At 63.1% G+C, this 112140-nt stretch carries 108 protein-coding genes (2 of these 108 cut by a window edge); 55 read left to right on the top strand and 53 right to left on the bottom strand.

Annotated features, from left to right (window positions below):
- The 3 genes from RTH74_RS13700 to RTH74_RS13690 all read left to right on the top strand — a co-directional run.
- A protein-coding gene (locus RTH74_RS13700) for a lysophospholipid acyltransferase family protein (protein WP_316915012.1) crosses the window boundary here: on the top strand, nucleotides 1-109 show its final stretch. Its footprint begins 470 nt before the window's first position; 109 of the gene's 579 nt are visible here — the last part of the coding sequence; its start codon lies beyond the left edge, outside the window; the stop codon is at nucleotides 107-109.
- A gap of 76 nt (nucleotides 110-185) precedes the next feature.
- Entirely contained in the window at nucleotides 186-524 is a 339-nt protein-coding gene (locus tag RTH74_RS13695; protein ID WP_037005370.1) for a hypothetical protein, read from the top strand.
- 92 nt (nucleotides 525-616) lie between these two features.
- Nucleotides 617-2452, top strand: coding sequence for a Na/Pi symporter (locus RTH74_RS13690; protein ID WP_316915011.1), 1836 nt, complete (start codon nucleotides 617-619; stop codon nucleotides 2450-2452).
- 9 nt (nucleotides 2453-2461) lie between these two features.
- Here the strand turns inward: RTH74_RS13690 and ggt are convergent, their stop codons facing one another.
- The 7 genes from ggt to RTH74_RS13655 all read right to left on the bottom strand — a co-directional run bounded on the left by ggt (nucleotide 2462) and on the right by RTH74_RS13655 (nucleotide 9528).
- Nucleotides 2462-4144, bottom strand: a complete 1683-nt coding sequence (gene ggt / locus RTH74_RS13685; RefSeq protein ID WP_179543752.1) for a gamma-glutamyltransferase — start codon at nucleotides 4142-4144, stop codon at nucleotides 2462-2464.
- A gap of 107 nt (nucleotides 4145-4251) precedes the next feature.
- Nucleotides 4252-4503, bottom strand: a complete 252-nt coding sequence (locus RTH74_RS13680; protein WP_004373873.1) for a YfhL family 4Fe-4S dicluster ferredoxin — start codon at nucleotides 4501-4503, stop codon at nucleotides 4252-4254.
- Between the two features lie 246 nt (nucleotides 4504-4749).
- Complete coding sequence (gene coaD, locus RTH74_RS13675) at nucleotides 4750-5232, bottom strand: pantetheine-phosphate adenylyltransferase (RefSeq protein ID WP_099525961.1); 483 nt, start codon at nucleotides 5230-5232, stop codon at nucleotides 4750-4752.
- Nucleotides 5233-5309: 77 nt separating this feature from the next.
- Nucleotides 5310-5681 carry a phosphopantetheine adenylyltransferase gene (locus RTH74_RS13670; protein WP_179543754.1) on the bottom strand — a complete coding sequence of 124 codons (372 nt, stop codon included), beginning with the start codon at nucleotides 5679-5681 and terminating at the stop codon, nucleotides 5310-5312.
- Between the two features lies 1 nt (nucleotide 5682).
- Nucleotides 5683-7275, bottom strand: a complete 1593-nt coding sequence (locus RTH74_RS13665; protein WP_316915010.1) for a GMC family oxidoreductase — start codon at nucleotides 7273-7275, stop codon at nucleotides 5683-5685.
- 234 nt (nucleotides 7276-7509) lie between these two features.
- Entirely contained in the window at nucleotides 7510-8055 is a 546-nt protein-coding gene (locus tag RTH74_RS13660) for a twin-arginine translocation pathway signal protein (protein ID WP_316915009.1), read from the bottom strand.
- 42 nt (nucleotides 8056-8097) lie between these two features.
- Nucleotides 8098-9528: a coniferyl aldehyde dehydrogenase gene (locus tag RTH74_RS13655; RefSeq protein ID WP_316915008.1), complete on the bottom strand. Its 1431-nt coding sequence runs from the start codon at nucleotides 9526-9528 to the stop codon at nucleotides 8098-8100.
- A 446-nt stretch (nucleotides 9529-9974) separates the two neighbouring features.
- Here RTH74_RS13655 and RTH74_RS13650 point away from each other — a divergent pair, with 446 nt between their 5' ends.
- A complete protein-coding gene (locus tag RTH74_RS13650) occupies nucleotides 9975-10634 on the top strand; it encodes a TetR/AcrR family transcriptional regulator (RefSeq protein ID WP_099525956.1) in 660 nt (219 codons plus the stop codon).
- Between the two features lie 207 nt (nucleotides 10635-10841).
- Here RTH74_RS13650 and RTH74_RS13645 read toward each other — a convergent pair whose 3' ends face one another.
- From RTH74_RS13645 to RTH74_RS13625, 5 genes are all read right to left on the bottom strand, one after another.
- Nucleotides 10842-11825: a hydrolase gene (locus RTH74_RS13645; protein WP_316915007.1), complete on the bottom strand. Its 984-nt coding sequence runs from the start codon at nucleotides 11823-11825 to the stop codon at nucleotides 10842-10844.
- Between the two features lie 87 nt (nucleotides 11826-11912).
- Complete coding sequence (locus tag RTH74_RS13640) at nucleotides 11913-12131, bottom strand: hypothetical protein (protein WP_099525954.1); 219 nt, start codon at nucleotides 12129-12131, stop codon at nucleotides 11913-11915.
- Nucleotides 12128-12730, bottom strand: a complete 603-nt coding sequence (gene rsmD, locus RTH74_RS13635; RefSeq protein WP_279922316.1) for a 16S rRNA (guanine(966)-N(2))-methyltransferase RsmD — start codon at nucleotides 12728-12730, stop codon at nucleotides 12128-12130. The genes RTH74_RS13640 and rsmD overlap by 4 nt, the downstream gene beginning before the upstream one ends.
- A complete protein-coding gene (locus RTH74_RS13630) occupies nucleotides 12730-14190 on the bottom strand; it encodes a pitrilysin family protein (RefSeq protein ID WP_316915006.1) in 1461 nt (486 codons plus the stop codon). Before RTH74_RS13630 ends, rsmD begins: the two co-directional genes overlap by 1 nt.
- Nucleotides 14180-15553, bottom strand: a complete 1374-nt coding sequence (locus RTH74_RS13625; RefSeq protein WP_143505166.1) for a M16 family metallopeptidase — start codon at nucleotides 15551-15553, stop codon at nucleotides 14180-14182. Before RTH74_RS13625 ends, RTH74_RS13630 begins: the two co-directional genes overlap by 11 nt.
- A 142-nt stretch (nucleotides 15554-15695) precedes the next feature.
- Between RTH74_RS13625 and ftsY the strand changes: the two genes are divergently transcribed.
- From ftsY to RTH74_RS13600, 5 genes are all read left to right on the top strand, one after another.
- Nucleotides 15696-17027: a signal recognition particle-docking protein FtsY gene (gene ftsY, locus RTH74_RS13620; RefSeq protein WP_316915005.1), complete on the top strand. Its 1332-nt coding sequence runs from the start codon at nucleotides 15696-15698 to the stop codon at nucleotides 17025-17027.
- Nucleotides 17024-17692, top strand: coding sequence for a cell division ATP-binding protein FtsE (ftsE, locus tag RTH74_RS13615; RefSeq protein ID WP_099525949.1), 669 nt, complete (start codon nucleotides 17024-17026; stop codon nucleotides 17690-17692). Before ftsY ends, ftsE begins: the two co-directional genes overlap by 4 nt.
- Nucleotides 17692-18708 (top strand): permease-like cell division protein FtsX, encoded by a 1017-nt coding sequence (gene ftsX, locus RTH74_RS13610; protein ID WP_099525948.1) that lies wholly within the window; start codon nucleotides 17692-17694, stop codon nucleotides 18706-18708. The genes ftsE and ftsX overlap by 1 nt, the downstream gene beginning before the upstream one ends.
- A gap of 143 nt (nucleotides 18709-18851) precedes the next feature.
- Nucleotides 18852-19706: an RNA polymerase sigma factor RpoH gene (rpoH, locus tag RTH74_RS13605; RefSeq protein WP_017675856.1), complete on the top strand. Its 855-nt coding sequence runs from the start codon at nucleotides 18852-18854 to the stop codon at nucleotides 19704-19706.
- Nucleotides 19707-19768: 62 nt separating this feature from the next.
- Nucleotides 19769-20380, top strand: coding sequence for a hypothetical protein (locus tag RTH74_RS13600; RefSeq protein ID WP_316915004.1), 612 nt, complete (start codon nucleotides 19769-19771; stop codon nucleotides 20378-20380).
- Nucleotides 20381-20390: 10 nt separating this feature from the next.
- Here RTH74_RS13600 and mtgA read toward each other — a convergent pair whose 3' ends face one another.
- Nucleotides 20391-21119 (bottom strand): monofunctional biosynthetic peptidoglycan transglycosylase, encoded by a 729-nt coding sequence (mtgA, locus tag RTH74_RS13595; protein ID WP_316915003.1) that lies wholly within the window; start codon nucleotides 21117-21119, stop codon nucleotides 20391-20393.
- 231 nt (nucleotides 21120-21350) lie between these two features.
- Between mtgA and RTH74_RS13590 the strand changes: the two genes are divergently transcribed.
- From RTH74_RS13590 to RTH74_RS13565, 6 genes are all read left to right on the top strand, one after another.
- Nucleotides 21351-21722 (top strand): DUF423 domain-containing protein, encoded by a 372-nt coding sequence (locus RTH74_RS13590; protein WP_316915002.1) that lies wholly within the window; start codon nucleotides 21351-21353, stop codon nucleotides 21720-21722.
- A gap of 102 nt (nucleotides 21723-21824) precedes the next feature.
- Complete coding sequence (gene thiS, locus RTH74_RS13585) at nucleotides 21825-22025, top strand: sulfur carrier protein ThiS (RefSeq protein ID WP_037005337.1); 201 nt, start codon at nucleotides 21825-21827, stop codon at nucleotides 22023-22025.
- Nucleotides 22026-22043: 18 nt separating this feature from the next.
- Nucleotides 22044-22838 carry a thiazole synthase gene (locus RTH74_RS13580; RefSeq protein WP_316915001.1) on the top strand — a complete coding sequence of 265 codons (795 nt, stop codon included), beginning with the start codon at nucleotides 22044-22046 and terminating at the stop codon, nucleotides 22836-22838.
- 68 nt (nucleotides 22839-22906) lie between these two features.
- A complete protein-coding gene (trmB, locus tag RTH74_RS13575; RefSeq protein WP_316915000.1) occupies nucleotides 22907-23623 on the top strand; it encodes a tRNA (guanosine(46)-N7)-methyltransferase TrmB in 717 nt (238 codons plus the stop codon).
- A 310-nt stretch (nucleotides 23624-23933) separates the two neighbouring features.
- Nucleotides 23934-25277 (top strand): DUF1329 domain-containing protein, encoded by a 1344-nt coding sequence (locus RTH74_RS13570; protein ID WP_099525943.1) that lies wholly within the window; start codon nucleotides 23934-23936, stop codon nucleotides 25275-25277.
- A gap of 73 nt (nucleotides 25278-25350) precedes the next feature.
- A complete protein-coding gene (locus RTH74_RS13565; RefSeq protein WP_316914999.1) occupies nucleotides 25351-25899 on the top strand; it encodes a hypothetical protein in 549 nt (182 codons plus the stop codon).
- Nucleotides 25900-25924: 25 nt separating this feature from the next.
- Here the strand turns inward: RTH74_RS13565 and RTH74_RS13560 are convergent, their stop codons facing one another.
- The 12 genes from RTH74_RS13560 to RTH74_RS13505 form a co-directional block, all read right to left on the bottom strand.
- Nucleotides 25925-26248 carry a DUF3392 domain-containing protein gene (locus tag RTH74_RS13560; RefSeq protein ID WP_316914998.1) on the bottom strand — a complete coding sequence of 108 codons (324 nt, stop codon included), beginning with the start codon at nucleotides 26246-26248 and terminating at the stop codon, nucleotides 25925-25927.
- Between the two features lie 15 nt (nucleotides 26249-26263).
- Entirely contained in the window at nucleotides 26264-27415 is a 1152-nt protein-coding gene (locus RTH74_RS13555) for a GGDEF domain-containing protein (RefSeq protein WP_316914997.1), read from the bottom strand.
- A 68-nt stretch (nucleotides 27416-27483) separates the two neighbouring features.
- A complete protein-coding gene (gene hemW / locus RTH74_RS13550; RefSeq protein ID WP_316914996.1) occupies nucleotides 27484-28644 on the bottom strand; it encodes a radical SAM family heme chaperone HemW in 1161 nt (386 codons plus the stop codon).
- Nucleotides 28641-29249 carry an RdgB/HAM1 family non-canonical purine NTP pyrophosphatase gene (gene rdgB / locus RTH74_RS13545; protein WP_420713166.1) on the bottom strand — a complete coding sequence of 203 codons (609 nt, stop codon included), beginning with the start codon at nucleotides 29247-29249 and terminating at the stop codon, nucleotides 28641-28643. Before rdgB ends, hemW begins: the two co-directional genes overlap by 4 nt.
- The gene (locus tag RTH74_RS13540; protein ID WP_099525939.1) at nucleotides 29242-29658 is read right to left on the bottom strand and encodes a DUF4426 domain-containing protein; all 417 of its coding nucleotides are present in this window, start codon (nucleotides 29656-29658) and stop codon (nucleotides 29242-29244) included. The genes rdgB and RTH74_RS13540 overlap by 8 nt, the downstream gene beginning before the upstream one ends.
- 14 nt (nucleotides 29659-29672) lie before the next feature.
- On the bottom strand, nucleotides 29673-30293 hold the full coding sequence (metW, locus tag RTH74_RS13535; protein ID WP_316914995.1) for a methionine biosynthesis protein MetW: 621 nt from the start codon (nucleotides 30291-30293) through the stop codon (nucleotides 29673-29675).
- A 2-nt stretch (nucleotides 30294-30295) separates the two neighbouring features.
- Nucleotides 30296-31435, bottom strand: a complete 1140-nt coding sequence (gene metX / locus RTH74_RS13530) for a homoserine O-succinyltransferase MetX (protein ID WP_316914994.1) — start codon at nucleotides 31433-31435, stop codon at nucleotides 30296-30298.
- An 85-nt stretch (nucleotides 31436-31520) separates the two neighbouring features.
- Nucleotides 31521-33497, bottom strand: coding sequence for a dynamin-like GTPase family protein (locus RTH74_RS13525; RefSeq protein ID WP_316914993.1), 1977 nt, complete (start codon nucleotides 33495-33497; stop codon nucleotides 31521-31523).
- Nucleotides 33498-33678: 181 nt separating this feature from the next.
- Nucleotides 33679-33972 carry a DUF167 domain-containing protein gene (locus RTH74_RS13520; protein ID WP_316914992.1) on the bottom strand — a complete coding sequence of 98 codons (294 nt, stop codon included), beginning with the start codon at nucleotides 33970-33972 and terminating at the stop codon, nucleotides 33679-33681.
- Entirely contained in the window at nucleotides 33973-34566 is a 594-nt protein-coding gene (locus tag RTH74_RS13515; protein WP_003463941.1) for a YggT family protein, read from the bottom strand.
- An 11-nt stretch (nucleotides 34567-34577) separates the two neighbouring features.
- A complete protein-coding gene (proC, locus tag RTH74_RS13510; RefSeq protein WP_279922322.1) occupies nucleotides 34578-35396 on the bottom strand; it encodes a pyrroline-5-carboxylate reductase in 819 nt (272 codons plus the stop codon).
- A 17-nt stretch (nucleotides 35397-35413) separates the two neighbouring features.
- Nucleotides 35414-36106 (bottom strand): YggS family pyridoxal phosphate-dependent enzyme, encoded by a 693-nt coding sequence (locus RTH74_RS13505; protein WP_316914991.1) that lies wholly within the window; start codon nucleotides 36104-36106, stop codon nucleotides 35414-35416.
- A 71-nt stretch (nucleotides 36107-36177) separates the two neighbouring features.
- Between RTH74_RS13505 and pilT the strand changes: the two genes are divergently transcribed.
- On the top strand, nucleotides 36178-37212 hold the full coding sequence (pilT, locus tag RTH74_RS13500) for a type IV pilus twitching motility protein PilT (RefSeq protein ID WP_003463935.1): 1035 nt from the start codon (nucleotides 36178-36180) through the stop codon (nucleotides 37210-37212).
- A 126-nt stretch (nucleotides 37213-37338) separates the two neighbouring features.
- Nucleotides 37339-38484: a PilT/PilU family type 4a pilus ATPase gene (locus RTH74_RS13495; protein WP_099525931.1), complete on the top strand. Its 1146-nt coding sequence runs from the start codon at nucleotides 37339-37341 to the stop codon at nucleotides 38482-38484.
- Here the strand turns inward: RTH74_RS13495 and RTH74_RS13490 are convergent.
- Nucleotides 38450-39337 (bottom strand): TIGR03915 family putative DNA repair protein, encoded by an 888-nt coding sequence (locus RTH74_RS13490; RefSeq protein WP_316914990.1) that lies wholly within the window; start codon nucleotides 39335-39337, stop codon nucleotides 38450-38452. The genes RTH74_RS13495 and RTH74_RS13490 overlap by 35 nt on opposite strands.
- On the bottom strand, nucleotides 39337-40548 hold the full coding sequence (locus tag RTH74_RS13485; RefSeq protein ID WP_316914989.1) for a putative DNA modification/repair radical SAM protein: 1212 nt from the start codon (nucleotides 40546-40548) through the stop codon (nucleotides 39337-39339). Before RTH74_RS13485 ends, RTH74_RS13490 begins: the two co-directional genes overlap by 1 nt.
- A gap of 148 nt (nucleotides 40549-40696) precedes the next feature.
- On the opposite strand from RTH74_RS13485, the gene RTH74_RS13480 reads away from it, so the two are divergent.
- Nucleotides 40697-41095, top strand: a complete 399-nt coding sequence (locus RTH74_RS13480; RefSeq protein WP_125836367.1) for an NINE protein — start codon at nucleotides 40697-40699, stop codon at nucleotides 41093-41095.
- Nucleotides 41096-41242: 147 nt separating this feature from the next.
- Here the strand turns inward: RTH74_RS13480 and ntrC are convergent, their stop codons facing one another.
- The 5 genes from ntrC to glnA form a co-directional block, all read right to left on the bottom strand.
- The gene (ntrC, locus tag RTH74_RS13475; RefSeq protein WP_316914988.1) at nucleotides 41243-42676 is read right to left on the bottom strand and encodes a nitrogen regulation protein NR(I); all 1434 of its coding nucleotides are present in this window, start codon (nucleotides 42674-42676) and stop codon (nucleotides 41243-41245) included.
- Nucleotides 42673-43761, bottom strand: coding sequence for a nitrogen regulation protein NR(II) (glnL, locus tag RTH74_RS13470; RefSeq protein WP_099525926.1), 1089 nt, complete (start codon nucleotides 43759-43761; stop codon nucleotides 42673-42675). Before glnL ends, ntrC begins: the two co-directional genes overlap by 4 nt.
- Before the next feature lie 190 nt (nucleotides 43762-43951).
- Nucleotides 43952-44569: a DUF4124 domain-containing protein gene (locus tag RTH74_RS13465; RefSeq protein ID WP_316914987.1), complete on the bottom strand. Its 618-nt coding sequence runs from the start codon at nucleotides 44567-44569 to the stop codon at nucleotides 43952-43954.
- Between the two features lie 5 nt (nucleotides 44570-44574).
- The gene (locus RTH74_RS13460; RefSeq protein ID WP_316914986.1) at nucleotides 44575-45150 is read right to left on the bottom strand and encodes a DUF4124 domain-containing protein; all 576 of its coding nucleotides are present in this window, start codon (nucleotides 45148-45150) and stop codon (nucleotides 44575-44577) included.
- Between the two features lie 270 nt (nucleotides 45151-45420).
- On the bottom strand, nucleotides 45421-46827 hold the full coding sequence (glnA, locus tag RTH74_RS13455; RefSeq protein WP_106733303.1) for a glutamate--ammonia ligase: 1407 nt from the start codon (nucleotides 46825-46827) through the stop codon (nucleotides 45421-45423).
- Nucleotides 46828-47155: 328 nt separating this feature from the next.
- On the opposite strand from glnA, the gene thiI reads away from it, so the two are divergent.
- Both thiI and typA read left to right on the top strand, forming a co-directional pair.
- On the top strand, nucleotides 47156-48610 hold the full coding sequence (thiI, locus tag RTH74_RS13450; protein ID WP_316914985.1) for a tRNA uracil 4-sulfurtransferase ThiI: 1455 nt from the start codon (nucleotides 47156-47158) through the stop codon (nucleotides 48608-48610).
- A 150-nt stretch (nucleotides 48611-48760) separates the two neighbouring features.
- The gene (typA, locus tag RTH74_RS13445) at nucleotides 48761-50584 is read left to right on the top strand and encodes a translational GTPase TypA (protein ID WP_092378185.1); all 1824 of its coding nucleotides are present in this window, start codon (nucleotides 48761-48763) and stop codon (nucleotides 50582-50584) included.
- A 173-nt stretch (nucleotides 50585-50757) separates the two neighbouring features.
- Here the strand turns inward: typA and gbcA are convergent, their stop codons facing one another.
- The gene (gene gbcA, locus RTH74_RS13440; RefSeq protein WP_099525922.1) at nucleotides 50758-52050 is read right to left on the bottom strand and encodes a glycine-betaine demethylase subunit GbcA; all 1293 of its coding nucleotides are present in this window, start codon (nucleotides 52048-52050) and stop codon (nucleotides 50758-50760) included.
- A 313-nt stretch (nucleotides 52051-52363) separates the two neighbouring features.
- Here gbcA and gbcB point away from each other — a divergent pair, with 313 nt between their 5' ends.
- Entirely contained in the window at nucleotides 52364-53467 is a 1104-nt protein-coding gene (gbcB, locus tag RTH74_RS13435) for a glycine-betaine demethylase subunit GbcB (RefSeq protein ID WP_316914984.1), read from the top strand.
- Between the two features lie 120 nt (nucleotides 53468-53587).
- Here the strand turns inward: gbcB and RTH74_RS13430 are convergent, their stop codons facing one another.
- A complete protein-coding gene (locus RTH74_RS13430) occupies nucleotides 53588-54628 on the bottom strand; it encodes a low specificity L-threonine aldolase (protein ID WP_316914983.1) in 1041 nt (346 codons plus the stop codon).
- A 239-nt stretch (nucleotides 54629-54867) separates the two neighbouring features.
- Between RTH74_RS13430 and RTH74_RS13425 the strand changes: the two genes are divergently transcribed.
- From RTH74_RS13425 to fdhA, 9 genes are all read left to right on the top strand, one after another.
- A complete protein-coding gene (locus RTH74_RS13425) occupies nucleotides 54868-55167 on the top strand; it encodes a hypothetical protein (protein ID WP_099525919.1) in 300 nt (99 codons plus the stop codon).
- Between the two features lie 429 nt (nucleotides 55168-55596).
- Nucleotides 55597-55770, top strand: coding sequence for a hypothetical protein (locus tag RTH74_RS13420; protein ID WP_316914982.1), 174 nt, complete (start codon nucleotides 55597-55599; stop codon nucleotides 55768-55770).
- 91 nt (nucleotides 55771-55861) lie between these two features.
- Nucleotides 55862-57115, top strand: a complete 1254-nt coding sequence (gene glyA / locus RTH74_RS13415) for a serine hydroxymethyltransferase (RefSeq protein WP_017675820.1) — start codon at nucleotides 55862-55864, stop codon at nucleotides 57113-57115.
- Between the two features lie 66 nt (nucleotides 57116-57181).
- Complete coding sequence (locus tag RTH74_RS13410) at nucleotides 57182-58432, top strand: sarcosine oxidase subunit beta (protein WP_099525918.1); 1251 nt, start codon at nucleotides 57182-57184, stop codon at nucleotides 58430-58432.
- A gap of 11 nt (nucleotides 58433-58443) precedes the next feature.
- Nucleotides 58444-58770, top strand: a complete 327-nt coding sequence (locus RTH74_RS13405; protein ID WP_099525917.1) for a sarcosine oxidase subunit delta — start codon at nucleotides 58444-58446, stop codon at nucleotides 58768-58770.
- Complete coding sequence (locus RTH74_RS13400; RefSeq protein WP_316914981.1) at nucleotides 58767-61790, top strand: sarcosine oxidase subunit alpha; 3024 nt, start codon at nucleotides 58767-58769, stop codon at nucleotides 61788-61790. Before RTH74_RS13405 ends, RTH74_RS13400 begins: the two co-directional genes overlap by 4 nt.
- Nucleotides 61783-62412 (top strand): sarcosine oxidase subunit gamma family protein, encoded by a 630-nt coding sequence (locus tag RTH74_RS13395; RefSeq protein ID WP_316914980.1) that lies wholly within the window; start codon nucleotides 61783-61785, stop codon nucleotides 62410-62412. Before RTH74_RS13400 ends, RTH74_RS13395 begins: the two co-directional genes overlap by 8 nt.
- A 122-nt stretch (nucleotides 62413-62534) precedes the next feature.
- On the top strand, nucleotides 62535-63398 hold the full coding sequence (gene purU, locus RTH74_RS13390; RefSeq protein WP_106733296.1) for a formyltetrahydrofolate deformylase: 864 nt from the start codon (nucleotides 62535-62537) through the stop codon (nucleotides 63396-63398).
- A 258-nt stretch (nucleotides 63399-63656) separates the two neighbouring features.
- On the top strand, nucleotides 63657-64856 hold the full coding sequence (gene fdhA, locus RTH74_RS13385; RefSeq protein WP_316914979.1) for a formaldehyde dehydrogenase, glutathione-independent: 1200 nt from the start codon (nucleotides 63657-63659) through the stop codon (nucleotides 64854-64856).
- A 160-nt stretch (nucleotides 64857-65016) separates the two neighbouring features.
- Here the strand turns inward: fdhA and RTH74_RS13380 are convergent, their stop codons facing one another.
- The 7 genes from RTH74_RS13380 to RTH74_RS13350 form a co-directional block, all read right to left on the bottom strand.
- Nucleotides 65017-66339: a sigma-54 dependent transcriptional regulator gene (locus RTH74_RS13380; protein ID WP_316914978.1), complete on the bottom strand. Its 1323-nt coding sequence runs from the start codon at nucleotides 66337-66339 to the stop codon at nucleotides 65017-65019.
- Nucleotides 66336-68219 carry an ATP-binding protein gene (locus tag RTH74_RS13375; protein WP_316914977.1) on the bottom strand — a complete coding sequence of 628 codons (1884 nt, stop codon included), beginning with the start codon at nucleotides 68217-68219 and terminating at the stop codon, nucleotides 66336-66338. Before RTH74_RS13375 ends, RTH74_RS13380 begins: the two co-directional genes overlap by 4 nt.
- Nucleotides 68220-68327: 108 nt before the next feature.
- Nucleotides 68328-69062, bottom strand: coding sequence for an amino acid ABC transporter ATP-binding protein (locus tag RTH74_RS13370; RefSeq protein WP_013717488.1), 735 nt, complete (start codon nucleotides 69060-69062; stop codon nucleotides 68328-68330).
- On the bottom strand, nucleotides 69059-69727 hold the full coding sequence (locus tag RTH74_RS13365) for an amino acid ABC transporter permease (protein WP_179591451.1): 669 nt from the start codon (nucleotides 69725-69727) through the stop codon (nucleotides 69059-69061). The genes RTH74_RS13370 and RTH74_RS13365 overlap by 4 nt, the downstream gene beginning before the upstream one ends.
- Nucleotides 69724-70470, bottom strand: a complete 747-nt coding sequence (locus RTH74_RS13360) for an amino acid ABC transporter permease (protein ID WP_013717486.1) — start codon at nucleotides 70468-70470, stop codon at nucleotides 69724-69726. Before RTH74_RS13360 ends, RTH74_RS13365 begins: the two co-directional genes overlap by 4 nt.
- Nucleotides 70471-70711: 241 nt before the next feature.
- Nucleotides 70712-71620, bottom strand: a complete 909-nt coding sequence (locus tag RTH74_RS13355) for a glutamate/aspartate ABC transporter substrate-binding protein (protein ID WP_125836351.1) — start codon at nucleotides 71618-71620, stop codon at nucleotides 70712-70714.
- Nucleotides 71621-71876: 256 nt separating this feature from the next.
- Nucleotides 71877-72770: an acyltransferase gene (locus RTH74_RS13350; RefSeq protein ID WP_099525908.1), complete on the bottom strand. Its 894-nt coding sequence runs from the start codon at nucleotides 72768-72770 to the stop codon at nucleotides 71877-71879.
- 162 nt (nucleotides 72771-72932) lie between these two features.
- On the opposite strand from RTH74_RS13350, the gene RTH74_RS13345 reads away from it, so the two are divergent.
- The 6 genes from RTH74_RS13345 (at nucleotide 72933) to creC (ending at nucleotide 79761) form a co-directional block, all read left to right on the top strand.
- The gene (locus tag RTH74_RS13345; RefSeq protein WP_316914976.1) at nucleotides 72933-74171 is read left to right on the top strand and encodes an HD-GYP domain-containing protein; all 1239 of its coding nucleotides are present in this window, start codon (nucleotides 72933-72935) and stop codon (nucleotides 74169-74171) included.
- A gap of 87 nt (nucleotides 74172-74258) precedes the next feature.
- On the top strand, nucleotides 74259-74768 hold the full coding sequence (locus RTH74_RS13340; protein WP_099525906.1) for an ATP-dependent zinc protease: 510 nt from the start codon (nucleotides 74259-74261) through the stop codon (nucleotides 74766-74768).
- Nucleotides 74769-74930: 162 nt separating this feature from the next.
- Nucleotides 74931-76961 (top strand): methyl-accepting chemotaxis protein, encoded by a 2031-nt coding sequence (locus RTH74_RS13335; protein ID WP_316914975.1) that lies wholly within the window; start codon nucleotides 74931-74933, stop codon nucleotides 76959-76961.
- A 58-nt stretch (nucleotides 76962-77019) separates the two neighbouring features.
- On the top strand, nucleotides 77020-77460 hold the full coding sequence (locus RTH74_RS13330; protein ID WP_316914974.1) for a CBS domain-containing protein: 441 nt from the start codon (nucleotides 77020-77022) through the stop codon (nucleotides 77458-77460).
- Between the two features lie 195 nt (nucleotides 77461-77655).
- Nucleotides 77656-78336, top strand: a complete 681-nt coding sequence (creB, locus tag RTH74_RS13325; RefSeq protein WP_296235578.1) for a two-component system response regulator CreB — start codon at nucleotides 77656-77658, stop codon at nucleotides 78334-78336.
- Between the two features lie 3 nt (nucleotides 78337-78339).
- Nucleotides 78340-79761, top strand: coding sequence for a two-component system sensor histidine kinase CreC (gene creC / locus RTH74_RS13320; protein WP_316914973.1), 1422 nt, complete (start codon nucleotides 78340-78342; stop codon nucleotides 79759-79761).
- Nucleotides 79762-80075: 314 nt separating this feature from the next.
- Here the strand turns inward: creC and RTH74_RS13315 are convergent, their stop codons facing one another.
- The 4 genes from RTH74_RS13315 to RTH74_RS13300 form a co-directional block, all read right to left on the bottom strand.
- Nucleotides 80076-80414: a hypothetical protein gene (locus RTH74_RS13315; RefSeq protein ID WP_316914972.1), complete on the bottom strand. Its 339-nt coding sequence runs from the start codon at nucleotides 80412-80414 to the stop codon at nucleotides 80076-80078.
- A 71-nt stretch (nucleotides 80415-80485) separates the two neighbouring features.
- A complete protein-coding gene (locus RTH74_RS13310) occupies nucleotides 80486-80911 on the bottom strand; it encodes a hypothetical protein (RefSeq protein WP_316914971.1) in 426 nt (141 codons plus the stop codon).
- Between the two features lie 283 nt (nucleotides 80912-81194).
- Nucleotides 81195-83495: an ATP-dependent DNA helicase gene (locus RTH74_RS13305; protein WP_316914970.1), complete on the bottom strand. Its 2301-nt coding sequence runs from the start codon at nucleotides 83493-83495 to the stop codon at nucleotides 81195-81197.
- Complete coding sequence (locus RTH74_RS13300; protein ID WP_316914969.1) at nucleotides 83492-85123, bottom strand: VRR-NUC domain-containing protein; 1632 nt, start codon at nucleotides 85121-85123, stop codon at nucleotides 83492-83494. The genes RTH74_RS13305 and RTH74_RS13300 overlap by 4 nt, the downstream gene beginning before the upstream one ends.
- A 245-nt stretch (nucleotides 85124-85368) precedes the next feature.
- Between RTH74_RS13300 and RTH74_RS13295 the strand changes: the two genes are divergently transcribed.
- The 8 genes from RTH74_RS13295 to yegQ all read left to right on the top strand — a co-directional run bounded on the left by RTH74_RS13295 (nucleotide 85369) and on the right by yegQ (nucleotide 92850).
- Nucleotides 85369-85710, top strand: a complete 342-nt coding sequence (locus tag RTH74_RS13295; protein WP_316914968.1) for a phage infection protein — start codon at nucleotides 85369-85371, stop codon at nucleotides 85708-85710.
- 179 nt (nucleotides 85711-85889) lie between these two features.
- Nucleotides 85890-87233, top strand: a complete 1344-nt coding sequence (creD, locus tag RTH74_RS13290) for a cell envelope integrity protein CreD (RefSeq protein WP_316914967.1) — start codon at nucleotides 85890-85892, stop codon at nucleotides 87231-87233.
- Between the two features lie 48 nt (nucleotides 87234-87281).
- Nucleotides 87282-87584: a hypothetical protein gene (locus RTH74_RS13285; RefSeq protein ID WP_316914966.1), complete on the top strand. Its 303-nt coding sequence runs from the start codon at nucleotides 87282-87284 to the stop codon at nucleotides 87582-87584.
- Between the two features lie 144 nt (nucleotides 87585-87728).
- Nucleotides 87729-88517 carry a hypothetical protein gene (locus RTH74_RS13280; protein WP_316914965.1) on the top strand — a complete coding sequence of 263 codons (789 nt, stop codon included), beginning with the start codon at nucleotides 87729-87731 and terminating at the stop codon, nucleotides 88515-88517.
- Between the two features lie 141 nt (nucleotides 88518-88658).
- On the top strand, nucleotides 88659-88919 hold the full coding sequence (locus tag RTH74_RS13275; RefSeq protein WP_003463859.1) for a DUF4212 domain-containing protein: 261 nt from the start codon (nucleotides 88659-88661) through the stop codon (nucleotides 88917-88919).
- Nucleotides 88920-88925: 6 nt separating this feature from the next.
- The gene (locus tag RTH74_RS13270) at nucleotides 88926-90695 is read left to right on the top strand and encodes a sodium:solute symporter family protein (protein ID WP_316914964.1); all 1770 of its coding nucleotides are present in this window, start codon (nucleotides 88926-88928) and stop codon (nucleotides 90693-90695) included.
- Nucleotides 90696-90786: 91 nt separating this feature from the next.
- Nucleotides 90787-91293 (top strand): hypothetical protein, encoded by a 507-nt coding sequence (locus tag RTH74_RS13265; RefSeq protein ID WP_112211569.1) that lies wholly within the window; start codon nucleotides 90787-90789, stop codon nucleotides 91291-91293.
- 249 nt (nucleotides 91294-91542) lie between these two features.
- Nucleotides 91543-92850, top strand: a complete 1308-nt coding sequence (gene yegQ / locus RTH74_RS13260; RefSeq protein WP_316914963.1) for a tRNA 5-hydroxyuridine modification protein YegQ — start codon at nucleotides 91543-91545, stop codon at nucleotides 92848-92850.
- Between the two features lie 135 nt (nucleotides 92851-92985).
- Here yegQ and RTH74_RS13255 read toward each other — a convergent pair whose 3' ends face one another.
- Together RTH74_RS13255 and RTH74_RS13250 are read right to left on the bottom strand one after the other, a co-directional pair.
- Nucleotides 92986-93687 (bottom strand): 3'-5' exonuclease, encoded by a 702-nt coding sequence (locus tag RTH74_RS13255; RefSeq protein ID WP_316914962.1) that lies wholly within the window; start codon nucleotides 93685-93687, stop codon nucleotides 92986-92988.
- The gene (locus RTH74_RS13250) at nucleotides 93684-95615 is read right to left on the bottom strand and encodes a putative nucleotidyltransferase substrate binding domain-containing protein (protein ID WP_316914961.1); all 1932 of its coding nucleotides are present in this window, start codon (nucleotides 95613-95615) and stop codon (nucleotides 93684-93686) included. The genes RTH74_RS13255 and RTH74_RS13250 overlap by 4 nt, the downstream gene beginning before the upstream one ends.
- A 165-nt stretch (nucleotides 95616-95780) precedes the next feature.
- Between RTH74_RS13250 and RTH74_RS13245 the strand changes: the two genes are divergently transcribed.
- Nucleotides 95781-97847, top strand: a complete 2067-nt coding sequence (locus RTH74_RS13245) for an LTA synthase family protein (RefSeq protein ID WP_316914960.1) — start codon at nucleotides 95781-95783, stop codon at nucleotides 97845-97847.
- 123 nt (nucleotides 97848-97970) lie between these two features.
- On the opposite strand, the gene RTH74_RS13240 is transcribed toward RTH74_RS13245, so the two are convergent.
- Entirely contained in the window at nucleotides 97971-100148 is a 2178-nt protein-coding gene (locus RTH74_RS13240) for a malate synthase G (protein ID WP_316914959.1), read from the bottom strand.
- Between the two features lie 303 nt (nucleotides 100149-100451).
- On the opposite strand from RTH74_RS13240, the gene RTH74_RS13235 reads away from it, so the two are divergent.
- Both RTH74_RS13235 and RTH74_RS13230 read left to right on the top strand, forming a co-directional pair.
- Nucleotides 100452-100901, top strand: coding sequence for a GNAT family N-acetyltransferase (locus RTH74_RS13235; RefSeq protein ID WP_099525886.1), 450 nt, complete (start codon nucleotides 100452-100454; stop codon nucleotides 100899-100901).
- 36 nt (nucleotides 100902-100937) lie between these two features.
- Entirely contained in the window at nucleotides 100938-101456 is a 519-nt protein-coding gene (locus tag RTH74_RS13230) for a glycine cleavage system protein R (RefSeq protein ID WP_112210872.1), read from the top strand.
- Nucleotides 101457-101765: 309 nt separating this feature from the next.
- On the opposite strand, the gene rarD is transcribed toward RTH74_RS13230, so the two are convergent.
- From rarD to RTH74_RS13205, 5 genes are all read right to left on the bottom strand, one after another.
- Nucleotides 101766-102659: an EamA family transporter RarD gene (rarD, locus tag RTH74_RS13225; RefSeq protein WP_099525884.1), complete on the bottom strand. Its 894-nt coding sequence runs from the start codon at nucleotides 102657-102659 to the stop codon at nucleotides 101766-101768.
- A gap of 218 nt (nucleotides 102660-102877) precedes the next feature.
- Nucleotides 102878-103852, bottom strand: coding sequence for a serine/threonine protein kinase (locus RTH74_RS13220; protein ID WP_316914958.1), 975 nt, complete (start codon nucleotides 103850-103852; stop codon nucleotides 102878-102880).
- Between the two features lie 98 nt (nucleotides 103853-103950).
- Nucleotides 103951-104715: a TOBE domain-containing protein gene (locus RTH74_RS13215; protein ID WP_099526054.1), complete on the bottom strand. Its 765-nt coding sequence runs from the start codon at nucleotides 104713-104715 to the stop codon at nucleotides 103951-103953.
- 61 nt (nucleotides 104716-104776) lie between these two features.
- Nucleotides 104777-105517: a ComF family protein gene (locus RTH74_RS13210; protein ID WP_316914957.1), complete on the bottom strand. Its 741-nt coding sequence runs from the start codon at nucleotides 105515-105517 to the stop codon at nucleotides 104777-104779.
- A gap of 43 nt (nucleotides 105518-105560) precedes the next feature.
- Nucleotides 105561-105854, bottom strand: a complete 294-nt coding sequence (locus RTH74_RS13205) for a hypothetical protein (protein ID WP_017675774.1) — start codon at nucleotides 105852-105854, stop codon at nucleotides 105561-105563.
- 196 nt (nucleotides 105855-106050) lie between these two features.
- On the opposite strand from RTH74_RS13205, the gene bioB reads away from it, so the two are divergent.
- The 8 genes from bioB to RTH74_RS13165 form a co-directional block, all read left to right on the top strand.
- On the top strand, nucleotides 106051-107109 hold the full coding sequence (bioB, locus tag RTH74_RS13200; RefSeq protein WP_112210867.1) for a biotin synthase BioB: 1059 nt from the start codon (nucleotides 106051-106053) through the stop codon (nucleotides 107107-107109).
- An 88-nt stretch (nucleotides 107110-107197) separates the two neighbouring features.
- Nucleotides 107198-108367 (top strand): 8-amino-7-oxononanoate synthase, encoded by a 1170-nt coding sequence (gene bioF, locus RTH74_RS13195; protein ID WP_316914956.1) that lies wholly within the window; start codon nucleotides 107198-107200, stop codon nucleotides 108365-108367.
- The gene (locus RTH74_RS13190; protein WP_316914955.1) at nucleotides 108360-109082 is read left to right on the top strand and encodes an alpha/beta fold hydrolase; all 723 of its coding nucleotides are present in this window, start codon (nucleotides 108360-108362) and stop codon (nucleotides 109080-109082) included. Before bioF ends, RTH74_RS13190 begins: the two co-directional genes overlap by 8 nt.
- A gap of 7 nt (nucleotides 109083-109089) precedes the next feature.
- Complete coding sequence (gene bioC, locus RTH74_RS13185; RefSeq protein ID WP_316915091.1) at nucleotides 109090-109920, top strand: malonyl-ACP O-methyltransferase BioC; 831 nt, start codon at nucleotides 109090-109092, stop codon at nucleotides 109918-109920.
- Between the two features lie 58 nt (nucleotides 109921-109978).
- Nucleotides 109979-110665, top strand: a complete 687-nt coding sequence (gene bioD / locus RTH74_RS13180) for a dethiobiotin synthase (RefSeq protein ID WP_316914954.1) — start codon at nucleotides 109979-109981, stop codon at nucleotides 110663-110665.
- Nucleotides 110666-110764: 99 nt separating this feature from the next.
- Complete coding sequence (locus tag RTH74_RS13175) at nucleotides 110765-111064, top strand: hypothetical protein (RefSeq protein ID WP_316914953.1); 300 nt, start codon at nucleotides 110765-110767, stop codon at nucleotides 111062-111064.
- 54 nt (nucleotides 111065-111118) lie between these two features.
- The gene (locus RTH74_RS13170) at nucleotides 111119-111856 is read left to right on the top strand and encodes a putative metalloprotease CJM1_0395 family protein (protein ID WP_316914952.1); all 738 of its coding nucleotides are present in this window, start codon (nucleotides 111119-111121) and stop codon (nucleotides 111854-111856) included.
- 169 nt (nucleotides 111857-112025) lie between these two features.
- Nucleotides 112026-112140, top strand: the beginning of a protein-coding gene (locus tag RTH74_RS13165; RefSeq protein WP_316914951.1) for a phenylacyl-CoA dehydrogenase. It continues 1691 nt past the right edge of the window; 115 of the gene's 1806 nt are visible here — the first part of the coding sequence; it begins with the start codon at nucleotides 112026-112028; the stop codon falls past the right edge of the window.

The following is a 112140-nucleotide window of genomic DNA, read 5'->3' as shown; positions in this document are numbered from 1 at the left end:
CCCGACTTTTCAGCCAACGGGTGACGAGAAGGCCGATCTGGCCACGATGCTGGCGTTCTTTCGTCCTTATGTACCGAAAAAGCCGGAATACGCCTTTCACGGCGATTGACGTCCGTCACGCTGACAATTATCAATGCGCTGTTATAGTTACTGGCACTTTCCCGAATAATTTGAAGGATCGATCCATGAAAGCGTTCCGCACTTCCGCTGCTGTCCTGGCGCTGACCTCTGGCCTGCTGGCGCTATCGGCGCAAGCGGAAGTGGTTCAGCAGAACGCCAGCGGCGATCCGCTCTACACCGTCGAGGCGCCCAAGGGCTATGCCATGATCGGTGATCTGGTCATCGCTCGCCCGCTGTTGATCGGCGCCACTGCCATCGGTGCTGCAGCTTTCATCGTCAGCCTGCCGTTCACCGCATTGGGTGGCAACGTTGGTGAAGCTGCTCAGTCTCTGGTAGTCGAGCCGGGTAAAGAGGCCTTCGTCCGTTGCCTGGGCTGCACCAGCAGCGGCTACAAGCGCGACTGATCCGCTACACCGCTTGATGCGGCCTCTCGTCTCCTCACGGAGGCGAGAGGCCGTTTGCGTTTGAACGCCGAGAAAAGGAAGAAACGGTGGTAATGAAGTCCCTGCGCTGGGTGATGCTGTTGCTGGTGGTGTCGGGGCTGATCGCCTCGTTCTGGTTCAGCCAGGGCTGGTTGCAACTGTGCGCTGGGCTGGCGATCTTCCTGTTCGGCATGCAGTGCCTGGAAGAAGGCCTGCGTCAGCTGGCAGGCAGCAAGCTGGAGCAGATACTCGGGCGCAGCACGTCCACGCCTTTCAAGAGCCTGTTGTTCGGGGTCGGCGGTACCTTGTTGCTGCAATCCAGCACCCTGGTTTCCCTGCTGACCATCGCCTTCATTAGCACCGGGTTGATCCAGCTGGCCGGCGGCATCGCCATTCTGTTCGGTGCCAACCTGGGCGCCACCAGTGGCATCTGGTTGCTGGCGCTGGCCGGGCAAAATCTCAGCCTGAGTCCGCTTGCCCTGCCGCTGCTGGTGTTCGGTGTGCTGGCTGGTTTCTTCGGGCCCAAGAGCAAGGCTGCCGGGCGCATCGTGCTGGGTATCGCTTTCATCTTTCTCGGCATCGACCAGATCAAGGAAGGTTTCGCCAGTTTTGGCGATGGTCTGGACATGACCGGCCTGCAGGAAGGCGGGCTGCGTGGGGCGCTGCTGTTCACCGCCATCGGCATGGCTATTACCGTGGTGCTGCAATCGAGCCACGCCACGCTGATGCTGACTCTGGCGGCATTGGCCAGTGGTCAGCTGGAGCTCGGTCAGAGCCTGGCCATCGCCATTGGCTCGAATATCGGCAGCAGCGTGACCACCGCTTTCGTTGGCTCGCTCGGCGGTAACCGCAACGGCCAGCGCCTGGCGCTTGCCCATGTGCTGTTCAACATCACCACCGGCGTTATCGCCTTCTGTCTGCTCGGTCCGCTGACCTGGCTGGTGCATGTCTTGGCCCAGCCGTTGGGCCTTGGCGAGAACAGCCTGATTCAGCTGGCGATGTTCCACACCCTGTTCAATGCCATGGGGGTGGCGCTGTTCTGGCCACTTCAGAGGCGCCTGGCTCAGTACCTGATTCGTTGGCTGCCGGAACGAGTCGAGCCGCAGGTATTGATTACCGAACTGTCGTCCGAGCAGGTGGCCGAGCCCGAGCGTACCCGCGCCCGCTATCTGAACGAGCGCGCTCTGGATTCGGTCGATGCAGCATCCGGCGCGGTGGTGCAGGAGCTGGGACACCTGGGCCGCTTGAGCCTGGAGGTGATCTGCCATGCGCTGTATCTGCCGGTCGATCAACTGGCGCAGGCCAAAGGGGATGAGCGGGTGTTGCAGGCCAAGCCCGCACCGGGTGGCCTCGATGCCGAGCACCTGTATCAGTTTCACATCAAGGGTGTGTACGGCGATCTGTTGAGCTTCATGGGGCGCATGGACTTGCCCATGGATGAAGCGCACCAGCAGTTCTGGGTCAGCTGCCAGCTGGCGGCGCTGCAACTGGTGGATGCGGTCAAGGATGCCAAGCACCTGCAGAAGAACCTTGGCCATTACCTCGATGCGCCACCGTCGGCGGCGCGCGATGCCTATGTGGAGTTGCGTCGTCATCTGTTGACGACTCTGCACGAGGTGCGCGAGCTGGCACGCTCGGACATGCCTGACGAAATGTGGCAGTCACGCCTGCGGTGGTTGGATGAGCAGGCAGCGAGCTTCGATGCGCAGTTCCGCCAACGGCTGTTCGCTGAGGTGCGCTACGGCCATCTCGACGGCCTGCAGACCAGCTCGCTGATGAATGACCTGGGCTACGTCAGTCGCATCTTCCAAAGCCTGCGCAACGTGCTGATGCTGGGCAGCGAGCAGGCCTTGTTCCGGGAGCTGCGCAAGTTCGGTGGCGAACAGGAGAGCCTGATCAGGCTCTCCTGATTCGATCATTCATTCCGCTCCTTCGCTCGTTGTTTCTGGAGCCGAGGAGCCTATCCCGCGTGGATCGCTCGCCGCCTGTACCTCGCCGCTGACCTTGTCCCAGAACAGCACCTGCTGGTTGCCGTACTGCCGATCCAGGCGTTTGAGTTCGTAGCCGCGCCGTTGCAGCTCGGCGACTTGTTCATCGCTGAAGGTATCCGGCTCATGCTCGATCACGTCGGGCATGAACTGGTGGTGGTAGCGCGCCACCGCGGGCCAGCGCTCGATGGGCTTGTCGTCCAGGTATTCGAGCATCGACAGCAGCACCATGCTTGGAATACGACTACCGCCGGGGGTGCCGAAGGCGGTGAATTCGTCGCTGCTCTCGATGAAGCTCGGGCTCATGGATGACAGCGGGCGTTTGCCGCCCGCGATGGTATTGGCCTGGCTACCGGCCAGGCCATAGGCGTTGGCGCCCTGCACGTCTGCGGCGAAATCGTCCATTTCATCGTTGAGCAACACGCCCGTGCCGGGCACGGTGAAGGCGGCGCCGAACGGCAGGTTGATCGACAGCGTTGCAGCGACAGCATTGCCCTCGGCATCGAGTACGGCAAAGTGAGTAGTGTGATCGCCTTCGTGCCAGGTGCCGGCAGGCGGCAGACTCGAGCTGGGGGTCGCCTGCTCGGGGTCGATGCTGCCGGCGAGCACGGCCAGATGCCCTGGCGACAGCAGCTGCTCTACGGGATTCTTGATGAAGTCGGGGTCGCCCAGCAGGCCACGGTCACGATAAGCGCGGCGCAGCGCCTCGACCACGTAATGCACGCGCTGTACGGGCTCGGCGTCGCGCCAGGGCAGTTGTTCGAGTATCGCCAGGCTTTGCGCCAGGGCTATGCCGCCAGCCGAGGGTGGCGGTGCGCTGATCAGCTCGCGGCCATCTTCCAGGGGGAAGCGCAGTGGCGCTCGGCGGGCAATACGGTACTCACGCAGGTCATCCTCGGACCAGATGCCGCCGGCATGGCGCACGCCTCTGACCAGGCGCTCGGCTATCGGGCCGGTATAGAAACCCTCCCGGCCATGTTCGGCCAGTGCTTGCAGGGTGGCAGCCAGGTCCGCCTGACGCAGCAGATGGCCCTCGGCGGGAATTTCGCCCTGGTCGAGAAATAGCTTGGCACTTTCGGCATCGTCACGCAGCGCGGCCAGGCGCCAGGTTGCGCGTTCGCGGTAGACACGGTCGACCGCGAAGCCTTCATTGGCTAGACGGATTGCCGGAGCCAGACTGGTTTTCAGCGGCAGGCGGCCGTGTTTTTCGGCCAGTTCGACCAACGCCGCCGGTAGCCCCGGAATGGCAGCTGCCAGCGCACCGTTGAGCGACAGTTCACGCTGTACCTTGCCATCGCGGACATAGAGGTCCGGTTTGGCCTCCAGGGGCGCGCGTTCGCGGGCATCGAGGAAGTCGTAACCTGGCGTTTCGCCGGCAGTACGTAGCAGGAAGAAACCGCCGCCACCAAGCCCTGAGCCATAGGGTTCGACCACGGCGAGTGCGGCGCTGGCTGCCACGGCGGCATCGAAGGCGTTGCCGCCGGCATCGAGCATCTGCTGCGCTGCAGCGGTCGCCGCTGGGTGAGCGGTGGCAATGGCGGGTTGCTGCGGAGCGGCCTGAGCGAGAAGGCTGGCGCCGAGCAGCAGGGTCGATAGCAGGAGTTTGCGCAACATGCGATCTACCAGAGGCGGCTGAGGGAGGCTGGAAGCTTAACAGCCTTGCTCAGAGGAGGGCAGAACGGCGCGGAGGAAGCGGGAGGCCTGGAGCCTCCCGGAGTGGATCAGGCCTTGCCGGTGATGATGCGGTATTTCTGCATCAGTTCATCCTTACTCTCGACGTTGTTCTCGTCGAGCGGGATGCAGTCCACCGGGCACACCTGCTGGCATTGCGGCTCGTCATAGTGGCCGACGCATTCGGTGCACAGGTTGGGGTCGATCACGTAGATCTCCTCACCCTGGGAAATGGCACCGTTAGGGCACTCGGGTTCGCAGACGTCGCAGTTGATGCAATCGTCGGTGATGATCAGGGACATGGGGCAACTCCTGTCGAGGCGCTGGCTTCGACACTTTACGGGCAACGATGCTGCGAATTGTGCCGGATTGGCGAGCCTTGTGCCATGAGCCTGGTCAGTCAGTCGCTTTGCCCCCTCTCTCGTTTACGGGAGGGGGAAGGGGGTGAGGGTAGTTAATCGTGGCGCCGCTTTTACCCTCTCCCGCCCTGCGGGCACCCTCTCCCATAAATGGGAGAGGGTCATCAGGCGGCCACGAGTGGCCGGCTTTTAATGCTTGCGGAAGCGCTCGTTCAGCGCGTCGGCCACGGCGGGGTGAACGAACTTGGTGATGTCACCACCCAGGGCGGCGATCTCGCGCACCAGGGTCGAGGAGATGAAGGAATACTTCTCCGACGGGGTGAGGAACAGGCTCTCGACGTCCGGCGCCAGTTGGCGGTTCATGTTGGCCAGCTGGAATTCGTACTCGAAGTCCGACACCGCACGCAGGCCACGCAGAAACACATTGGCGTTCTGTTCCTTGACGAAGTGCGCCAGCAGCGAGGAAAAACCCACCACTTCGACATTCGGCAGATGCTTGGTCACCTCACGGGCCAGCTCGACACGTTGTTCCAAGGGGAACAGCGGGTTCTTCTTGGGGCTGGCGGCGACAGCGATGATGACGTGATCGAACAGCCGCGCGGCCCGCTCGACCAGATCGCCATGGCCTTTGGTGATGGGGTCGAAGGTACCCGGGTACAACACTCGATTCATCGCTTCGTCCTGTTCGAGGCGGCAAGAGTCGCGGATGGTAGCGCAGCGTTTCCCTCGCGGCCAAGCGTGACGAAAGCTCAGTGGCTGCGCAGGTGCAGCAGCAGTGCCGGTATCAGGCAGGCGAGGGCGATCCAGTCGACGATTACCACGCGGCGCAAAGCCTCGTTGTAGACGGGCGCGCTCCACGCCAGCAGGAGGAATGCGAGCACGCTGATCAGTCCGCCGGTCAGGGCCGCGCTGCGTAGCGCCGGAACGAACGCCGCTGCCACCAGCAGGGCGCCGAGCAGGCCGAACAGCACCGCGCGGTGGCGCATCAGGATCTGCAGGTTGGGCTCGTCGAGAGCGATGCCATACAGCGCATTGAGGCGTTCACCGCCGAGCACGCCGACCGCTGGCAGCAGATGGATGACCCCGGCTACCAGCAGCAAAAAGGCGATCAGCTTGCTCATCTCAGGCCCTCAGCCGTTCGGCCAGCAAGGTGGCCAGTTTCGAGGTCAGCCCGTAGATCGACAGCTGCGGGTTGGCGCCGATGCTGGTGGGGAACAGCGATCCGTCGTGGATCGACAGGTTATCGAGCTGATGGTGGCGGCCCAGGCTGTCGACCACTGCCTGCTGCGGGTCTTCGCCCATTGCGCAACCGCCCATTACGTGGGCGCTGCCGAGGCGAGTGCGGTACAGCGCGAGATCGAGCTGTTCGATCAGCTCTTTGGCCTCCTTCCACGTCTTCACGTAGCCGGCATCGGCGTGCATCGGCATCACTGTCTTGGCCCCGGCCGCGAACTGGATTTCGGCCATGGTCAGGAAGGCGCGGCGTACGCCGTCCCAGGTGTATTCGGTCATCTGGTAGTCGAGCACCGGGCTTCCGTCACCGCGCAGTTCCACACGGCCTTCGGCGCAGTCGGGATGGAAACCGTCGCGCAGCAGGGCGAGCATCACGTTGGTATGCGGCAGTTGCTCCATGCGCAGGGCGTTCTCGCGGCCAAACTCGCCGAGCAAAGTGGCGGTCAGAGCCGGTTGCAGCGGTGGTACTTCCAGCTTGTAGGAGAGCCGCCCGCTGGTGCCGTCGTCCCATTGGAAGTGATCGGAGTAGAGCGACTGCGGCGCGCCGTAGAAGGGATTGATCACCTGCTCGAACTGCGCCGCGGAGAAGTTCACCAGGTGCAGGTAGGTGCGCCGGCCGACGCGCTTGTGCGGGTCGGGCACCTCGGAGCGCAGCAGGATGCCGGGGGTGTTGATGCCGCCGCCGGCCAGCACGTAATGCCGCGCCTTGACCCGGATGCGCTTGCCGGTGGGCGCTACGCAGCGCTCGTCCATGCCTAGGCAGTCGATACCGACCACCTTGTCGCCCTCGATCACCAGCTTGTCGGCGCGGGCCAGGTAGAGTAGCTCGCCGCCGGCATCCAGGGTCGCGGGGATGGTGGTGACCAGCATCGACTGCTTGGCGTTGGTCGGGCAGCCCATACCGCAGTAGCCGAGGTTCCAGCAGCCACGCACGTTGCGCGGGATCACTGCCCAGTGATAGCCGAGCTTGTCGCAGCCAGTGCGGATCACCTCGTTGTTGGCATTTGGCGGCACTACCCACGGCGCGACGCCCAGACGCTGCTCCATTTTCTCGAACCAGGGCGCCATGGACGCCACGTCATGGCCTTTCACACCATGTGCCTCGGCCCAGTGCGCCAGGGTTTGTGGCGGGGTGCGGAAGCTGCTGGTCCAGTTGATCAGCGTGGTGCCGCCGACTGCGCGGCCCTGCATGATGGTGATGGCGCCATCCTTGCTCATGCGGCCGATACCTTCCTGATAAAGGTTCGGATAGGCCTCGGCCTCCTGCATCTTGAAGTCGTCGCTGGTCTTCAGCGGGCCTTCCTCGATCAGCAGCACCTTGTAGCCGGCGGCGCTGAGAATCTCTGCCGTGGTGCCACCGCCGGCACCGCTACCGACGATGGCAACGTCGGCCTCCAGCGTCAGGTCGTTTTCCAGGCGCGAGCCGTCGTATGTCTTCCAGCCTTTGGCCAGGCCTTGTTTGAACAAATCGGGTACAGGCATTGTTTTTCCTCGGAGTCACTGAAACCTACTGCGCGATCCGATTGCGGCGTCAGGTTCTCGCCCGTGGCTCGGCGTACTTCAGTACAGCCTCGCCACGTGCTGCGAGCCTTCCTTGCACTCGAACCGCTCGTTACGGTTTCAGAGGCCTCATTCTGATAATCGCGGTTGGCTAAGTTCCAGTTGGTAGGGTGGGCTTAAGCGGATCGCCGGTCGGCCCACCCTACGAATCAGCCGTTATACGGTGGGTGGCCCCGGATAGCCGCAATGCGCCCAGGCTTCCTGGCGGCTGTACCAAGCCATCATCACCAACTGCAGCAGCGAGGCGTGGCCCATGCGCAGCAGGCTCAGGCTGCTGTTTTGCCAGCGCTTGAGGAAGTTGCGCACGTCATCGCCGCTGGCGTTTTCCCAACTGCCCCATACTCCGGTCAGCGGGCCGCGGGTGATGGGCAGTGCCAGCACGTCGAACAGCTGCACGGTGAGTTTCAGCATCTCCGGCGACAGGTGCGCCAGGCTGTTATCGAGGCTCTTCAGCGTGCCGTCGATGGCCTGTGGCATCTGCTCGGTGCTAACCGTGCCATCGAGCATCACCGGGATCAGCGCACGTAGAAACGGCAGGTCGCTGCTGCGCAGGACCAGGTAGCCGCTGGCCGGCGTGCTGGCCGAGCAGCCGCTTAGGGTGGCGGTCAGCCCCACAGTGCCGAGCAGCGCGCTGCCCAGCAGGCCGACCTTGAGCAGGCTACGCCGCGAGAGTTGCGGCGCGTCGAGGGTGGTGTCGTTCATTGTTGTTATCACCAGACGTAAAACGGGCGCTGCCCGCGTTGATCAGCGTACGAACAGCTTGTAGACCAGCTTCTGGATCGCCTTGCCATACGGCGGATAGATCAGCCGCGCGGCATTGAACCGCTGCTTGATGAACACGCCCTTGGCCTTGCTGAAAGTCAGGAAGCCTTCGTGGCCGTGGTAGTGGCCCATGCCCGACGGGCCGACGCCGCCGAACGGCATGTCGTCCTGCGCCACGTGCAGCAGGGTATCGTTGAGGCACACGCCGCCTGAGTGGGTTTCATGCAGCACGCGCTGCTGTTCGCGCTTGTCGTAGCCGAAGTAGTACAGCGCCAGTGGGCGTGGCCGGGCGTTGACGTAGGCGAAGGCGTCTTCGATGCGGTCATAGGGCACCACCGGCAGCAGCGGGCCGAAGATCTCGTCCTGCATCAGTTTCATGTCGTCGGTGACGTCCAGCACCAGGCTCTGCGGCAGGCGTCGGCCCTGGGCCTCGGGATATAGTGGGACGATGCGCGCGCCCTTGGTCTGGGCGTCCTGCAGATAGCCGTTGAGGCGTGCCAGCTGACGCTCGTTGATGATCGCGGTGTAGTCCGGGTTGTCCTTGAGCTGCGGGTAGAAGCGCTGCACCACCTCACGGTAGGCACTGACGAAGCCGTCGACACGATCACGCGGCACCAGCACGTAGTCCGGCGCCACGCAGGTCTGCCCGGCGTTTAGGGTCTTGCCGAAGGCGATACGCTCGGCGGCGTCCGCCAGCGGTACGTCGGCGGAGACGATGGCCGGCGACTTGCCGCCTAGCTCCAGGGTCACCGGGGTCAGGTTCTCCGCGGCGGCGCGCATAACATGCTTGCCGATGCTGGTGGCGCCGGTAAACAGCAGGTGGTCGAACGGCAGCTTGGAGAAGGCCATGCCGACTTCCGCTTCACCCAGGGCGACGCTGACCAGATCCTCGGGGAAAATGCGCGCCAGTAGATCCTTGACCAACTGCGAAGTGGCCGGGGTGGACTCGCTCATCTTGATCATTACCCGGTTGCCGGCAGCCAGTGCACCGGTCAGCGGGCCGATGGCGAGAAACAGCGGGTAGTTCCACGGCACGATGATGCCGACCACGCCCAGCGGCTGGTAGATCACCTTGGCCGAAGCAGGCATGAATTGCATGCCGACGCTGCGCCGCGAGGGTTTCATCCATTTCTTGATGCGTTTGCTCGCGTAATGGATGCCATGCAGGCTGGGCATCAGTTCGGCGAGCAGAGTCTCGTCGGCCGAACGGTTGCTGAAGTCCTCGGAGATCGCCGCCACCAAGGCGTCCTGCTGCTGGGTCAGCAGCTCGCTCAAGGACTTCAGCCACTGAATACGTTGTTCAGCCGACGGCATCGGATTGGCGGCAAAGGCAGAGCGTTGCTGGGCGAATGTGGCGTCCAGCTGGTTGATCTGCTGTTGACTGTGCTGCAGGTAGGCGATGTCGGCGACCATGGGTTTCTCCTCGACGTTCCAGCGGGCAGGCTGTTGAAAAACTATCTGCGTTGTCATCGCTGCGTTAAAAACAGGCTCGTGCGCGAGTCCGATCAAAATGCTCATTTACAGCTTGTAAAGTCGGTCGCGACCCCGGCCTTTTTTCGCCTGTTTTTGCCTTGCGCTGACTGCCTCGGCTCGGGCTTCCTGCTTCGCTCTAACTCCTGCATCCATGCAGTCGTCGCCGACGTTTTTAAACAGCCTGTTGGAGGCGGCTATAAGCCGCGATTAGGCTGCGCTAGATTTTTAGAGCAATTACTCTAATGTGTCAAATAGGATGCCGCGCCGCCGCCCTTACTGCACCCTAACCAAAGGCCTGGTGCGGCTTATGCGGTGCATCTGGGGGTAACACTTCGGCGGATTCGCCTGTACCTTTGCCACTTTTGAAGTCGAGATCGAGCTGCGTCATGGCGCCACCCAAGACCCGCGACCGCATCGTTGCCGAGAGCCTGGCCCTGTTCAACAGCCAGGGCGAGCGCAACGTCACCACCAATCACATTGCCGCGCACCTGGGCATGTCGCCGGGCAACCTGTATTACCACTTCCGTAACAAGCAGGTGATCATTGCCGAGCTGTTCGCCCAGTACGAAGCGCAGGTGGACAGCTTCCTGCGTCTACCCGAAGGTCGTGCCCTGACGGTGGAGGACAAGACTTTTTACCTGGAGGCGTTGCTGGCCGCGATGTGGCACTACCGCTTTCTGCACCGCGATCTGGAGCATCTGCTGGAGTCCGATGCTGAGCTGGCCGAGCGCTACCGTGCCTTCGCCCGCCGCTGCCTGGTGGGCGCGCAATCGATTTATCAGGGCTTCGTCGAGGCGGGCATCCTGCTGATGAGTCCGGCGCAGATCGAGGCATTGACGCTCAACAGCTGGATCATCATGACCTCCTGGGTGCGCTTTCTCTGCACCACAGGCGCCAACCCGGACAACCTCAGCCAGGACATGCTGCGCCGCGGTATCTATCAGGTGCTGGCGTTGGAAGGGGGCTACCTGGCACCTGCGGCGCGCGAAGCGGTCGAGGCGCTGTATGGCCGGCTGCATGTGCCGCTGGAGCAGGTGCTGGGGTGATTGATCTGGAATCGCTCTCACCTTCCTACGGAGTCCGGCTTCTGTGGGAGGGGCTTTAGCCGCGATCTTTTCGCCGCTGAAGCGCCTCCCACAATCTGCAGCGACTGCCGTGCTCGGTTGCAATGCAGAAAATTCTTTGTCGCATCTTCCCGGATTTCATCCGGGATACGGCTCTTGCCGTCCGGGTAGGAGCGGCTTCAGCCGCGATTAGCCGAGGTCAGCCAACCACTGTGGAATACGCCGCTCCAGGTAATACACCGGTTTGCGCGGGCTGCCCTCTACGAAGCCAACATGGCCGCCCTTGGCATGCAGCTCGAACTCGGTGCCTGGGGCCAGCTCGCTGGCCTCGGGCAGGCTATGGCGGAAGATGAAGGGGTCATCCTCGGCCTGGATAATCAGCGTGCGCGTACGGATTTCACCCAGGTAGAAACGGCTGGAGGCGCGGCGGTAGTAGTCGTGGGCATCGGCGAACCCGTGCAGCGGCGCGGTAATGCGGCCGTCGAAGTCCCAGAAGGTGCGCATGCCATCCAGCGGGCCGAGGCGCTCCAGCACCGACAGGCGTTCGCCCTGGCCGCTCTCAACGAACAGGCGTTGCTTGTTGTTCACGTAGGCGACCATCTCGCGCATGAAGTGCGCCTGGTACACCCGCGAGAAACCCAGGCCGATGCGGTCGGCGCACTGATCCAGACGAAACGGCACCGAGACCGCCACCGCGCCCTGCAGCTGGCTCTGCTCGCCGCTCTCACCCAGGTACTTGAGCAGCACGTTGCCGCCGAGCGAATAGCCGACGGCGTACAAGGGTGCCATTGGTCGTTGCGTGCGCAGATGCGCCACGGCCGAGGCCAGATCTTCGCTGGCGCCGGAGTGGTAGCCACGCGGCAGCAGATTGGGTTCGCCGGAGCAGCCACGCCAGTTCAGCGCGGCACTGGCCCAACCACGCGCGGCCAGCGCCTGCTGCAGGCCGAGCACGTAGAGCGAATTGGAACTGCCGGTCAGGCCATGCAGCACCAGCACCAGTGGCGCATGGGCGTCATGCGGGCCGTACCAGTCGAGGTCGAGGAAGTCGCCATCGTCCAGCCACAGCCGTTCGCGCTGCCGTTCCAGTTGCGGCGGTTTGCGACAGAAGGGGTTCCACAGCGTCTGCAGATGCGGGCCGGGGAGCCACCAGGCGGGTTGGAACGTTGCGGGCATAGACCTATCTGCGCGTCAGGAAACGTTGGTCAGGCCAACTCATTGGGATTGTGCTCGTCGCCACAGGCTCGCCGCAATGCCGGCATCTTAGCGGCGCCGTTTGCGCATCATCCGCCAGGCACACCAGATCAATACCAGCAGTGCGACGATGCGCTGGCTGGTAAGCCCGATGGTGATACCGGCATTGGGATTGTGTGGTATCGCGCGTTGCAGGTTGAGCGCAATTTCCTGCTGGCTGAGCAACACCGGCAGTGCCAGCATGATGAGCAGCAGGTAGGGCAGGTGGGTGTAGATGAAGTCCTTCATCCACGCTGCCACAGCGCGTAATGCACCTGACCGGTGTGCTTCTCGCGATGCAGGCGCCAGTTGCCGGGCAGGCCCAGCGTCGAGGGCGCGGTTTCGCTTTCGGTGTAGATCCAGGCGTCGTCGGCCAGCCAGTTCTGAGCTTCCAGCAGGTTGCAGGTGTCCTGCAGTAGATCCTTGTGGAACGGCGGGTCGAGCAGGACGATATCGAAGCGCTGCGGCGCCGGACGAGCCAGCAGTTGCAGGGCGTCGCCCAGCTGAATCTCGCCAGTGCTGCATTGCAGCGTCGTCAGGTGCCCGCGCAGTGCGCTCACCGAAGCCGGGTTGAGGTCGCAAGCCAGACCACTGGCCGCCCCGCGCGACAGGGCTTCTAGCAGCAGCGCGCCACTGCCGGCGAAGGGGTCGAGCACGTGGGCGCCCTCGACATAAGGCGCGAGCCAGTTGAACAGCGTCTCGCGTACCCGGTCCGGAGTTGGACGCAGGCCGGGGCCGTCAGGGAAGGCGAAGCGCCGCGAACGCCATTCGCCGCCGATGATACGCAGTTGGCCCTGCCCGCCGTGGGCTTTGCCCGCGGCGGGTTTCTGCGGTGTGCGACCACGCATCAGTGCGGCACCGTGCTGGGCTGCTCGGTCGGCCGTTCGGTGGGCGGCGGCAGGTCCTTCTGCGCTACCGTCGGGCCGGCGGTAACCACCACCAGTGCCTCGGGGTCGAGGTGCTTGGCCATCGCAGCCTTGACCTGCTCGGTGGTCAGGTTTTGCACGTCACGCATGAAGTCGTCCAGGTAGCTCAGCGGCAGGTCGTAGAAACCCATCGAGGCCAGTTGGCCGACGATGGCGGCATTGCTCGCGGTGGACAGTGGGAAGCTGCCGGCCAGTTCGCGCTTGGCATCATCCAGCTCTTGCTGGGTCGGACCATCACGCAGATAGTCGCCTAGCAGTTGCTTGACCAGCGCCAGGGTGCCTTCGCTGAGTTCGGCGCGGGTCTGCAGGTTGATCATGAATGGGCCACGCGCCTGCATGGCACTGAAGCCGGAGTAGACGCCGTAGGTCAGGCCGCGTTTCTCGCGCACTTCACTCATCAACCGCGTGCCGAAACCGCCGCCGCCGAAGATCTGGTTGCCCAGATACAGCGCCGCGTAGTCTGGATCACGGCGGTCGATGCCGAGCTGGGCGATCAGCAGATGGGTCTGGTTGGACGGATACTCGATATGGCTGGCGCTCGCCTTGGGCGTTTGCGGCTGGGCAATCTTCGCCAGTGCCGGGCCTTTCGGCAGGGCTGCGGAAACGCGGTTGGCGATGGCCTCGGCCTCGGCGCGCGACAGGTCGCCGACCAGCGCGATCACGGCATTGCCGGCGCTGTAGGCGCGGGCATGGAAAGCCTGCAACTGCTGGCGAGTGATGGCCGGGATCGATTGCGCGGTGCCGTCGCTCGGGTGAGCGTACGGGTGCTTACCGTACAGGCGCTCGAACAGCTCGAGGCTGGCCAGCTTGCCCGGGTTCTGCTTCTGGAACTCGAAGCCGGCGAGCAGCTGGTTCTTGATCCGTGCCAGCGAGTCGGCCGGGAAGGTGGGCTTGCCCAGCACCTCGGCGAACAGCGCCAGAGCCGGCTCGCGCTGCTCCTGGGCGCTCAGGCTGCGCAGGCTGGCCACCGCCATATCGCGATAAGCGCCGTTGCCGAACTCGGCGCCGAGGCCTTCGAAACCGGCGGCGATGGCACCGACGTCCTTGCCAGGCACGCCCTCGTTGAGCATGGCGTTGGTCAAGGTGGCAAGGCCTGGCACGCCGTCGTCCTGGCTGCTGCCGGCAGCGAAGGTCAAGCGCAGGTCGAACATCGGCAGCTCATGGGCTTCGACGAACAACACTTTGGCACCCTGCGCGGTGTTCCAGGTCTGGATATCCAGGGTGCGGCGGGTCGGTGCCTTGCCGTCGAGCGCGGCCAGCGACTGCAGCTTGGCGGCATCGCCCGTCAGGGCCTTGTCAGAGAGGTTGGCGCAGGCGCCCAGTAGCAGTGCGCTGGACAGTACCAGGCCGAGCAGGCCCAGGCGGCGGTGCTCAGTCTTCATGGCGGGACTCCTCATGACGGGATGCTTCAGGCAGAACGTGGGCGACGCTCAGGCGGTCGCGGACGAAGAAGGTGCGGGCAGCCTGCTGGATATCGGCTGGGGTGACGGCCTGCAGTTCGTTCAGTTCCTGGTCGATCAGTTGCCAGGACAGACCAACGGTTTCCAGTTGGCCGATGCTGGTGGCCTGGCTGGTGATCGAGTCGCGCTCATAGACCAGGCCTGCGATGACCTGGGCGCGTACGCGGGCCAGTTCGGCAGCGGACGGCGGGGCTTTCTTAAGCTCTTCCAGTTCGCGCCACAGGCCAGCTTCGGCCTGCTCCAGGGTCTTGCCCTTCTGCACGTTGGGCGTGGCCGAGAGGATGAACAGGCTGTCGCCGCGGGTGAAAGCGTTGTACCAAGCGCTGGCGCCGGAAACGAGCTCCTCGCCACGCTCCAGGCGAGTCGACAGACGCGCGCTGTAGCCGCCATCGAGCAAGGCAGCGGCCAGGCGCAAGGCGTAGACCTGGCGTGGCGTTTCGGCGGTGGCCAGACCTGGCACGTTGAAGCCCATGATTAGGTTCGGCAGTTGGGTTTTGAGATACAGCGTGGTACGGCGTTCGCCCGGCGCGGCCAGCTCCAGCGGCAGCTTGGCGGTCGGCACTTCACCGCGCGCAATGCCGCCGAAGTAGCGCTGAACCTGGGTTTTCACCTCATCCACGCTGACGTCACCGACCACCACCAAGGTGGCGTTGTTCGGCGCGTACCACTTCTGGTGCCAGGCGCGCAGTTCGTCGATGTGCATGCGATCGAGGTCGGCCATCCAGCCGATGGTCGGGATGCTGTAGCCACTGGCTGGATAAGCCATGGCCTTGAAGCGTTCGTAGGCCAGCGAGGACGGGCGGTCGTCAGTGCGCAGGCGACGCTCCTCCTTGATTACCTCGATTTCCTTGCTGAACTCGTCGGCCGGCAGCGTCAGGCTGGCCAGGCGATCGGCTTCCAGCTCCAGGGCCACGCCCAGGCGGTCACTGGCCAGCACCTGGTAGTAGGCGGTGTAGTCATCGCTGGTAAAGGCATTCTCCTCGGCGCCCAGTTCACGCAGGATGCGCGATGCTTCGCCGGGACCGAACTTGCCGCTGCCCTTGAACATCATGTGTTCCAGTGCGTGGGACAGTCCGGTGGAACCGGGCGTTTCGTAGCTGGAGCCGACCTTGTACCAGATCTGCGAAACCACTACGGGGGCGCGATGATCCTCGCGGACGATGACTTTGAGGCCATTGTCCAGTTTGAATTCGTGGGTGGGTTGAGCGGGAGAAGCGAAGGCCGCGAGTGGCACGCAGAGTGCGCCAAACAGCAGGCCGAGGGAACGGCGGGCAATGGCATTCATCGAAAGTCAGACCTGTCGGATAGCCTGGGCGGTCGTACCGCCGACGGGCGAAGAGGTGCTAGGATACCCCATCCTTTTCCGGGGCGGCGCGGCAAGGCTTTGCAGCCTGTTAGCGTCCGCTCCCCTGAGATGCAAGCGACCCATGTTTGGTTCCAATGACGACAAGAAGTCGCCGGCCGAGGCTGGCGCGCAGACCCCGCCTGTGACCGAAGAAAAGAAATCCCTGTTCAGTTGGTGGCGTAAGAAGCCCGCAGAGAACGCAGCCGAGCCGACTCAGTCCGCGCCCGTCGAGCAATCTGAGTCTGCTCAACCACCTGCCGAGCCGTCGACGCCTGAGAGCGCGCCCGAAGCCTTGCCGGCACTCGAGCCCGAAGTGGCTGAGGTCGCGCCTGCTCCAGCGCCACAGGCTGAACCGCTGGTTGCCGAACCCTCGGTCGCCCCGCCTGTTGCCGTTGAGCCGCCGCCCGTGCCTCAGCCTGTTGCCGAAGCCTTGCCCGAGGTTGTTGCGCCAGCTCCCGTCGCTGTGCCAGCCACTCAGGAAAAGCCGAGTTTCTTCGCTCGCCTCAAACAAGGCCTGTCCAAGACCAGCGCCAGCCTGGGCGAGGGCATGGCCAGCCTGTTTCTCGGCAAGAAGGCCATCGACGATGACCTGCTCGATGATCTGGAAACCCGCCTGCTGACTGCCGACGTCGGCGTCGAGGCGACCACCGCGATCATCGGCAACCTGACCAAACGCGTGGCGCGCAAGGAGCTGGCCGACAGCGGTGCGCTGTACAAGGCGCTGCAGGAAGAGCTGGTGACCCTGCTCAAGCCGGTCGAGCAGTCGCTGGTCATCGACACTGCCAAACAGCCTTACGTGATTCTCGTCGTGGGCGTGAACGGTGTGGGCAAGACCACCACCATCGGCAAGCTGGCCAAGAAGCTGCAGCTCGAAGGCAAGAAGGTCATGCTCGCTGCGGGCGATACCTTCCGCGCCGCTGCGGTGGAGCAGTTGCAGGTCTGGGGTGAGCGCAACAACATCGCGGTGATCGCCCAGCACACCGGCGCTGACTCGGCTTCGGTGATCTTCGATGCGGTGCAGGCGGCCAAGTCGCGCGGCATCGACGTGCTGATCGCTGACACCGCCGGGCGCCTGCACACCAAAGACAACCTGATGGAAGAGCTGAAGAAGGTGCGTCGGGTGATCGGTAAGCTGGATGACACCGCACCGCACGAAGTGCTGCTGGTGCTCGACGCCGGCACCGGCCAGAACGCCATCAACCAGGCCAAGCAATTCAACCAGACCGTGAACCTCACCGGCCTGGCGCTGACCAAACTCGACGGCACCGCCAAGGGCGGCGTCATCTTCGCCCTGGCCAAGCAGTTTGGCCTGCCGATTCGTTACATCGGCGTGGGCGAAGGCATCGATGACCTGCGGCCGTTCGAGGCGCAGGCTTTCGTTCAGGCACTCTTCGAGGAGCGCGAGCGGGCATGATCCGATTCGAGCAGGTCGCCAAGCGTTATCCCAATGGCCATGTCGGGCTGCACGAGCTGAGTTTCCGCGTTCGCCCCGGCGAATTCCTCTTCGTCACCGGTCACTCCGGTGCCGGCAAGAGCACGCTGCTGCGCCTGCTGCTGGCGATGGAGCGGCCCACCAGCGGCAAGCTGCTGCTGGCCGGGCAGGATCTGTCGACCATCACCAACGCGCAGATTCCCTTCCTGCGCCGGCAGATCGGCGTGGTGTTTCAGAATCACCAACTGCTGTTCGATCGCACTGTCTACGACAACGTCGCGCTGCCGCTGCAGATTCTCGGTCTGTCCAAGCCAGAGATCGCCAAGCGCGTCGGCGCGGCGCTGGAGCGCGTCAGCCTCAGCGACAAGGCCGCGCAGGCGCCGGGGGATCTGTCCACCGGTCAGCAACAGCGTGTCGGCATCGCTCGCGCCATCGTCCACCGGCCAGCTCTGCTACTGGCGGACGAGCCCACCGGTAACCTCGACCCGCGCCTGGCTGCCGAGATCATGGGCGTGTTCGAAGACATCAACCAGTTGGGCACCACGGTACTGATCGCCAGTCACGACCTTGCACTGATCGCGCGTATGCGCCAGCGCATGCTCACCCTGCAACGCGGTCGCCTGATCGGTGACGGGGAGGCTGCCTGATGAGCGCATCGAAGATGCCCACGCCGCAGCCGGCCGAACGCGTCGGCGCGGCGCCGCGCAACAAGGTGGTCGATGGCCCGGCGGATGAGCCGGATTTTCGCACCCTGCTCAATGCCTGGCTGGAAAGCCACCGCGCCAGCCTGGTCGACAGTCTGCGCCGCCTGGCGCGCCAGCCCATCGGCAGCTTCTTCACCTGCCTGGTGATGGCTGTGGCGCTGAGCCTGCCCATGGGGCTGTCGCTGCTGCTGGACAACGTCGAGAAGCTCGGCGGCTCCTGGCAGCGTGCGGCGCAGATTTCCCTGTTCCTCGATATGTCCGCCGGTGAGCGCGACGGCCAGGCGCTGCGCGAGCAGATCGCGGCGATGGATGACGTCTCCGACGCCGAATGGATCAGCCGCGAGCAGGCGCTGGAAGAGTTCCAGCAGCTATCCGGCTTGGGCCAGGCGTTGAAAGAGTTGCCGGAGAATCCTCTGCCAGGCGTGGTCCTGGTCACGCCGAAGGAAGTCGACAAGGCCAAGCTCGAAGCCCTGCGCCAGCGCCTTGCGGAGCTGCCCAAGGTAGAGCAGGCGCAGCTCGATCTGGTCTGGGTCGAGCGCTTGACCGCGATCCTCAAGCTGGGTGATCGCTTCGTCTTCGGCCTCAGCCTGTTGTTGATCCTGGCGCTGCTGCTGGTGATCGGCAATACCATCCGGCTGCACATCGAAAACCGCCGTGCCGAGATCGAAGTAATCAAGCTGGTAGGTGGAACCGATGGCTACGTGCGACGTCCCTTCCTTTATATGGGCGCGTTGTATGGTTTTGGCGCCGGTATCTTTGCCTGGCTGCTGCTGGCCTTCGGGCTGGATTGGCTGAACGATGCTGTAGTACGTTTGGCCGGCTTGTACGGTAGCGATTTCGCGTTAGGTGGCGTACCTTCTTCCGACGGTTTTTCGCTGCTGCTCGGCGCCGTGCTGTTGGGCTATATTGGCGCCTGGCTGGCAGTGGCGCGTCATCTGAACGAACTTGCACCCCGTTAGGGCGCTGTTCGGCAAGGCTGAACGCAAGCTGACAACTTATTGTTTTGGTTGATATTGACTATCTGGGCAGGAACTTATCCACAGGCTCTGCATCAGATAGCGCAGTGCTACACTGCACGAGTTTCGTGAATCGGAGGATTCGAATGTCCACTTCCTTGCAACCTGTTCATGCTCTGGTTCCAGGCGCCAACCTGGAAGCATACGTGCATGCCGTCAACAGCATCCCGCTGCTGACACCCGAGCAGGAGCGTGAACTGGCCGAAAATCTCTTTTACCAGCAGGATCTCGAGGCCGCCCGCCAGATGGTGTTGGCCCACCTGCGCTTCGTGGTGCATATCGCGCGCAGCTACTCCGGTTATGGTCTGGCTCAGGCCGACCTGATCCAGGAAGGCAACGTCGGCCTGATGAAGGCGGTCAAGCGCTTCAACCCGGAAATGGGTGTGCGCCTGGTGTCCTTCGCCGTGCACTGGATTCGCGCGGAAATCCACGAGTTCATTCTGAAGAACTGGCGCATCGTCAAAGTGGCCACCACCAAGGCCCAGCGCAAACTGTTCTTCAACCTGCGCAGCCAGAAGAAGCGTCTGGCCTGGCTGAACAACGATGAAGTGACTGCCGTGGCCGCCAGCCTGGGCGTCGAGCCGCACGAAGTGCGTGAGATGGAAAGTCGCCTGACCGGCCAGGACATGGCCTTCGACCCGGCAGCTGATGCCGACGACGACAGCGCCTTCCAGTCGCCCGCGCATTATCTGGAAGACCATCGTTACGACCCGGCTCGTCAGCTCGAGGATGCCGATTGGAGCGACAGTTCCAGCAGCAACCTGCACGAAGCGCTGGAAAGCCTCGACGAGCGCAGCCGCGACATCCTCTACCAACGCTGGCTGGCCGAGGAAAAGGCGACGCTGCACGACCTGGCTGCCAAGTACAACGTGTCGGCCGAGCGTATTCGGCAGCTCGAGAAGAACGCGATGAACAAGCTCAAGGGCTGTATCGCCGCCTGAGTCTGCCGTTACCCCGAAAAGCCGCACCCAGGTGCGGCTTTTTTCTGTCTGGAGCAATTGCCTTGAACAAAGCCTCACTGAAAGTGCAGCACTGGCTGATATTTGCGCTCGTCGCCGTGCTTTTCTTCGCCTGGGGCGCCTGGCTGATGCGCAGTACCAAGGTTGAGCCGGTGGCCAATCTGCAGCAGTGGCGCGATGCACTGTTGCAGCCGCTGGCCGAAGACGAATTGACGCTGCGTGATGTGCAGGCGTCAGCGCCGGGCGAGCTATGGCTGGAGCCGCGCCTCGACGGCGCACGGCTTGTCTATCGTGCGCCACTCGAAGGGGAGGAGGGCGAGTGGTCGCTCGAGGCCGAGCTGAGGTTAAGCCGGGAGCAGCGCGACAGTCTGATGACGGCGCAAGGCCTCAAGGCCGGTGATAGCGAGCAGGCCCTTGGCCAATCACTGGTCGATCAGATGGCCGGCTTTTCCATCGCCAGCCTCAATCTGAATGCCCCGCAAGCACTGGCCAGCGAGCGCCTGGCTGCCAGTCTCGGACAGCCGCGTCTGACCTTGGAGTTGGGCGACGGTCAGGCTTGGGTCTATCCGCAATGGGGCTTGACCGTGCACCTGCGCGGCGATGAGGTCGCGCTGCTGCATGCGGTACCGCGCCAGGCTTTTCGCGCGACTCGCTAGCTAGCCTCGCTTACAGCCAGCGTGGCCACCAGTCTGGGCGCGCTGCCTTGAGCTGGTCGAGGTAGTGGCTGCCACCCAGCTGCGTCATCTGCTGACGAATCCAGGCGGCGCGGCGATTGACGTAGGCGTTCGGCCGGCCTGCGCTCCAGCGCAGCGGGTTGGGTAGCACCGCTGCCAGCTGGCTGGCCTGCTGGCGATTGAGATAAGGCGCGCCGACGCCGAAATGGTGTTGTGCCGCGGCTTCGGCGCCAAAGATGCCATCGCCCCACTCGACGCTATTGAGGTACACCTCGAGGATGCGCTCTTTCGACCAGAGCACTTCGATCAGTGCGGTGAACCAGGCTTCCAGCCCTTTGCGCAGCCAACTGCGCCCGGACCAGAGAAACAGGTTCTTCGCCACCTGCTGGCTGAGGGTGCTGGCGCCTCTTAGTGAGCCGCCGCTCTGGTTATGTGCCAGCGCCGCCTGAATCGCGCCGACATCGAACCCCCAGTGTTCGGCGAATTTCTGATCTTCAGCGGCGATCACCGCCATCTTCAGGTGATCCGGGAGTTCTTTCCAGGGGCGCCACTGGCGCTTCAGCTCGATGGGCTGTTCGCTGCCCCAGGATTCGATCTTGCGCTCGATCATCAGCGCCGTACCGGGCGGTGGCACCCAGCGCAGAGCAAGCACCAGCAGTACGCTGGCCAGGATCAGCCAGAGCAGCAGTTTCAGCAGGCGGCGGGTCAGGGCTCGGAGCATGAGGTCTCGCAATGAACGGGGGAGGCGCTATTAAAGCAAAAAATCGCCGGGAGCGATTTTTGACGTCGCTTTGCGGCGGCCCGAAGGGTTAATGCCGGGAATGGCAGGCAACAAGACGCACCAAGTCCCCCCGCTAAACCCAAGGGTCGAGGCAGGTGTGACAATAACGACCATTTCGTCTTCAGGCCCAATGGCTAAACTGCGCACAGGTCGATTTATTCAGGAGTTTCCATGGCCCGTCTCTGGCTACTGTTGTCCGCATTCACCGGTTTCACCGGTGTCGCTCTGGGCGCGTTCGCGGCCCATGGTCTGAAGCACAGGCTGACTCCCGAGTATCTGGCGGTGTTCCAGACCGGCACGCATTACCAGCTGATTCACGCGCTGGCCCTGTTCGGCATCGGCCTGCTGGCGATGCATGCGCCCGGACGGTTGGTGAACCTGGCTGGCGGCGCCTTCGCGCTGGGTATCCTGCTGTTCTCCGGCAGTCTCTATCTGCTGACCCTCAGCGGCATCGGCAAGCTCGGTATCATCACGCCTTTCGGTGGCCTCGCCTTCCTCGTTGGCTGGCTGTGCCTGGGCCTGAGCGCCTGGAAGCTGACCTGACCCTGGCGTCAGAAATGAGGACGAATGGCGCCTTTTAGCCTTGGTCGTGGCCAGTTAACGGGCTAGAATGCCGGCCCTCTTTCCAGTTGTGACCGAGTCGTCATGCGTATCCAGTTGAATGGTGAACCCTTCGAACTGCCGGATAACCAGAGCGTCGCCGACCTGTTGGTTCGCCTCGATCTGACCGGGCGCCGTGTGGCGGTCGAGCTCAATCAGGACATCGTTCCACGCAGCCAGCACGACAGCACTCTGCTCGCCGAAGGCGACCAGGTGGAAGTGGTGCACGCCATCGGCGGCGGTTGACCCCTCGAGGAGTATTCCATGAGCCAAGTTCGCAGCGACAAGCCCTTCACTCTGGCCGGTCGTACGTTCCAGTCGCGCCTGCTGGTCGGTACCGGCAAGTACAAGGATATGGACGAGACCCGCGACGCCATCGCCGCTTCTGGCGCCGAGATCGTCACCGTGGCGGTGCGCCGCACCAACATCGGCCAGAATCCCGGTGAGCCGAACCTGCTCGACGTGATCAGCCCGGACAAGTACACCATCCTGCCCAATACCGCCGGCTGCTACGACGCGGTCGAGGCCGTGCGCACCTGCCGCCTGGCCCGCGAGCTGCTCGATGGTCACAACCTGGTCAAGCTGGAAGTGCTGGCCGACCAGAAAACCCTGTTCCCCAACGTCATCGAAACCCTCAAGGCCGCCGAAGTGCTGGTCAAGGATGGCTTCGACGTGATGGTGTACACCAGCGACGATCCGATCATCGCGCGCCAACTGGCCGAGATCGGCTGCATCGCGGTGATGCCGCTGGCCGGTCTGATCGGCTCGGGCCTGGGTATCTGCAACCCGTACAACCTGCGCATCATCCTCGAGGAATCGAAGGTGCCGGTGCTGGTCGATGCCGGCGTGGGCACTGCCTCCGACGCTACCATCGCCATGGAGCTGGGCTGCGAGGCGGTGCTGATGAACAGCGCCATCGCCGAAGCGCAGAATCCGGTGCTGATGGCGCGTGCCATGCAGCATGCCGTCGAGGCCGGTCGCCTGGCCTACCTGGCCGGCCGTATGCCGAAGAAACTCTATGCCAGTGCGTCGTCGCCGCTGACTGGCCTGATCAACTAAGGATGACGATTTGCTGCGGGTCGGTTCGCCGGCCCGTCATGTCGCAAAGCACTCTACAAGAGCACAGCATGACCGATACCCAACAGCCCGAACTGACCGAAGACGGTCGCCAGCGCCGTACCATCAAGAGCTTCGTGATGCGTGCCGGGCGCATGACCGAAGGTCAGCAGCGTGGCCTGGACAAGGGCTGGCCGCTGTTCGGCCTTGAGCTGGAAGACGGCCTACGCGACTTCGACCAGGTGTTCGGTCGCAGCGCACCGCGCACCTTCGAGATCGGCTTCGGCATGGGCCACTCCACCCTGGAGATGGCCGCTGCTGCGCCTGAGCAGGATTTCATCGGTGTCGAGGTACACAAACCCGGCGTGGGTGCGCTGCTCAACGGTGCGATGACGCAGAACCTCAGCAACCTGCGCGTCTACAGCTGTGATGCGCTGGAGGTGCTGCGTGACTGCGTGGCCGATGCCAGCCTTGATCGCGTGCTGCTGTTCTTCCCCGACCCCTGGCACAAGTCGCGTCACCACAAGCGTCGCATCGTCCAGCCGGCGTTCGCCGAGCTGGTGCGCAGCAAGCTGAAGGTTGGTGGTGTGCTGCACATGGCTACCGACTGGGAGAACTATGCTGAGCACATGCTCGAGGTGATGAACGCGGCGCCTGGCTACCGCAACCTGGCGGCCGATGACACTTACGTGCCGCGCCCAGAAGAGCGCCCGGTGACCAAGTTCGAACGTCGTGGCGAGCGCCTTGGCCACGGTGTATGGGATCTGAAGTTTCAGCGTCAGGAGTGATTCACCCAGCGACATGCGTTTGATTAGAACCGGCAGGATGCACGATTAGATCGGGATAACTCGACGGCCAGGACGGCGCCTCACCTCAGAACCTGCTCACGATCTGCTGCGCGTCGGCGCTACTGCGTTAAAAACAAGCTCGGAATGCTCATGTACAAAAGTACACTCCGCTTCCTCGCTTGTTTTTGCCTTGTATCGCTCTAGCTCGCGAGACCTCGAGCAGGCTCTCAGAACACAACAAAGACAAGCGCGCCTGCAAGGTGCGCGGACAATAGCGGCACCGCTTCAATGGCGCCGCGAGGAGAGCATTGTGTTGAGATCGGTTTCCCTTCTTCTGCTGACTGCCCTGGCGTTTCAGGCCCAGGCCAAGGTCGATGCCAGTCAGGCTGCGCGTCTGGGTCAGGACCTGACACCACTGGGTGGCGAGCGCGCCGGTAATGCCAGTGGCACCATCCCTGCCTGGACGGGCGGTCTGGCCACTCCGCCGGCCAACTACCAGCCGGGCATGCATCACCCGGACCCCTATGCTGACGACAAACTGCTGTTCCGAGTCGACAGCCAGAACCTGGCCCAGTATGAACAACAGTTGCCGATCGGCCTCAAGACCCTGCTGCAGCAGAACCCCAGCTTCTATCTGCGCGTATTCCCGACCCGCCGCAGTGCGGCCGCGCCACAACGCATCTACGATGCCTCCCGCTTCAATGCGCTGAATGCCGAGCTGATTTCTGGTGGCAACGGTGTGCAGGGGGCGGCCGCTGGCGTGCCATTCCCGCTGCCGCAGAATGGCCAGGAGGCGATCTGGAACCACGTCATGCGTTACCGCGGCGACCAGATCAGCATGGCCACCAACCAGGCGGCGGTGCTCGCCAACGGTAGCTACAACCTGCTCAAGCTCGAGCGCGACATCTACTTCCTCTATGGCCGCGAAGGTGTTGCCCCACAGGATCTGGACAACACCCTGTTCTATTACAAGTACAAGGTCGTGGCTCCAGCCAAGTTGGCCGGCTCGGCGCTGGTGGTGCAGGAAACCCTCGATCAGGTGCTGGCGATTCGCAAGGCCTGGCGCTTCAACCGTGGCGAGCGCCGTGTGCGCCGCCTGCCGATGCTTGCCTACGACACCCTGCAACCCGACACCAATGGCATGGCCACTGCCGACCAGGTGGACTCCTACAATGGCGCACCGGATCGCTACGAATGGCAGCTGCTAGGCAAGCGCGAGATGCTGGTGCCCTACAACAGCTATGCCGTGCACCAGAAGGGCATTCCCTACGCCGATATCCTGCAGGCCAAGCACATCAATCCGGAATTGCTGCGTTACGAGTTGCACCGCGTCTGGGTGGTGGAGGCGGACCTGCGCACCGGCTTCAGTCATCCCTATGGCAAGCGTCGTTTCTATCTCGACGAGGACAGCTGGCAGATCCTCGCGGTCGATTTGTATGACCGTAATGGCAACCTGATCGGCCTGCAGGAAGCCCACCCGATCAGCTACTACGACGTGCCGATGTTCGGCTCGACCCTGGAGACCATCTACGACCTCAAGGGCGGCCGCTACTTCGCTGACGGCCTGGATAACAACGAGAAGATGTACGACTTCAACGCCAGGCTGAGCCCGCGCGACTTCACCCCGCAGGCGCTGCGCCGCGAAGGCAACTGACAGGGCTGCGGTCGTTCACGAAGCCGCCTTTGGGCGGCTTCTGTATTTTTGCGCATCTGATCAGGGAGGACACATGAGCATCAGATTGCACATATTCGGCGCATCCGGCTCCGGTACCACCACGCTAGGCAATGCCCTGTCCAATAGCTGCGGCTGGCTGCACCTCGATACCGACGACTTTTACTGGTTACCCAGCGAGCCGCCGTACCTGCACAAGCGTCCACCACCACAACGGGTAGAGTTGATCCGCGAGCGCGTCGCGCAGGCGCCGAACTGGGTGTTGAGTGGCTCGCTATGCAGTTGGGGCGAGGCATTGGTCCCGTCTTTCAGTCATGCACTGTTCCTGCATCTGGACGATGAAGAGCGCATGCACCGGCTGCGTCAGCGCGAGGCGCAGCGCTACGGCGAACGAATTGAACCGGGCGGCGATATGCACGTGCAGAGTCTGGCCTTTCTCGACTGGGCGGCCGGCTACGAGCAGGGCGACCGGCACACGCGCAGCCGACTCATGCACGAGACCTGGATCGAGCAGCACCTGACGTGTCCGTTGCTGCGCCTGGATTCGACGCATGCCACCCCTGCGCAATTGGTCGAGCAGGTGATGGTGTGGCTACAAGATTGATGGGGCAGCCTGTGCGCTGCGCCCGCTAATTGCGGTCGGCGAGTATGCCGATGACCGCGAAGATCAGAATCAGCACCGGTGCCAGCGTGTAGTTGTTGAAGTGCGCCAGGCCCTTGGCCAGCCAGGGTGTGAGGAAGACGATGGCCAGGCCGTAGCCGACCGCGCAGAACACCACGAACAGCAGGGTGCGCAGGACGAAATTGAGATTGCCGATGGTGCGTTGAACCCAGGCGTTGATGGCTGGGCTGAACAGCACCAGCAATGTGGCCATGATGGCCAGGGAAATATCGCTGAGGTGGCTGCGGCTCCAGCGCGAGAGAGTGACGATCAGGTCCAGTAGCAGATCCATTGGGGTTCCTTCTTTTTAGGCTTGTTCCACGCGGTTGCGGCCTTCGCGTTTGGCTCGGTACAGCGCCGTATCGGCACGTTGCAGCAGTTGCTCCAGGCTTTCCTGGCTGTGTGCGGTCGCGTGGCCGATGCTGGTGGTGATCGGGTAATCACCCTGCGAATGGCGGTACGGAGCTTCGGCAACGCACTGGCGCAGTCGTTCGGCGGTGATGCGCGCCGAATCGGCGTCGACATCGCGCAGCAGAATGATGAATTCCTCTCCACCATAACGGCCCAGTGGCTCGTTCGAGCGCAGGTTGGCGCTGAGCGTGCGCACGAAGTGCTTGAGCACCTCGTCACCGCCCTGGTGACCGAGACTGTCGTTGGCCTGCTTGAAGTGATCGATATCCAGCAGCAACAGCGACAGAGGCTGGCACAGATTGCCCAGCTCGCGCTGTGCCAGCTCGAAGATCATCGGTCGAGAATAGGCGTTGGTCAGTGGGTCGTGGCTGAGCTGATGCTCGAGCAAGGCATGCAGGCGCTCGTTGAGCATCAGGATGAAACCCACCGAAATGCAGATCGCCAGCAGGCCGTGAGTGGCGAAGTACAGGGCATTAAGCGGTGTCGGCGCGAGGAAGTCGGCCCCGCTGGTAGGGTGCAGCATGGCATTGACGATGCGTGCCAGCGACACCAGCGAATCGAAGATCACCGTGAGCGCGGTGAACAGATAGGGAAAGTGCGCGCGTCCATTTTCTCGTGGGCGGTGGCGCAGCAGGTCGAGGCCGAACAGGAATAGCAGCACGCCCGAGAAACTCGAGAAGATCACCACGCGGATGGCGTACAAGTCCTGCACGTAGAAGCAGTAGATCAGTCCCAGGTTGGCCAGCAGTAGAGCAACGATGAGTTTTCTGCTGTGCCGCGGCAGGCCGAAGAAGGCGCGTCCGCCGTAGTAGATCAGCACCGTGGCGCCCATGGCCGAGGCGTTGGCCACCACTATCGAGAAGGCCTCGGGCACCACGCCGCGCAGACCGTAAAGCACCGAGGCGACCGCCACGCAGAGCATGCTTGTGCTCCAGTAGCGCGCGCCCAGCTGGCGATCACGCACGGCGCTGGGCATGGCCGTTAGCACTATGGCCATCAGCAGGCTCAGAGCAGCGAGGATGAAGACGAGGCTACGGGGATCGAGCACGGCCGGGTTCCATGTCTACGCGTGCGGGAAGCGCCATAGCCTACCGGATTCCCGCTGGCGATGGTGGCTCAGTCGAGAAACAGTTGCAGCAGGTCGTTGAGGAACAACTGCCCTTTGGCGGTGGCTACCAGGCGGGCTGGATCGGCCTGCAGCAGCCCCTGGCGTTCGGCTTCGCGACGTGCCTGTTCGAGTTGCTGCAACGGCAGGCCGGTGCGTTGGCTGAATAGTTCGGCCGGTGCGCCTTCGGTCAAACGCAACACGTTCATCAGATACTCGAACGGAAGTTCGCCGGCTTCGAGTACGCGCTCCCCGGCCTGGAATACCTTGGCCGGGTCGAGGTAGTCCTTGGGTAGGCGGGTTTTCCAGGTGCGCTGGATGCGCCCAGCAGGTGTGCTTAGCTTGGCGTGGGCGCCAGCGCCGATGCCGAGGAAATCACCGAAGGTCCAGTAATTGAGGTTGTGTCGCGCCTGCTTGCCAGGCCTGGCGTAGGCGGACACTTCGTACTGCGCGTAGCCTTCGGCTGCGAGCAGGGCCTGGCCGGCTTCCTGGATATCCCACAGCAGATCATCCTCGGGAAGCGTTGGCGGCTGGCTCCAGAACACCGTGTTCGGCTCCATGGTCAACTGGTACCAGGACAGGTGCGTGGGTGCCTGGGCGATGGCGGTGCGCAGGTCGAACAGGGCATCCTCGATGCTCTGCTCGGGCAGGCCGTGCATCAGGTCGAGGTTGAAGTTGTCGAAGCCGGCGGCGCGGGCCATGTCGGCAGCGCGGATGGCTTCGCCGCCATCGTGGATGCGCCCCAGTGCCTTGAGCTTGGCTTCCTGGAAACTCTGCACGCCGATAGACAGGCGATTGATACCCAGCGCCCGGTAGCCCTTGAACTTGGCCTGCTCGAAGGTGCCAGGGTTGGCCTCCAGGGTGATCTCGATATCCGGCGCAAAGCCGACACGTTGCTCTACGCCTTCCAGCAAACGGCCCAGGGCGCGGTCGGAGAACAGGCTGGGCGTGCCGCCGCCGAAGAAGATCGAGGTCAGCAGTCGGCCATGGACGTGCTGCAGGTCGATATCGAGGTCGGCCAGCAGCGCGTCGACGTACTCTTCTTCAGGCAGCGTCGGCCCGGCGGCGTGGGAGTTGAAGTCGCAGTAGGGGCATTTGCGCACGCACCACGGGATGTGGATGTAGAGCGCCAGGGGCGGGAGCAGGAAACTCCCGCCAGCGGTCTTGCTCATGCAAGCCCCAGGCGCTGCTTGAGCAGGGCCATGGCGCGGGCGCGGTGGCTGAGGCGGTTCTTCTGCTCGGACGGCATCTCGGCGCTGGAACATTCGCTATCCGGCACCCAGAACAGCGGGTCGTAGCCGAAGCCGTGCTCGCCACGGGCTTCGTGCAGGATGCTGCCGTGCCACAGGCCTTCGCAGAGGATTGGCAAAGGGTCGTCGGCATGTCGAACCAGTGCCAGGGCGCAGACAAACTGGGCGCCGCGCTCGGCATCCGGCACGTCTTTCAGGGCGGCGAGCAACTTGGCGTTGTTCGCCGCATCGCCCTGGCCATCGGCATAGCGTGCCGAGTAGATGCCGGGGGCGCCGCCGAGGAAGTCCACCGCCAGGCCCGAGTCGTCGGCCAGTGCCGGCAAGCCGGAGATGCGCGCGGCGTTGCGTGCCTTGAGGATGGCATTCTCGACGAACGACAGGCCGGTTTCTTCCGGCTCGACCTGGCTGAATTCGCCGATCGAACGCACGCGCACGGCGTCGCCGAGCATGGCCTGCAACTCCTTGAGCTTGCCGGCGTTATGGCTGGCCAGTACCAGCTCCTTGAAACCACTCACTGGCTTAGTCATCCGGGAACATTTCCTGGTTGAAGGTGATGCGATGTGCGTCATCACCCTGGCGTACGTTCAGGGTGAAGCTGAGCATTTCGCGGGTCTTGAATGGGAACTGCGCCAGGTAATAGATGGCCTCGCCTTCGGTGACCTGGCGGAACGTTAGCGCGGTGCTCTTGCCCAGCAGGTCCTTCACCTCGCCCCCGACCACGGCGGTGCTGGGCTTGCCGGCTTTGAGCACGGCAATGTTGATCACACCCTGGGTCTTGCTGCGTACCAGGCCGGCGGCGCTGGCGATATCCGGCTGGATGAAGCTGGAGTTGAACACGCTGTAGTGCACGTCGAGATCGCCGAAGCTCTGCTTGCGCTCGGCGGCGGCCGGCAGGGCCAGGCACAGGGCGATCAGGAAGGGGATGATGCGGCGCATGTTGTTCTCCTCGTTCAGACCGCGACGCTGTGAGCGGACAGATCCGCGCCACTGATGCGGTAGATGCCGATCTCGCCCAGCAGGTTGGGCCAGATGCGGCTGGCGATGCCGTGGCGATGGTCACGGTCCACCGCCAGGCGTTCTTCCACACGGGCACCTTGGGCGTGGCAGAGACGCTCGAAGTCCTCGAAGGTGCAGAAGTGGATGTTCGGGGTGTTGTACCAGGTATAGGGCAGGAAGTCCGACACCGGCATGCGACCTTTTGTCGTCAGGTACCAGCGGCAGCGCCAGTGGCCGAAATTGGGGAAGGTGATGATGCAGGTCTTGCCGACGCGCAACATCTCGGCCAGCACCTTGTCCGGGTAGTGCAACGCCTGCAGCGACTGGGTCATGACCACTACATCGAAGCTGTTGCTGGCGAAGTTGCCCAGGCCCAGGTCGAGGTTCTGCTCGATGACGTTGACACCGCGCTCGATGCACAGGGCGATCTTGTCCGGGTCGATTTCCAGGCCGTAGCCGGCCACCTGCTTGTTGTCGCGCAGCCAGGCGAGGAGTTCGCCGTCGCCGCAGCCCAGGTCGAGCACACGGCTGCCCGGGGCGATCCATTCCTGGATGATGTCCAGATCCGCTCGCATGCTCATACCTCGATTCGCTTCATGTAGCTGCCGAATGCCTGCAGGTAACGCGGGATCGGCATGAGGAAGGCGTCGTGGCCCTGCGGTGCGTCGATCTCCAGGTAGCAGACGTTCTTCTTCGCCGCCGTCAGCGCGTCGACGATTTCCCGCGAGCGCACGGGTGAGAAGCGCCAGTCGGTGGTGAAGGACATCACGCAGAAATCCGCCTTGGCCACGGCCAGGGTCTTGGCCAGATCGCCGTCATGCACGGCGGCCGGGTCGAAGTAGTCCAGCGCCTTGGTCATCAGCAGGTAGGTGTTGGCATCGAAGCGGCCGGAGAACTCCTCGCCCTGGTAGCGCAGGTAGCTTTCCACCTGGAACTCGACGCTGTGGAAGTCGTAGTTGAGCTTTTCGCTCTTCAGGCCACGGCCGAATTTTTCGCCCATGGCGTCATCGGACAGGTAGGTAATGTGGCCGACCATGCGCGCCAGCATCAGGCCGCGTTTGGGGATCACACCCTGTTCCTGAAAGTGTCCGCCGTGGAATTCCGGGTCGGTGAGAATCGCCTGGCGCGCCACTTCGTTGAAGGCGATGTTCTGCGCCGACAGTTTGGGCGCCGAGGCGATGGCCAGGCAGTGGCGTACGCGCTCGGGATAGCTGATGGTCCACTGCATGGCCTGCATGCCGCCGAGACTGCCGCCGATCACCGCCGCCCATTGGCCGATGCCGAGCTCGTCGGCCAGGCGCGCCTGGCTGTGCACCCAGTCTTCGACCGTCATCACCGGGAAATCGGCGCCGTAGGGTTTGCCAGTGGCCGGGTTGGTGCTACTCGGGCCGGTGGAGCCGTTGCAGCCGCCGAGGTTGTTGAGGCTGACGACGAAGAACTTGTTGGTGTCGATCGGCTTGCCGGGGCCGATGCAGCTGTCCCACCAACCGGGTTTGCGATCATCCGGGCTGTGATAGCCGGCGGCGTGATGGTGGCCGGACAGGGCGTGGCAGATCAGCACGGCATTGCTGCGTGCGGCGTTCAGTTCGCCATAGGTTTCGACGACCAGTTCGTACTCGGCCAGGCTGCGCCCGCAGGCCAACGCCAGAGGTTCGCTGAAGCGAAATACCTGGGGGCTGACCAGGCCGACGGAATCTTCGGGAAAGGCAGTGGGCATGGAGGCGCTGCTAAGGAATCGGAGGAGGGCGCCAGTCTAAAGAGCACCGACCCGAGCGGCAAGCGAGCTGGGCGCCCGCTCCCCTCTACAGGCTTTGGGGGCGTGCTGCCATCGGCAGGCTGACCACCTTACCTTGACGCTGCACCGGTGCCGGTCGGCGCAGTACGCGCAGCATGTCGCTGGCCTGTGCCAGTTGCTGTTCCAGCTCTTCCTGGTAACGCGCCAGCTGCAGGCTGCGTTTGCGCGTCTGCTGGGTTTCCTGAGCCAGAGCCTTGAGGCGCAGCATGTGGCTTTCCAGCATCTGCTTGTGTTCCAGGGTGTGTTGCATCAGCGGCATCAGCGCATCGGCGGCCCATTGTTCGGCATCCAGGCGCAGGCGCTGGTGCAGGCCGATCACCTCCTGGGCCAGGGTCGCGAAGAAGCGCCGGGTCAGGCTGCGCTGCTCGGTGAGCAGGGTCTTTAGGTGCAGGCGGAACTGGTCACCCTTTTCCTGCAGCTTCTTCAGCTCACGCAGGTAACGCTGAATCTTGAATTGCGGCGCATCGACACCGCCCAGCGGGCTTTCTTCGTTATGGCGGCGATAGATGGCGGCGACCATCTTGTTGGCCATCTCGGCTTCGTGCTGCAGGTTGTGCAAATCCTGTTCGACGGCGCGGAAGAAATGCAGGATGCCCTGGTTGATGCCCAGGGTGGTCCAACTGCCGGTCAAGGTACGCCGTACTTCGCTCAGGTGTTGCTCCAGACGCTCGGCGCGTGCGGCGTGACGCAACAGCTGTCCCTGGCGTTGCAGCAGACGTTGGTTGGTCTTCAGGCCAAGCAGGCGCTTGTGGTGCAGGCTGTGGTCTTCCTTGGTCTTGGCGGTCAGCTCGAACAGCAACTGGCCGTTGTCCTGCTGATGGTTGCCGAGCAGGGCCAGCTGTTCGCCGACCTTTTCCAGGCGCAGGCTGAGCACGTGTTGACTATTGTTGAGCAGCGCCAGTACCTGGCGTACCACGCTATCTTCAATCAGGCGCTCCTTCTGCGCGACGATACGCTCGCACAGCAGGGTCTCCAGATTGGCCATCTGGCTGCGGGCCAGCAGTGCCTCGTCCTTGCGCACCTTGGCCAGCAGCGCCTGCTTGGCCGATAGCGGCAGTACGTCCTGCTTGGCGATGCCCAGCTGTTTGGCGGTGGCGCTCTGGATCTGGCCGATGGCGTTCTGCACGAAAGTCTCGCCGGCCAGGTCGTCCCATAGCACGTCGATCTTGTTCAGTACGGCAAACAGGCTGGTCTGGGTGTCTTCGTCGAGCTGACGAATGTGCTGTTGCCAGATGTGCATGTCGCTGGCGGTGACGCCGGTATCGGCGGACAGCAGGAAGATGATCGCCTGGGCATTGGGCAGCATCGACAGCGTCAGTTCGGGTTCACTGCCCAGAGCGTTGAGGCCGGGGGTGTCGAGAATGCGCAGACCCTGGCGCAGCAGTGGGTGATCGAAGTTGACCATCGCATGGCGCCAGGCAGGTACCAACACCTGGCCGCGTTTACCGGTGCCTTCGAGCATGTCCGGGTGGAAGCCGAGCTGGATCGCCTGTTCCACCGGCATGGGTTTGGTCTTGGCCACCTGGCTGAAGGCCAGCGCCATGTTGGCCGGGTCGCTGATGTCCAGCGGGATGTTCACCCAGTGCCGGGGAATACGCTTGAACTGCGCGACGCTGGCCGAGGCCGTGCGGGTCTCGATGGGCAGCAGGCGAATGTAGGGGCGTTCCGAACGCGGATCGAAGAACAGCTCGGTGGGGCACATGGTGGTGCGCCCGGCATGCGAGGGCAGCATGCGCTGGCCATATTCGGAAAAGAACAGACTGTTGATCAGCTCGGTCTTTCCGCGCGAGAACTCGCCGACGAAGGCGAGGGTGATGTGATCGGTACGCAGGATTTTCAACGCACGTTCGAGCTTGGCCTGAACCGCCTCGGAGTTGAGCCGGTTGTGCTCCAGCCAGCTGCGATAACGCGTGATCTCGCGCATCAGCTCGCGTTTCCAGGCGACGTAAGCGTCAACCTGCTGGCTGAGACGTTCCATGCTCATCCTGGCTCTCCTCTCGGCAAGTTCATCCACTTGCTGGGGCTACGTGACTGTTCAGTTGGGGTTGCCGCCAGGAAGCACGGCATTGGCGAGAATAGCTTGCATTATGCGAGCTACAAGGCGGTCGTCAATTGGCCGCTTCTACAGTCCCGCCTTATGGTCGGGTGCGGCGGCTGAGCGGTCGTCAGGTGCGCTGCAGCCCAGGAATCGGCGGCAGGCTTCGCGGGGCGCGGATACGCAGGCGTTTATGCCGATTGAGTTCACCGCTTTCCAGGCTCACCTGGCTCTTGGCGACGCCGAAGGCCTTGGCCAGGAAGGCCTGCAGGTGGGCGTTGGCTTTGCCGTCTACCGGCGGGGCGGTGAGGCGGATTTTCAGCCGCTCACCCTGTAGCCCGGCGAACTCGTCCTTGCTCGCCTTGGGCTGCAGGTGGCAGTCGAGGATCAGGTCCTCGCTATCCCAGCGAAAGTAGCTTGTCACTCAGAGGAAGGGACTGAGCATCGGCGGCAGACCAGTGGAGGCCGCCAGGCCGCCAATCACGAAACGGTCGATCAGGTTGATGGTGATGAAGGCGAAAATCGGCGAGATATCCAGGCCGCCGAGGTTTGGCAGCAGCTTACGGAATGGCGCCAGCAGCGGCTCGCAGATCTGGTTCACCAATTGTGCGCCCGGGTTGTAGCTGCCCGGAGCGACCCAGGAGAGGATCACGCTGATGATCAGGGCGAAGAAGAACACCTTGAGAAACAGCGAGGTCACGCCAATCATCGACCACACCAGCAGCTGCAGGATGAAACCGCCGACGTTGTAGCCCATCAGGGTCAGGGTGACGATCATCAGCAGCAGCTGTACCAGGATGGCCAGCACTAGCGAAGCCAGGTCTAGCCCGGCGAAGCCCGGAATGATCCGGCGCAGTGGAGTTACCAGCGGCTGCGTGGCCTTGACGATGAACTGGCTCAGCGGGTTGTAGAAGTCTGCACGTACCAGTTGCAGGATGAAACGCAGCAGGACGATCAGCAGATACAGGCTGCCGAGGGTCTGAATGATGTAGATCAGGGCTTCGATGAGTCCGGACATGTGTGCTTCCTTTATTGACCCAGTTGTTCGGCCAGTTCGGCCGAGCGATTGGCGGCGGCATTCAGTGCCTGTTGTACCAGCGCTTCGAAGCCGCCGGCCTGGAAGGTTTTGATTGCCGCTTCGGTGGTTCCGTTCGGTGAGGTAACACGGCGACGCAATTCGGCCGCGTCGACATCGCTTTCACTGGCCATGCGCGCAGCGCCCAGTGCGGTCTGGATGCTCAGACGCGCAGCGGTCTCACGCGGCAGGCCGAGTTTCTCGCCGGCTTCGGTCATCGCCTCGATCAGCAGGAAAAAATAGGCTGGGCCGCTGCCAGAGACGGCAGTCACTGCATCGAGCTGCGCTTCGTCGTCCAGCCACAGGGCCAGGCCGACGGCGCTCAGCACCTGCTCGGCCTGGGTTTTCTGCGCGGCGTTGACGCGCGGGTTGGCGAACAGGCCGGAAACACCCTGGCGCAGCAGCGCCGGCGTATTGGGCATGCAGCGCACTACCGGGCGCTGGCCAAGCCAGTTCTCCAGGCTGGCGCAGCTGATGCCGGCGGCGATGGAGATGATCACCTGATTCGGCGCTAGGTGGGCGGCCAGGTCCAGGCACACTGTCTTCATGACCTGAGGCTTGACCGCCAGCACGATCAGGTCCGCGCCTTTGATCGCTTCAGCGTTATCGGCAAAGGTGGCGATGCCGTGTTCCTGCTGCAGACGAGTACGTTGTTCGCTACCAGGTTCGCTGGCGCGGATGGCGCTGGCTGCCACGCCCTGCGCACGCAGGCCACCAATCAGGCTGGCGGCCATGTTGCCGGCGCCGACGAAGGCGATGGTCGGGTTGCTCATTGCAGAAAATCCTTCATTCAGTGAGTGGGCTGGCCGTAATCGCGGGCACCGAACAGGGCGGTACCGATGCGCACCCAGGTGGCGCCTTCGGCGATGGCGGCCTCCAGGTCATGGCTCATGCCCATGGACAAGGTATCGAGGTTCAGCGCCAAGTCATCACGCAATTGACGCAGGCGGGCGAAGGCGGCATGTTGCGCGGCGTCATCGTCTGTAGGTTCGGGAATCGCCATCAGTCCACGCAGGTGCAGGTTGGGCAGGGCGACGACGGCCTTGGCCAGTTCTGGCAGCGCTTCTGGGCTGCAGCCGGATTTGCTGTCCTCAGCGCTGACATTGACCTGCAGGCAGATATTCAGCGGCGGCAGGTGCGCGGGGCGCTGCTCGGAGAGACGTTGGGCGATTTTCAGGCGATCCACCGAATGTACCCAGTCGAAATGCTCGGCGATGGGCCGGGTCTTGTTCGATTGAATGGGGCCGATGAAGTGCCAGATCAAGGGTAGATCGTTCAATTCGACCTGTTTGCCCAATGCTTCCTGCAGGTAGTTCTCGCCAAAATCGCACAAGCCAGCCGCATGAGCTTCACGAATGGCCGCTGCCGGTTTGGTCTTGCTCACCGCGAGCAGGCCGATATCCGCAAAATTACGCTGCGAGGCTTGCGCCGCCTCACGGATGCGCGCTCCGACCTTTGCAATATTCTCTGCTATCGTGGACATTACCTGCGCTCTATAAGCCTGGCCGTTGCGTTTGCGGCATTCTACCTGCTTGCTTGTAATTGGGGAGTCCCATGGATATCACTGAGCTGCTCGCCTTCAGCGCCAAGCAAGGCGCGTCGGATTTGCACCTCTCGGCGGGTCTGCCGCCGATGATCCGCGTCGACGGCGATGTACGCCGCATCAACCTGCCGCCGCTGGATCACAAGCAGGTACACGCGCTGATCTACGACATCATGAATGACAAGCAGCGCAAGGACTTCGAAGAGTTCCTCGAGACCGACTTTTCCTTCGAAGTGCCGGGTGTGGCGCGTTTCCGGGTCAACGCCTTCAATCAGAACCGTGGCGCCGGTGCGGTGTTCCGTACCATTCCGTCCAAGGTGCTGACCATGGAAGACCTGGGCATGGGCGAGGTGTTCCGCAAGATCACCGACGTGCCGCGCGGCCTGGTGCTGGTCACCGGCCCCACCGGTTCGGGCAAGTCGACCACCCTCGCGGCGATGCTCGACTACCTCAACAGCAACAAATACCACCATATCCTCACCATTGAAGACCCCATCGAATTCGTCCACGAGTCGAAGAAGTGCCTGGTCAACCAGCGCGAGGTGCATCGCGACACCCACGGCTTCTCCGAAGCCCTGCGCTCGGCCCTTCGGGAAGACCCCGACATCATCCTGGTGGGCGAGATGCGCGACCTGGAAACCATCCGCCTGGCGCTGACTGCCGCGGAAACCGGTCACCTGGTGTTCGGCACCCTGCACACCACCTCCGCCGCCAAGACCATCGACCGGGTGGTCGATGTGTTCCCGGCCGAGGAGAAGTCGATGGTGCGTTCGATGCTCTCCGAGTCGCTGCAGGCGGTGATCTCGCAAACCCTGCTGAAGAAGATCGGCGGCGGTCGTGTTGCCGCCCACGAAATCATGATCGGCACACCGGCCATCCGTAACCTGATCCGTGAGGACAAGGTCGCGCAGATGTATTCAGCGATCCAGACCGGTGGCGCGCTGGGTATGCAGACCCTTGATGCCTGTCTGAAGACGTTGGTGTCCAAGGGGCTGGTCAGCCGCGACAGTGCGCGCGAGAAGGCCAAAAGCCCGGAAAACTTCTAGGAACTGGTGTGGGAGCAAGCGTTGCTCGCGAAGCTTTCGCGTCACCCTGTTCGCGGGCACAGCTCGCTCCCATGATTCGGCAGATGGCTGCCGAACGGCATTGCACACGAAGCGGCGAGAACGACGATGGAATTCGAAAAACTACTGCGCCTGATGGTCGAAAAAGGCGGCTCCGACCTGTTCATCACCGCTGGTGTCCCGCCGTCGATGAAGGTCAATGGCAAGATCATGCCGGTGACCAAGAACGCCATGTCGCCGGAGCAGACCCGCGAGACCGTATTGGGCGTGATGAACGAGGCACAGCGCCGCGACTTCGCCGAGAACCATGAGTGCAACTTCGCCATCAGCGCCCGTGGTATCGGTCGTTTCCGCGTCAGCGCCTTCTACCAGCGCAACCTGGTGGGCATGGTGCTGCGTCGGATCGAGACGACCATCCCGACCATCGACGAGCTCAAACTGCCGGAAATTCTCAAGAAGCTGGCGCTGACCAAGCGCGGCCTGGTGCTGTTCGTCGGTGCCACCGGTACCGGTAAGTCCACCTCGCTGGCGGCGATGATCGGCTACCGCAACAGGAACAGCAGCGGTCATATCATCTCCATCGAAGATCCGATCGAGTACATCCACCAGCACCAGAGTTGCATCGTCACTCAGCGTGAAGTGGGCATCGACACCGAGTCGTTCGAAGTGGCGCTGAAGAACACCCTGCGTCAGGCGCCGGACGTGATCCTCATCGGTGAGGTACGGACCCGCGAGACCATGGATCATGCCGTGGCCTTCGCCGAAACCGGTCACCTGTGCCTGGCTACTCTGCACGCCAACAACGCCAACCAGGCGCTGGACCGCATCATCAACTTCTTCCCGGCTGACCGGCAGAACCAGGTGTGGATGGACTTGTCGCTCAACCTCAAGGCCATCGTCGCTCAGCAGTTGATTCCAACTCCAGATGGTAAAGGTCGCCGCGCGGTAATCGAGGTGCTGATTAACACCCCGCTGGCCGCTGACCTGATCCGCAAGGGCGAAGTGCACGAACTCAAGGGTTTGATGAAACGCTCCACCGAGCAGGGCATGCAGACCTTCGACCAGGCGCTGTACAACCTCTACACTCAGGGCGAGATCACCTACGAAGATGCGCTGCTCTACGCCGACTCGGCCAACGACCTGCGCCTGATGATCAAGCTCGGTTCGGAAACCGATGGCGATCACCTGACCAGCATGGCCCAGGGCCTGGCGCTGGAGGTCAGCGAGGAAGATCCGGGGCGTCGCTTCCGCTGACGCTGCCAGACGGGGGACGCGATGCGTCCCCTTCGTTTATCTGGGCGATGCGTTTGCCCTTCCTGCCGGCCAGCACCAATGCCTGGCCATCGCGCTGCGCGCCAGCGCGTGCTTCGCTCATCAGTTGGGGAATCAGCGGGCCTTCCGGCAGGTGCTTCCAGAACCTCAATGGCAGATGCTGCTGCATCACTGTGCGGTTGAGCCGCGCCGGGTTGAAGGTGCTGCCGTAGTAGGCACGCCACAGGGCTTGGCCATCATCCTCGGGCTGTTGTGCCCAGGCTTGCCATTGCGCCGGGCAGCGGCGCTCATGCTGCAGGTGCTGGCCATCCCAGTAAACGCCGTCGCGTGGCGTGGCGATCAGCCAGCTGTGCTTGCCCAGGCGTTCGGCGAAGTGCCCGCTGGCCGAGGCGAGAATGTCATGCGCGGGCTCGAACCAGGCGACGAAGTCCGGCGCGCCTCGCACCTTGCTCGGCTGGAAACGCACGAACGCATGGAGGTGGTGTGCCTCGCGGCGCACCGCCTTGAGCCGGCGATGCAGCTCGCTGCCATCGGGGTCGCCGGCCAGCACGGCACTGCGCTGGCCCTGCACGAAACGCCAGAGCACCCGGTAGAGCAGGCTCCAGCGTTCATCGCCGCGGTACTGTGCGGCACTTTTCAGCAAGTCCAGCAGCTCGGGGGAAACGCGCAGGCGACCATTGGGCTCCGGCGTGCGCTCGGCGGGTTGGTCGAACAGGCTGGGTGGGGCCTCTTCGTCCAGCCACTGCAACTGGTGCGGTGCCAGGCCTTGCAACAAGGCGCGGCGCGCGGCCTGGCGCCAGGTGGCGAAGCTGCCGTCGAAGCGCAGGCTGTGCATCACCACAAGGCCATCTGTGCCGGGGTGTCGCGCAGTTGCTGGCGCAGCACTATGGACTCGTGCTCGGCGCGCGGTGGCCGGTAGTCCTGAGTGACGATAAAGGGCTTGGCCTTTTCCAGTACGCAGCGAAGTCGGGTCAGGTCTTCGTAGCGGATACGTCGTTCCCGCCGCAGAGCGCCCAAGCGCCGTGCGCTGAGCACGCCGATGCCGGGCACGCGGGCAATCAGTGATTCGTCGGCACGGTTGAGATCGACGGGAAATTGCTCGCGGTTGGCCAGAGCCCAGGCCAGCTTGGGGTCGATGTCCAGTGCCAGGTTGCCGGGACCGGCGAGCAGCTCCGTGGCGCTGAAACCGTAGCCGCGCATGAGGAAGTCGGCCTGGTACAGGCGATGCTCGCGCAGCAGCGGCGGCGCCTCGAAGGGCACGGTTTTCGGGCTCTGAGGAATCGGGCTGAACGCCGAGTAGTAGACGCGGCGCAGGCGGTAGTCGTGATACAGGCTCTGGGCGTTGTGCAGAATGGTGCTGTCATCGGTGGTGTCGGCGCCGACGATCATCTGCGTGCTCTGCCCGGCCGGGGCAAAGCGCGGCGCGCGGCGCTCTTCCTTGGCCTCGCGCTCGCCGAGATGAATGCTGTGCATGGCCTGGTGGATGCTGCCGACGTTCTTTTCCGGGGCCAGTTTCACCAGGCTGGTTTCGGTGGGCAGTTCGATGTTGACGCTGAGGCGATCGGCATACAGCCCGGCCTGGGCGATTAGTTCCGGCGCGGCATCGGGGATGGTCTTCAGATGAATGTAGCCGCGGAACTGGTGCTCCCGGCGCAGCAGCTTGGCGACGCGGATCAGCTGCTCCATCGTGTAGTCGGCCGAGCGGATGATGCCGGAGCTGAGGAACAGGCCACTGATGCAATTGCGCTTGTAGAAGTCCAGGGTCAGGGTAACCACTTCCTCGGGGGTGAAGCGCGCACGCGGCACGTCGCTGGAGCGACGGTTGATGCAGTACTGGCAGTCGTACAGACAGAAGTTGGTCAGCAGGATCTTCAGCAGCGCCACGCAGCGACCGTCCGGCGTGTAGCTGTGGCAGATGCCCATGCCATTGGTCGAGCCGATGCCGTCCTTGCCCTTGGAGCTGCGCTTTGGTGCGCCGCTGCTGGCGCAGGAGGCATCGTACTTGGCGGCGTCGGCGAGGATGGTGAGCTTTTCGATCAGTTGCATGGCAGGCCATATCTATACTGTTTTTTTATACAGTATATGGGCGCCGTACAGCTATCAAGTCATTCGTTGTGTCGTGTCGTCTCTGAGCGCGTGAAACCTTATGTCTGCAGGCAGCGTCTGAAGCTATATGTCTATCAAGGAGTTCGCCATGCAACGACCCGATACGCACAGCAAGCTGATCGGCTACCTGTTGTGGATCTTCGGTTTCCTCGGTTCGCACCGTTTCTACTACGGCAAACCGGTCACCGGCACCATCTGGTTCTTCACCCTCGGTCTGCTGTTCATCGGCTGGATCATCGACCTGTTTCTGATCCCGGCGATGGATCGCGAGGCCGATCTGCGCTTTACCGCAGGTGAAACCGATTACAACGTGGCGTGGATTCTGTTGACCTTCCTCGGCGTGTTCGGCGTGCACCGCATGTATCAGGGCAAGTGGATCACCGGGATCATTTACCTGTTCACCGGCGGCCTGTTCCTGGTCGGCGTGCTCTACGACTTCTGGACGCTGAACACGCAGATATCGATCAAGAACGCGCAACGCGGTTGATCCTGTCTCAGTAGACGGGGCGCGCGGCGCACCCTACGGTCGTCGCGCTCTGGGTAGGGTGCGCTGTGCGCACCACCAATGGCCGGCCACTGACTGCAAATAAAAAGGGCATCCCGTGGGATGCCCTTTTTCGTAAGGCTGGCGGGATCAGTCGTCGCTGTCGTCGTCGTCACCGCCGTCGACCTTCATGCCCAGCTCCTTGATCTTGCGGGTCAGGGTGTTACGACCCCAGCCCAGCAGCAAGGCTGCGTCGCGGCGGCGGCCGGCGGTGTGCTTGAGTGCAGTCTCGATCATGATGCGCTCGAAAGCCGGTACGGCGCTGTCGAGCAGGTTGGACTGGCCGCGTGCCAGGGCCTGGTCGGCCCACAGGCGCAGCGCCTGTTCCCAGTTGGTCACTGGTGCGGCGTCCTGCGGCTGGGTCAGCAACTCTGGCGGCAGGTCATCGATATGCACTTCGCGACCCGAGGCCATGACGGTGATCCAGCGGCAGGTGTTCTCCAACTGGCGCACGTTGCCCGGCCAGGGAAGGTGCTTGAGGTAGTCCTCGGTTTCGCTTTTGAGCAGCTTCGGCTCGACCGACAGTTCCTGCGCGGCACGGGCGAGGAAGTGATGGGCCAGGGTCGGGATATCCTCGCGACGGTCGGCCAGGCGCGGAATATGGATACGAATGACGTTGAGGCGGTGGAAAAGGTCTTCGCGGAACTTGCCGGCCTGTACCAGGGTTTCCAGGTTCTGGTGGGTGGCGGCGATGATGCGCACGTCCACCTTCACCGGGGTGTGACCACCGACGCGGTAGAACTCGCCATCGGCCAATACGCGCAGCAGACGAGTCTGAGTGTCAGCTGGCATGTCGCCGATTTCGTCGAGGAACAGGGTGCCGCCATCGGCCTGTTCGAAACGACCGCGACGCTGGTTGGCCGCGCCAGTGAAGGCGCCTTTCTCGTGGCCGAACAGCTCGGACTCCATCAGGTCTTTGGGGATCGCTGCCATGTTCAGCGCGATGAAGGGCGCGGCAGCACGCGGGCTGTGGCGGTGCAGGGCGTGGGCCACCAGCTCCTTGCCGGTACCGGATTCGCCGTTGATCAGCACGGTGATATTGGAGTGGCTCAAGCGGCCAATAGCGCGGAACACCTCCTGCATCGCCGGTGCTTCACCGATGATTTCCGGGGTACGCGCCTGCGCAGCCGGGACGGCCAGGCTCTGTTGTTCCTGGGCGTGTTGGAAGGCGCGCTTGACCAGTGAAACGGCTTCGTCGACGTCGAACGGCTTGGGCAGGTACTCGAAGGCGCCGCCCTGGTAGCTGGCGACCGCGCTGTCCAGGTCCGAATGCGCGGTCATGATGATCACCGGCAGGCGCGGGTACAGCTCGCGGATGCGGGCCAGCAGGTCGAGGCCGCTGGCGCCGGGCATGCGGATGTCGGAGATGATCACGTCCGGCTGCTGGCGGGTCAGGCGGGCGAGTACACCGTCGGCACTGTCGAAACTCTGGGTGGTCATGCCTTCCTGTTGCAGGGCCTTTTCCAGTACCCAGCGGATGGAACGATCGTCGTCGACAATCCAGACGGTTTCACTGCGGCTCATGGCGTGGGCGCTCCTTGTTCCAGCGGTAGGAAGATCGAGAATACGGTGTGGCCGGGATAGCTCTCGCACTCGATCAGCCCCTGGTGCTGGCTGATGATGTTCTGGGTTATGGCCAGGCCCAGGCCGGTGCCGTCGGCACGACCGCTGACCATGGGATAGAAGATGGTTTCCTGCAGTTCCGGCGGAATGCCGGGACCGTTGTCGATGATCTCGACCTTGACCACCAGGCGGTGGCGCGTGTGGCCGATGGTGAACTGGCGCAGGGTACGGGTACGCAGGCTGATGCGCCCGAGGCCCATGTCATGCTTCTGCCCGGCGATGGCCTGCATGGCGTTGCGCACGATATTGAGCACGGCCTGGATCATCTGCTCACGGTCGATCAGCAGATCCGGAATGCTCGGGTCGTAGTCGCGCACCAAGGTGATGCTGCCTTGGCTTTCCGCTTCGATCAGGTTGGCGACGCGCTCCAGCACCTCGTGCACGTTGGTCATCGACAGCGACGGCAACTTGTTCGAGCCGAGCATGCGGTCGACCAGGTTACGCAAGCGGTCGGCTTCTTCGATGATGACGTTGGTGTAGTCCTTGAGCTCTTCATTGGGCAGTTCGCGCGACAGCAGTTGCGCCGCACCGCGAATGCCGCCGAGCGGATTCTTGATTTCGTGGGCCAGGCCGCGCACCAGCAGTTTGGTGGTTTCCTGCTTGGACAGCTGCGCCTCTTCCTTGGTGATGCGCAGCAGGCGGTCGCGCGGGTGCACCTCCAGCAGCAGCAGGGTCTCGCCCATGCTGAACAGCGGCGTTACCGCGTAGTCCACGGTCAGCGTCTGGCCGGTGACCGAGGTCAATACGGCTTCGCGCTTGTTGAATGGATGCGCCTGTTCCACCGCCTGGCGCAAGGATGACAGCGCCTCGGGCGATTCGGTGAACAGGTCGCTGATGAACTGACCGTGGCTGCGTTGGCCGCTGACGGCCAGGAGCATTTCCGCCGCCGGGTTCATGTACTCAAGGCACAGCTGGCTGTTGAGCAGCAGGGTGGCGGTGGTCAGGTTGTCGAGTAGCAGGCGGTGCAGCGCGTCGTTGATGGTCATAGGCAGTGCGTTCCGGCGATAGGCAGGAAAATGCAAGAAGCAAACCAAGGCCCCGAAAAGACGCATTATTTGTGCGGTCTGCCAGGTTTTGGTGGTGCTGCGGCGCGACTGGGCGAAGAAAAGCGACCCAAAACAGGGAGATCTTAGGAGGTGGTGCGTTAGATTGCACCATTAAGGTGCGATCTGGTTTTCAGAAGAAAGGAAGGATGCCGACCTCTTCCTTGGGCTTGTCTTTCAGTGGGCATTCGGGGCGCACGCCGTATTCATCTTTCTTGCAGGGATTGATCTTGCGCTTCTGCGCGAGGGTCATGCGGTGCATGTGGAAGGGTTGCGCGGGTGTGCGCTCGACGATCAGCCCGGCGGAGTCGATGATCTCTGCCACCAGTTGGTGCGTGCCGCGGTCGACGTGCTGCAGGGAGAAGACCGGGCTGCGGCTGATCTCGCCCTGGGGGGCGCCGTCGAGCAGCAGTCGGTAGCTGTGGCCAGGCAGCAGGCCCGGCTCGCTGTTGAGGGTGACGATCATGTCGCCGGAGCCGTTGTGGATCGAGGCGTCCGGCTCCGGCACAAGGATGCGCAGTACCTGATAGTGCACGGTCGGCTTGGTGACGGCAGGTGGCGGGGCCATGCGCACTGTGGATTGGGGCTGGTTCATTTGCGCGCTGTTGGACGGCGCGAGCATCACCCGTTCAGCATTGCTGCTGCGCGGTTTGTCAGTGAAAACGCGGTTACCTTCAGCATCGATGTAGGTATAGACCTGAGCCGAAGCTGCTTGGGTGATGAGCAGCAGGCAAAACAGTAGTGCACGCATCGGGATCAGTTCGTCGGTCTCGGGGTTGGGCGCGGAGTCGGTCGTGGTGGTGTGACCGGTGGGCGGGCAGGGCTGTTGACGCTGATGCGCTGCACGGTGAAGGTTTCGGTGGCGCTCTGCTGGATGATGCGTTCGCCCGCTACGACCGCCACAGCGAGGCTGTGCTCACCTCGGTCGACATTGGTCAGTTGCAGGCTCGGCACATTACTGGCCTGGCCGTAAGGGTTGCCATCGAGAATCAGCCGTAGCTGATGGCCGGGTTGCAGGCGCGGCTGGATGTTCACGCCGACGATGAAGGTACCGTTGTTGGCGCGCATCGCTTCGTCGTCAGGGATGCCGGTGAGGCTCAGCTCGGAGTAGGGCGCTTCGCTCTGCGCTGGCGTGTTGTCATCGCTCGCCGGCATGCTCGGCGTCTGCATCTCCACCGTGTTGGTCGGGGGCAGATTGACGCTTTCGGCGGCCGTGCCATCCGGTGGCTGATTGGTGAAGACCGTGTTGCCGTTGGCGTCGGTGTATTTGTAGATCTGCGCACTAGCCGGCAGGGCCAGGGCGAGCAGCAGGCAGGCGAGTAACGGGCGCATGGGCCGATCCTTCCGCAGGTGATGCGCTAAGCCTTGCACTGCTGGCGGTTCCTGGCAAGCGCAGGGCGCAATGGCTGTGATGTTTGGCTACAAAAAGTGGACTCGGATCTGCCGTAGGAGCGAGCTCTGCTCGCGAACCTGGCGACCTGAAGAGCTTCGCGAGCAGAGCTCGCTCCTACAGGTGTTGCTGCGTACCCATAAAAAAGCCCCGCCAGGCAGGGCCGGGCAGGGCTCTTGAAGCGCGCCGCACGAGGGCGGCGCGAGTCTGGCTTAGACGCTGTAGTACAGGTCGTATTCCAGTGGGTGTACGAAGGTACGTACCTTGATTTCTTCTTCGGACTTCAGCTCGATGTAGGCATCGATGAAGTCGTCGGAGAACACGCCGCCCTTGGTCAGGAACGCGCGGCCCTTGTCCAGCTCTTCCAGGGCTTCTTTCAGGCTGCCGCACACTTGCGGGATCAGCTTGCCTTCTTCTGGCGGCAGGTCGTACAGGTTCTTGTCGGCAGCATCGCCCGGGTGGATCTTGTTCTGGATGCCGTCGATACCGGCCATCAGCAGAGCTGCGAAGGCCAGGTAGGGGTTGGCAGCCGGGTCCGGGAAGCGTGCTTCGATACGGCGAGCTTTCGGGCTGGCAACGTACGGGATACGGATCGAAGCGGAGCGGTTGCGAGCCGAGTAGGCCAGCATGACCGGAGCTTCGAAGCCCGGAACCAGACGCTTGTAGGAGTTGGTCGACGGGTTGGTGAAGCCGTTCAGGGCCTTACCGTGCTTGATGATGCCGCCGATGAAGTACAGAGCGGTCTCGGACAGACCGGCATAGCCTTCGCCTGCGAAGGTGTTCTTGCCGTCTTTGGAGATCGACATGTGCACGTGCATGCCCGAACCGTTGTCGCCGTACAGCGGCTTCGGCATGAAGGTAGCGGTCTTGCCGTAGGCGTCAGCTACGTTGTGCACGCAGTACTTCAGGGTCTGAACTTCGTCAGCCTTGGCTACCAGGGTGTTGAACTTCACGCCGATTTCGTTCTGACCGGCAGTGGCCACTTCGTGGTGGTGTACTTCGACGACCAGGCCCATTTCTTCCATGGCGTTGCACATGGCAGTACGGATTTCGTGGTCGTGGTCGCACGGCGGAACCGGGAAGTAACCGCCTTTGACGGCCGGACGGTGGCCCTTGTTGCCGCCGTCGACGTCGCCGTCGGTCATCCAGGAGCCTTGCTCGGAGTAGATCTTGAACATCGAGCCGGAGATGTCGGACTTGAACTTCACTTCGTCGAAGATGAAGAACTCGGGCTCCGGGCCAACGAATACGGTGTCACCGATGCCGGTGCCTTTGAGGAACTCTTCAGCGCGCTTGGCGATGGAGCGCGGGTCGCGGTCGTAGCCTTGCATGGTGCTCGGCTCGATGATGTCGCAGACCAGGATCAGGGTCGGCTCTTCGGTGAACGGGTCCAGAACGGCGGTATCGTCTACCGGCATCAGGATCATGTCGGAGGCTTCGATGCCTTTCCAGCCATGGATGGACGAGCCGTCGAACATTTTGCCGTGCTCGAAGAAATCTTCGTCCAGGGCGTCACGGGCCGGCATGGTCACGTGGTGCTGCTTGCCCTTGGTGTCGGTGAAGCGCAGGTCTACCCACTTCACGTCGTGTTCTTTGATCAGTTGAACAGCCTTAGACATGTTGTCCTCCAGGTGGAAAAGGCTCTTATCGATAAGCCTTGAATATGCGGTGAAGCCCGGCGGGATAGTCCTCCAGGGCGACCTGCCTCACAAGGGAGCAAATTGCATGCCAGTGCCCTTTATTGGGCAGAGGCCGCGAAACTCAGGTGCTGCGCTGTCTGCACGGTAATTCGCTGGAAATATTTGCACCATTTAAGGGCCTTTAATTTCACAAAAGATCCATTTTGGTGCACCGTATGGGTGGTGCAGTATTTTTGGTCAAAGCTTGAACAATTTCCGCTATAATCCGCGCCCCTGTTTTTTCGTCCCCCAAGCGGGCGCTCTATTCATGAAGCTCATCGTCAAAGTTTTCCCTGAAATCACCATCAAGAGCCGCCCGGTGCGCAAGCAGTTCATCCGCCAGTTGGGGAAGAACATTCGCTCCGTGCTGCGCGATCTTGACCCCGCGCTGCGGGTGACCGGTGTCTGGGACAACCTCGAGGTCGAGACCGACCTGAACGATCCCAAGCTGCTTACCGAGATGACCGAACGCCTGCGCAACACGCCGGGCATCGGTCTGTTCCTCGAGGTCAATGAATACCCGCTGGGCGATCTGGACGACATCACCGAGCATTGCAAGCGCCACTACGCCGACCAGTTACCGGGCAAAATCTTCGCTGTGCGCTGCAAGCGCGGTGGCAAGCACGGGTTCTCCTCCATCGACGTCGAGCGTCACGTCGGTTCGCGCCTGCGCCTGGAGTGCGGTGCTGCCGGCATCGACCTGAAGAAGCCGGACGTCGAAGTGCGCATGGAGATTCGCGACCAGCGCCTGTTCGTGGTGCATAACCGCCACGAAGGCCTCGGCGGTTACCCGCTGGGCTCGCTGGAACAGACCCTGGTGCTGATGAGCGGCGGCTTCGACTCCACCGTCGCGGCCTATCAGATGATGCGCCGCGGCCTGGTCAGCCACTTCTGCTTCTTCAATCTCGGTGGCCGTGCCCATGAACTGGGCGTGATGGAAGTGGCGCACTATATATGGCAGAAGTTCGGCCGCTCGCAGCGTGTGCTATTCGTCAGCGTGCCGTTCGAGGAAGTGGTCGGCGAGATTCTCGGTAAGGTCGACAACAGCCAGATGGGTGTGATCCTCAAGCGTATGATGCTGCGCGCCGCCACCCGTGTTGCCGAAAAACTGCAGATCGAAGCGCTGGTCACCGGCGAGGCGATCAGCCAGGTGTCGAGTCAGACTCTGACCAATCTGGCGGTGATCGATTCGGCGACCGACATGCTGGTCATGCGCCCGCTGATTGCCAGCCACAAGCAGGACATCATCGACACCGCCACGCAGATAGGTACCGCCGAGTTCGCCAAGAACATGCCCGAGTACTGCGGCGTGATCTCGGTCAACCCGACCACCAAGGCCCGTGGCTATCGAGTGGAGAGGGAAGAGGCCCAGTTCGACATGGCCATCCTCGAGCGTGCTCTGGAGCGCGCCACCCAACTGCCCATCGACCGCGTGATCGACGAGTTGGGCAAGGACGTGCAGGTCGAGGAAGTAGGTGAAGCGCTGGCTGGCCAGATCGTCATCGACATCCGTCACCCTGACGCCGCCGAAGACGAGCCGCTGGACGTGCCGGGCATCGAGGTGCAGGCGCTGCCCTTCTATGCGTTGAACAACAAATTCAAGGAACTGGATGAGAACCGCCAGTACCTGCTGTATTGCGACAAGGGCGTCATGAGCCGCCTGCACGCCCACCATCTGCTGAGCGAGGGACATGCCAATGTGCGCGTTTATCGTCCGGCATAGAACGCCGGGGCTTAATGGTGGAAGTATCCGCCATCGCCCTCCCGACCGTTCGCTGACGGGGGCACCCCGTCCGGCCCGCTGAACTCAGTTTCTTCTTATTCGTCGTCCAGGCTGGGCGACACACCGAATCCTCTGATCGAGATACACACAGTGATCGAAAATCTACGCAACATCGCCATCATCGCCCACGTCGACCATGGCAAAACCACCCTCGTCGACGCCCTGCTGCGTCAGTCCGGCACCCTGGAGCGTAACGAGCTCAACGACGAGCGCGTGATGGACAGCAACGACCAGGAAAAAGAGCGCGGCATCACCATTCTGGCGAAGAACACCGCCATCAAGTGGAACGACTATCGCATCAACATCGTCGACACCCCCGGCCACGCCGACTTCGGTGGCGAAGTTGAGCGCGTAATGTCCATGGTCGACTCCGTACTGCTGGTGGTTGACGCCCAGGACGGCCCGATGCCGCAAACCCGCTTCGTGACCAAGAAGGCCTTCGAAGCCGGCCTCAAGCCGATCGTCGTGATCAACAAGATCGACCGTCCGGGCGCGCGTCCTGACTGGGTCATGGATCAGATCTTCGACCTGTTCGACAACCTCGGTGCCACCGACGAGCAACTGGACTTCCAAGTCGTCTACGCCAGCGCCCTGAACGGCATCGCCGGTCTCGACCATGAGAACATGGCCGAAGACCTGACCCCGCTGTACCAGGCCATCGTCGACCACGTACCGGCTCCGAACGTCGACCTCGACGGCCCGTTCCAGATGCAGATCTCCGCACTGGACTACAACAGCTTCCTTGGCATCATCGGCGTTGGCCGTATTGCCCGTGGCAAGGTCAAGCCGAACACCCCGGTCATTGCCATCGACGTCGACGGCAAGAAGCGTAACGGCCGCGTCCTCAAACTGATGGGCCACCACGGCCTGCACCGCGTGGACGTCGAAGAAGCCACCGCTGGTGACATCGTCTGCGTCAGCGGTATGGATCAGCTGTTCATCTCCGATACCCTGTGCGACATCAACCACGTCGAAGCGATGAAGCCGCTGACCGTTGACGAGCCGACCGTCTCGATGACCTTCCAGGTCAACGACTCCCCGTTCTGCGGTAAAGAAGGCAAGTTCGTCACCAGCCGTAACATCAAAGAGCGTCTGGACAAGGAGCTGCTGTACAACGTGGCCCTGCGCGTTGAAGAAGGCGACAGCGCCGACAAGTTCAAGGTCTCCGGCCGTGGTGAGCTGCACCTCTCGGTACTGATCGAAACCATGCGTCGCGAAGGATTCGAAATGGGCGTTGGCCGTCCGGAAGTGATCATCCGCGAAGTCAACGGCGTCAAGCAGGAGCCGTTCGAGAACGTCACCATCGACATCCCTGAAGAATCCCAGGGCAAGGTCATGGAAGAAATGGGCCTGCGTAAGGGCGACCTGACCAACATGTCGCCGGACGGCAAAGGTCGCGTGCGCCTGGAATACAACATCCCGGCTCGCGGTCTGATCGGTTTCCGTAACCAGTTCCTGACCCTGACCAACGGTGCCGGCATCCTGACCTCGATCTTCGACCGTTACGACACCGTCAAGCCGGGCAGCATGTCTGGCCGTCAGAACGGCGTACTGGTCTCGATCGATACCGGCAAGGCCCTGACCTACTCCCTGGAAACCCTGCAGGCGCGCGGCAAGCTGTTCGTCGAGCACGGCCAGGAAATCTACAACGGTCAGATCGTCGGCCTGAACAGCCGCGACAACGACCTGGGCGTGAACCCCACCAAAGGCAAGAAGCTCGACAACATGCGTGCTTCGGGCAAGGACGAAACCATCGCCCTGGTTCCGCCGGTTCGCTTCACCCTGGAGCAGGCTCTGGAATTCATCCAGGATGACGAGCTGTGCGAAGTGACGCCGAAGTCGATCCGTCTGCGTAAGAAGATCCTCGACGAAGGCGAGCGCACCCGCGCTGCCAAGAAAGCCAACAAGGCCTGACGCTTAGCGACTCGCCTCGGCTGTAAATGAAAAGCCCCGCCAGAGCGATCTGGCGGGGCTTTTTGTTGTGGATGCTGTTAGTGCTCGGTAGGGCCGGCTTCAGTCATGCCGCGGCCGGCAGGCCAGCAACCCATAAGCTGCCAGCCCGATCACGACCAACAGGCTGAGCGTCATCACTCGCCTGCCACCTGGCGCAGCGATTGCGCTGGGGTGTCGCCGAGGTTGTTGAGCAGGCGCTCGCTGTACCAGTCGAGGAAGTTGATCACGCCGAACTCGTAGGTCTTCGAGTAGGGGCCTGGCTGGTAGGCGGTGGAGTTGATGCCGCGCTGATTTTCCTCGGCCAGGCGGCGGTCCTGGTCGTTGGTGGCGTCCCATACCTGGCGCAGGCGGGCGACGTCGTAGTCGACGCCTTCGACGGCGTCCTTGTGGACCAGCCACTTGGTAGTGACCATGGTTTGCTGCGCGCTGATCGGCCACACGGTGAAGACGATCAGGTGGTCGCCCATGCAGTGGTTCCACGAGTGCGGCAGGTGCAGGATGCGCATGGAGCCCAGGTCCGGGTCGGTGATGCGGCCCATGAGTTTCTTGCAGCCCTGCTTGCCGTCCATGGTCATGGACACGGTGCCCTTGAGCAACGGCATGCGCACGATGCGGTTGCGCAGGCCGAAGCTGGCGTGAGCGTAAGGGATCTTGTCCTTGTCCCAGCGAGTGGTGCACTCGGCGACCTGATCTTTGAACGCCTGGCTGGCGCGCGGATCGGTGACGTCATCCCATTCCAGCAGGGTGTTGAGCAGTTCCGGGTGCGAACCGTTGCAGTGGTAGCACTCGCGGTTGTTCTCGATCACCAGCTTCCAGTTGGCCTTTTCCATCAGGGTGGTCTGCACGGCCACCTTGGTGTTCTCCATGTCGTATGGTTCCATGTAGTGCGCCAGGGTGGCGAGGAACTCGTCGATGGCCGGCGGGTTTTCCGCCAGGGAGATGAAGATGTAGCCGCCGGCGGTTTTGCACTGCACCGGTTTCAGGCTGTAGTCCTTGAGGTCGAAGTCGGCGCCCATTTCAGTGCCGGCGAACAGCAGGCGGCCGTCCAGTTCGTAGGTCCACTGGTGGTAGGGGCAGACCAGCTTGGCCACCTTGCCCTTGTCGCTCACGCACAGGCGCGAGCCGCGATGGCGGCAGACGTTATGGAAGGCGTGGATCTGGCCTTCAGCGCCGCGGATGACCAGGATCGGGTTGTCGCCGATCTGCAGGGTGAGGAAGTTGCCTTTGGCTGGAATCTCGCAGGTCATGCCGGCGATCAGCCATTCCTTGTGGAAGATCTCCTGCATGTCGACCTGAAACAGGCGTTCGTCGCTGTAGAACGGCTGCGGCAGGGAGAATGTGCGGTCGCGATCGTGCAGCATCTGCGCAGTAGCCTTGCGCGCGGGCTCCAGCGGGTCGCCCAGGCTCAGATTTTGGGTGCAGTCCATGGTGGCTCCTCATTGGCGGGCGGCTCGCGCCTGCCGGAAATAGTGGCTGATACGGTATATGCCGCAAGGTCTCGATCAATCGCTGCTGCCTGCAATGGGCGTGCATGCTTGGTGAACGGAGTGTGGAGCCGGCACAAGGTAAAACCTTATCCATGGGCGACATGGCCAGATTTGTTTCCGACGCGCCAGGCCCCGTGCTATCGGGCAGGTCGCGATAAGCATGCGGATGTCGCAGGTAGATAAATGACGGCCGGCGGCCTTTCGCACAATTCGCCGCATATGGGCCGATATCCGGCCGCGTGGAGAGCCGTTCATGACCGCCAACGCCTTCCTCAATCCGGTTACGACGCAAACCTGGACCAACGGCCGCCATCTGGTACGTTGCGTCAAGGTGATCCAGGAAACCTGGGATGTGCGCACCTTCTGCTTCATGGCCGATCAGCCGGTACTGTTCTTCTTCAAGCCGGGGCAGTTCGTCACCCTGGAGTTGGAGATCGACGGCCAGCCGATCATGCGTTCCTACACCATCTCCAGCTCGCCTTCGGTGCCTTACAGCTTCTCCATCACCATCAAGCGGGTGCCGGGCGGCAAGGTGTCGAACTGGCTGCACGACAACCTCAAGGAAGGTGACGAGGTGCCAGTGCATGGGCCGGTCGGGCTGTTCAACGCCATCGATTTCCCTTCCGAGAAAGTGCTGTATCTATCCGGTGGCGTCGGTATCACCCCGGTGATGTCGATGGCGCGCTGGTTCTACGACACCAACGCCAATGTCGACATGGTCTTCGTGCACAGCGCCCGCTCGCCGAAGGACATCATCTACCAGCGCGAGCTGGAGCACATGGCGGCGCGCATCAACAACTTCAGCCTGCACGTGATCTGCGAGAAGCACGGCCTGGGCGAGTCCTGGGCCGGTTATCGCGGCTACCTGAACAAGACGATGCTGGAGCTGATCGCCCCGGATTATCTCGAGCGCGAGATCTTCTGCTGTGGCCCGACGCCCTACATGAGTGCAGTCAAGCGCCTGCTCGAGGCGTCTGGCTACGAGATGAGTCGCTATCACGAAGAAGCCTTCGGCCCGACGCCGCCGGAGATTCGTGCCGAGGTCAAGGAGCTGGCTGCCGAAGCCGCAGATGCCCCGGAAGTTCCGGTTGCCGAACTCAATCAGGTGGAATTCACCAGCACCGGCAAGAGCATCCGTGTGGCGCCCGGCGAGACCGTGCACGCGGCCGCCGCCAAGCTTGGTCTGCATATCCCCAAGGCCTGCGGCATGGGTATCTGCGGTACCTGCAAGGTGATGAAAACCGCTGGCGAGGTGGAGATGGAGCACAACGGCGGCATCACCGACGAGGATGTAGCCGAGGGCTACATTCTGTCGTGTTGCAGCGTGCCGAAAGGGGATGTGGCGATCGACTATTGATCGCTACCTTGGTTCTGGGAGCACTGGTGCGCGCAGCGCACCCTACGGGTCCGGAGCCCGGATTGCATCCGGGCTCCGGTCGCGGCTAAAGCCCCTCTCACAGGTGCGTCATGGCGTCGTTCAGGCGCTCATTACTTCACGGATATCCGCAGCCAACTGACGCACACGGGCTTCGTCGGTATCCCAGCTGCACATGAAGCGCGCGCCACCAGCGCCGATGAAGGTGTAGAAACGCCAGTCGCGGGCGGTGAGGGCAGCGATGGCCGGCTCCGACAGTTGCAGGAACACGCCGTTGGCTTCCACCGGGAACATCAGGCTGACGCCGGGTACATCCTCGACCAGGGTGGCCAGCAGCTGCGCGCAGCGGTTGGCGTGGTTGGCGTACTTCAGCCAGGCATCGTCCTGCAGGATGCCGACCCAGGGGGCGGACAGGTAGCGCATCTTCGAGGCCAGCTGGCCGGCCTGCTTGCAGCGGTAGTCGAAGTCTTCGGCCAGCGCCTTGTTGAAGAAGATGATGGCCTCGCCGACGGCCATGCCGTTCTTGGTGCCACCGAAGCACAGCACATCGACGCCGGCCTTCCAGGTCAGCTCGGCCGGGCTGCAGCCTAGGAAGGCGCAGGCGTTGGAGAAGCGCGCGCCGTCCATGTGCAGGTGCAGGCCCAGTTCTTCGCAAACCTGGCTGATGGCGCGGACTTCTTCCGGGCTGTACACGGTGCCGACTTCGGTGGCCTGGGTGAGGGTGACCACGCGGGGTTTCGGGTAGTGAATATCCTGACGCTTGAGGGCGATCTCGCGGATCGCCTGCGGCGTCAGCTTGCCGTTATCGGTCTTGGCCAGCAGCAGCTTGGAGCCATTGGAGAAGAACTCCGGCGCGCCGCATTCGTCGGTCTCGACGTGGGCGGTCTCCGAGCAGATCACGCTGTGGTAACTCTGGCACAGCGAGGCCAGGGCCAGGGAGTTGGCGGCGGTGCCGTTGAAGGCGAAGAACACCTCGCAGTCGGTCTCGAACAGGCGGCGGAAGTGATCGGCAGCACGCGCGGTCCATTCGTCATCGCCGTAGGCGCGCTGGTGGCCCTGGTTGGCCTCGGCCATGGCGGCCCAGGCTTCGGGACAGATGCCGGAGTAGTTGTCGCTGGCGAATTGCTGGGCATTGTCGGGCATTGGCGCGTTCCTTCTGAAAAACCTGCCGGCGGGTCTGCCGGGAAAGCCCGTACTTTAACCCTGCGGCTATCTTTCAGGCGTCCGTCGCGGCGACGAGTTGTTGCGCTGATGCGTACTGTCGGGTCGGTTCGTGGCCAACCGTTCGGCTCGCAGATGGAACTTGGGGCTTGCTGCGGGGCTCACACTTAACAGAGGGCGGCAGTCGATCCGCTCTCCGCAATCAAGAGAAGGAGTTTCCCATGACTTATCGTCACCTGCTCGCCCTTGCCCTGCCGCTGGCCGTGGCGCTGCCCGTTTCCGCCGCCGAGTGGTCGGATAATGCCAAGACCGAGTTCGTTCAGCAGTGCATCGCTGGCGCACCGGCAGGCTACGAGGAGCCACAATTGCGTGCTTATTGCGACTGTGCTGCGACCAACGTCAGCAAGGAATTCAGCGAAGCCGAGTTGCAGGAAATCAGCCGCCAATCCCCGCCTGACCCTGCCATGCAGCAGCGTCTGGTAAATGCTTCCAGCAGCTGTGCTGGCAAGCTCAAGCCTTAAGGCGTCGTTGAGCAAATAGCAGGCGCTGGCGTCGGAGCCCCATGGGCTCTGGCCCGGCGCCATGTTTCCACAGGCCATGCACAGCGCCGCCCACAGTATTTGTGCACAAGCCTGCTCTATCTCCTTGATCCTGTTCGATTTTTAGCCGTCTCTCGGCAAGCCCCGGCTGCTCTGGCTTCGCGCCTGCGTCGAACAGCCTATGCACAGTTTCATCCACATCTTCTGTGCATATCCCCAATCGATCCTCGCCTCTCGCCCATGTCGCTGGTGGATAAGCCAGGGGGTCGGCGTGGCTGTATGGATATCGAACACGACCCTCAGCGGCAGCGCTGGCAGGGGCGGTAGCCATCTGCTGACAGCTTTTCCACAGGCTGGTCCACCGCTTCTGTGCATGGTCTGCATTGTTAACTGCTTGATATCGATCAGGAAATGACCGCAGCCCTGCAACCCCTGCAGATGCTGGGGCGGCGCGCGGTATGCACGGTTTATCCACAGCTTGATCCCCGTTATTTGTGCGCAAAACCGCGAACTGATCTCGACGCGCCTGATTGCGACAAGACCATGTCGCAAACGAATGCTCTCACGGCGTTGGCAGGCATTTGAGCGGGCAGGGGCGGCCCTACCATCGCTGCACAGGGCCTTGCCGGCCCGCCCGTCCAAGACCGCCGCCCACAGGCGCTGCAGGAGAGTCGAGATGTTCAGCAAGCAGGATCAGATTCAGGGTTACGACGACGAGTTGCTCGCGGCGATCGATCAGGAAGAACGCCGTCAGGAAGAGCACATCGAGCTGATCGCTTCGGAGAACTACTGCAGCCAGCGGGTGATGGAGGCGCAGGGCAGCGGCCTGACCAACAAGTACGCCGAAGGTTATCCGGGCAAGCGTTATTACGGTGGCTGCGAGTACGTCGACAAGGTCGAGCAACTGGCCATCGACCGCGCCAAGGCTCTGTTCGGCGCCGATTACGCCAACGTTCAGCCGCACTCCGGCTCGTCGGCCAACAGCGCTGTCTATCTGGCGTTGCTCAATGCGGGTGACACCATTCTCGGCATGAGCCTGGCGCATGGTGGCCACCTGACCCACGGCGCTAAGGTGTCGTCCTCGGGCAAACTCTACAACGCCGTGCAGTACGGCCTGGACACCGCTACCGGGCTGATCGACTACGACGAGGTCGAGCGCCTGGCCGTCGAGCACAAGCCGAAGATCATCGTCGCCGGTTTCTCTGCCTACTCCAAGACCCTCGACTTCCCGCGCTTTCGCGCCATTGCCGACAAGGTCGGTGCGCTGCTGTTCGTCGACATGGCCCACGTCGCTGGCCTGGTCGCCGCCGGTCTGTACCCGAACCCGATTCCCTTCGCCGATGTGGTCACCACCACCACGCACAAGACTCTGCGTGGCCCGCGTGGCGGCCTGATCCTGGCCAAGGCCAACGAAGAGATCGAGAAGAAGCTCAATTCCGCCGTATTCCCCGGTGCCCAGGGCGGCCCGCTGATGCACGTCATCGCCGCCAAGGCGGTGTGCTTCAAGGAGGCCATGGAGCCGGAGTTCAAGGCCTACCAGCAGCAGGTGATCGACAACGCCCAGGCCATGGCCAAGGTCTTTATCGAGCGCGGCTACGAGGTGGTCTCCGGTGGCACCGACAACCATCTGTTCCTGCTCAGCCTGATCAAGCAGGGGCTGACCGGTAAGGAGGCTGACGCCGCCCTCGGTCGCGCTGGCATCACCGTGAACAAGAACGCCGTACCCAACGACCCGCAGTCACCGTTCGTCACTTCGGGCATCCGCATCGGCACGCCGGCCGTCACCACCCGTGGTTTCAAGGTCGCCCAGTGCCAGGCGCTGGCCGGCTGGATCTGCGACATCCTCGATCACCTCGGCGATGCCGATGTCGAGGCGCAGGTGGCCAAGCTGGTCGCCGGGCTGTGCGCGGACTACCCGGTGTATCGCTAAGCCAACCCTTTCTCTCGGCCCCTCTCGCGTAACGCTGAGAGGGGAGTAGAACCCTGGAGCATGCCCATGCAACGTTATTCCGGCTTCGGCCTGTTCAAGCACTCGTTCAGCCACCATGAGAACTGGCAGCGCATGTGGCGTAACCCGACGCCCAAGCCGGTGTACGACGTGATCATCGTCGGTGGTGGCGGCCACGGCCTGGCCACAGCCTATTACCTGGCCAAGGAGTTCGGTGTGAAGAACGTCGCCGTGGTGGAGAAGGGCTGGCTCGGCGGCGGCAACACCGCGCGCAACACCACTATCGTGCGTTCCAACTACCTGTGGGACGAGTCCGCGCAGCTCTACGAACACGCGATGAAGTTGTGGGAAGGGCTGTCGCAGGACATCAACTACAACGTCATGTTCTCCCAGCGTGGCGTCTACAACCTCTGCCACACCCTGCAGGACATGCGTGACGCCGAGCGTCGCGTCAGCGCCAACCGCCTCAACGGCGTGGACGGCGAACTGCTGGATGCCAAGCAGGTCGAGGCGGAGATTCCCTACCTCGATTGCAGCAAGAACACCCGTTACCCGGTGATGGGTTCCACCGTACAGCGTCGCGGTGGCGTTGCCCGTCACGACGCCGTGGCCTGGGGCTACGCACGTGCCGCCGATGCCCTGGGCGTCGATCTGATCCAGAACACCGAGGTGATCGGTTTCCGCAAGCAGAACGGTGCGGTGATCGGCGTGGAGACCAACAAGGGTTTCATCGGCGCCAAGCGCGTCGGCGTGGTCACTGCCGGTAACTCCGGGCACATGGCGGGGCTCGCCGGCTTCCGCCTGCCACTGGAATCGCACCCGCTGCAGGCGCTGGTGTCCGAGCCGATCAAACCGATCATCGACAGCGTGATCATGTCCAACGCCGTGCATGGCTACATCAGCCAGTCGGACAAGGGCGACCTGGTCATCGGTGCCGGCATCGACGGCTACAACGGCTACGGCCAGCGCGGCTCCTACGGCACCATCGAGCACACCCTGCAGGCCATCGTCGAGATGTTCCCGGTGCTCTCGCGGGTGCGCATGAACCGCCAGTGGGGCGGCATCGTCGATACCAGCCCGGACGCCTGCCCGATCATCTCCAAGACTCCGGTGGACAACCTGTTCTTCAACTGCGGTTGGGGCACTGGTGGCTTCAAGGCCACGCCGGGTTCGGGCCACGTCTTCGCGGCCAGCCTGGCCAAGGGTGAGATGCACCCGCTGGCCAAGCCGTTCTCCATTGACCGTTTCCACACCGGCGCACTGATCGACGAGCACGGCGCCGCTGCCGTGGCTCACTAAGGAGACCCGCCATGCTGCACATCTTCTGCCCCTACTGTGGCGAACTGCGCTCCGAAGAGGAATTCCACGCCAAGGGCCAGGCGCACATCGCGCGCCCGCTCGATCCCGATGCCTGCAGTGATGCGGAGTGGGGCGAGTACATGTTCTTCCGCGACAACCCGCGCGGCATTCACCATGAGCTGTGGGTGCACGCGGCCGGTTGCCGCAAGTATTTCAACGTCACCCGCCACACCGTGACCTACGAGATCCTCGAGACCTACAAGGTCGGTGAGAAGCCTTCGGTCACCGCGGCCGCGGCCACCGACAAGCAAGCCGTGGCAGAAGGAGTAACGGCATGAGCCAGGTCAATCGTCTTGCCAAGGGTGGTCGTATCGACCGCAGCCAGGCGCTGAGCTTCACCTTCAATGGCCAAACCTATCAGGGCTACGCCGGCGATAGCCTGGCCGCCGCGCTGCTGGCCAACGGTGTCGACATCGTCGGCCGCAGCTTCAAGTATTCGCGTCCACGCGGCATCGTCGCTGCTGGCGCGGAAGAGCCCAACGCCGTGCTGCAGATCGGCTCCACCGAGGCGGCGCAGGTTCCCAACGTGCGCGCCACCCAGCAGGCGCTGTACAGCGGCCTGGTGGCCAGCAGCACCAACGGCTGGCCGAGCGTCAATACCGACCTGATGGGCATCCTCGGCAAGGTCGGCGGCGGCATGATGCCGCCCGGTTTCTACTACAAGACCTTCATGTATCCGCAGAACCTGTGGATGACCTACGAGAAGTACATCCGTAAGGCCGCCGGCCTGGGCCGTTCGCCCACCGAGGTCGATCCGGATATCTATGACCAGATGAACCAGCACTGCGACGTGCTGATCGTCGGCGCCGGCCCTGCCGGTCTCGCCGCCGCGCTGGCTGCCGGCCGTAGCGGTGCGCGGGTAATCCTCGCCGATGAACAGGAAGAGTTCGGTGGCAGCCTGCTCGACACTCGCGAAACCCTGGATGGCAAGCCTGCCGCCGACTGGGTGGCGCAGGCCATCGCCGAGTTGAAGACGCTGCCGGAAGTGACCCTGCTGTCACGCGCCACGGTCAACGGTTACCACGACCACAACTTCCTCACCATCCATCAGCGTCTGACCGATCACCTCGGTGAAGTCGCTCCGATGGGCCAGGCTCGCCAGCGCATGCACCGCGTCCGCGCCAAGCGCGTGGTATTGGCCAGCGGTGCTCATGAGCGGCCGCTGGTGTACGCCAACAACGATGTGCCCGGCAACATGCTGGCTGGCGCCGTGTCGACCTACGTCCGCCGTTATGGCGTGGCACCGGGGCAGGAACTGGTGCTGTCGACCAACAACGATTATGCCTACCGCGTGGTGCTCGACTGGCTCGATGCCGGTCGCAAGGTGGTGGCTGTCGCCGATGCACGCAGCAACCCGCGTGGCGCCTGGGTCGAGGAAGCACGTGCCCGTGGCGTGCGCATCCTCACCGGTAGCGCGGTGGTCGAGGCGCGCGGTAGTAAGCGCGTCACCGGCGCGCGTATCTGCGCCATCGACACCAAGGCACACAAGGTCACCAGCCCCGGCGAAGTGCTGGACTGCGACCTGATCGTCAGCTCCGGCGGTTACAGCCCGGTGGTGCACCTGGCTTCGCACCTGGGCGGTCGCCCGGAGTGGCGTGAAGACATCCTCGGTTTCGTGCCGGGGCCGGGTAACGGTATCCAGCAGCGCATCGACGCCGGTGCGGTGAATGGCGTGTTCGCCCTCGGTGACGTGCTCGCCAATGGTTTCGAGGCCGGCGCCAAGGCGGCTGCCGAGGCCGGTTACAAGGCCGTCAGCGGCAGCCTGCCGCAGGCCGAGGCGCGCCAGGAAGAACCGATGCTGGCACTGTTCCAGGTGCCGCACGACAAGTCCACGGCGCGCGCGCCCAAGCAATTCGTCGACCTGCAGAACGACGTCACCGCTGCCGGTATCGAGCTGGCGACGCGTGAAGGCTTCGAGTCGGTCGAGCACGTCAAACGCTACACCGCGCTGGGCTTCGGCACTGACCAGGGCAAGCTGGGCAACATCAACGGCCTGGCCATCGCAGCGCGTTCGATGGGTATCAGCATCGTGCAGATGGGCACCACCATGTTCCGTCCGAACTACACGCCGGTGACTTTCGGCGCTGTGGCTGGCCGGCACTGTGGCGCATTGTTCGATGCCAAGCGCTACACCGCGATGCAGGCCTGGCACGTGAAGAACGGTGCCGAGTTCGAGGACGTCGGCCAGTGGAAGCGCCCCTGGTACTTCCCGAAAAATGGCGAGGACCTGCATGCTGCCGTGGCCCGCGAATGTCTGGCCGTGCGCAACAGCGTGGGCATTCTCGATGCCTCGACCCTGGGCAAGATCGATATTCAAGGGCCGGATGCGCGCGAGTTCCTCAACCGCGTCTACACCAACGCCTGGACCAAGTTGGACGTGGGCAAGGCGCGCTACGGCCTGATGTGCAAGGAAGACGGCATGGTCTTCGACGACGGCGTCACCGCCTGTCTGGCCGACAACCATTTCGTCATGACCACCACCACCGGCGGCGCTGCCCGCGTGATGGAGTGGCTGGAGATCTACCACCAGACCGAATGGCCGGAGCTGAAGGTGTACTTCACCTCGGTCACCGACCACTGGGCGACCATGACCCTGTCCGGCCCCAACAGCCGCAAGCTGCTGGCCAAGGTCACCGACATCGACCTGGACAAGGACGCCTTCCCCTTCATGAGCTGGAAGGAAGGCCTGGTCGGCGGTGTGCCGGCGCGGGTGTTCCGCATCTCCTTCACCGGTGAGCTGAGCTACGAAGTCAACGTGCAGGCCGACTACGCCATGGGCGTGTGGGAACAGATCATCGAAGCCGGCAAGGAGTTCGACCTGACCCCTTACGGCACCGAGACCATGCACGTGCTGCGGGCCGAGAAGGGCTTCATCATCGTCGGTCAGGATACCGACGCCTCGGTGACCCCGGACGACCTCAACATGGGCTGGTGCGTTGGGCGCACCAAGCCGTTCTCCTGGATCGGCAAGCGCGGTATGAACCGCGATGACTGCCTGCGCGAAGACCGCAAGCAGCTTGTGGGGCTGAAACCGGTCAACCCGAACCAGGTGCTGCCGGAAGGCGCGCAGTTGGTGTTCGACCCGAAACAGTCCATCCCGATGCAGATGGTCGGCCACGTCACCTCCAGCTACATGAGCGCGGCCATGGGTTACAGCTTCGCCATGGCGGTGGTCAAGGGCGGTCTCAAGCGCATGGGCGAGCGCGTGTTCGCGCCGCTGGCCGATGGCAGCCTGATCGAAGCCGAAATCTGCAGCTCCGTGTTCTATGACCCGAAAGGGGATCGCCAGAATGTCTAACGTCAACGTCTACCAACAACGTCCCGCCGACATCGCCGGGCAATCGCCACTGCACCACGCCGGCCTGCATGAGCTGGTCGGCAAGGGCCGCAAGAACGCCGGCGTCACCCTGCGCGAGAAAAAACTGCGCGGGCATCTGGTCATTCGCGGGGATGCCAAGGACGCCGGTTTCTCCGGCGGTGTGCACAAGGCCCTGGGCCTGGAGCTGCCGGTGGCGCTGACCCTGGTAGCCGATGGCGACACCTCGTTGCAGTGGCTGGGCCCGGACGAGTGGCTGCTGATCGTGCCTGGCGGCAGCGAGCTCGAGGTCGAGCGCAAGCTGCGTACAGCGCTGGACGGTCAGCATTTCTCGGTGGTCAACGTCAGCGGCGGGCAAACCCTGCTGGAGCTGTCCGGGCCGAAGGTGCGCGAGCTACTGATGAAGTCCAGCAGCTACGACGTGCACCCGAGCAACTTCCCGGTCGGCAAGGCGGTAGGCACCGTGTTCGCCAAGTCGCAGCTGGTGATTCGCCACACCGGCGAAGAGACCTGGGAGCTGGTGATTCGCCGCAGCTTCTCCGACTACTTCTGGCTGTGGTTGCAGGATGCCAGTGTCGAGTACGGGTTGGCGGTCGAGGCCTGATATCGAACGGCTCCCTCTACCCTCTAGGGAGAGGGGAAGGGCGGATAGCGTGGTACCGGCGGCCCTCTCCCCCGGCCCCTCTCCCGCAAGCGGGAGAGGGGTGAAAATCATCGGAGTTTGTTATGAGCCGCACCCCCGACACCTGGATTCTCACCGCCCATTGTCCGAGCGTGCTCGGCACCGTGGACGCGGTCACGCGCTTTCTCTTCGAGCAGCGCTGCTACGTCACCGAGCATCACAGCTTCGATGATCGGTTGTCCTCGCGCTTTTTCATCCGCGTCGAGTTCCGCCAACCGCAGGACTTCGACGAGGCCGCCTTCCGCGCCGGTGTGGCCGAGCGTCTGGCACCTTTCGACATGCAGGTCGAGCTGACCCCGCCGGGCTACCGCGCCAAGGTTGTGCTGATGGTGTCCAAGGCTGACCATTGTCTGAACGATCTGCTGTATCGCCAGCGTATCGGCCAACTGGCCATGGACGTGGTGGCGGTGGTGTCCAACCATCCCGACCTCGAGCCGCTGGCGCGCTGGCACGGCATTCCCTACCACCATTTTCCGCTCGACCCGGCCGACAAACCGGCGCAAGAGCGCAAGGTGCTACAGGTGATCGAGGATACCGGCGCGGAGCTGGTGGTACTCGCCCGCTACATGCAGGTGCTGTCGCCGGAGCTGTGCCGCAAGCTGGACGGCTGGGCGATCAATATTCACCACTCGCTGCTGCCCGGCTTCAAGGGCGCCAAGCCCTATCACCAGGCCTACCAGAAGGGCGTCAAGCTGGTTGGCGCCACGGCGCACTACATCAACAACGACCTCGACGAGGGGCCGATCATCGCCCAGGGCGTGGAGGCGGTGGATCACGCCCACTACCCCGAAGACCTGATCGCCAAGGGCCGCGACATCGAATGCCTGACCCTGGCCCGCGCGGTCGGTTATCACATCGAGCGCCGCGTGTTCCTCAATGCCAACCGTACGGTGGTGCTCAACGCCTGAGGGCAATCGCAAACCCGAATATTGGTGGGCTAAAGCCCACCCTACGGTAACGATGCCATTTGTAGGGTGGGCTTTAGCCCACCAGTCACAACGAAGAACTTGGTGGGCCAAAGCGGATCGCCGCTCGGCCCACCCTACGGAAATCGCCCTGCCAGGTTTCACCGGCGGTTTCCGGCAACAGACGCAACAAGCTCCAGTGCAAGGCCGCGCGGCCAGTCGGTCGCGTCTTGTGTCCACAACAAGAAAGGAGAGTTACGCATGTCTGGTAATCGTGGTGTGGTTTATCTCGGTACGGGCAAGGTCGAAGTACAGAAGATCGACTACCCGAAAATGCAGGACCCGCGCGGCAAGAAAATCGAGCACGGGGTCATCCTGAAAGTCGTTTCCACCAATATCTGCGGCTCCGACCAGCACATGGTGCGCGGCCGTACTACCGCGCAGGTCGGTCTGGTGCTGGGCCACGAGATCACCGGTGAGGTGATCGAGAAGGGCCGCGATGTCGAGCGCCTGCAGATCGGTGATCTGGTTTCCGTCCCCTTCAACGTCGCCTGCGGCCGCTGCCGTAGCTGCAAGGAACAGCACACCGGCGTGTGCCTGACGGTCAACCCGGCGCGTGCCGGCGGTGCCTACGGCTACGTCGACATGGGCGACTGGACCGGCGGCCAGGCCGAGTACGTGCTGGTGCCTTACGCTGACTTCAACCTGCTCAAGCTGCCGGATCGCGACAAGGCCATGGAGAAAATCCGCGACCTGACCTGCCTGTCCGACATCCTGCCCACAGGCTACCACGGCGCGGTCACCGCAGGCGTTGGCCCTGGCAGTACGGTGTATATCGCTGGCGCGGGTCCAGTCGGTCTGGCCGCTGCCGCCTCGGCGCGCCTGCTCGGTGCCGCGGTGGTGATCGTCGGTGACGTCAACCCAACGCGCCTGGCTCATGCCAAGGCCCAAGGGTTCGAAATCGCCGACCTGTCCAAGGACACCCCATTGCACGAGCAGATCGCTGATCTGCTGGGTGAGCCGGAAGTGGATTGCGCGGTTGACGCCGTGGGCTTCGAAGCCCGTGGTCACGGCCATGCCGGTGCCCAGCAGGAGGCGCCGGCCACGGTGCTCAACTCGCTGATGGGTGTCGTGCGCGTAGCCGGCAGAATCGGTATTCCTGGCCTCTACGTGACCGAAGATCCGGGTGCGGTGGATGCCGCGGCGAAGATTGGCTCCTTAAGTATTCGCTTCGGTCTCGGCTGGGCCAAGTCGCACAGCTTCCACACCGGTCAGACGCCGGTGATGAAATACAACCGCGCGCTGATGCAGGCGATCATGTGGGACCGTATCAACATCGCCGAGGTGGTCGGTGTGCAGGTGATCAGCCTGGATGATGCGCCGCGTGGCTACGGCGAATTCGATGCCGGCGTGCCGAAGAAATTCGTCATCGACCCGCACAAGACCTTCAGTGCAGCGTGACGGCGTGACCTGGGTTTAATCCCAGGTCGCTAACTTTCACGGCAAAGGCGCAGTTGTTGGCGTCTTCTTTCGGGAGCCTTCGGGCTCCCTCTTTGTTTGTCACGAGGCTGTAGCGGCTTTGCCTTTTTCGCGGCTGAAGCCGCTCCTACCAGGGCAGCGGTTATTGCAGCCCGTACTTCTTCACCTTGTCGAACAGCGTGGTCTTGGCCAGACCCAGTGCCTGCGCCGCCTGGCTGAGGTTGCCGGCGTGGCGCTCCAGGGCTGCGCCCAGCAGGTTGCGTTCGAAGGCCTCCACGGCTTCGTTGAAGCCCAGCGCGTTGCTGTCGGCCTGGCCGCTTTTCTTGAATACCGGCAAGCCGAGGGCGAAGCGCTCGGCGACGTTGCGCAGTTCGCGCACGTTGCCCGGCCAGTCGTGTGCGGTCAGCGCCGCCAGAGTGTGCCGGTCCAGCTCCGGTGTGCCACGGTCGAAACGTAGCGCGGCGAGTTGCAGGAAGTGCTCGAACAGCAGGGCGATGTCCTCGCGGCGTTCGCGTAGCGGCGGCAGTTCCAGGGTCACCACGTTGAGCCGGTAGTAGAGGTCGCTGCGAAACTCACCGCGTCTGCCCAGCTCATCGAGGTCGGATTTGGTGGCGGCGATCACCCGGCAGTCGACGTTGATCGACTGGTTCGAGCCGAGGCGTTCCAGGCTGTGTTCCTGCAGCACGCGCAGCAGTTTGATCTGCAGGCCCAGCGGCATGCTCTCGATCTCGTCGAGGAACAGGCTGCCGCCGTCGGCGTGTTCGATCTTGCCGATGCGCCGCTTGCCGGCGCCGGTGAAGGCGTGGGCTTCGTGGCCGAAGATCTCGCTCTCGAACAGGCTCTCCGGCAGGCCGCCGCAGTTCAGTGCGACGAACTGCTTGCTTTGCCGCCGGCTGAAGTCGTGCAGGCAGCGCGCGACCAGTTCCTTGCCGGTGCCGGTCTCGCCCTCGATCAGCACGTTGGCGTTGGTGTCGGCGACGTTGGCGATCAGTTCGCGCAGCTGCTGCATGGCCGGCGAGCGGCCGATGATGCGCTGCTCCAGTGCCTGGCGTCCGGCCAGTTGGCGGCGCAGGGCGCTGACCTCGCGGGCCAGGCTGCGCTGTTCCAGAGCGCGGCGCACGACGTCGACCAGGCGCTCGGGGGAGAAGGGTTTCTCCATGAAGTCGTAGGCACCGTCACGCATCGCATTGACCGCCATACCGATGTCGCCGTGGCCGGTAATCAGCACCACCGGCAGGCTCGGGTCGCGCTGCTTGAGGCGGGTAAGCAGTTCCAGGCCGTCGATGCCGGGCAGGCGGATGTCGCTGATGACGATGCCGGCGAAGTCCTCGTCGACGCGCTGCAGGGCTTCTTCGGCGCTGCCTACACCGATGCTGTCGATGTCTTCCAGGGCCAGTGCCTGCTGGCAACCGAGCAGCACATGGGGATCGTCCTCGACGATCAGGACGGTGAGGCTGTCGCTCATGCTTTGGGCTCCCGCGGGTAGGGCAGGCTGAGGATAAAGGCGGTACCGCCCTCGTCCGGGTGGCGTACGGTGAGGCTGCCGCCTGCTGCTGCGGCCAGGCTGGCGGACAGGGTCAGGCCGAGGCCCAGACCCTGTTCACCGGGTTTGGTGGTGAAGAACGGCTCGAACAGGTGCGCACGGGTTTCCGGGGCGATGCCGGGGCCATTATCGCGCACTTCCAACTGGTAGCCGTCGGTGTCGGCCGTGCCGCTCAGCCACAGCTGGCGGTCGACCTGGTTGCGCATGGCGTCGAGGGCGTTGCTGATCAGATTGACCAGAATCTGCTCCAGGCGAATCTGTTCGATGGCCAGGCGTACGTCGGCCTGCTCTGGGTGTAGATAGTCGCGATGAATGGTCATGCTGGTGCGTTGCAGGCGCGGGTGCAGGAGCATGACGGCGGCGTCGACCGCCTGGCTCAGCGAGGCCTCGCCGCTATCGCCGGCACGGCGGGCGAAGGCGCGCAGACTGCCGGTGATCTTGCCCATGCGGTCGACCAGTTCGCCGATGTTCTGCAGGTTGCTGCTGGCGACATCCAGGGCGCCGCGCTGGAGGAAGCGCACGGTGTTGCCGGACAGCGTACGCAGCGCCGCCAGTGGCTGATTCAGCTCGTGGGCAATGCTGGTGGACATCTGCCCGATCACCGCCAACTTGCCAGCCTGCACCAGTTCGTCCTGAGCCTGGCGCAAGGTGGTTTCGGCCTGCTGGCGCTCGCGCACTTCGGCCTGCAGGCGTTCATTGCTGGCTTGCAGGTCGGCGGTACGCTCGGTGATCTTGCGTTCCAGTTCATCGTTGGCCGCCTGCAGCGCCTCGCGGGCGGCCAGGCGGGTGGCGATGACCTTGCGCCGCTCGTTCCAGGCGATCAGCAGAAAGGCCAGCAGGGCTGCCGCTACGGCTGCCAGCATGCCGTGGCTCATGGCCGCGCTGCGCTGTTCCTGCAACGGGCTGAGCAGGGTCAGGTGCCAGGGCGTGTCTTCCAGGCGACGGGTCTGTAGCAGGTAGTTGGCGGGTACGCCGGCGGTGGCGAAGCTAACTTGCTCGATGCCGTCGTCCACCGGCGAGCGGTTGAACAGCTGCAGTTCTTCCAGCGCTGCCCAGTGATACTGCAGGCTGCGCGCCAGGCGCTCCTTGGTGGCTTCGTCGAGCGGGCGCACGGATTTCAAGCGCACCATCGGATCGCTGGCGAGGATGATGATGCCGTTCTCGTCGCTGACGTAGGCTTCCAGCAGCGCGCGCTGCCAGCGCTCTTCGAGCGCGTCGAGACGTACCTTGACCACTGCCACGCCGATGATGCGCTTGCCGTCGCGCAGGCCATGGGCGAGGTAGTAACCGGGTTCGCCGGTGGTGCTGCCGATGCCGTAGAAACGGCCCGGGCGGCCCTTGATGGCGTCCTGGTAATAGGCGCGGAACGACAGGTCTTCGCCCAGGTAGCTGTCGGCCTCGTCCCAGTTGCTGGTGGCGATCACCCGGCCGTCCGGGTCGAGCACGTAGATGGCCAGGCTGCCGCTGCGTTCGTTGAGGCCCTGCAGGTACACGTTGACGTGATGACGACGGTAGGCCGTGGGCGCCAGCAGCAGGCGCGAGACGTTGCCTTCCAGCTCCAGCAGGCTGGGCAGGTAGGTGTATTTGGTGATTTCGCTTTCGACGGCGCGGGCGTTGAGCTCCAGCTGGCGCTCACCGTTCTCGGCCAGCGCACGGATACCGGCGCGATCGCTGATGTGATAGCCGGCGTAACCGCAGCCAAGCACCAGCAGCAGGAACAGCAGAATCAGCGACAGGTGGCGGAGCAGGCGCGGTTTCACGGTCAGATCGGCGCGAGAAGGGGCGGGCAGGCATTGCATCATAGTCCTCCCCAGGCTGGCCAGATATGTGGATGTGTAGCCCGGATGCAATCCGGGAAGCCGTGAGCGGTCATCCCCGGATTGCATCCGGGCTACGTCAGGCGCGACAGGTCAGTGCTGGAGGATCTTCGCCAGGAACTGCTGGGCGCGCTCGGAGCGGGCGTTGATGTCGCCGAAGAATTCCTCCTTTGGGCAGTCCTCGACGATCTGCCCGGCGTCCATGAAGATCACCCGGTCGGCGACCTTGCGGGCGAAGCCCATCTCGTGGGTCACGCACATCATGGTCATGCCTTCGTGAGCCAGCTGCACCATGACGTCGAGCACTTCGTTGACCATCTCCGGGTCGAGCGCCGAGGTCGGTTCATCGAACAGCATCACCACCGGGTCCATGGCTAGGGCACGGGCAATGGCGACGCGCTGTTGCTGACCACCGGAGAGCTGACCCGGGTGCTTGTGCGCATGGGCGGCCAGGCCGACGCGGTCGAGCAGGGCCAGCCCCTTCTTGGTGGCTTCTTCCTTGCTGCGGCCGAGCACCTTGATCTGTGCGATGGTCAGGTTCTCGGTGATGGTCAGATGCGGGAACAGCTCGAAGTGCTGGAACACCATGCCGACGCGCGAGCGCAGCTTGGGCAGGTTGGTCTTCTTGTCGGCAATGGAAGTGCCGTCGACGTTGATGTCACCCTGCTGGAAGGGCTCGAGCGCGTTGACGCACTTGATCAGGGTCGACTTGCCCGAACCGGACGGCCCGCACACCACGACCACTTCGCCCTTCTTCACCTCGGTGCTGCAATTGGTCAGCACCTGGAAGTCCCCGTACCACTTGTTGACGTTCTGGATGGAAATCATACGGCTAACCTTTTTTGCAGGAGCTTGACCAGGCGCGAGGCGGCGAAGCTGATGGTGAAGTAGACCAGGCCGGCGAAAATCAGAAACTCATGGGGCTGGCCGATGATGTCGCCACGCGAGCGAGCGGCGTTGAGGAAGTCCATCAGGCCCACGGTGTACACCAGCGAGGTGTCCTGAAAGAGGATGATGCTCTGCTGCAGCAGCAACGGCGTCATCTTGCGGAACGCCTGCGGCAGGATGATCAGGCGCATGCTTTGCCCGTAGGTCATGCCCAGGGCCGAGGCGGCGCCCATCTGGCCCTTGGGGATGGCCTGGATGCCGGCACGGACGATCTCGCAGAAGTAGGCCGCCTCGAACATCACGAAGGCCACCAGGCACGAACTGAACGCACCCACCGGGGTGTCCTCGCCGGTGATCCAGCGCAGGATGAACGGTACCGCGAAATAAAACCAGGTGATCACCAGCAGCAACGGGATCGAGCGGAAGTAGTTGACGTAGGTCGCGGCGATGTTCGACAGCAGCTTGCTGTGCGACAGGCGCATCAGCGCCAGCAGGGTGCCCAGCACCACGCCGCCGAGCACGCCCAGCACCATAAGCTGCAAGGTGACCAGCATGCCGTCCCACAGGCCCGGCAGTGCGGGGATGATCGATGAGAAGTCCATCATTTACCCCCTACCGAAATCAGGCCGGGTACGGCGACCTTCTTCTCGATCATGCGCATGATCATCATCAGGCTCATGTTCAGGGTGAAGTAGATCAGCGTGGCCAGGGTGAAGGCTTCGAACAGGTTGGCGCTGAACTCGGCGGTCTGCTTGGTCTGCGCCAGCAGCTCCATGAGGCCGATCAGCGACGCTACCGAGGAGTTCTTGAAGATGTTGAGGAACTCGCTGGTAAGCGGTGGGATGATGATGCGGTAGGCCTGTGGCAACAGCACGTTGGTGTAGATCTGCGGCAAGCGAAAACCCATGGCGTAGGCCGCGGCGGTCTGGCCCTTGGGCAGCGCCTCGATACCGGTGCGTACCTGTTCGCAGACTCGCGCTGCGGTGAACAGGCCAAGGCACACCACCACCGACAGGTAGGCTGAGGTCGCCGGGTTGAGATCCTGCTTGAACCACAGCTCCAGCGGCTCGGGCAGCAGGTCCGGCACTAGGAAGTACCAGAGGAACAGCTGCACCAGCAGCGGCACGTTGCGGAAGATTTCCACGTAGGCGGTGGCCAGGCCGGACAGCCAGCGGTTCGGCAGGGTCCGCATCACGCCGAGCAGCGAGCCCAGCGCCAGGGCGATGATCCAGCCAGCCAGGGCGATGGCGATGGTCCAGCCCAGGCCGGTGATGAACCAGTCCAGGTAGGTTTCGCTACCGATGCCGGTGGACTTGAAGTAGATACCCCAGTCCCAGTTGTAATTCATTGCAGATTCCCTCTTGTGAGGACTGGATCTGCTGCGCGTTGGCCCTGCTGCGTTCGAAGCGGGCGCTGGCTCGCGAGATCCTGGGTACGGCTACGATGACGAAGCATGAAAGCGGGCAGCAGTTGCCCGTATCCGCCTGGGCGGACGGTCTCGGCTTCGTCAGGAATTAGGTTGGGGAAGCCGTTGGCTTCCCCGGGGTCCCCGCGCCGTTACGCCTTGTGAGCGTGGCGGCGCATCACCGTCAGATCTGTTCTGCAGATTTGTCGGTCGGATTGGCGATCAGCTTCTTCAGCTCGTCGCTCATGGGGAAATTCAGGTTCAGGCCCTTCGGTGGGACGGGCTGCTGGAACCACTTGTTGTAGATATCGTTGATCTCGCCGGAGGCGAAGGTGGCGCTGATGGCCTTGTCGACCACTTGCTTGAAGCCGGTGTCACCCTTGCGCACCATGCAGCCGTAGATCTCGAAGGATTGCGGGGTGCCGACCACGGCCCAGTCATCCGGCTTCTTGGCCTTGGCCATTTCGCCGGCGAGCAGGGCGTCGTCCATCATGAAGGCGACGGCGCGGTTGGATTCGAGCATCAGGAAGGACTCGCCGTGATCCTTGGCGGAAATCACGTTCATGCCCATCTTCTTCTCGGCGTTCATCGACTTGATCAGGCGCTCGGAGGTGGTACCAGCGGTGGTCACCACGTTCTTGCCTTTGAGGTCGTCGAAATCGTTGATGCCGCTGGTCTTCTTGGCCAGCAGGCGGGTGCCCACTTCGAAGATGCCAACCGAGAAATCGACCTGCTGCTGACGTTCGATGTTGTTGGTGGTGGAGCCGCACTCCAGATCGACGGTGCCGTTCTGTACCAGCGGGATACGGGTCTGCGAGGTCACCAGGTTGTAACGCACCTTGAGGTCCGGCAAGCCCAGCTCCTGCTTGATCGCCTCGACCACCTTCAACTGCAGGTCATGGGAATAGCCGATCGGCTGGCGCGAGTTGTCGCCGAAGTAGGAGAAGGGAATGGACGAGTCACGGTGGCCCAGGGTGATGGTGCCGCTGTCCTTGATCTTCTTCAGGGTGCCGGTCAGTTCCTCGGCGATCACCGGAGTGGAAAGGAAGGCGGCGGCAATGGCCACGCTCAGTACACGGTGGAAGGTACGCATGAATCGAGTCCTCGATGTTGTTGTTGTGATGGCGGGTACGCCACTTTGCTCATGGAAGGTCTACTGCATTCCTGTAGTGACTTGAGCAGGTTGTGTGCCAGCACTTTCGAGGGTTTCGATATTTATGTATCTAATTGATTTTTAATGGTTTTATTTTCATCTCTGAATGCTTTTAGACGCTTGCCCGTTCGCCCTTCCGACTAAACCTGTGCGGCTGTATTCGGAAATCCGAACGGTCTCCGGCCCTGTGTTCCTGCTAGCCGTGGTTCTCGCTGCGCAACCGTTCGATGCGTTTGTCCTTGGCTAGCCACAGGTCCGATACCCAGTCCTGCACCTGCTGGCGGAAACCCGGGTCGTTCTCGTAGTCGCCCTGATACAGCGCCGGGTCCAGTTCGAGGGTCTGGATATCCATGATCACCTTCGGCACCTGGCCGCTGAGCAAGGCCCAGAAGCCCGGCACCTGCTTGCCGGGATAGACCAGCGTGACGTCCAGCACGGCGTCGATCTGTTCACCCAGCGTGGCGAGCACGAACGCCACGCCGCCGGCTTTAGGCTTGAGCAGGTAGCGGTAGGGAGACTGCTGCTGCGCCTGCTTGGCCGGGGTGAAGCGGGTGCCTTCCAGGTAGTTGACCACGGTGACCGGCAGGCGCTTGAACTTCTCGCAGGCGGCCCTGGTGATCTCCAGGTCCTTGCCCTTCATGTGCGGGTTCTTCTGCAGAAAGGCCTTGGAGTAGCGCTTCATGAAGGGGTAATCGAGTGCCCAGAAGGCCAGGCCGAGGAAGGGCACCCAGATCAGCTGCTGCTTGAGGAAAAACTTGAAGTAGGGCGTCTTGCGGTTGAACGCCTGCACCAGGGCAGGAATGTCGACCCAGGATTGGTGGTTGCTGATCACCAGGTAGGAGCGGTCGCTGCGCAGCTCGGCGTTGCCGCGAATGTCCCAGTGAGTCGGGGTGAGCAGGGCGAAGATGCGCTTGCAGTTCTCGGCCCAGAATTCGGCCACCCACATCACCCCGCGTGAACAGGTATCGCGGGCGCTCTGGCCGGGTAACACGAGCTTGGCGAGGGCGATCAGCAGCAGCGGACCGATCAGGATCAGGGTGTTGGCGAGCAGCAAAACGATGTTGGCTAGGCCGGTCAGCAGAGGGCGCATGTCGACTCCATGGCGGGCGGTGAGCGGACATCTTATGCAAGCGCAACAATTTGCTCAAAGCTCCACCCACTGGCCTATTGCCAGATCAGTGTCTATAAGCCAATGATCGTCACCACGGGACATCCCGCCCACGGAAGGCGCTTCAACCTGCCGGTACGTACCATGCTCAAACGGATCGCCGTCGCTGATCTACGCGTCGGAATGTTCATTCAGGAATTCTGCGGCTCCTGGATGGATCATCCCTTCTGGAAGTCCAAATTTCTTCTCAACTCCGAAAAAGATCTCGCTCGTATTCGCGATAGTGCGATCAGCGAGCTGTGGATCGATGTCAGCAAGGGCACCGATGTCGCCGCTGGTGTCCATGCCGCTACCGAGGCTGAGGTCCAATGCGAGGCTGAGGCCCGCCTGTTGGCGGCCATCGAGCCGCCCAAGGTCAAGGCACTGTCGATGGAGCAGGAGCTGGAGAATGCGGTGAAGCTCTGCGCGCGCTCCAAGCAGGCGGTAATGGACATGTTCAGCGATGCGCGCATGGGCCAGGCGCTGCAGTTCGAGCAGGCCGAGTCGCTGGTCGAGGAAATTTCCGAGTCGGTGATGCGCCACCCTAATGCGCTGATCAGCCTGGCGCGACTCAAGCACAGCAACGAATACACCTATATGCATTCGGTGGCGGTATGCGCGCTGATGATCGCCCTGGCGCGCCAGCTTGGCCTGCCCGAGGCCGCTGTGCGTGAGGCCGGGCTGGCCGGTTTGCTGCACGATATCGGCAAGATGGCCGTACCGCAGGAGCTGCTGGACAAGCCCGGCAAGCTCACCGACAACGAGTTCGCCAAGGTGCGCCGGCACCCGGAGGCTGGCGGCAATATCCTGATTGCCAGCAAGCAGGTCAGCGCTCTGGTTCTCGACGTGTGCCTGCATCACCACGAGAAGGTCGACGGCAGCGGCTATCCGCATCATCTGCAAGGTGACCAGATCAGTCTGCTGGCAAAGATGGGCGCGGTCTGCGACGTGTACGACGCGATCACGTCCAATCGCCCCTACAAGCAGGGCTGGGACCCGGCCGAGTCGATCCGCAAGATGGCCGAATGGAAAGGGCATTTCGACGAAGTGGTGTTCCAGGCCTTCGTCAAGACCGTCGGCATCTATCCGGTCGGCGCACTGGTGCGTCTGCAAAGTGGGCGCCTGGCGGTGGTCATGGAGCAGAATCCCAAGGCGTTGCTGGCGCCCAGGGTCAAGGTGTTCTTCTCGGCCAAGTCGCGTTTGCCGCTGCCGCAGAGCGTCGTCGACCTGAGCAAGATCACCGACCAGGATCGCATCGTCGGACGTGAATCGGCTGAGGAATGGGGTTTCGAGCGGCTCGACGAGCTGTGGAGTGGCTTGGATCTGGAGGGGCGCGGCCGCTAGTCTGCAGCACGTTGTAACGCTTCTGGCGGAACATGCCAGGCGCATGGCAGTCGTAGGTTCGGTCACCGCAAACGAGAGGACCTAACCTTGAAATACGCTCTGCTCCTGCTGGCCGCCGCCATCAGTCTGCCGACCATGGCCGATGAACAACCGGACCTTTACGGCCGCTACGAACTGATCAAGCTCCCCGCTCTGGGCCAGACTCTCAAGGCCAAGATGGACACCGGCGCGATGACCGCCTCGCTATCGGCCAAGGACATCGAACCTTTCAAGCGCGATGGTGAGGATTGGGTGCGCTTCCGCCTGGCCGTCGATGGTGCTGAAGACAAGGTGTATGAACACCCGCTGGTACGCATCGCAGAGATCAAGAAGCGTACCGAGGAGAGCGACGCCGAGGTCAAGGAAGTCGCCTACTCGCAGCGCCCGGTGATCGAGATGCCGATCTGCCTGGGCGAGGAAGAGCGCACCATCGAGGTCAACCTGACCGACCGCAGCACTTTCAGCTATCCGCTGCTGATCGGTGCCAGCGCCATGCGCGATCTTGGTGCAGCGGTGGACCCAGCCGAGCGCTACACCCGCGATCGTCCCCAATGCTGAGTTAATTGTCGCATTTCGGAAAAGACTGATACCCATTGGCCATTACACTCGTCTTGAGTGCCCAGTATCGACTTCCTTGCCCATAAGGGCGCCGGGCCTGCTTTTTGCTTCATGCAATTCTTTGCCAGGCCTGTAGGCCCTTTAGGTCGTTGAGGTGTCGCTATGACGGGAGTACTCAAGCCGGGTGTACGGCTACTGCAGCGTTTCAGTTTTGCCCACAAGTTTCAGTTGGTGTTCCTGTTGTTCGCGTTGCCGCTCGGTTATGCGCTGTGGGTCATCAGCAGTGACTACCTGTCGCGCCTGCAATCCGTGGACTACGAAGTGGAAGGCGCGCAGGCGCTGGAACGTATGGCTCAGGTGCAACATGAGCTGATCGCCCAGCGCACCCTGCTGGCGCGTTGGAAAGGCACCGAGAATGCCGCACAAGGTTTGCTGCAGCAACGCGAGGCCAAGCTCGACGAGGCCTTGCAGCAGGCGGCTGAGCCGCTGCAGAGCACGCTGATCAGTGATCAGGCGCGCCAGCATTTCCAGGCCCTGCAGGGTGAGCGCGACGGTCTGCGAGCTGCTGGGCTGACCAAGGTCCCCTTGCCCGATGCACTGGAGCGCTACCAGAAGGCGCTGTTGTACCTGATCGCCCTGCGCGAGCAGGTGGCGACCGACAGCACCCTGATTCTCGATCCGCGCCTCGACACCTACCTGATGATGGAGCAGATCACCTACGTTATGCCGCGGCTGCTCGAGCAGCTTGGTACCTTCGCCGCTAAGGGCCATGGCGCCGTGGTCTCACAGCATTTCACCCTGCAGAGCCGGGTGCTGATCCGCGACTTGCGGCGCAGCCTCGACGAGCAACGGGCGCAGCTGGTCAAGGCGCAGATCACCCTGTCACGCGAGGCGCCGCAGGCCATGCGCCAACTGAGCGCGCCTTTCGATGCCTCGCTCAAGGCGTTCGACGACTTCCTCGTCCAGATCGACCGCGACATGTTCGAGGCCAGCCCCATGGCGCTCACGCCCGAGCAGTTCGTGCAACGTGTCGAAGCGCTGGAAACCCAACTGCATGGCCTGCAGCAGTCGCTCTATCAGCAGTTCTCCGCCAGCCTCGGTTATTACCGGCAGCAGGCGCTGCACTCGATGATCCAGGTGATTGGCGCATTTATCGCGCTCACATTGCTGGCGATGTACGTATTGATGTGCCTGAACACCTCGATCCGCATCAGCACCAGCAACATCATCGAAGCCGCGCGTGGTCTGCGTGACGGCGACCTGCGTGTGCGCATGGAGGTCAACGGCCGTGACGACCTGGCCGCCATCGCCCAGGCGCTGAATACCGCAGTCGAGCAGATGCGCGACTCACTGCAGGGTGTCAATCGCGAAAGCCAGCAACTGGATAGCACGGTACAACTGCTCGGTGGCCAGGCGCGTGATGCGCTGGACGCCGTCGAGCAGCAGCAAGCGCAGATGAGCCAGATCGCCACCGCCGCCACGCAGATGGCCGCCACCGCGCAGAGCGTGGCGCAAAGCTGCGAGCAGGCGGCGGTGGAGGCGCAGCAGACCCGTGAAGTGGCGCTGAGCAGCAACCAGCGCAGTGAGCGCACCAGCGCCAGCATGCGCCACCTCAGCAGCCGCCTTGGTGACAGCGCTGCAGCGTTGCAGCAACTGCGTGATCAGACCCAGCAGATCAACCGCGTGGTCGAGGTGATCAAGGGCATCGCCGAGCAGACCAACCTGCTGGCGCTCAACGCCGCCATCGAGGCCGCGCGTGCGGGGGAGGCTGGGCGAGGCTTCGCCGTGGTCGCCGATGAAGTGCGCTCGCTGTCCAAGCGCACCCAGGACTCGACTCAGGAAATCGCCCAGACCGTGGACAACCTGCAGCGCGTGGTCGGGCAGTCGGTCACCCTGATGGAAGAAGCCTGCAGCCAGGCCGACGGCGACATCGGCAGCGTGCTGGCCATGGGCGATGAGTTGCAGAACATCGTCGACTCGGTGCAGCGCGTCAGCGACCGCCTGGCGCAGATCGCCACGGCCGCCGAGCAGCAAGCGGCTACCGCGGATGAAGTCAGTGGCAATATCCAGCAGGTCGATCAGGCCGCCGGACAACTGCTCGATGGCGCCCAGGCCGTGAGCAGTGCTGCCGAGCAACTGCGTCGTGGCAGCGAAGGGCTGGCGCACAATACTGGACGATTCAGCCTCGACTGAGGCTGACCGCGGCGGCCAACTCTGCTAAAACCGGATAACAACAACAGGAGCCGCCCTCATGAAGACCGTCGCAGAGGTTATTCGCAATAAAGCCAACGCCTACGTTTACAGCGTCGACAGTGAGGATTCGCTGCTCGACGGGCTGCGTATCCTCGCCGAGCATAGGATCGGTGCCTTGGTGGTGCTCTCTGGTGGGCGCCTGATCGGCATCGTCAGCGAGCGTGACTACGTGCGCAAGGTGGCCTTGGCCGAGCGCTCGTTGCTCAACACCAAGATCAACGAAATCATGACCAGCGAAGTCATCAGCGTTGGCCCGCGTGACAGCGTGCAGTACTGCATGGAGCTGATGACCGAGCGCCGCCTGCGTCACCTGCCGGTGCTGGCCGAAGGCGAGCTGATCGGCCTGCTGTCCATCGGTGACCTGGTCAAGGAAACCATTGCCGAACAGGCCGACCTGATCCGTCAACTGGAGCAGTACATTCGCGGCGAGATTCCCTGACCGTGCTACAGGTGAGCGACAACCTCGTGCGAGGCGCTTTCGACTCTGGCCTCCTGCTTCGTTCTATCTCCTGCATCCATCCAGTCGCAGTGGCGCTTGTCGTGTAGGGCGGGTGAAACTCGCCAATACCTCGCTTGACGCTGGCTCCCGCGCTCGGCAGTCTCCTGCCGTCGCCCCACAGGTGCAGGACGCCCGATGCCGCAGATACTCATAGTCGAAGACGAAGCCGCGATTGCCGATACGCTGGTCTATGCCCTGCAGGCCGAAGGTTTCGCCACGCACTGGTCGAGCCTGGGTGGCGAGGCGCTGACACTGCTGGAAAACGGCACCTTCGACCTGGCCATTCTCGACGTCGGCCTGCCTGATATCAGCGGCTTTGAAGTGTGCAAACGCCTGCGCCGTTTCTCCGAGCTGCCGGTGATCTTTCTTACCGCGCGCAGCGAGGAAATCGACCGCGTGGTGGGCCTGGAAATCGGCGCCGACGACTACGTGGTCAAGCCCTTCAGCCCGCGTGAGGTCGCGGCCAGGGTCAAGGCCATCCTCAAGCGTGTGGCGCCGCGCGAAGCGCCAGCAGCCAGCGCGCCGAGCACCTTTCAGATCGACGATGCCGCCTTTCGCATTCACTACCACGGCCAGGCCCTGAGTCTGACCCGCCACGAATTTCGCCTGCTGCGCACGCTGCTCGGTCAGCCACGCCGGGTCTATGCACGCGAGCAATTGCTCGATGCCCTCGGCGTGGCCAGCGAGGCCGGCTACGAGCGCAACATCGACAGCCATATCAAGAGCGTGCGCGCCAAACTGCGCGCCATCGCCCCGAGCGAAGAGCCGATCCAGACCCATCGTGGTCTGGGTTACAGCTACGAGCCGGAGAACTGAACAATGCCGTTGGGCGTACGCATCTTCCTCGTCTACTTCCTCTTCGTCGGCCTGGCCGGCTGGTTCGTGCTGAGCACGGTGATGGACGAGATTCGTCCCGGCGTGCGCCAGAGCACCGAGGAAACCCTGGTCGACACCGCCAACCTGCTGGCCGAGATCCTGCGTGACGAGGTCAAGGCTGGCACCCTCGGCCAAGGCCACCTGCACGAAGCGCTGGAAGCCTATGGCCGGCGCCAGCCGCAGGCGAGCATCTGGGGGCTGACCAAGGCCGAGGTCAACCATCGCATCTACGTCACCGATGCCCAAGGCATCGTCCTGCTCGACTCCACTGGTCTGGCGGTCGGCCAGGATTACTCACGCTGGAACGACGTGCTGCTGACCCTGCGTGGCCAGTACGGCGCCCGCTCGACCCGCGAAGACCCGGACGATCCCGATTCCTCGGTGATGTACGTCGCCGCGCCGATCAAGGACGGCGAGCAGATCATCGGCGTGGTCTCGGTGGCCAAACCCAACCGCACCCTGCAGCCCTATATCGAGCGCTCGCAAACGCGTCTGGGCTGGCTCGGTGCCGGGTTGATCTGTCTCGGTCTGCTGATCGGTGCGGCGCTGTCCTGGTGGCTCAGCGCCGCGCTGGGCAAGCTCACTCGCTACGCCCAGACCGTCAGCGAGGGGCAGCGCGCCGAAATGCCTACTGTGCGTGGCGGCGAACTGGGCCAGTTGGCCAAGGCGGTGGAGCGCATGCGCACCGAACTGGAGGGCAAGGCCTACGTCGAGCGCTACGTACACACTCTGACCCATGAGCTGAAAAGCCCGCTGGCCGCCATCCGCGGCGCCGCCGAACTGCTCGACGGCGACATGCCGGCCGAGCAACGCCAGCGTTTCGTGGGCAATATCCAACAGGAAAGCGCGCGCCTGCAGAACCTGATCGAGCGCCTGCTGCACCTGGCGCAGGTGGAGCAGCGCCAGGGCCTGGAAGAGCGCGTGACAGTGCCGCTTGCGCCACTGGTGGATGAACTGCTGCAAGCGCAACAGGCGCGTATCACTGCTGCCCATCTGCAGATTGATCAGGCAATACCGACCGGCCTCAGCCTGCGCGGCGAGCGTTTCCTGCTGCTTCAGGCGCTGGCCAACCTGCTGGACAACGCCCTGGATTTCACCCCACCCAGCGGGCAGATCCGCATCGCCGCCGAGCGCGATGGCGAGCGCATCGTCCTGCGCCTGTTCAACCAGGGCGAAGCCATCCCCGACTACGCTCTGGATCGACTGACCGAGCGCTTCTACTCCCTGCCGCGCCCCAACGGCGGCCGCAAGAGCACCGGCCTGGGCCTGAACTTCGTGCAGGAAGTAGCCGAGCTGCATGGTGGCGAGTTGCAGATCGGTAATGTCGAAGGCGGGGTGGCAGTGTGGCTGATGCTCCCCACGTAGGATGGGTAGAGCAACGTAAACCCCAGCCATGGTGGACAAGCTTCGCGTTGTCCACCCTACGCCACGATTTACCGTAGGGTGGATGACGCTTTTTTCATCCACCGCTGGGAGTGGTTGTCCGGGCTACTTGCTGTTTGTTCGCCAACTCAATGAGTGCGTCAATTTTGTCGGAGATTGGCGCGAAGGCTGATAGTGCTTCGGCGAATAGTTGCCGTAACTCCGTGGCTGGAACAGTCTCAGGTAAAGAGTGTACGTCTGGGATCTGCATGGAAAGCCTAACGCCCCAGCCCCGGAGGGGCGACAACAGCCGGTTGTTAGGCCCGAACTGTAATGCAAAAGTGCAGTGCATCAGTAGTGCCTTGATTATCCTCTTCCCATCGAGCCGCTTCGCTTACAATAGTTGTGCGACACAGCTTTATGGCTTCTTGTACCGAGAGATCTTCAAGGCTAACGGTACCTTGTGGAGCGCTGCCATGACCGAGACGACCTTGAGCGTCCTTTATCCACCCCTCCCAGCCAAGAATCTGAATTTCTCTAGACTCAAAAAAGTCGATGGCTTCTAGTGCAGCCAGCAGTGGCAATACGATCTCTCTCTTAGATATAGACTGTTCTCTTAGAGTGGATGGCAGCAACTCGACTTTTCTCATATTCATGGCCTAACATTTGGTTAAGGGGCGGGCTTTAGCCCGTCCCAGTGAGCGTAGCGAACGATTTGAACCACTAGTTAGGTTCCAATACTCGGGAGCCAATATGTGGCTTTTTCGACACCGTTATTTTGGCTTACCCCTGGCTCGTTAGATAAAGCTTGGATACGACTCTTGACGGTTTGAGCTCCGAACGAGCGCACACAAGGTTCGATGAGATTTTTCGTGGCGCTTGGATTCGGTTCAAGCAGTGCTGCGAGCACTAGCGGGTCAAGCATTGAGCGTGGAACAGGTGTGGCTAATGCCATAACTTTAGCTACGAACCACTTGCTCTGACTTTGATTCAGTGCCGACTTGAACCATGCAAGAGATTCTGAATTGTCTTTTGGGAGCGTGGAAGCTGCTTTGCCAATAAGCTTTTGAATAGCGTTACTTTGCTCGGAACTCGTAGGTGAATTTACGAGTTCCTGATACTGATTTGCTAGGGCATCCCAATCAATTTCCATTTGGTACCTAACTATAAATAGACACCAAATGGTGCATAACCTGCGTGCTGTTTTGGTGGATAACCTTCCTGGTCATTTTCGAAATCCTTCTCTATCTCGCGGCCTGCAGCGAGGCGGTGGGGTGTTTGGCAGGTTATACACCATGTCGGATAACCTCTGGCAAGTCGTATTCAGGCGAGTCTTACAGGTGCTCCCGATCCTTCCGGTATTGCTTCGCTCAGCCCAGGCTACGGTTCTCTGGCGGTGATGATCGCGGCTGAAGCGGAATGCCGCTCAGCCGACCCTACAGGTCGGGTAGCGGCTCGGGTGTGAGGGCTTGCAGCTGTATGCGCAGCAGCTCCACCTGCCACCAGGTTGGTAGCAGACGGCGCACTTCCGGGCGGGCGAAGCGGTCGTCGATCAGGTAGAGCACGCCTTGGTCTTCGGGCGTGCGGATCACCCGGCCGGCGGCCTGCACCACTTTCTGCAGGCCGGGGTAGAGGTAGGTGTAGTCGTAGCCATTGCCGAACAGCGTGTCCATGCGCTGGCGGATTTCTTCGTTGATCGGGTTGAGCTGGGCCAGGCCGAGGGTGGCGACGAAGGCGCCGATCAGGCGTTCGCCGGGCAGGTCGACCCCTTCACCGAATACGCCACCGAGCACGGCGAAGCCGATGCCGCGCCCACCGATCTGAAAACGCTCGATAAAGCCCTGGCGCGCCGCTTCGTCCATCTGCCGTGACTGCGTCCATACCGGAATCTGCGGGTGGTCGCGGCGCAGTTGCTGCAGCACCTGTTCCAGATACTGATAGCTGCTGAAGAAGGCCAGGTAGTTGCCCGGGCGTTCGGCGTACTGCCGCGCCATCAATTGGCAGATCGGCGCCAGCGAGGCGTCACGGTGCTGGTAGCGGGTCGACAGGTTGCGCACCACCTGCACGTGCAGTTGTTCGGCGCTGAATGGCGAGGCGACGTCCAGGCACTGGGTCTCTTCCGGCAGGCCGAGCAGGTCGAGGTAGTAGTGGCTGGGGCTGAGGGTGGCGGAGAACAGCGTGGCGCTGTGCGCGTCCTCGAAGCGCGGGCCGAGGAAGGGCGCCGGCAGGATATTGCGGATGCATAGGGTCGAGTAGCTGCGCCCGTTGCCGGCCTCATCGCGATTGATGTCGAACAGCGAATGCGGGCCGAAGCTTTCCGCCAGGCGGCAGAACAGCATGGCGTCCATGTAAAAGCTGAGCAGCTCACCGCCGTTGCCTTCGGGTTGATCGGTGAGCAGGTCGGTGATTGCGCTGACGGCCTTGCCCAGCGCGGCGAGCAGCAGGTCCGGCGCCAGCGGATAGACTTGATAGGGCACTTCCTGTTCGCGGTGCAGTTGATCCCAGTGGCGGTCGACCCGATCCAGCACGCTTTTCAGGCGTTTCGGCGCGTCGCGGCACATGGCCTTGAAGCGCGCCTGATCCAGCTCGGCGCTGTACATGCCGCGCCCGCGTTCCACCAGGTTGTGCGCTTCGTCCACCAGCAGGCAGACGCGCCACTGGTTGATCAGGGTGAGGCTGTGCAGCAGGGCGCCGAGGTCGAAGTAGTAGTTGTAATCGCCCACCACCACGTCGCTCCAGCGGCACAGCTCCTGGCTCAGGTAATAGGGGCACACGCCATGGGCGATGGCGATGTTGCGCACGGCTCGTTGATCCAGCCAGCGCTCCTTCAGCGCCGCGCTGCGTGCTGCCGGCAGGCGGTCGTAGAAGCCCTTGGCCAGCGGACAGGAGTCGCCATGGCAGGCTTTGCTCGGGTGTTCGCAGGCTTTGTCACGGGCCACGTGTTCCAGCACGCGCAGCGGCGTGTCCGGCTCGCGCAGGCGTTGCAGGGCATCGAGTGCCAGGCGCCGGCCTGGCGTCTTGGCGCTAAGGAAGAACAGGCGGTCGAGCTGTTGGCCGGGCATGGCCTTGAGCTGCGGGAACAGGGTGCCGAGGGTCTTGCCGATGCCGGTGGTGGCCTGCGCCAGCAGGTAGTGGCCGTCACGCGCGGCGCGGTATACGGCTTCGGCCAGTTGCCGTTGGCCATGGCGGAATTCGCCGTAGGGGAACTCCAGTGCTTCCAATGCCTGGTTGCGTGCGTGCTGATGCGCCTGTTCCTGCCGCGCCCATTCGATATAGCGGCGGCAGTGCAGGGCGAAGAACTCACTCAGCGAGGCTGCACTATGGCGCTCGCGGAACACCGTTTCCTGCTGGGTCATGACGTTGAAGTACACCACCGCCAGATCCAGTTCCTCGAAGCCCAGTTCCTGGCACAGCAGCCAGCCGTAGATCTTCACCTGCGCCCAGTGCAGCAGGCGGTGATTGGCGGGGATGCGCGAGATGTCGCCACGGTGGGTCTTGATCTCTTCCAGCAGGCGGAACTCGGGGTCGAAACCATCGGCGCGGCCACTGACTGTCAGCCCCTCGAACTCGCCGATCAGCGGCAGCTCGGAGACGTAATCCGGGCCGCGCCGGGCCACCACCGTGGCGTGCCCGGCCATGCCTTCCTGCGCAGTGGGCGAGGGGGTGAAGCGCAGGTCGAGGTCACCTTCCTTGGCGGTGAACTCGCACAGCTCGCGCACGGCGACACGCAGGTTCAATCGCTCCACTCCACGTAGCAGACGCTGACCGGCATGCCGTGCTCAGCGCAGAAGGCCAGCCAGCGTTTCTGGTTGTCCTGCAGGCGGTCGCCGGGGCCTTTCACTTCGATCATCCGGTAGCGGCCTTCAGCAGGCCAGAACTGGATCAGGTCGGGCATGCCGGCGCGGTTCTCGCGGATATCTGCGAGCAGGCGGCGGAACCAGGCGCCCAGGTGCGCGGGTGGCAGGCAGGTCAGGGCCTGTTCCAGGCGTTCGGTATCGAGCAGCTCCCAGAACACGAAGGGCGACTGAATGCCGAACTTCTCGGCGTGGGTGCGGCGTATGGCCTCGATGTAGCTGCCATCCTCCAGACGGGCCAGGCAGGCGGCGAACAGGGGAGCGCGGCGGGTGTGGAAGTCGGCGCGGTGCAGATCCACCGGGCCGGTGTGGAAGGGGTGGAAGAAGGCGCCGGGCAGTGGGGCGAAGATCGCCTCCCAGCAGAGCAGGCCGAACAGCCCGCAGATCAGCGTGTTCTCCACGTAATGCACCGGCGCATCGGGCTCGGCCAGGTGCATGGCCACGGCCAGCTCGACGCTGGCGGCGCGCGGCAGGCGCAGGTCGATGCGATCCTCGTTCAGCTTCGCCGCCTTGGCTGCTGGCGGCAGGCGGAGGCGTTTGCGCAGGCGCGTGCGTGCGCGTTCGGCCAGTTGCGCTTCTTCGGCATTGTGCGGCGCCGCGATCACCTGTTCGGCGAGTGTCAGCGCTTCGGCATCCTGGCCCAGGCGTTCCAGCACGCGAATCTGCCGCTGCCGCGAGCCCACCGCACGGGTGTCGCGGTACAGCGCCAGTGCAGAGTCCAGCTCGCCAGCGCGTTCCAGATGCTGCGCCAGTTGCAGCAGCAGGCGCTGGTGGCGTTCGCCGATATGCGGGCTGTCGCTGCAGAAATCGCCGAGGTGCTGCAGCACCTCGGTGACCGTCATGCCGACCTCGAAGGCGTCGCGGCAGGCGCGCAGGTGCAGGTAGTCGTCGACGTCCTGGCGGTGACGAAAGCCACGCGAGCCGGGGGTGATCGGCACCTGTTCGTAACGGAATATCCCCAGGTCGGCGAGTACGAACTCCGACCAGTCCTGCGTCAGGTTGCCGAAGAACATCAGGCGCAGGCGGTCGCACAGCGGGCCGATGGCCAGGCTCAGCAGGCGCTCCTCCATATTCGGGCACCAGTCGGCCAGGCTGCGCGGTTCGATATACAGCTCACACAGGTGCTCGAGCACTTCGCTTTTCTTCAACGTCCCGCGCGGCAGGTCGGCGGCGAAATGCGCGGCCAGTTCGTCCTTGAGCAGCAGGGCACCGAGCTCCTCGAAGCTCAGTGCGGCGCAGTCGATCAGCCAGCCCAGTTCCAGCAATGGTTCTGCGGCAGTGGGGATATCGCCGATCTCGGCGTAGCGCAGTTTGCTCGCGCGAAAGTGCACGCCCTTGCGCATCACCAGGCGTACCAGCAGCGCCTGGGTGGGCAATGGCAACTGGGGAAAGTCCGCAACGAAGGCGCGCTCGGCGTCATCCATCAGTTCACGGTGATGGGTGTCGAGCCAGGCGAGGGCCTTGCGGAAGTTGGCCAGATAATAGAGTTCGGGAGCGTCGAGGTTGAGCATGGGGCGAAGTTTTACTGGTTTTTTATACAGATGCCAGTGCCGTTCACCCGCTACCGCACCGAGTAGACGGAAGGCGAGGGCAGCGCTGTGCGAGCGATCGTGGCAACTATCTGTCTGATCGATAAGCGCTTTTTCAGGTATCGATGGCGTCGATTGTCACTATCCCGAGATGTGCCTTTTGCCGTTCTGGGGCGTGCGTAACATGACAACCGTAGCCAGTTACTTACCCCCTCAGGAGAACGAACATGAAAAAGCAAATCCTCGCCAGCCTCGTTATTGCCGCTCTGTCCGCCAGTGCTTTCGCCCTGCCGCAGATCAACGCTCAACAGTCTGCAGCCCCCGTAGTCGCTGAAGATGGCGCAGATCGCGTCGGCCCGAACCGTGTTGCAGAAGGTGGTGCTGATCGTGTCGGTCTGAACCGCGTAGCAGAAGGTGGTGCTGATCGCGTTGGTCTGAACCGCGTAGCAGAAGGTGGCACTGACCTCGTTGGTCTGAACCGTGTCGCAGAAGGTGGTGCTGATCGCGTTGGTCTGAACCGTGTAGCCGAAGATGGTGCCGACCGCGTGGGTGCCAGCCGTATCAGCTGATCCGGATATCCATCACGCGGGAGCAGTCTTATGCCGCATAGCAGTTAGAAAGGGCGCCCTGAATCGGCGCTCTTTTTCTTTTACCCATTCTCCACACAATCTCCACGCTCGCCCCACACGCCTCCCACCGCCCTTGCCCAGACTCTGCCGTACCTTCACTCGCTACGGAGAGCCGTACCATGAGCCGTTCCCTGGGCTTCAAGCTGGGCGCCATCGCCCTGCTGATTTTGTTGCTGATGATTCCCCTGCTGATGATCGATGGCCTGGTCGACGAGCGACAGGGGCTGCGATATGAGGTGCTGCAGGATATCGCCCGCAGTTCCAGCTATCGCCAGCAGATCACCGGGCCGATCCTGGTGCTGCCGTATATCAAGACCACCCATGAGTGGAAGACCAACGAGAAGACCGGTGAGCGCTATAGCGAAGAGCGTCAGCGTCGCGGCCGCCTGTACTTCCTGCCGGAGCGCTTCGTGCTCGAAGGGCAGGTGGGCACTGAGTTGCGTGCCCGTGGCATCTATGAAGCGCGCTTGTACCGCAGCGACAGCCAGGTCAGCGGCCAATTCCGCCTGCCGGCGCGCCTGGGGCTGGGCGACGACCTGGGTTTCTACCGTTTCGAGAAGCCCTTCCTCTCGGTCGGCATCAGCGACATCCGTGGCATCAGCAACGATCTGCAACTGCGCCTCAATGGCCAGACCCTGAGCTTCGCGCCGGGCAGTGCTGACGATAACTTCGGCGCTGGCGTGCATGCACCGCTCCCGGCTCTGGATGCGCAGGGCGGGCAGATTCTCGAGTTCGCTTTCGACCTGAAACTGCAGGGCACCGAGCAGCTCTCGGTGGTGCCGGTCGGGCGGGACAGCCGAGTCAAACTGAGCTCCGACTGGCCGCACCCGAGCTTCGTCGGTGAATACCTGCCGAGCAGCCGCGAGATCAGTGCCGTAGGCTTCACTGCCGAGTGGCAGACCAGCTTCTTCGCCACCAATCTGGAGGAAGCATTGCGCGACTGCGTGGGCGGTGATCGTTGCCAGGCTTTGTTCGGCCGCAACTTCGGGGTCAGCTTCGTCGACCCGGTCGACCAGTACCTGAAGACCGATCGTGCGATCAAATATGCGCTGCTGTTCATCGCCCTGACCTTCGCCACCTTCTTCCTCTTCGAGGTGCTCAAGCGCCTGGCCGTGCACCCGGTGCAATACGCTCTGGTGGGCCTGTCGCTGGCGCTGTTCTACCTGCTGCTGCTGTCGCTGTCCGAGCACCTGCCGTTCACCCTGGCCTATGGCCTTTCGGCAGGCGCCTGCGTTGGCCTGATCGGTTTCTACGTCAGCTTCGTGCTGCACAGCTGGCGACGTGGCATGGGCTTTGGCGCGCTGCTGGCAGCCCTGTACGCCATGCTCTACGGCCTGCTCAATGCCGAGGACTACGCCCTGTTGATGGGCTCGCTGCTGGTGTTCGGCGTACTCGGCAGCGTGATGGTGCTGACCCGCAAACTGGACTGGTACGGCGTCGGCCGCAGCACTCCGCAAGCCTGATCGTGACTGGCGCGGCGTAGGCCGCSCCACTTCTCTGGAGAGAACCCCATGCGTCTTCTCATGCAATTTTCTGCCTGCCTTGGCCTCGGTCTGGTGGTGGCGGTGATGATCCTCATCGGCCTGATGTTCTGCGGCTGGTTCAACCTGATCGACGGCCTGTTGCTGACCGGCAAGCCGCTCGCCAGCCTGAGCCTGATGCTGCTGCCGGACGGTTTCTGGAACGCCCTGACCGGTATTCAGGACGCGGCACAAAACAGCACGCTGCGCTCCTTCCTGTCGCTGTGCGCAGCGTTGGGCCAGGTCGGCCTGCTGCTGGCTCTGGGCTTCATGCGCCTGTGGTATCGGCCATGAGCGGGCATATCGGCTTGCGCGAGGAGGCGCGTGCCGGGCACCTTCTGGCGCGGCGTATCGCCTGGCTGTTTCGCGATGCCCATCATGGGCAGTGGGCGGTTGGCGGCGTAGACTCGCGCCGGGATGAAATGAAGGAACTCAAGGATGAAAGGACTATTCGCAACGGCCCTGGGTGGCCTGTTGTCGGTCAGCGTGGCGCTGGCCGATGACTGCGCGGTGCAACTGTCAGCCTGGCTGGAGCTGGCGCATCCCGGCCATGCCGGCGGCGCCTGGCTGCAGGATGAGCGCGGCGCCTATCGGGTCGATGCCGAGCAGAGCATCTGCAAGATCTGGCCTGCGCGTCCTCAGTTGACCCTGCTCGCTGTGCCGCTGGTACGCGAGGCGCAGCCTGACCAAGGCCAGAGCGACCTTGAAATACTGGTGCTGGATCATACGAGGCAAGACGTCGTGGCGCGCCTGGTCAAGCCCAATCTACTGGATTGGGACGCGATCTATGTGGACCGGTTGGTCTTGGATACCGCGCCTTATCGACTACGAGGCGATGACCTGGCCTTTGGCGTTCGAATCAATCGCCGCAACGGGTCGTGGATGAATCCCTTCGCGGAAACCGAGCTCGCTCTCTACGAGTTGAAAGCGCAAGGGTTGCGCCCCCTGATGGGAGGGCTGGTGGTGGAGAGCTTCGGCGGTGAACGCGACGGTGACTGCACGGCTTCGTTCGGCGAGGCCAAGGGCGTGCTCATCGTTACCGACAAGGTTGGCCGCGATGGCTACCGCGACCTGATCTTCAGGCAAACCCATACTGGCCGGCGCATGGTGGTGGCCGATGGCGAATGCCAGACCATCGAAGCCGATGCCCGCCGCGGCCAGTTCCGTATCGAGTACGGCGTAGAACGCTATCTGCTGCCGATCGAGTTGGTCTCCGATCCGCACTGAAGGCGCTGTGTATTGCTCGGGTGGGATAAGACGTTCCAGAAGCGCTCTGCGATGCGGCTAATACCAATGTCTAGCTGTCGGTCGGTACTGGCCTGCTGCTAGCTTGAAGCTGCATCAGAATAACAATAACCGGAGGCGTCTATGACTTCTGAACAAAGCAATGCCGCGGCCTATTGGAAGGCCAATGTGCGGCTCATCACCTGGAGCCTGATTGTCTGGGCGCTGGTTTCCTACGGATTCGCCATGATCCTGCGCCCGATGGTCGCGGGAATCTCCGTTGGCGGTTCCGACCTCGGATTCTGGTTCGCCCAGCAAGGCTCAATCCTCTTCTTTATCGGGCTCATTTTTCACTACGCGTGGAGACTGAACAAACTCGATAAAGAATTTGGCGTTGAGGAGTAAGTGGTCATGAGCCAATTCGTTATCAACATGTTGTTCGTAGGCGCGTCCTTCGCGCTCTACATCGGCATCGCCATCTGGGCGCGTGCCGGCTCCACCAAAGAGTTCTACGTCGCTGGCGGTGGTGTGCATCCGGTCACCAACGGTATGGCGACAGCCGCTGACTGGATGTCCGCTGCATCCTTCATCTCCATGGCGGGCCTGATTGCCGCCGGTGGTTATGCCAACTCCACCTTCCTCATGGGCTGGACCGGCGGCTATGTGCTGCTGGCGATGCTGCTGGCGCCCTACCTGCGCAAGTTCGGCAAGTTCACCGTCCCGGACTTCATCGGTGATCGCTTCTACAGCCGTGGCGCACGCCTGACTGCAGTGATCTGCCTGGTGATCATCTCCGTGACGTACGTGATCGGTCAGATGGCCGGTGCCGGTGTTGCTTTCTCGCGCTTCCTCGAAGTGAGCAACTCCACGGGTATCTGGATCGCAGCAGCGGTGGTCTTCGCCTACGCCGTATTCGGCGGCATGAAGGGCATCACCTACACCCAGGTCGCTCAGTACGTGGTACTGATCGTGGCCTACACCATCCCGGCGATCTTCATCTCCCTGCAGCTGACCGGTAACCCGATCCCGCCGCTGGGCCTGTTCGGTGACCACGTCGAGTCCGGCGTGCCGCTGCTGCAGAAACTCGATGAAGTGGTGCGTGACCTGGGCTTCGCTGCCTACACCGCCGATGTCGACAACAAGCTGAACATGGTGCTGTTCACCATGTCGCTGATGATCGGTACTGCTGGTCTGCCGCACGTCATCATCCGCTTCTTCACCGTGCCCAAGGTTTCCGACGCTCGCTGGTCGGCGGGTTGGACCCTGATCTTCATCGCCATGCTCTACCTCACCGCGCCGGCTGTTGCTTCGATGGCGCGCCTGAACCTGGTGACCACCATCTATCCGGAAGGTGCTTCTGCCCCCGCGCTGGCCTATGACGAGCGTCCTGAGTGGGTCAAGAACTGGGAGCAAACCGGCCTGATCAAGTGGGAAGACAAGAACGGCGACGGCCGCATCCAGATGTACAACGATGCTGCACCGGCCTTTACTGCGACCGCTCAGGAGCGTGGCTGGAACGGTAACGAGCTGACCGTGAACAACGACATCCTGGTTCTGGCCAACCCGGAGATCGCCAACCTGCCAGGTTGGGTGGTCGGCCTGATCGCGGCGGGCGCCATTGCGGCGGCACTGTCGACGGCGGCTGGTTTGTTGCTGGCGATTTCTTCGGCGATCAGTCATGACCTGATCAAGACCTTGATCAATCCGAAGATCAGCGAGAAGAACGAGATGAGGGCGGCGCGGCTGTCGATGGCTGCAGCGATTCTGCTGGCGACCTACCTGGGCTTGAATCCACCCGGATTCGCCGCGCAGGTGGTGGCATTGGCCTTCGGTATTGCGGCGGCGACCCTGTTCCCGGTGCTGATGATGGGGATCTTCTCCAAGCGCATGAACGACAAGGGTGCGATCTGCGGTATGGTCGCCGGCCTGGTGATCACCCTGCTGTACATCTTCACCTACCTGGGCTGGTTCTTCATTCCGGGCACCAACATGCTGCCGAACACCCCGGACCAGTGGTTCATGGGTATCTCCCCGGCTTCCTTTGGTACCGTCGGTGCGCTGATCAACTTCGCTGTGGCTTACGGCGTATCGCAGGTCACTGCTGCACCGCCGCAGGAAATCCAGGACCTGGTGGAAAGCGTACGTACCCCCAAAGGTGCTGGTGCCGCTCTGAACCACTAAGCATAATCCTGGCCTGACGCCATCTGTCGATGGTCCAGGGTCTGACAGACGGGCCTCCACTGGAGGCCCTTCTTTTTTCGGGAACAACCATATGTTGTGGACTTTGCTTGCCATCGTGGTAGCGGGGCTCGGCGCTGCCGGTATCGCTCTGCTGCTGCGTAAACTGACGCGTAACAAACTGCCGAAGTGGATCGTGCCACTGTTCGGTGGCTTGGGGATGCTGGGCTATCAGGTGTTCTACGAGTACTCCTGGTTCGAGCATCAGCAGGCGCGCCAGCCCAAGGAGTCGGTTGTGGTCGCGACCGAAGCGGGTCATGTGTTCTGGCGCCCGTGGAGCTACTTCGTGCCGATGGTCACTGCCTTCACCGTGCTCGACAGCAAGAGCGTCGTGCGCGAGCAGGTGGCGGACGCGCAAGTGGCCGAGTTCATGCTCTATCGTTTCGAGAAGCAGCACATCGACCACGTCTCGCACCGAGCTCATCTGCTCAATTGCACAACTGGCGAGTTGCTGCCGCTGGACGAGAAGAAACAGCCTCAGCTTGCCCAGCTCAAGCGCATCGACAAGGACGACGCGCTGTACCGCCAAGTGTGTCGCTAGCCCGCCATTCCTCTGTCGCGGTAGTGGTGCGCACGGCGCACCCTACGCGAAAGCGCAGCATCGGTGCGCGTGAACTGGGCCACCACTCCCTATTTGCGGATGCCTCTCACTGTAGGGTGCGCCGTGCGCACCGACCCTTCACTGATGGTGCCTGACTCGGCCGCTTTTCTGCGCCCGATAGACCCAGATCAATATCCACGCCTGCCACCTGCATAGAATCGCCAGCCCCTGATTTTCGAGCTTGCGGTCATGCCCCGTTTCCCCGAACTGCTGTCGCCAGCTGGCAGCCTGAAGAATATGAGTTACGCCTTCGCCTATGGCGCCGACGCGGTGTATGCCGGGCAGCCGCGTTACAGCCTGCGCGTGCGCAACAACGAGTTCGACCACGCCAATCTCGCGCTCGGCATCGCCGAGGCGCACGCGCAGGGCAAGCAGTTCTACGTGGTGGTCAACATCGCCCCGCACAACGCCAAACTGAAGACCTTCCTCAAGGACCTGGCGCCGGTGATCGAGATGGCGCCCGATGCGCTGATCATGTCCGACCCAGGCCTGATCATGCTGGTACGTCAGCATTATCCGCAGATGCCGATTCACCTCTCGGTACAGGCCAACGCGGTGAACTGGGCCAGTGTAGAGTTCTGGCGTCAGCAGGGGCTGACGCGGGTGATCCTGTCGCGTGAGCTGGCGCTGGAGGAGATCGAGGAAATCCGCAGCCAAGTGCCAGGCATGGAGCTGGAGGTGTTCGTCCACGGCGCACTGTGCATGGCCTATTCCGGGCGTTGTCTGCTGTCGGGCTACATCAATCGCCGCGATCCCAACCAGGGCACCTGTACCAACGCTTGTCGCTGGCAATACCAGGCCACGCCCGCCAGCGAAAACGAGCTGGGTGAAATCGTCCGCGTGGTCGAGCCGACGCTAGGGCAGGGCGCGCCGAGCACTCAGGCTTTCGTGCTCGAAGAGGCCGGTCGTCCAGGTGAAGAAATGGCCGCTTTCGAAGACGAGCACGGCACCTACATCATGAACTCCAAGGACCTGCGCGCGGTGCAGCACGTCGAGCGCCTGCTGCGCATGGGCGTGCATTCGCTGAAGATCGAAGGGCGCACCAAGAGCCATTTCTACGTGGCGCGCACGGCGCAGGTCTACCGCCGTGCCATCGACGATGCGCTGGCCGGAAAGCCATTCGACCCGAGCCTGCTGGGCAGCCTGGAGTCACTGGCGCATCGCGGTTATACCGAGGGTTTTCTGCGTCGTCATGTACATGACGAATACCAGAACTACGCGCGCGGCAGCTCGGTCGCGGAGCGTCAGCAGTTCGTTGGCGAACTCACCGGTGAGCGCCGTGGCGAGCTGGTCGAAGTGCGGGTGAAGAACCGCTTTGCGGCTGGCGATGGACTGGAGTTGATGACGCCGCAGGGCAATCTGCGCTTCACCCTAGAGCAATTGCAGAACGCACAGGGCCAGGCGCAGCAGGTGGCTCCGGGCGACGGTCACGTGCTTTATCTGCCGCTGCCGGCAGATGTGCAATTGGAGTACGGGCTGCTGATGCGCGATCTGTAGGCTTTCGTAGGATGCATTGCCTGCCGTAAACCAACCTGTCGGAGTGGCTTCAGCCGCGATTCCTGGTGGCTCCGATGCGCACGAGGCGTGCGCCAAGATGGAGGAGCCCGCTGCCAGGTGATTGGCAGCGTGCGGCTACATGGCGTGCTGGCGCCTGCGACGGCTGGCCAGCTGGCGCTCCAGCTCGCAGAGACTGTCGATGCCCTGACGGCGTGCCTTGCTGAACAGCATCAGTGCCAGTTCGGCGGTGACCAGCGCATCGGCACTGGCGTTGTGGCGCTGGTGCACCTGCAGGCCGAATTCGGCGACCCACTCATCGAGCCCGCCCTGACGAATGCGCGATTGCGGGCACAGCAGCGGGGCGATTTCGGCGACATCGAAGAAGCTGTGCTGCAGGCGATAGCCCAGGCTCTGGCGCAGTGCGCGAGCCAGCATGCGCTGGTCGAATTCGGCATGGAAGGCCAGCAGCGGGCTGCTGCCGACGAACTCCATGAAATCCAGCAGCGCCTCGCTCGGCTCGACGCCACGGGCCACTTCGCTGGGGGCGATGCCGTGAATCAGGGTGCTGGCGCTGGCCTGATGATCGGCGCGGTGCAGGGTGCATTCGAACTGTTCGGCGAAGTCGATGGCGCCGTTGTCGATCACCACCGCGCCGATGGCCAGCACCTGGTCACGACGCATGTTCAGGCCGGTGGTTTCCAGATCGAGCACGACGAAGCGCTGCTGGTGCAGCGGACGGTCGTCGAACGCTGCCGGGGCGCTCAAGGCGTCGCGGCGTTGCAACTGCTGCTGGGTCAGGGCCGGACCGCGGCCGGTGAACCAGGTGAACTTGCTCATAACTGATACCTCATGGCCAGGCTGCTCTGCAGGCGCTGCGCCTGGCGGAACGACTCGCGCAGAATACGCCGGTCCAGGTGGTTGAGGTGGTCGGGGTCGACCCGATTGGAATAGGGCAGCTCGTCACGTGCCTGCAACTGATGCTGCTGCATACGCGTCTGCTGAATGAAATGGTAGGCCTCTTCGTAGGCGGCGCCGTCCAGAGCATCAATCACGCCCTTGGTGATCAATGCGCGCAGGCGCTCCAAGGTGCCGACCGCGCCGATGCCATTGGCCAGCGCCAGCAGGCGCGCGCCGTCGACGAAAGGCGTGAGGCCCTGCACCTTGAGGTCGAGGGTGTCCTTGTCGGCACCGGAACGCGCCACCACGAAGTCGCGGAAGCGTCCGACCGGTGGGCGCTGGCGTAAAGCGTTCTCGGCCAGCATCTTCTGGAACAGGCTGTTGCTGGCGACGCGGCCGAGCAATTCTTCGCGCAGTTGTTCGCAGCCTTCGTCAGGGCCCCAGATGGTGCGCAGGTCGAAGTAGATCGACGAACCCAGCAGATTCTCTGGCGTGGCTTCGAGGACGAAGCCAGCAAAGCGCCGTGACCATTCCTGGCGCGACAGGCATAGCTCGGAATTGCCGGCCATGATGTTGCCCTTGCACAGGGTGAAGCCGCACTGCGCCAGGCGCTGGTTGATCTCGCGGGCGATCGGCAGCAGGCGTTCGCGAATCGCCGCAGCCTCGCTGGCGTTCGCGGCCTCGAAGAGGATGCCGTTGTCCTGGTCGGTGTGCAGTGTCTGTTCGCGGCGGCCTTCGCTGCCGAAGCACAGCCAGGTGAAGGGGATACCCGGATCGCCCATTTCCTCGAGCGTCAGTTCGATCACCCGGCACACGGTGTGGTCGTTGAGCAGGGTGACGATATGGGTGATCTGCGTCGAGCTGGCCCCGTGGGCGAGCATGCGGTCGACCAGCAGGCGAATATCGCTGCGCAGCCCGGCCAGGGTCTCTACCTTGCCGGCATGGCGAATAGTACGCGCCAGATGCACCAGGTCGACGCGCTGCAGGCTGAACAGATCGCGCTCGGAAATCACCCCGCAGAGCTTCTCGTGTTCCACCAGGCAGACGTGGGCAATATGCCGCTCGGTCATGGCGATGGCGGCATCGAAGGCGCTGGCATCCGGCGCCAGGTGGAAGGGGTTGCGCGTCATCAGGTTGTCGATGGGCTGGGTCAGATCTATGCCGTCGGCCACCACCCGGCGCAGGTCGCGCAGGGTGAAGATACCCAGCGGTTTGTCGGCCGGATCGAGCACCACGATGCTGCCCACGTGCTGCTCGTGCATCAGCCGCACGGCATCGCGAACAGGCGTGTCGGGCGCGCAGCCGATGGGTTGGCGCATGGCCAGTTCGCCCAGACGGGTGTCCAGCGAATACTGCGCCCCCAGGGTTTCTACCGCACGCAGCTGTACCTGCTGGTTGACCTGATCGAGCAGGCTGCTGACCCCGCGCAGGGCGAAGTCGCGCAGCGGGTTGGAGACGGCGAACAGCTTGATGAAGGCGTGCTTGGCCAGCAGCAGGCAGAAGGTATCCTCGGCGGCCAGGTGCTCGGTGCGCGTGGCGCGTTCGCCGATCAGCGCCGCCAGGGGGAAGCACTCGCCGGCGGTGATCTCGAAGGTGGTCTCGGTGCCGCGTCGGGCGCTGTGTGGGCGCTCACCGTGCACGCGGCCCTGCTTGACGATGTAGAAGTGCTCGACCGGGCCATCGCTGGGTTTGATGATCGAGTCACCTTCGGCATAGAAGCGCAGCTGGCAGTGCTCGACCAGATACGCCAGGTGAGCGGTGTCCATCTGGTTGAAAGGCGGGAACTTGTGCAGGAACTCCATGGTGCCGTGGATGTTCTGAAGCACCGCAGTCTTGCCCGCATCGGCCATTGCGTCGGCCTTGCTCATGGGCTTGCGCCTCGCAGTTTCGGGATGCTGTCAGTGTGGCCCTGGCTCGCCGGGTTGCCCATTGCACCTAAGTAGGGTGCGGGCAGCGCCGTTTTGACGAAATTTTGACCTGCACTCAGGCAAACTGCTCCCGCCCACGTATTCCGTAAAGAGCAAGGCATATCCATGCAGTCATCCGTACCAGCTGCCCACAAGGCGGCGCAGGTCAGTGTTGGTAGTCACCTGGCGTTCATCCTCGGCAGCGCGCTGTGCATGCTACTGCTCTTCGCCCTGGCCCGTCTGGGGCTTCTGGCCTACAACCACGCGCTGATCGCCGATACGCCGGCCAGCACCTTCGTCGAGGCCTTTATCAATGGCGCGCGCTTCGATCTGCGCCTGATCGTCTACCTGTGCGTGCCGTTGAGCCTGTCGCTGCTCAGCGTCACGGCGATGCGTGCCCGGCGTCTGCACGTCGCCTGGCTGACGTTCGCCACCAGCCTGTGCCTGTTCTTCGCCGTGGTCGAGCTGAACTTCTACCGCGAATTTCACCAGCGCCTGAACAGCCTGGTGTTCCAGTACATGCAGGAAGACCTGGGCACCGTTACCAGCATGATCTGGAACGGTTTCCCGGTACTGCGCCTGCTGCTGGCCTGGGCGCTAGCCACGCTGCTGCTGGCCTGGCTGTTCCGCCGTATCGAGCGCGCAACACGTGCGCGCGGGCATGCTGCGCCGCCGCGCTGGCCGGTGCGCACGGCTGTGTTCGTGCTGTTCCTGCTGGTCTGTGTGGTCGCCGCCCGTGGCACCCTGCGCTCCGGCCCGCCGCTGCGTTGGGGCGACGCCTACACCACAGATTCGATGTTCGCCAATCACCTGGGCCTCAATGGCACCCTGACCCTGGTCGACGCCGCCGAGAACTTCTTCTCTGATCACCGCGACAACAGCTGGAAGGCCACCCTGCCGGCTGACGAAGCACAGCAGATCACCCGCGACCTGCTGCTGACCCCGCGCGATGAGCTGATCGACCCTGACCAGGCCGCCGTGCGCCGCGTTTACACGCCGCCGGCCGAAGGCCAACTGCCGCATGTGCGCAACGTGGTGGTCATTCTCATGGAGAGCATGGCCGGCCGTTACATCGGCGCCATGGGCAACCAGGACGGCATCACCCCCAACTTCGATGCCCTGGCCAAGCAAGGGCTGCTGTTCCAGCGCGTATTCTCCAACGGCACCCACACCCACCAGGGCATGTTCGCCACCATGGCCTGCTTCCCCAACTTGCCGGCGTTCGAATACCTGATGCGCATGCCTGAGGGCGGCCATCAGTTCTCCGGCCTGCCGCAACTGCTCAGCGCCCGGGGCTATGACGATGTCTATGTCTACAACGGCAGCTTCGCCTGGGATAACCAATCCGGCTTCTTCGCTAACCAGGGCATGCGCAACTTTGTCGGCCGTGACGATTTCGTCGACCCAGTATTCATCGATCCGACCTGGGGCGTGTCCGACCAGGACATGTTCAGCCGCGGCGCCGAAGAACTGGCCAAGCTCGGCAGCCAGGGCAAGCCGTTCTATGCACTGCTGCAGACGCTGTCCAACCACACGCCTTACGCGCTGCCGGAAGACCTGCCGGTCGAGCGCGTCACCGGCCACGGTTCACTGGACGAACACCTGACCGCCATGCGCTACGCCGACTGGGCGCTCGGCCAGTTCTTCGCCAAGGCGCGCCAGGAGCCCTATTTCAAGGACACCCTGTTCGTGGTCCTGGGTGACCATGGTTTCGGCAACGACGAGCAGATTACCGAGATGGACCTGTCGCGCTTCAGCGTTCCGCTGCTGCTGATCGGCCCTGGCGTGCAGGACACCTTCGGCAGCAGCCGCGACACCGTTGGCAGCCAGATCGACGTAGTACCGACCATCATGGGCCGCCTCGGTCAGCCCGTGCAGCAGCAATGCTGGGGCCGCGACCTGCTGGCGCTGCCTGAGGGTGATGCCGGTGTGGCGGTGATCAAACCGTCCGGGAGCGACCAGACCGTGGGTTTGGTGACCGGCGACAACATCCTGGTCAAACCGCGTGACCGTGATGCGCGCCTGTATCGCTACCAGCTTGGCCACGAGGCCAGTGCCGAGGTGATCGATGACGCGCAGCGGCGCAGCGATCTGGAACGCAAGCTGTCGGCCTTCGTACAGACCGCGACAGCCAGTCTGCTGGGCAACACCACGGGGGTGACGGCGGAGAAGGCGGCGCAGGCCAAGCCCTGACTGCCCGTCGCGGCTAAAGCCCCTCCCACGGGACACTCAACTTTGTGGGAGGGGCTTTAGCCGCGAAACTTCCCATAAAAAAACCGCCCCGAAGGGCGGTTTTTAATTCGCGCAGTGAGCGAATCACAGACCGTTCTTGGCCTTGAACTCGCGACGACGACGGTGCAGCACTGGCTCTGTGTAGCCGTTGGGCTGCTTGGTGCCCTCGACCACCAGCTCCAGCGCGGCCTGGAAGGCGACGTTGTTGTCGAAGTCCGGGGCCATCGGGCGATACAGCGGGTCGTTGGCGTTCTGACGATCCACCACCGGCGCCATGCGCTTGAGGCTTTCGACCACCTGCTCTTCGCTGACGATGCCGTGGCGCAGCCAGTTGGCCAGCAGCTGGCTGGAGATACGCAGGGTGGCGCGGTCTTCCATCAAGCCGACGTCGTTGATGTCCGGTACCTTGGAGCAGCCGACGCCTTGGTCGATCCAGCGCACCACGTAGCCGAGGATGCCTTGCGAGTTGTTATCCAGCTCGTTGCGGATTTCCTCGTCGCTCCAGTTGGTGTCCTTAGCCAGCGGAATGGTCAGGATGTCGTCGACCGAAGCCGGTGCGCGCTTGGCCAGTTCGGCCTGACGGGCGAACACGTCGACCTTGTGGTAGTGCAGCGCGTGCAGGGCTGCGGCGGTCGGCGACGGAACCCAGGCGGTGTTGGCGCCGGACAGCGGGTGCGCGACTTTCTGCTCGAGCATGGCGGCCATCAGGTCCGGCATGGCCCACATGCCCTTGCCGATCTGTGCACGGCCTTGCAGGCCGGTGGCCAGGCCGACGTCGACGTTGTTGTTCTCGTAGGCGCCGATCCAGGCTTCGCTCTTCATGGCGGCCTTGCGCACCACGGCGCCGGCTTCCATGGAGGTGTGGATCTCGTCACCGGTACGGTCGAGGAAGCCGGTGTTGATGAACACTACACGCTCGCTGGCAGCCTTGATGCACGCCTTGAGGTTGACGGTGGTGCGACGCTCTTCGTCCATGATGCCGACTTTCAGGGTGTTGCGGGCCAGGCCCAGCACATCCTCGACGCGGGCGAAGATTTCGCTGGTGAAGGCAACTTCTTCCGGGCCGTGCATCTTCGGTTTGACGATGTACACGCTGCCGGTGCGGGTGTTCTTGCGGCTGGTGTTGCCGATCAGGTTGTGCACCGCGATCAGGCTGGTGAACAGCGCGTCCTGGATGCCTTCCGGGATCTCGTTACCTGCGGCGTCGAGGATGGCCGGGTTGGTCATCAGGTGGCCGACGTTACGCACGAACAGCAGCGAACGGCCATGCAGGGTCAGCTCGGAGCCGTCCGGCTTGGTGTAGACGCGATCCGGGTTCATGATGCGGGTGAAGGTCTTGCCGCCCTTGGACACTTCCTCGGCCAGGTCGCCTTTCATCAGGCCCAGCCAGTTCTTGTAGACCACCACCTTGTCATCGGCATCGACGGCAGCGACGGAGTCTTCGCAGTCCATGATGGTGGTCAGCGCCGCTTCCATCAGCACGTCTTTGACGCCGGCGGCGTCGGTGCTGCCGATCGGGCTGGAGGCGTCGATCTGGATCTCGAAGTGCAGGCCGTTGTGCTTGAGCAGTACGGCGATCGGCGCGCTGGCCTCGCCCTGGAAACCGACCAGTTGCGCGTCGTCACGCAGGCCGCTGTTGCTGCCACCCTTGAGGGCGACGACCAGCTTGCCGTCGACGATGGCATAACCGGTGGAGTCGACGTGCGAGCCGGCAGCCAGCGGCGCGGCCTCGTCGAGGAAGGCGCGGGCGAAGGCGATGACCTTGTCGCCACGGACCTTGTTGTAGCCCTTGCCCTTCTCGGCGCCACCTTCTTCGCTGATCACGTCGGTGCCGTACAGCGCATCGTACAGCGAGCCCCAGCGGGCGTTGGAAGCGTTCAGGGCGAAGCGCGCGTTCATCACCGGTACTACCAGCTGTGGGCCGGCCAGACGGGCGATTTCTTCGTCGACGTTGGTGGTGGTGGCGTGGAAGTCTTCCGGCTCCGGCAGCAGATAGCCGATTTCCTGGAGGAAGGCCTTGTAGGCAGCCGCGTCATGGGCCTGCCCCTTGCGCGCCTGATGCCAGGCGTCGATCTGCGCCTGCAGTTCGTCGCGCTTGGCCAGCAGGGCGTGGTTCTTCGGCGCCAGGTCCTTGATGACCGCAGCGGCACCGGCCCAGAACTGGTCGGCAGCGATGCCGGTACCGGGAATGGCTTCGTTGTTCACGAAGTCGTACAGGGCTTTGGCGACCTGCAGGCCGCCGACTTGAACGCGTTCAGTCATCACTTGCCTCACTCTCTCTGAGCTCTACTCAATAGCCGCTTTGGAGACGGGTTTTCCGTCTTGTAGTCCAAAGCGCGGCATACTACATCAAGATCCTGGATAAATGCAGCGGGGTAGCGTCAGTCTGCGACCAAAAGACTATTTATGGTCACATTTAGTGCGCTGTGCGTGCAAAAAAGTGCGCTATTGTTCCACAAAATAATCAAAATCGTACACGATTAATTGAGTTGGCTGCTGACAAGTGCGCCGATATGGCCTACGCCACCTCGCCTATACTGCCTTTCAGTCATTCTGGAGCCTGCCATGACGGTATCCGCTGTTGTTGCTGCCGACCTTGTTGATCTCACCCGTCTGTTCGTCGGCTACCTGCGCTTCTACCAAGTTCCGCGGGACGCGGCGGAAGTTGCCAGCTTTCTTGGCCAGCGCCTGCAGCGCGGTGATTCGCAACTGTTCATCGCCCGCGACGAGCAGGCCGCGGCGCAGGGCTTCGTGCAGCTTTATCCCTTTCAGTCCTCGTTGGCGCTGGAACCGGCCTGGTTGCTCAGCGATCTGTATGTCGACGAAAGCGCGCGCCGTTGCGGCGTTGGCGAGGCATTGATGAACGCCGCCCGCGCACATGCCGAGGCAACCGGCGCTTGTGGTCTGCAACTGGAAACGGCGAAAACCAACCTAGCCGGCCAGAGCCTTTACGAGCGGCTTGGCTACGTGCGTGACGAACAGTTCTTCACCTATTGGTTGTCGCTGCGCGGCTGACCTTTTCGAACCCTGTGTGAACGAGTGAGGTAGTACATGGATCATCTGGTACTGACGGTGATTGCCGAGGACCAACCCGGGTTGGTCGAGCGCTTGGCGGGTTGTGTAGCGACCCACGGCGGCAACTGGCTGGAGAGCCGCATGGCGCGCATGGCCGGGCAGTTCGCCGGGATCGTGCGTGTGGATGTACCGGCCGAGGCCCACGGCGGCCTGATTAAGGCGCTCGAAGCCCTCAGCGCGCAAGGCATTCGCGTGCAACTGGCGGCCAGCGGCAGCGAGCCGGGCGGGCGCTTCAGCGCGATTCGCCTGGAACTGGTGGGTAACGACCGGCCCGGTATCGTCCGCGACATCACTCGCGTGTTGGCCGAACAGGGCGTCAATCTGGAGAGCCTGCTGACCGAGGTGGCGCCTGCGCCGATGAGCGGCGAACTGCTGTTCACCGCCGAAGCGCTGCTGGCCGTGCCGGAGACCCTGCCCCTGGAGCAATTGCAGGCACGCCTGGAAACCCTGGCCGATGACCTGATGGTGGAGCTGAATCTGCGCGCTGAGGATTGATATCCACGGTATGCGTGGATCAGCCTGTGGATAAACTGGGGAGCCCCGGCGCACTGTCTAGTGTCCCGGGGCTTTTCATTGTCTGGCTAAAAATTCAACAGGATCAAAGGCTTGTGCACAAATGCCGGGGATGGGTCTGTGGGTAAGCCGGGGATGACACGCTCAGCCTCAAGGCTGACGCGGCCTGGGGATAGTTGAGCGTTTTCTGCTCAGTGCCCTATCGACCCCGGTGCGCATAGCCTGGGCGGCCCCGCGACACCCTACGAGATTCGCAGGCGCGGGTAGGGTGCCGCTGTGCGCACCAGCCTTTTACTGCGTCGAGCGCTTGCGCAGGTTCAGCCAGATATCCAGGCTGTACACAAAAAGCCCCGCCCAGATGCAGGCGAAGGCCAGCAGGGTACTCGGCGAGAAGTGCTCATCGAACAGCAAGATGGCTTGCAGCAATACCAGGGTCGGAGCCAGGTATTGCAGGAAGCCCAGCGTGGTGTAGGGCAGATGCCGCGCCGCGGCGTTGAAGCACACCAGCGGCACCAGAGTGATCGGCCCGGCGGCGGCCAGCCAGAGTGCTTCGCTGCTGGTCCAGAAACTTGCCTGGCTGCTCATCGCCGCAGGGTGCAAAACCAGCCAGGCCAACGCTACCGGCACCAGCAACCAGGTTTCCACCACCAATCCGGGCAGTGCCGCCACAGGCGCCTGTTTGCGGATCAATCCATAGAAGCCGAAGGTCAGCGCCAGCACCAGCGATACCCAGGGTAGGCTGCCGACCTGCCACAGTTGTTGCAGCACGCCTATCGCGGCCAGGGCCACGGCCAGCCACTGCAGGCGACGCAAGCGCTCACCGAGAATCAGCAGGCCGAGCAATACGTTGATCAAGGGGTTGATGTAGTAGCCCAGGCTGGCCTCGATCATGCGGTCGTTGTTCACCGCCCATACGTACACCAGCCAGTTGGTTGCGATCAGCAGGCCGCAGCCGGCCAGCACCGCCAGGCGTTTGGGGTTGTCGCGCAGCTCGCGCCACCAGCCAGGGTGCTTCCAGACGAGCAGCAGCAGGCCGCCGAACAGCGCGGACCAGAGCACCCGGTGCACGATGATTTCCATCGCCGGCACGCTTTGCAGGGCTTTGAAGTAGAGCGGGAACAGGCCCCAGATGATGTAGGCGGTAAGGCCCAGAACGTACCCGCGTTGCGGGTTGGCGGTGGCCATCGAGAATCCTTGGTTAGGCAGCTAACGGTTGCCGCGAAATTCTAGCGCTCTGGCCTCTGCCTTGTCTGTCCGTTCAGCTTTTTATGTATACCGAAACGCCGGCAAAGTCGTAAGGCAAACTTTACGCGGTGCGCGCAACTGTATGGGTGCGAGGGCTTGGCGCGGTCGGTGCGTAGCCCGGATGCAGTCCGGGAACTGCGCTCCCGGATGTCATCGGCTCAGAACAGTCGCAACGGCTCTTCATCCAGTGCAGCCATCTGTTCGCGCAGGGCGAGAATCTGGTCGCCCCAGTAGCGCTCGCCGGCAAACCAGGGGAAGGCCAGAGGGAAAGCGGGGTCGTCCCAGCGTCTTGCGATCCAAGCACTGTGATGCATCAGGCGCAGCGCGCGCAGACCTTCGATCAACGGCAGTTCGCGGGCGGCGAAGTCGTGGAATTCCTGGTAGCCGTCGACCAGTTCGGCCAATTGGCCAAGGCGTTCATGACGTTCGCCGGCAAGCATCATCCACAGATCCTGCACCGCCGGGCCCATGCGGCAGTCATCGAGGTCGACGACATGGAAGGCGTCGTCACGGTGCAGCAGGTTGCCTGGGTGGCAGTCGCCGTGCAGGCGAATCGGCGTGTAGCGCACACGAGCGAAGAGTTCATCGAGGCGGGCGAGCAGGTCGCGCGCTACCGACTCGTAGGCCGGCAGCAGGCTGCGCGGCACGAAGCCGCCGTCGAGCAGAGAGGCCAGGGCTGCATGGCCGAAGTTGTCCACCGCCAGGGTTTCGCGGTGAGCGAAAGGACGACTGGCGCCGATGGCGTGCATGCGTCCGAGCAACTGGCCAAGGCGGTACAGCTGGTCGAGGTTGCCCGGCTCCGGCGCGCGGCCGCCCCGGCGCGGGAACAGGGCGAAGCGGAAGCCGCCGTGCTCGAACAGTGTCTCGCCATCGCGCGCCAGTGGCGCCACCACCGGGACCTCTTGCTCGGCCAGCTCGGCGCTGAAACTGTGCTCCTCGCGGATTGCCGCATCGCTCCAGCGATCCGGGCGATAGAACTTGGCGATCAGCGGTGTTTCGTCCTCGATGCCGACTTGATAGACGCGGTTCTCATAACTGTTGAGTGCCAATACGCGGGCGTCGCTGAGGTAGCCAAGGCTCTCCACGGCATCGAGCACCAGATCCGGGGTGAGGGTGGAAAAGGGATGGCTCATGAACGGCTCCGCGTGAGTGGGCGCCCAGTCTACCGGCTTGCGCTGAACCTAGGGCGGGTGTAGCCCGCCGTTGGCGTTATTAGCGAGTTGCAGCCGCCCTACAGTTGCGTACCGAGCAGCACCTGGCTGGCGGCGAACTGTGCGCGCACCGGGTCGCCGACGCGCAGGCCCAGCTCGGCCAGGCGAGCGGATTCGAGCAGGGCGCACAGGGTTTGACCATTAGGCAGGCTGATGCGCACATCGCTGGGGCCGTCGCTGGCCGGCAGAATCTGTTCGATACGGCCTTCGAGAGCATTGTGCTGTTCTGCTGGCGGTGCATCGAGTGGCTGTAGTTCCAGCCAGCCAGCCTTGATCAGGGCGACCACGCCGCTGCCTTCGCTCAGTTGCAGGTTCTCGGTGCTGTCATGGGTGATCTGCGCTTGCAGGCGGCTGCCGCCGGGCAGTTCGATATCGATCAGGTCGTTGTGGCCGTGGGCGTGAATCGCGCGCACGCGGCCGGTGAGCTGGTTACGCGCACTGGTGCGCAGCATCAGGCGGCCGAGCAGCGCCAGGTCGGCGTCGTCACCGGCGGCCTGCAGCAGTTGCACCTGCAGCGCCTGCAGGCGTTGTTGCAGTGCCAGCAGACGTTCGCCAGCGGGTGTCAGGCGTGCACCGCCGCCGCCTTTGCCGCCGACGTTGCGGCTGACCAGGGGCTGCTCCGAGAGGTTGTTCAACTCGTCGATGGCGTCCCAGGCGGCCTTGTAGCTCAGCCCGGCGGCTTTGGCGGCGCGGGTGATGGAGCCTTGTTCGGCGATCTGCTCGAGCAGGGCCAGGCGTTTCGGGCGGCGGCTGAGCAGTTGGGCGAGGGGATCGAGCTGCGACATGATTGAGGCGTGGCCAGGAAGGATGTCGGGCAAGGTGCGTGACTGCGCCTGGCGCGTCAAGTCAGCCATCGCCCGGCCGTGGCGTGCGGGCCAGGCAATACACATCGACGCGCAGGGCGCCGGCGCGACGCAGCAGATGGGCGAGCACGCCCGCCGTGGCGCCGGTGGTGAGCACGTCGTCGACCAGCGCCAGGTGCGCGCCAGCCACCTTGGCCTGCAGTTCCAGGCTGAAGGCCTGACGCAGATTGCGCTTGCGCGTCGCGGCATCCAGCCCTTGCTGTGCGGGCGTATCGACACGGCGCTGAAGCCAGTCTCGCTCTACCGGCAGGTCGAGGCTGGTGCTCAGCCACTCGGCGAGCATCTGCGCCTGATTGAAGCCGCGTCGCCGCTGGCGCTTGCGCGCCAGTGGAACGGGCAACAGCGCCTGGGGTCGTGGCAGGCCTTCGTCATAGGCATGGCGAAGGTGTTCAGCCAGCAGTTCGGCGAGCAGACGGCCGTATGGCCATTGCGCCTGATGCTTGAAGCGGGTGATCAGATTGTCGACGGGAAAGGCATAGCGCCAGGGCGCCTCCACGCGGCTGAAACTCGGCGGCTTGTTCTGGCAGGCGCCGCAGATCATGCCGTGGGCCGGCAATGGCACCGCACAGATCTGGCAATGCGCACCGAGCCAAGGCAACTCTGCCTCGCAAGCCGTGCAGACCGCGTGCGTGGGGTGATCGGTGGTTTCGTCGCAAAGCTGGCAATGGCGGCGCGGTCGCAGCCAGGGGAGGCGTTGCAGGAGGGTTGGGGCGAACGCTGGCATCGCGGCTCATCCATGAGCGGTAGTGCCAGAAGTGTAGTTCGCGTCAGCGGATGAGCCAGCCCATGACGATCAGGCCGAGAAACAGCCAGATCACCCCGCCGATGATCGAGCCGCGCAGCAGTGAACGAGCGCCGCTGAACAGGAACAGCAGGCCGATGATCAGCAGGATGATGCTGAAGATCGACACGTCCATGCCAATGGCCCTGGCCATACCCTGGAGAAAGTCGTCGATGGCATCGGCCATGGCGCCTAGCACGCCGGACAACATGTCGACGATGAAACGGATGGCGCGACCCAGCGCTTCGCCGAGCCCTTCAAAAAAACCTTCAACCTGCATGCAGAACATCCTGTGGGAGGGGTAAGCATTTGGCCTTGTGCCATGACATAAGTTCTATTGGTTATTAATTGATCATATGTAAACCTGTGTCTTTATCGTGGTTGACAGCATCCAATCGCCACTTATGATGGCCAAAGCCTGAATGCCCCGTGTGGGCCTGACAACAGATGCCACCAAGCGTCGAAGGACTTCTCAGATGAGCGCAACCGCCGAAATCACCACCCGCCACGACTGGAGCCTCGCCGAGGTTCGCGCGCTGTTCGAGCAGCCTTTCAACGACCTGCTGTTCCAGGCGCAGAGCGTCCATCGCCAGCACTTCGACCCGAACCGCGTGCAGGTCTCGACCCTGCTGTCGATCAAGACCGGCGCCTGCCCCGAAGATTGCAAGTACTGCCCGCAGTCCGGCCACTACAACACCGGCCTGGACAAGGAAAAGCTGATGGAAGTGCAGAAGGTGCTGGAGGCGGCCGCCGAGGCCAAGGCCATCGGCTCCACGCGTTTCTGCATGGGCGCCGCGTGGAAGCATCCGTCCGCCAAGGACATGCCTTACGTGCTGGAAATGGTGAAGGGCGTGAAGAAGCTCGGCCTGGAAACCTGCATGACCCTTGGTCGCCTCGATCAGGAGCAGACCCAGGCGCTGGCTGACGCGGGCCTGGACTACTACAACCACAACCTCGATACCTCGCCGGAGTTCTACGGGAGCATCATCACTACCCGTACCTACGGTGAGCGCCTGCAGACCCTGGCTTACGTGCGCGAGGCGGGGATGAAGATCTGCTCGGGTGGCATTCTCGGCATGGGCGAGTCGGTGGATGACCGCGCCGGGCTCTTGATCCAACTGGCCAACCTGCCGGAGCATCCGGAGAGCGTGCCGATCAACATGCTGGTCAAGGTCAAGGGCACGCCGCTGGCCGAGGAGAAGGACGTCGACCCGTTCGACTTCATCCGCACTTTGGCCGTGGCACGGATCATGATGCCGAAGTCCCACGTGCGCCTGTCTGCCGGCCGCGAGGCGATGAACGAGCAGATGCAGGCCCTGGCCTTCATGGCGGGCGCCAACTCGATCTTCTACGGCGAGAAGCTGCTGACCACCGCCAACCCGCAGGCGGACAAGGACATGGCCCTGTTCAAGCGCCTCGGCATCAAGCCTGAGGAGCGCGAAGAGCACGCCGACGAGGTGCACCAGGCGGCCATCGAGCAGGCGCTGGTCGAGCAGCGCGATTCCAAGCTGTTCTACAACGCCGCTTCGGCCTGATTCCTTTTATGTGGGAGCGAGCTCTGCTCGCGAATGACCTCCTGTCCTGGTTTTTCGCTCGCCACGCTCGCTTCTACGGAAAACGTGCATGAGCTTCGATCTTGCTACGCGCCTGGCCGAGCGTCAGGCCGCCGATCTGTTCCGCCAACGCCCGCTGTTGCAGACCCCGCAGGGGCCGCAGGTGCGCGCCGATGGTCAGGAGCTGTTGGCCTTCTGTTCCAATGACTATCTAGGCCTGGCCAACCACCCCGAAGTGATCCGCGCCATGCAGCAGGGCGCGGAAAAATGGGGCGTCGGCGGCGGCGCATCGCATCTGGTGATCGGCCACAGCACCCCGCATCACGAACTTGAAGAGGCGCTGGCCGCGTTCACCGGCAGGCCGCGTGCGCTGTTGTTCTCCACCGGTTACATGGCCAACCTGGCGGTCGTCACCGCCTTGCTCGGGCAGGGCGACAGCGTACTGCAGGATCGTCTCAACCACGCCTCGCTACTCGATGCCGGCCTGCTCTGCGGAGCGCGTTTTTCCCGCTACCTGCACAACGATGCGGTGAGCCTGGCCAACCGCTTGCGCAAGGTCACTGGCAACTGCCTGGTGGTCACCGATGGTGTGTTCAGCATGGACGGCGACCTGGCCGATCTACCGGCATTGTGCGCCGAGGCGCGCGCCGCGCAGGCCTGGGTGATGGTCGATGATGCCCATGGCTTCGGCCCGCTGGGCGCCACCGGCGGCGGTATCGTCGAGCACTTCGGTCTGGGCCAGGATGACGTGCAGGTGCTGGTCGGCACACTGGGCAAGGCCTTTGGTACCGCTGGCGCCTTCGTCGCCGGCAGCGAGGAGCTGATCGAGACGCTGATCCAGTTCGCCCGGCCCTACATCTACACCACCAGCCAACCGCCGGCGGTGGCCTGCGCCACGTTGAAGAGCCTGGAGCTGCTGCGCAGCGAAAGCTGGCGCCGCGAACACTTGCAGCGGTTGATCGCCCGCTTCCGTCAGGGCGCCGCCGAGATCGGCCTGAGCCTGATGGACAGTCCCACCCCGATTCAGCCGATTCTGGTCGGCGACAGTGCGCGTGCGCTCAAACTGTCTGCGCTGCTCAAGGATCGCGGCCTGCTGGTCGGCGCGATTCGCCCACCGACCGTACCGGCTGGCAGCGCCCGTTTGCGCGTGACCCTGTCCGCTGCGCACAGCGATGCGCAGCTCGAACTGCTACTCGAGGCGCTGGCCGAGTGCTGGCCGCAGGTGCAGGCCGATGCGTGAGACGCTGATTCTGTTGCCGGGCTGGGGCCTGGACGGCGCCTTGCTGCAACCACTGGCGAAGGCGTTGGGTGGCGATATGCAGGTGCAGGTGCCGGCCTTGCCGCGCCTGAGCAGTGCGGCCGCTGCCGATTGGCTCGACGAGCTGGATACGCGTCTGCCGCATGATTGCTGGCTGGCCGGTTGGTCGCTTGGCGGCATGCTGGCCGCCGCCCTGGCTGCGCGTCGTGGCAAGCGCTGCCGTGGCTTGATCACCTTGGCCAGCAATGCCTGTTTCGTCGCCAGCGATACCTGGCCGACGGCCATGCCGGCACAGACCTACGCAGCCTTCTACGAGGGCTGCCAGGAGAAAGCTGGCGCTACGCTCAAACGTTTCGCCATGCTCTGTGCCCAGGGTGGCGCTGACGCGCGCGGCCTGTCACGGCAGTTGCAAAGCCATCTGTCGACCAGCGACGAGTCCGCTCTGCTGGCCGGGCTGCGCCTACTGGCGAGCCTGGACAATCGCGCTGCGCTGGCCGCGTATAACGGGCCGCAATTGCACCTGCTGGCCGAGCAGGATGCGCTGGTGCCAGCAGCGGCAGGCGACGCACTGCTGGCGCTGTTGCCAGCGGGTGAGGTGGACGTGCTGGAAGAATGCGGCCATGCCTTCGTGCGCGAGCAGGCAGATGCCCTGGCGGTCTTGATGCTCGATTTCATCCGTGAGGCCAGCGATGTCTGAGCTGCGTATGGCGCCTCAGGAGTTCCCCGGTGCGCACGGCGCACCCTACGGAGATGTGGCGTTGCCGGACAAGCGTCAGGTCGCTGCGTCGTTTTCCCGTGCGGCAGCCAGTTACGACTCGGTGGCCGAGCTGCAACGCAGTGTCGGCAACCAGCTGCTGGCGCATTTGCCTGCTTCGCTACAGCCGCTTCGCTGGCTGGACCTGGGCAGCGGCACAGGCCATTTCACCCGCGCCCTGGCCGAACGTTATGCACCGAGCGAGGGCCTGGCGGTGGATATCGCCGAGGGCATGTTGCGCCACGCCAGGCCTCAGGGCGGTGCTGCGCATTTCATCGCCGGTGATGCCGAAGCGCTACCGCTGCAAAGCGCCAGCGTCGATCTGCTGTTCTCCAGCCTGGCGCTGCAATGGTGTGCCGATTTCACGCGCGTGCTGAGCGAAGCGCAGCGGGTGTTGCGTCCCGGTGGCGTGCTGGCGTTCTCCAGCCTGTGTGTCGGTACATTGCAGGAGCTGCGTGATAGCTGGCTGGCGGTCGACGGCCTGGTCCACGTCAATCGTTTTCGCCATTTCGAGGATTATCAGCAACTGTGCGCGGCCAGTGGTTTGCAGGTGCTTACGCTGCAGCGCGAGTCTGAAGTTCTGCACTTTCCTGATCTGCGCAGCCTGACCACCTCCCTCAAGGACCTCGGTGCGCACAATCTCAACCCGGGGCGTCCGGGTGGGCTGACGGGGCGCTTGCGCATTCGTGCGCTAATCGAGGCTTACGAGCACTTCCGTCAGCCGCAGGGACTGCCGGCCACCTATCAGGTGGTGTACGGCGTGCTGCAGAAACCTTCTTAGGCATGGACCTCGCTCGCCAACCCGCTTCGCGAGCAGAGCTCGCTCCCATGAGGATCAGATGACCCAAGCCTACTTCGTCACCGGCACGGATACCGAAATCGGCAAGACCACTATCGCCGCTGGCCTGCTCCATAGGGCGCGTCTGCAGGGCCTGAGCACCGCAGCGGCCAAACCGGTCGCTTCCGGTTGCGTGCGAACCGCCGATGGCCTGCGCAACGACGATGCGCTGGCCTTGCTCGCCCAATGTTCATTGCCGCTGCACTATGAAGAGGTCAACCCGCTGGCCTTCGAGCCCGCCATTGCCCCGCACCTGGCGGCTCGCGAAGTGGGTATCAAACTGGATGTCGCCAGCCTGCTGCGTCCGGTGCAGGCGATCCTGGCCAGGGGCGCGGATTTCTCGCTGGTGGAGGGCGCAGGCGGCTGGCGCGTACCGCTGGCCGGTGAGGAAAATCTGTCGGACCTGGCCGTGGCGTTGGGCATCCCGGTGATTCTGGTGGTGGGTGTACGCCTGGGTTGTATCAACCACGCGCTGCTGAGCGCAGAGGCGATCGAGCGTGATGGACTGAAGCTGGCCGGCTGGGTGGCCAATATCGTCGAGCCGAAGACCTCACGTCTGGAGGAAAATCTCGCCACCCTCACCGAGCGCCTGCCAGCGCCTTGCCTGGGGCGTGTGCCACACCTGGACAAGGCGACGGCCGCTGCGGTGGCGGAACACCTCAAACTGGAGTTGTTGGCTGACTGGTAATAAACAGCAAACTGACCATAGCCTTTTGCCTGTACGTTTTTTAGCCGATTTCTGCTTCAATACCCGTTATCAGGTTCTACATCCCTCAGGGGGCTGCCGATGGAAATCTCCGCCAACGCATTCAATTCGGGTTTGAACGGTATTCAGGCCGGGCAACGCCGTGTCGAGCAAGCCGCCGGTGATATCGCCAGCAACACCATCAACCCGTCGCAGCAGTCTACTCAGACCCCACCGCAGAATCAGGTCAGTCCGAGTTCACAGGTATCCGAGCGTAACCGCCCTGACCTGACCGAAAGCCTCGTGGCGCTGCGTGTCGGTGAAAACGAAGTGCGCGCCAATGCACGTGTCGTCGACACCGCCGACGAGGTGCTTGGCACCCTGATCGATACCCGCGCTTAAGTCGTCTCACCCCGGCCGCGCGGATGCGGCCAGCAGCGGGGCAGGAGGACGCTCATGCAGATCGGCAGCAGCCTGCCACCGTTCACTCCCGCGCCGTCCGTCAGTTCGGCAAGGCCTCTGTCGTCCGACGTTTCCCCTGATATTGCCCGTGCCGATCAGGCACCTGTTGCGGCGCCGCAGGAGCAGCAAGCCGACTCCGCGGCATCCGGTCGAGAGGAAGCGGATCGCGAGGCCAACCCATCGAACCGCGCAGAAAAATCCGAGCCAAGCCCTCAGGAGCAGCGCCAGCAACAGCTGGAAATCGCCGACCTCGTGCAGCGTGATCGTGAGGTCCGTACCCACGAACAGGCGCATGCTGCCGTTGGCGGGCAATACGCGGGAGCACCGACCTACAGTTTCAAGCGCGGCCCTGATGGGCAGCGTTACGCCGTTTCCGGTGAAGTCAGCATCGATACCGCTCCCATTCCCAATGACCCCGAAGCGACGCTACGCAAGATGGAAATCGTCCTGCGCGCAGCGCTCGCGCCCATCGAACCTTCCCCGCAGGACTTGCGCGTAGCCGCTCTGGCCCAGGCGCAAGCGGCGCAGGCGCGCGTCGAACTGGCCGAGTTGCGGCGTGACGAGGCCAGCGGTACCGACGCGGAGGGCAAGCCGGATGACACGGCTCGACCCGCCGATGAACAGTCCGCCGAGCAGTCGCAGCAGGCTTCGCCGCCAGCGCCTAATCTTGATCTGTATCGGCGACTGGGTGAATTGCCTGCGCCGGAGCCCCGCATCGATCTGGTCGCGTAGTCGGCCGATTGGCAGCGCTTGACAAGGGGTTGGCGTAAACGTATGTTTCAAACGCCTGTTTGATTGCTTCGGCCGCAGCCTCGTGGCCAGGCAGCCGGGAGTGATCCCGAGAGCGACCGCCAAGACGGTCACCCCAACTACTAGGAATCCACCGCAGAGGTTTACCGTTATGCCTGACTACAAGGCCCCCTTGCGTGACATTCGTTTCGTTCGCGACGAACTGCTGGGTTATGAAGCGCACTACCAGAGCCTGCCTGGCTGCCAGGACGCCACTCCAGACATGG

The sequence above is a fragment of the Pseudomonas sp. zfem001 genome (genome assembly GCF_032621725.1).
GTDB lineage: Bacteria > Pseudomonadota > Gammaproteobacteria > Pseudomonadales > Pseudomonadaceae > Aquipseudomonas > Aquipseudomonas sediminis.
This window is presented reverse-complemented; position numbering and strand designations above follow the sequence as displayed.

Excerpts from the sequence above, each read along its gene's own strand:
- RTH74_RS13590 (WP_316915002.1), top strand. The coding sequence starts at position 21,351 with ATGGCCCGTCTCTGGCTACTGTTGTCCGCATTCACCGGTTTCACCGGT.
- RTH74_RS13265 (WP_112211569.1), top strand. The coding sequence starts at position 90,787 with ATGTTGTGGACTTTGCTTGCCATCGTGGTAGCGGGGCTCGGCGCTGCC.
- glnL (WP_099525926.1), bottom strand. The coding sequence starts at position 43,761 with ATGACCATCAACGACGCGCTGCACCGCCTGCTACTCGACAACCTGACC.
- RTH74_RS13270 (WP_316914964.1), top strand. The coding sequence starts at position 88,926 with ATGAGCCAATTCGTTATCAACATGTTGTTCGTAGGCGCGTCCTTCGCG.
- RTH74_RS13485 (WP_316914989.1), bottom strand. The coding sequence starts at position 40,548 with ATGCAACTGATCGAAAAGCTCACCATCCTCGCCGACGCCGCCAAGTAC.
- RTH74_RS13525 (WP_316914993.1), bottom strand. The coding sequence starts at position 33,497 with ATGAGCATGGAACGTCTCAGCCAGCAGGTTGACGCTTACGTCGCCTGG.
- RTH74_RS13405 (WP_099525917.1), top strand. The coding sequence starts at position 58,444 with ATGCTGCACATCTTCTGCCCCTACTGTGGCGAACTGCGCTCCGAAGAG.
- ggt (WP_179543752.1), bottom strand. The coding sequence starts at position 4,144 with ATGTTGCGCAAACTCCTGCTATCGACCCTGCTGCTCGGCGCCAGCCTT.
- rarD (WP_099525884.1), bottom strand. The coding sequence starts at position 102,659 with ATGGCCACCGCCAACCCGCAACGCGGGTACGTTCTGGGCCTTACCGCC.
- purU (WP_106733296.1), top strand. The coding sequence starts at position 62,535 with ATGAGCCGCACCCCCGACACCTGGATTCTCACCGCCCATTGTCCGAGC.
- RTH74_RS13625 (WP_143505166.1), bottom strand. The coding sequence starts at position 15,553 with ATGAATGCCATTGCCCGCCGTTCCCTCGGCCTGCTGTTTGGCGCACTC.
- RTH74_RS13220 (WP_316914958.1), bottom strand. The coding sequence starts at position 103,852 with ATGAGCCATCCCTTTTCCACCCTCACCCCGGATCTGGTGCTCGATGCC.
- RTH74_RS13410 (WP_099525918.1), top strand. The coding sequence starts at position 57,182 with ATGCAACGTTATTCCGGCTTCGGCCTGTTCAAGCACTCGTTCAGCCAC.
- RTH74_RS13640 (WP_099525954.1), bottom strand. The coding sequence starts at position 12,131 with ATGAAGGACTTCATCTACACCCACCTGCCCTACCTGCTGCTCATCATG.
- RTH74_RS13580 (WP_316915001.1), top strand. The coding sequence starts at position 22,044 with ATGAGCCAAGTTCGCAGCGACAAGCCCTTCACTCTGGCCGGTCGTACG.
- RTH74_RS13495 (WP_099525931.1), top strand. The coding sequence starts at position 37,339 with ATGGAATTCGAAAAACTACTGCGCCTGATGGTCGAAAAAGGCGGCTCC.
- glyA (WP_017675820.1), top strand. The coding sequence starts at position 55,862 with ATGTTCAGCAAGCAGGATCAGATTCAGGGTTACGACGACGAGTTGCTC.
- RTH74_RS13690 (WP_316915011.1), top strand. The coding sequence starts at position 617 with ATGAAGTCCCTGCGCTGGGTGATGCTGTTGCTGGTGGTGTCGGGGCTG.
- RTH74_RS13300 (WP_316914969.1), bottom strand. The coding sequence starts at position 85,123 with ATGCTCAACCTCGACGCTCCCGAACTCTATTATCTGGCCAACTTCCGC.
- bioB (WP_112210867.1), top strand. The coding sequence starts at position 106,051 with ATGAGCGCAACCGCCGAAATCACCACCCGCCACGACTGGAGCCTCGCC.
- RTH74_RS13670 (WP_179543754.1), bottom strand. The coding sequence starts at position 5,681 with ATGAGCAAGCTGATCGCCTTTTTGCTGCTGGTAGCCGGGGTCATCCAT.
- RTH74_RS13370 (WP_013717488.1), bottom strand. The coding sequence starts at position 69,062 with ATGATTTCCATCCAGAACGTCAACAAGTGGTACGGGGACTTCCAGGTG.
- bioC (WP_316915091.1), top strand. The coding sequence starts at position 109,090 with ATGGCGCCTCAGGAGTTCCCCGGTGCGCACGGCGCACCCTACGGAGAT.
- proC (WP_279922322.1), bottom strand. The coding sequence starts at position 35,396 with ATGAGCAACCCGACCATCGCCTTCGTCGGCGCCGGCAACATGGCCGCC.
- RTH74_RS13630 (WP_316915006.1), bottom strand. The coding sequence starts at position 14,190 with ATGAAGACTGAGCACCGCCGCCTGGGCCTGCTCGGCCTGGTACTGTCC.
- gbcB (WP_316914984.1), top strand. The coding sequence starts at position 52,364 with ATGACCGCCAACGCCTTCCTCAATCCGGTTACGACGCAAACCTGGACC.
- RTH74_RS13230 (WP_112210872.1), top strand. The coding sequence starts at position 100,938 with ATGGATCATCTGGTACTGACGGTGATTGCCGAGGACCAACCCGGGTTG.
- RTH74_RS13560 (WP_316914998.1), bottom strand. The coding sequence starts at position 26,248 with ATGGATCTGCTACTGGACCTGATCGTCACTCTCTCGCGCTGGAGCCGC.
- RTH74_RS13395 (WP_316914980.1), top strand. The coding sequence starts at position 61,783 with ATGTCTAACGTCAACGTCTACCAACAACGTCCCGCCGACATCGCCGGG.
- RTH74_RS13400 (WP_316914981.1), top strand. The coding sequence starts at position 58,767 with ATGAGCCAGGTCAATCGTCTTGCCAAGGGTGGTCGTATCGACCGCAGC.
- RTH74_RS13335 (WP_316914975.1), top strand. The coding sequence starts at position 74,931 with ATGACGGGAGTACTCAAGCCGGGTGTACGGCTACTGCAGCGTTTCAGT.
- RTH74_RS13565 (WP_316914999.1), top strand. The coding sequence starts at position 25,351 with ATGAGCATCAGATTGCACATATTCGGCGCATCCGGCTCCGGTACCACC.
- RTH74_RS13250 (WP_316914961.1), bottom strand. The coding sequence starts at position 95,615 with ATGAGCAAGGCCGACGCAATGGCCGATGCGGGCAAGACTGCGGTGCTT.
- ftsX (WP_099525948.1), top strand. The coding sequence starts at position 17,692 with ATGAGCGCATCGAAGATGCCCACGCCGCAGCCGGCCGAACGCGTCGGC.
- metX (WP_316914994.1), bottom strand. The coding sequence starts at position 31,435 with ATGCCCACTGCCTTTCCCGAAGATTCCGTCGGCCTGGTCAGCCCCCAG.
- RTH74_RS13205 (WP_017675774.1), bottom strand. The coding sequence starts at position 105,854 with ATGCAGGTTGAAGGTTTTTTTGAAGGGCTCGGCGAAGCGCTGGGTCGC.
- RTH74_RS13380 (WP_316914978.1), bottom strand. The coding sequence starts at position 66,339 with ATGAGCGACAGCCTCACCGTCCTGATCGTCGAGGACGATCCCCATGTG.
- RTH74_RS13330 (WP_316914974.1), top strand. The coding sequence starts at position 77,020 with ATGAAGACCGTCGCAGAGGTTATTCGCAATAAAGCCAACGCCTACGTT.
- RTH74_RS13255 (WP_316914962.1), bottom strand. The coding sequence starts at position 93,687 with ATGAGCAAGTTCACCTGGTTCACCGGCCGCGGTCCGGCCCTGACCCAG.
- bioF (WP_316914956.1), top strand. The coding sequence starts at position 107,198 with ATGAGCTTCGATCTTGCTACGCGCCTGGCCGAGCGTCAGGCCGCCGAT.
- RTH74_RS13275 (WP_003463859.1), top strand. The coding sequence starts at position 88,659 with ATGACTTCTGAACAAAGCAATGCCGCGGCCTATTGGAAGGCCAATGTG.
- creC (WP_316914973.1), top strand. The coding sequence starts at position 78,340 with ATGCCGTTGGGCGTACGCATCTTCCTCGTCTACTTCCTCTTCGTCGGC.
- yegQ (WP_316914963.1), top strand. The coding sequence starts at position 91,543 with ATGCCCCGTTTCCCCGAACTGCTGTCGCCAGCTGGCAGCCTGAAGAAT.
- RTH74_RS13490 (WP_316914990.1), bottom strand. The coding sequence starts at position 39,337 with ATGCACAGCCTGCGCTTCGACGGCAGCTTCGCCACCTGGCGCCAGGCC.
- RTH74_RS13235 (WP_099525886.1), top strand. The coding sequence starts at position 100,452 with ATGACGGTATCCGCTGTTGTTGCTGCCGACCTTGTTGATCTCACCCGT.
- RTH74_RS13680 (WP_004373873.1), bottom strand. The coding sequence starts at position 4,503 with ATGTCCCTGATCATCACCGACGATTGCATCAACTGCGACGTCTGCGAA.
- RTH74_RS13170 (WP_316914952.1), top strand. The coding sequence starts at position 111,119 with ATGCAGATCGGCAGCAGCCTGCCACCGTTCACTCCCGCGCCGTCCGTC.
- RTH74_RS13240 (WP_316914959.1), bottom strand. The coding sequence starts at position 100,148 with ATGACTGAACGCGTTCAAGTCGGCGGCCTGCAGGTCGCCAAAGCCCTG.
- creD (WP_316914967.1), top strand. The coding sequence starts at position 85,890 with ATGAGCCGTTCCCTGGGCTTCAAGCTGGGCGCCATCGCCCTGCTGATT.
- RTH74_RS13350 (WP_099525908.1), bottom strand. The coding sequence starts at position 72,770 with ATGCGCCCTCTGCTGACCGGCCTAGCCAACATCGTTTTGCTGCTCGCC.
- gbcA (WP_099525922.1), bottom strand. The coding sequence starts at position 52,050 with ATGGACTGCACCCAAAATCTGAGCCTGGGCGACCCGCTGGAGCCCGCG.
- RTH74_RS13190 (WP_316914955.1), top strand. The coding sequence starts at position 108,360 with ATGCGTGAGACGCTGATTCTGTTGCCGGGCTGGGGCCTGGACGGCGCC.
- RTH74_RS13465 (WP_316914987.1), bottom strand. The coding sequence starts at position 44,569 with ATGCGTGCACTACTGTTTTGCCTGCTGCTCATCACCCAAGCAGCTTCG.
- ftsE (WP_099525949.1), top strand. The coding sequence starts at position 17,024 with ATGATCCGATTCGAGCAGGTCGCCAAGCGTTATCCCAATGGCCATGTC.
- rsmD (WP_279922316.1), bottom strand. The coding sequence starts at position 12,730 with ATGCGTGGTCGCACACCGCAGAAACCCGCCGCGGGCAAAGCCCACGGC.
- RTH74_RS13430 (WP_316914983.1), bottom strand. The coding sequence starts at position 54,628 with ATGCCCGACAATGCCCAGCAATTCGCCAGCGACAACTACTCCGGCATC.
- fdhA (WP_316914979.1), top strand. The coding sequence starts at position 63,657 with ATGTCTGGTAATCGTGGTGTGGTTTATCTCGGTACGGGCAAGGTCGAA.
- RTH74_RS13655 (WP_316915008.1), bottom strand. The coding sequence starts at position 9,528 with ATGGTCGCCGACATCGCCTACCTGCAGCACAGTCAACAGCAGATCAAC.
- RTH74_RS13505 (WP_316914991.1), bottom strand. The coding sequence starts at position 36,106 with ATGTCCACGATAGCAGAGAATATTGCAAAGGTCGGAGCGCGCATCCGT.
- RTH74_RS13645 (WP_316915007.1), bottom strand. The coding sequence starts at position 11,825 with ATGCCCGCAACGTTCCAACCCGCCTGGTGGCTCCCCGGCCCGCATCTG.
- glnA (WP_106733303.1), bottom strand. The coding sequence starts at position 46,827 with ATGTCTAAGGCTGTTCAACTGATCAAAGAACACGACGTGAAGTGGGTA.
- rpoH (WP_017675856.1), top strand. The coding sequence starts at position 18,852 with ATGTCCACTTCCTTGCAACCTGTTCATGCTCTGGTTCCAGGCGCCAAC.
- RTH74_RS13210 (WP_316914957.1), bottom strand. The coding sequence starts at position 105,517 with ATGCCAGCGTTCGCCCCAACCCTCCTGCAACGCCTCCCCTGGCTGCGA.
- RTH74_RS13310 (WP_316914971.1), bottom strand. The coding sequence starts at position 80,911 with ATGGAAATTGATTGGGATGCCCTAGCAAATCAGTATCAGGAACTCGTA.
- RTH74_RS13345 (WP_316914976.1), top strand. The coding sequence starts at position 72,933 with ATGCTCAAACGGATCGCCGTCGCTGATCTACGCGTCGGAATGTTCATT.
- RTH74_RS13285 (WP_316914966.1), top strand. The coding sequence starts at position 87,282 with ATGCGTCTTCTCATGCAATTTTCTGCCTGCCTTGGCCTCGGTCTGGTG.
- RTH74_RS13315 (WP_316914972.1), bottom strand. The coding sequence starts at position 80,414 with ATGAATATGAGAAAAGTCGAGTTGCTGCCATCCACTCTAAGAGAACAG.
- rdgB (WP_420713166.1), bottom strand. The coding sequence starts at position 29,249 with ATGACTAAGCCAGTGAGTGGTTTCAAGGAGCTGGTACTGGCCAGCCAT.
- RTH74_RS13245 (WP_316914960.1), top strand. The coding sequence starts at position 95,781 with ATGCAGTCATCCGTACCAGCTGCCCACAAGGCGGCGCAGGTCAGTGTT.
- creB (WP_296235578.1), top strand. The coding sequence starts at position 77,656 with ATGCCGCAGATACTCATAGTCGAAGACGAAGCCGCGATTGCCGATACG.
- bioD (WP_316914954.1), top strand. The coding sequence starts at position 109,979 with ATGACCCAAGCCTACTTCGTCACCGGCACGGATACCGAAATCGGCAAG.
- RTH74_RS13175 (WP_316914953.1), top strand. The coding sequence starts at position 110,765 with ATGGAAATCTCCGCCAACGCATTCAATTCGGGTTTGAACGGTATTCAG.
- RTH74_RS13650 (WP_099525956.1), top strand. The coding sequence starts at position 9,975 with ATGGCGCCACCCAAGACCCGCGACCGCATCGTTGCCGAGAGCCTGGCC.
- RTH74_RS13420 (WP_316914982.1), top strand. The coding sequence starts at position 55,597 with ATGACCGCAGCCCTGCAACCCCTGCAGATGCTGGGGCGGCGCGCGGTA.
- RTH74_RS13695 (WP_037005370.1), top strand. The coding sequence starts at position 186 with ATGAAAGCGTTCCGCACTTCCGCTGCTGTCCTGGCGCTGACCTCTGGC.
- thiI (WP_316914985.1), top strand. The coding sequence starts at position 47,156 with ATGAAGCTCATCGTCAAAGTTTTCCCTGAAATCACCATCAAGAGCCGC.
- RTH74_RS13355 (WP_125836351.1), bottom strand. The coding sequence starts at position 71,620 with ATGCGTACCTTCCACCGTGTACTGAGCGTGGCCATTGCCGCCGCCTTC.
- RTH74_RS13515 (WP_003463941.1), bottom strand. The coding sequence starts at position 34,566 with ATGTCCGGACTCATCGAAGCCCTGATCTACATCATTCAGACCCTCGGC.
- RTH74_RS13665 (WP_316915010.1), bottom strand. The coding sequence starts at position 7,275 with ATGCCTGTACCCGATTTGTTCAAACAAGGCCTGGCCAAAGGCTGGAAG.
- RTH74_RS13365 (WP_179591451.1), bottom strand. The coding sequence starts at position 69,727 with ATGATGGACTTCTCATCGATCATCCCCGCACTGCCGGGCCTGTGGGAC.
- RTH74_RS13295 (WP_316914968.1), top strand. The coding sequence starts at position 85,369 with ATGAAAAAGCAAATCCTCGCCAGCCTCGTTATTGCCGCTCTGTCCGCC.
- mtgA (WP_316915003.1), bottom strand. The coding sequence starts at position 21,119 with ATGCTCCGAGCCCTGACCCGCCGCCTGCTGAAACTGCTGCTCTGGCTG.
- RTH74_RS13215 (WP_099526054.1), bottom strand. The coding sequence starts at position 104,715 with ATGTCGCAGCTCGATCCCCTCGCCCAACTGCTCAGCCGCCGCCCGAAA.
- RTH74_RS13480 (WP_125836367.1), top strand. The coding sequence starts at position 40,697 with ATGCAACGACCCGATACGCACAGCAAGCTGATCGGCTACCTGTTGTGG.
- RTH74_RS13375 (WP_316914977.1), bottom strand. The coding sequence starts at position 68,219 with ATGATGCAATGCCTGCCCGCCCCTTCTCGCGCCGATCTGACCGTGAAA.
- RTH74_RS13460 (WP_316914986.1), bottom strand. The coding sequence starts at position 45,150 with ATGCGCCCGTTACTCGCCTGCCTGCTGCTCGCCCTGGCCCTGCCGGCT.
- pilT (WP_003463935.1), top strand. The coding sequence starts at position 36,178 with ATGGATATCACTGAGCTGCTCGCCTTCAGCGCCAAGCAAGGCGCGTCG.
- RTH74_RS13425 (WP_099525919.1), top strand. The coding sequence starts at position 54,868 with ATGACTTATCGTCACCTGCTCGCCCTTGCCCTGCCGCTGGCCGTGGCG.
- RTH74_RS13540 (WP_099525939.1), bottom strand. The coding sequence starts at position 29,658 with ATGCGCCGCATCATCCCCTTCCTGATCGCCCTGTGCCTGGCCCTGCCG.
- ntrC (WP_316914988.1), bottom strand. The coding sequence starts at position 42,676 with ATGAGCCGCAGTGAAACCGTCTGGATTGTCGACGACGATCGTTCCATC.
- RTH74_RS13360 (WP_013717486.1), bottom strand. The coding sequence starts at position 70,470 with ATGAATTACAACTGGGACTGGGGTATCTACTTCAAGTCCACCGGCATC.
- hemW (WP_316914996.1), bottom strand. The coding sequence starts at position 28,644 with ATGAGCAAGACCGCTGGCGGGAGTTTCCTGCTCCCGCCCCTGGCGCTC.
- RTH74_RS13660 (WP_316915009.1), bottom strand. The coding sequence starts at position 8,055 with ATGAACGACACCACCCTCGACGCGCCGCAACTCTCGCGGCGTAGCCTG.
- ftsY (WP_316915005.1), top strand. The coding sequence starts at position 15,696 with ATGTTTGGTTCCAATGACGACAAGAAGTCGCCGGCCGAGGCTGGCGCG.
- metW (WP_316914995.1), bottom strand. The coding sequence starts at position 30,293 with ATGCGAGCGGATCTGGACATCATCCAGGAATGGATCGCCCCGGGCAGC.
- trmB (WP_316915000.1), top strand. The coding sequence starts at position 22,907 with ATGACCGATACCCAACAGCCCGAACTGACCGAAGACGGTCGCCAGCGC.
- thiS (WP_037005337.1), top strand. The coding sequence starts at position 21,825 with ATGCGTATCCAGTTGAATGGTGAACCCTTCGAACTGCCGGATAACCAG.
- RTH74_RS13280 (WP_316914965.1), top strand. The coding sequence starts at position 87,729 with ATGAAAGGACTATTCGCAACGGCCCTGGGTGGCCTGTTGTCGGTCAGC.
- coaD (WP_099525961.1), bottom strand. The coding sequence starts at position 5,232 with ATGAATCGAGTGTTGTACCCGGGTACCTTCGACCCCATCACCAAAGGC.